The following is a 97,906-nucleotide window of genomic DNA, read 5'->3' on the forward strand; positions in this document are numbered from 1 at the left end:
GTCCTGAGGGACCGGGCGCCCCTCTTTCACGTCTTTCCGGCCCGCCTTCCCCTCGCGTTCCGCGAAGTGATGTCATGACCGTATGGAGATACGGACATGACATCGGGGCCGGGTCGGCGCTACCTTCAGCGGAATGTTGTGTGCGGGTCGGGAGGGCCAGTGAAGTCGGTCAACGAACAGCGGTCCGGGTTGCTGTACGGCATCGGCGCCTACGGGATGTGGGGGCTGGTCCCCCTCTTCTGGCCGCTCCTCAAGCCGGCCGGCGCGATGGAGATCCTGGCCCACCGCATGGTCTGGTCCCTCGCCGTCGTCGGCGTGGTGCTGGTGGCGGTACGCCGGTGGGCATGGATCGGGGAGCTGATCCGGCAGCCCCGGAGGCTGGGGCTCATAGCCATTGCCGCGAGCGTCATCACCGTCAACTGGGGCCTCTACATCTGGGCCGTCAACAACGGCCAGGTGGTCGAAGCGTCACTCGGCTACTTCATCAATCCGCTGGTCACCATCGCCATGGGTGTCCTGCTGCTGAAGGAACGGCTGCGGCCGGCGCAGTGGGTGGCGGTCGGCGTCGGCTTCACGGCGGTGCTCGTGCTGGCCGTCGGGTACGGGCAGCCGCCGTGGATCTCACTGATCCTGGCGTTCTCGTTCGCGACGTACGGGCTGGTCAAGAAGAAGGTCAACCTGGGTGGTGTCGAGTCGCTGGCCGCCGAGACCGCCATCCAGTTCCTGCCTGCGCTGGGCTACCTGCTGTGGATCGGTGCGCACGGGGGCGCCACGTTCGGTGCACAGGGGCCGGGCCATGCGGCGCTGCTCGCCGCGACCGGCATCGTGACCGCCGCGCCGCTGGTGTGCTTCGGTGCGGCGGCGATACGGGTGCCGTTGTCGACGCTCGGGCTGTTGCAGTACCTGGCACCGGTCTTCCAGTTCGGGCTCGGCGTCGTGTACTTCCACGAGGCCATGCCGCCGGAGCGGTGGGCCGGCTTCTCCCTGGTGTGGGCGGCGCTGGCGCTCCTGACGTGGGACGCGCTGCGGGCGGCTCGGCGGGGACGGGCGGAGGCGGTGCGGTTGGCCGCGGTTGCCGCCGGTGTGAGCGCGGGTGCTGGTGAGGGTGCGGGTGGTGTGTCCGGCCCCGCGTCGGCGGAGCCCGCGCCGGCGTCCAAGTAACCGGGGCGCCGCACCGGACCCGGTCCTCGAACGCCGGAGGGCGTCCCGGGGCCTGGGGGCTTGCCCCCGGTGCGGGAAGGGGCGGGGTGGGGAAGGCCCCCGCAGGGGCCCGCCCCGTTTCACCCGCGCCTACCCCACCGGCACCGAGCCCGGCTCGGCCGCGGTGGGCTCCGGGGTGCCGGGCACCTCGCTCACCCGGGTCCGCCCGCCCCGAAGGCCGAACGCCGTGATCACCGCGCCCGCGACCACCATCACCGCCGGCACCGCCAGCGCCGCGCGGAACGCGTTCAGGGTGGACTCCGGCGAACCGTCGCCGTTCGCCGCCACCAGGCCGTACACCGCCGTCACCGCCGAGATGCCGACGGCCGAGCCGAACTGGGTCGCCGTCGCCAGCAGCCCGCCCGCGACACCCTGCTCCGCCTCCTCGATGCCGTCCGTCGCTGCGATCGTCAGCGGCCCGTACGCCAGCGCGAACGCCGCGCCCGTCAGGAACAGCGTCGGCAGCATCGCGGCGTACGACCAGTCGAGACCCACCGGCAGGAACAGCACGTACGCCCCGATCGCCAGCACGAAACCGCCGAAGATCACCCGTGCGTTGCCGAACCGGTTGACCAGGCGCGGGGTGAGCGTCGGCGCCAGGACCGCGTCCACCCCCATGATCACCAGGGCCAGCGCCGTCTCCAGCGACGACCAGCCGCGCAGCTCCTGGAGGTAGAGCGTCACCATGAACTGGAAGCCGAAGAAGGAGCCGACGAACAGCAGAGCCCCCAGGTCGGCGCGCACCATCGTTGCCTTCCGCAGGAGTGCGAGCCGTACGAGCGGGGCCGCCGAGCGGCGCTCGACCGCCACGAAGGTGGCCACGAGGAGCAGCCCCGCGGCCACCACGGCGACCGTGAGCCGCCAGCCGTCGAAGCCGTGCTCCAGCCGTACGACCCCGTACGCCAGCAGCAGCATCGCCCCGGCGGCCGTCGCCGCGCCGGCCAGGTCGAAAGCACCGCCCCGGCGGGCCGGAGGCGCCTCCGCCGGCAGCCGCAGCGCCGCGAGCAGGATGGCCCCGCCCAGCAGCACCGGCGCGAAGAACACCCACCGCCAGCCGAGCTGCGTCAGCAGCCCGCCGATGACCAGGCCGAGCGAGAAGCCGCCCGCCGCCGTGCCGGCGAAGACCAGCAGGGCCTTGTCGCGCTGCGGGCCCTCCTCGTACGAGGTGGTGATGATCGACATCGCGGCCGGTGTCATGAACGCCGCCGCCACACCCGTCACGAAACGGGCGACGATCAGCATCCACCCCTCGGTCGCGAAGCCGCCCAGCATGGAGAAGCCGAGGAAGACCGCCAGCCAGGTCAGGAACATCCGCCGCCGGCCGAGCAGGTCGGCCGCTCGGCCGCCGAGCAGGGTGAATCCGGCGTACCCGAGGACGTACGCGCTCATCACCCAGGCCGCGCTGCCGGTCGGCAGCTCGAGGTCGGATCTGATGGACGGCACGGCCACCGACAGCATGGCCACGTCGATGCCTTCGAGAAAGATGGTGCCGCAGAGTACGAGCAACAGTGCCCAGGCGCGTCGAGTCATGGGTAAGGGCCCCTCACATCACGTCAGATCAAGCCAGTTACCGGGATGCCGGTCGGTTCCCTCTTGTAACCACTGGAATCCTGCGGGAGCATCTCGATCCATGGAAGAAGGCACTTTGAAGTCACCGAGTAACTGCGAAGTCACCGACTCCCAGGGGGCGTACGGCGACACCGACCCGTTCCAGTGGGACACCCGCGAGGACTGCGAGGTCCGCCAGATCCTCGACCGCGTCGCCGACAAGTGGTCGCTGCTGGTCATCGCGTTGCTCGACCATCACGTACTGCGCTTCACCGAACTGCGGCGCAAGATCGACGGCATCAGCCAGCGCATGCTGACAGTGACGCTCCGTCAGCTGGAGCGCGACGGGCTCGTCAAGCGCACGGTCCATCCGGTGGTGCCGCCGCGTGTGGAGTACGAACTCACGCCGCTCGGAGCGACGTTGCACACCACGATCCGCTCACTGGTCACCTGGACCGAGAAGCACCAGAACGAGATCGCGGCGGCTCGGGCCGACTACGACGCCCGTACGGCGGGCGGGGAAGAGCCGGCCCCCGCCGCCGTCACCGTGGCATCCGTGCACTGACTCCTCAGCCGTCCCCCAGGGCGGCGGCGACCGCGTCCATCACCGCGCGCCAGTGCGCACGCCCGGCCTCGCGCTCCTCGGCGTCGGCCAGATGTTCCTGATGGAAGGTGAGCACGGCCCTGTCGGCGCCCCCCGGGGCGGCGGAGACGGTGACCTGCACGGTCGTACTTCCATGGGTGAGGCGGATGCGGTCACCCGGCCGGTAGCTGCGGACCTCGCCCGTCGCACCGTCGGCCGTACGGTACGAAGCACCCTTCTCGGCGGCCGGCTCCGCGCCCTCGCCCAGCCAGAGCGCGAAACCCTCCGGGCTCGCGATGAACTCCCATACGGCGGCGGGTGGGTGGGGCAGCGTCCGGGAGACCCCGATCTCCCAGCCCGAATCCTGTGTGAGTCCCGTGGGCATCAGCTCTCTCCTTCGCTCTCGCTCTCGCTCCGGCTCAGACCCTGCCCCTGGCGGGCCCGGTGCGCGCGCGCCTTACTGCGGTTGCCGCAGCGTTCCATGGCGCACCAGCGGCGGCGGCCCGGGCGCGAGGTGTCGACGAACAGCAGGTAGCAGTCGTGCGAGCCGCATTCGCGGACGCGGTGGGCGTACGGGCCGGTGAACAGGTCTATCGCGTCGCGCGCCACCGTCGACAACAGCTGGGAGCCGGTGGCGCCGGGCCCCCACGCCCGTACGGCGCCCACGCCCGTCCCGACGTCGATACGGGTGATCAGCGGCTCCCGCGCCGCCCGCTCGTTGACCACGCCGAGGTCGGCCTCGGCGAGGGCGCGGCCGTGGGCCCGGTCGGCCGCGAGCCGGTGGAGCGCGTCACGCAGGGTGCGCGCGTCCGAGACCTCGCTCGCGCTCACGGTGAGGCCGAGACCGGACGGCAACCGGCTCTGCGCCGCCCAGCGCACCAGGTCGGCCGGCTCGTACAACACCTCGTACCGGGCGAGCAGGCCGGGGCCGCCGGTCGGCAGCAGCTCAAGGCACAGGGCGCCCGGGTCGAAGAGATAGGGGCGGCCTTCGGGCGTACGCAGGGTCAGTCCGGGCGATTCTGTTGCGGGCTCCATCACATAACCACTATAACTGGTTACCATGACACTGCACTGGAAGCTAGTCGTCGACGCCAACGACCCTCACGCCCAGGCCGACTTCTGGGCAACCACCCTCGGCTACGAGGTGGAGGACAACAGCGCGCTCATCGAGCGCCTCATCGGCTTCGGTGCCGTACAGCCGGCGGCCACGGTGGAGTTCCACGGCCGCAGCGCATTTCGGGATCTGGTCGCCGTCCGGCATCCGGACGACCCGTACGACGAGGACAGCGGGACGGGCCTCGGCCGCCGGATCCTCTTCCAGCGTGTACCGGAGGCGAAGACGGTCAAGAACCGGCTGCACATCGACGTGCACAGTGAGCCGGGCACGCGGGAGGCCGAGGTCGCCCGCCTGGAGACGCTGGGCGCGGCCGTCGCCCGCAGCGTCAAGGAGGCCGGGGGCGAATGGGTGGTCATGACCGACCCCGAGGGCAACGAGTTCTGCGTCCAATGAAGCCCGCCGACGCTCTCGGCGAAGCGTGCTGAAGCTCTGGCTTGGCTCAAGTCGGGAGTGTTCTCCCCCGTCGGGCGGCATGGTCGATTGACCGGCTCGACCGACGGGGGACCCGATGAAGCACCTCATACGCCCGGCCGGCGCGGCACTCGCCGCGTTCGCCTTTCTCACCGGTACGGCTGCCTGCACCACGCCACAGGCTCCCGCGCCGCAGCCGACGGCGAGCGCCCCGCCCAGCCCACCGCGCCCACCCCGGCTGCCCAGCGAGCAGCAGCTCACCGCCGCCGCTGCCGCCCTGACCGACCAGAACGTCCTCGACGACGAAGGTACGTTCGTGCTCTCGACGGCCGACGGCCTCGACAGCGCCAGCCAGAGCGAGATCGACCGCGGCACCCACCTGCTCATCGAGGCCGCCTGCGCGGGCGAGGGTTCGGCGACCCTCACCGTCACGTCGGGCAGGGCCAAGACCCGGCAGCACCTCGCCTGCGCCGAGAAGCCGCGCGCCAAGACGTTCGCCTTCACCACCCGTGGGGGCTCGGTCTTCTTCGAAGCCGGCCGGGGCACGGCCACGAGCGGCGCCCTCGCCTATCTCGCGCGCCGTCCGGCATCCGAACACCGCTGACCGGTTTCCGCTCTTGACGCAGGGTCAAACTCTCGCTGAACATGCAGCACGCACAGCTCGCGTACAGCCCATGTACCACCAGCTCCAACGCCCCGTGCCGTCACCCGCGTCCCGGGGCGCTCGCACGTTCCGTTGTCCCCGTACGGAATCCGGAGCCCCCACATGAACCTCTCCCGCGTCTCCCACCTCTCCACTCCCAGACGCACCGCCGCAGCCGTCGCCCTCGCCCTCACCGGCCTGGTCGCCGCCACCGCGCCAGTCGCGTCCGCCGCCCCGACCGCCGCGACCGCCCCGGCCGCCGCCCCCGACATACCCCTCGCCAACGTCAAGGCGCACCTCACCCAGCTCCAGTCGATAGCCACCGCCAACGGCGGCAACCGCGCACACGGCCGTCCTGGCTACAAGGCTTCCGTCGACTACCTCAAGGCCAAGCTGGACGCCGCCGGATTCACCACCTCCGTCACGACGTTCACCTCCGGTGGCGCGACCGGCTACAACCTGATCGCCGACTGGCCGGGCGGCGACCCGAACAAGATCCTGATGGCCGGCGCGCACCTCGACTCGGTCTCCTCGGGTCCCGGCATCAACGACAACGGGTCCGGCTCCGCCGCCGTCCTGGAGACCGCGCTCGCTGTCTCCCGCGCACAGCTCACACCCACGAAGCATCTGCGGTTCGGCTGGTGGGGGGCCGAGGAGCTCGGCCTCGTCGGCTCGAAGGCATACGTCAACAGCCTTCCCACGACCGAGCGTGCAAAGTTCTCCGGCTACCTCAACTTCGACATGATCGGCTCGCCGAACCCCGGCTATTTCGTCTACGACGACGATCCCGCCATCGAGAAGACCTTCAAGGACTACTACGCGGGCATCGGCGTCCCGACCGAGATCGAGACCGAGGGCGACGGCCGCTCCGACCACGCGAGCTTCAAGAACGTCGGCATACCGGTCGGCGGCCTGTTCACCGGCGCCAGCCGTACGAAGACGAGTGCCCAGGTCCAGAAGTGGGGCGGCACCGCGGGCACGTCCTTCGACCGCTGCTACCACTCGTCCTGCGACACCACGGCTAACATCAACGACACCGCCCTGGACCGCAACAGTGACGCCGTCGCCCACGCCGTCTGGACGCTGGGCACCGAGCCGACCGTGCCGCCCGGCGACGCGTACGAGAACACCGCGGACGTCGCCGTCCCGGACAACGGCGCGGCCGTCACCTCGTCGGTCACCGTCTCGGGCCGTACGGGCAGCGCCCCGGCCGCGCTCAAGATCGGCGTGGACATCAAGCACACGTGGCGCGGTGACCTGGTCGTCGACCTGGTCGCACCGGACGGTACGGCGTACCGGCTGAAGGGCTCCAGCGGCAACGACTCGGCCGACAACGTGATCGCCACCTACACCGTGGACGCGTCGAGCGAGTCGGCCAACGGCACCTGGAAGCTGAAGGTCCAGGACGTCGCCGCGCAGGACACCGGTTACATCGACAGCTGGAAGCTCACCTTCTGATCCCGGGTACGGCCCGGCCCCGGCGGAGGCCGGGCCGTCTCGCGCTTCTCAGGCCGTGATGTCCTTCGTCGTGAAGCGCGCCCAGGCGGCGGAGCCGAACACCGCCGCGTACAACGCCTGGAGCCGGAGATTGTCCAGCACCTCGTCCCAGAGGACCGGCTCGCGCAGCAGGTCGGCGAAGGACAGCCAGTGGTGCGGGAAGAGATAAGGATGGATCGCGTGCAGCTGCGGGATCGTGTCCAGGATCTGCACCGTGATCAGCAGCCCGACCGTCGCCGCCATCGCCGCTATGCCGCTGTTGGTGAGGGTCGATACGAACAAGCCGATCGCCGCGAGCCCGACCAGCGAGGCCGCCACGATCGCCGCGATCAGCACGGCCCGCAACAGGCCCTCCCCGATGCCGATCCGCGTACCGGAGATCGTCGTGACCTCCCCCAGCGGGAAGAGCAGGGCGCCGGTGGCCAGCGCCGACGCGGCCACGACCAGGGTCGCGACCAGGCAGAAGACCAGGGTGGACGCGTACTTGGCGAGCAGCAGCCGGGTACGTCCGGCCGGGGCGACCAGCAGATAGCGCAGCGTGCCGGCGTTCGCCTCGCCCGCCACCGCGTCGCCCGCGACGACGCCGACGGCCATGGGCAGGAAGACGGGGAGGGTCGCGGCGAGCGCCGCGAAGACGAGGAAGAGCCCGTTGTTGGTGATCTGGGTGAGGAAGGCCGGGCCCGCGCCGCCCCCTTCTCCGCCCCCGCCGTCGCCGACGGGCGAGCCGTCGCTCGTCTGGATCTTCACGGCGATGCCGATGAGTACGGGTACGGCGGCGAGGACCGCCAGCAGGGCGAGCGTGCGCCAGCGCCGGAAGGTGATGGTCAGCTCGGACCGGAAGAGGCCGAGGGTCCACAGCGGACTGCGGGCCCTCACCGTACCGTCCCGCTCCTGACCGTCCTTCGCCTGGCCGTCCTTCGCCTTCGACCGATCCGTCGTCTCAGCCCGCGACATCGAAACCCTCCCCGGTCAGCGCCACGAACGCGTCCTCCAGCGAGGCCCGTGCGACGCCGAAGGACCTCACGCGGACATCGGCCCGCACGAGCGCGGAGTTCAGGTCCGCCAGGTCCATGTCTCCCGGCGGCAGCTCCCCCGTCACCCGCCCGTCCGCGACCGTCAGGTCGGTGACGCCCAGCTCCTTGAGCACCCGCGAAGCGTCCGCCGTGTCCGGTGTGGTGACGGCGAGCCGCCCGCGCGCACCGGCGGCCAGCTCGGCGACCGTGCCCTGGACGAGGAGCCGCCCCTGGGCCATCACCGCCGCGTGGGTGCACACCTGCTCGATCTCGTCGAGCAGGTGCGAGGACAGGAAGACCGTCGTACCGTCCGCCGCCAGCTCGCGCACCAGCGAGCGGATCTCGCGCATGCCCTGCGGGTCGAGACCGTTCGTCGGCTCGTCCAGTACGAGCAGCTTGCGCGGCTGGAGCAGCGCGGACGCGAGCCCGAGCCGCTGCTTCATCCCGAGCGAGTACGCCTTGGCCTTCTTGCTGCCCGCCGCCGTCAGGCCCACCCGGTCGAGCGCCGCCGCGACCCGCGCCCGGCGGGTGCGCGGGTCGGCGGCGGGGTCGGCGGAGTCGTAACGGATCAGGTTGTCGCGGCCGGACAGGAACGGGTACAGCGCCGGTCCCTCGATGAGCGCGCCCACCTGCGGGAGGACCGTACGGGCCGCGGGCGGCACGGGCCGGCCGAGCAGCGTCGCCGTACCGGACGTCGGTTCGATCAGCCCCATCAGCATCCGGATGGTGGTCGTCTTCCCCGAGCCGTTGGGCCCGAGGAAGCCGAAGACGCTGCCGGCGGGCACGCTGAGGTCGAGCCCGTCGACGGCGAGCTGCCCGCCGCGGAAACGCTTCGTGAGCCCACGTGTGTCGATGACGGCCTCACTGCTCACGGCGGACAACTCCTCCATCCCGGCTCCGTTCCCTCGCTGCTGCTGCCTACCCGTAGCCGCTGTGCGCGGCTGCTGCCTACTTGGCCGCGTTGGCGGCCTGGACCAGCGCGTCCTTGGTGACCGCGCCGACGTACACCTTGCCGTCGTCCGTCATCAGGGCGTTGACGAGACGGGTCTTGAAGACCGTGCCCGAGCCGAACTCGCCGGACACCTTGTCGCCCAGCGCGTTCATGAACTGCTCGGCCTCCGGGGGCAGGTCACCCTTCTCCGGCGCCTTGAAGTCGGCTTCGCCGCCGGGCGACGAGATCTCGGCAACCGAGGTCCAGCCCTTGCCGATGACGTTGAGCCCCTCGAAGTCCTTCATGCCCTCCTCGGCCTTGAAGTCCTCCCCGGGCGCGAAGTCCTTCTCGTGGGCCTTCATCTCGTCTGCCTCGGTCACCCTCGCGCCCTTGGGCGGGCTGAACGTGAAGGTGTCCGCGGACGGCTTCGCGAAGTCGACCTTGGTGAAGCCCGCGTCGATCGCGGCCTTGCCGCCGCTGCTCGGCGTGAGCGTGAACTTGAGCGGTACGCCGTTCTCCGCGTCGACCGCGACCCTGATGGACCCGATCGTCGAACCGGACTGCTTGGGCTTGATCAGCAGCTGGTACGCGTCCCGGCCGGCGACCTGCGCCGTACCGTCGACCGTCACCGACGTGGTGTCGTCGGCGGCCTTCAGCGCCTCCTCGGCCAGGCCCTTGGGGGTCGTCGGGACACCCTCGGGCAGCTTCTCGTGCTTGCCGGCAACCTTGCCGCCGTCCTTGCCCGCGTCCTTCGCGTCCGCGGGTGCCTTGGCGTGGAAGGCCTCGTTCGAGGCACTGTCGTACGCCCAGACCTCGCCGGCGTTGTGGATCAGGCTGTACTCCGCCGCGTTGTCCAGGACCGAGACCCGCTGCTTGTCCGGGCCGTCGGCCGCCACACGCAGGGTGTGCGAACCGGAGGCGAGCTCCATCAGCTTGGCCTGCGGATCGGCTGACGAGCCCTCACCGTCGCTCCCGCCCTTGGGCGCCAGGCTGTCGGCGATACCGCCGAGCGAGGGAATGCCCAGGTCGGTGTTGATCTTCACGGTGCCGGAGAGCTGCTGCGTGTCCGACGCCGCGATCTTCTCGATCAGCTGCTGAGCACTGATCTTCGGCAGGTCGGGGTCGCCGGCGTCGGCGAGCGCCGGGACGAGCCCGATGGTCGCCGCCGCCACCCCCGCCACCCCCGCCACCGCGACCGGGACGATGTAGCGCGCGGCCTTGCGGCGCCCCGCGGTGAAGTCCCTGCCCTCGGTGGTCTGTGCGCTGTCGTTCGGTGCCATGTGTGCCCTACCTCCGTGGTTGGCGGCCGTCGTCCAGTTGCACTCGTCCACCCCGCGCCGCCATTCTCACCCGAATTGGTGGGGAGTGGTGGTTCCAATCTCACCAAAACGGGGGGCAGGAAGCGTCAGACCCCGGGATCAACTCCATGTACTGCTCGGGGATGACATACGACGTCGGCGCCTCCCCCGCCAGAGAGGGAAGACGCCGATTGCCCCTTGCACGCAGTTGTGGTCAGTGCTGGATGAAGACGTAGTCCGCCCGGTACGGAACGGCCGCGAGCGAGCCCGCCACGCAGCTCCCGGCCGGTGCCACGCCGCCCACCGTGTTCAGCCGCAGGATCTCGGTGGTCCGCGCGAACAGCCCGTGCTTCTTGCCGGACCGCTCCGCCCGGAGGTCGAGCTCCGGGATGTTGCCGGCGCCGTTCGGGCTCCTGCTGATGAGCGAGCCGGTCACAGCGCTGCGGTCCTTCGCGACCCACTGCGGCGTGCCGGAGTTCGGCCGTACGAAGGAGTGCGCGATGCCGCCGGCGAGTACGGCCCGTACGTCTCGCTGCTGGAACGAGCTCTTGCCGTCCGTGCCCTTCTTGCACTCGTAGATCTGCTTGCCCTTGACGACCGGCGCCCGGAAGTTGTGCAGAGCGCGGTCGAAGTCGAAGCCGTCGGTGACCCGGTGGAACTGGCCGCGCACCGCGCCGCCGGGGAACTCGGCGGTGTGCAGGTTGGCGTAGAAGCTCGTCGGGTCGGACGTGAGCGCCTTGAGCACGGCGGCGTCCGCGACCTCGACCGAGCCGGTCGCGGTCCGCGCCCTGCTCTTCCCGCCACCCTCGCCCTCGCCCTTGGCCTTGCCTTCGCCCATGGCCTTGCCCTCACCCTTGCCGAGCTGCCGGGTGAAGTCGATCTTGACGCCCCCGTTGACGCCCTTGGGGCCCTGATGGAGGTGGAGCGCGGTCGGCTTGCCGGTGCCGCGCCACTTCACGGCGAACGACACGGTGCTGCCCTCGACCTTGACGAATTCCAGCGCGGCGCCGTCCTTGTCGCCTGCGGCCGGGCCGCCCTGCACCGGCACCTCGTTGGACCCGTTCAGACTGGCCACGAGGTACGAGGCGCCGAGACCGCCGCCCGAGCCCGCGTGCCGCACGGCGACGTCCGTTGTGGAAGAACCCTTGCTGTGGGCGGCGGCCGGGACCACGGCGAGCGTGACGCCCGCCGCTGCCGCGACCGCGGTGATGCCGACGGCGACGCGCCGACGACCGCGCATCTTCGCAATACCGCTCATGACCTGAAATCTCCCCGTTCCAGCGCCGCCGCCCCCTGCGTCGGCTTCCGGTCATGAATACGGAGCGGATCCGGGTCAGAACTCAACGCGACCATGTGACCTGAGTCACAGGCGCGCCACTATCCCGCGCGATGCACCACCGCGTCGCACAGCTCTTCCAGAGCCGACTTCGCGTAGCACTCGGGCAGCGGTGCCAGCGAGGCCCGCGCCTCCTCGGCGTACCGGATGGTGTCGCGTCGCGCCTGTTCCAGCGCCGGGTGCGCGCGCAGCCGGCGCAGTACCTCGGCGAGCCGGGCGTCGTCCGCGAGGTCGCCGTCCAGCAGCTCGCACAGCTCGACGTCGTCCGGGCGCCCGTGCTCGGCGGCCTGTGCGCGCAGCAGCAGCACCGGCAGCGTGGGAATGCCTTCGCGCAGGTCCGTACCGGGCGTCTTGCCGGACTCGTGACTGTCGCTCGCGATGTCGAGTACGTCGTCGGCCAGCTGGAAGGCGGTGCCGAGGCGCTCGCCGTACTGCGTGAGGATGTCGACGACGCGCTCGTCGGCGCCCGCCATTATGGCGCCGAAGCGGCCCGAGACGGCGATCAGCGAGCCGGTCTTGCCCGCGATGACGTCCAGGTAGTGCCCGACGGGGTCCTGGCCCTCGCGCGGCCCGGCCGTCTCCAGGATCTGGCCGGTGACGAGACGCTCGAACGCGTCCGCCTGGATCCGTACGGCTTCGGGGCCGAGGTCCGCCAGGATGCGCGACGCGCGCGCGAAGAGGAAGTCGCCGGTCAGGACCGCGACCGAGTTGCCCCAGCGTGCGTTCGCGCTGGGGACTCCGCGGCGTACGTCCGCCTCGTCCATCACGTCGTCGTGGTACAGCGTGGCGAGATGCGTCAGCTCGACAACAACGGCGGAGGGCACGATGCCCGGCGCGTGGGGGTCACCGAACTGTGCGGCCAGCAGGACCAGCAGCGGCCGGAACCGCTTGCCCCCGGCCCGGACCAGATGCTGGGCTGCCTCCGTGATGAAGGGAACCTCGCTCTTGGTAGCGTCGAGCAGTCCTTCCTCGACGGCTGCCAATCCGGTCTGGACATCGGTCTCCAGAGCCTGGTCCCGCACGCTCAGTCCGAACGGCCCGACGACGGTCACGAGGGTCACTCCTGTCTGCTGACGATCACACGGATTGTCGATGTGTCGCTGCCTTCACTCAAGTCAGCGTATCCGGTCGCCTTTCGATCACAGTGAGCGCCTTCCCGTCGCCCCGAGCACAGTCCCGTGGGCACCGGGTTCTTTCCGCCCGATACGGGCATGAGAACGCCCTTTGTCCCGCGTGGGGCTCGCCACCTCAGCCCCGGGGAGGAGCGGGCAGAGGAAAGCGCCGCGGGCACTCGTCCCGCGGCGCCTGCCGCTGCCGTGCGGCCCCGGGCCCTCAGCCCCGCGCCACCGCCCGCGCCAGCCGCGCCGACGCGTACTCCGTGCCGCACACGAACCGCATCACCGGCCCGAACGACGCCGCAGCCGGCAATCCCGTGAAGTGGAGCCCCGGCACCGAAGAGCCGTACCCCGCGTCCAGCCGCGGCGCCCCCCGCGTCACCGTCAGCTCCGCCCGCAGCTCGTGCCCGAGGAACCCCAGCGCGGCCACGTCCGTCCGGTAGCCCGTCGCGGCCATCACATGGTCGGCGGACAGCTCCCGCTGCGCCCCCTGCCCCCCGCTCAGTGTCAACACCGGCAGGCCGTCCTGCACCCGCGCCCCGACGACGCCCCGGCCGTCCGTGACCCGCACATCCGCCGCCATGAACCGGTCCCGCAGCCACCACGCCCCCAGCGGCCCCAGGACCCGCCGCACCAGATAGTGGCGCGCGGGTGCGGGAAGGCGGCGTACATGCGTCGCGTAGTACGTCAGCCCGTGCAGCGACCACGCCCGCCCGAACGGCGACGGGGGCCGCAGCCGCGACTGGCGGTCCGGCGCCTCCCCGAAGGCCACCGCGCCGCGCCCCCGCGCCACCACGCGCACCGACGCCGCACCCGCCTCCGCCATCAGGACGGCGTTCTCCAGCGCCGACTGCCCCGCACCGATGACGATCACGTCCTGTCCGGCGAACCGTGACAGGTCCCGGTGCTGCCCCGCGTGCGAGAAGGGCCCCGTCGCCGACGGCCCGTCCGGCACCGCCGCCGCCAGCTCACGCGGCAGCCGCGCGAGGCCGGACAGCCCCGTCGCCACCACCACCGCCCGCGCCGCGAACTGCTCACCCGAGTCGAGCTTGATCTCGAATCCGTCGCCCCCCGCCGCACGGTCGACGGAGACCACCCGCACCTGCTCCAGATCCGGCAGCAGCTTCTCGGCGAACCACTGCCCGTACCGCGCGAAGGTCTCGACCGGCACCAGATCCCAGTCGGACTCGTACCGCCGCTCCCCCGTCTCCGCGCAGAAGTCGATCAGGTCGTGCCCCGGCTGCGGAGCGTCGATGTTGGAAGCCACCGGAGTCGACTTGAGCAGCATCCCGGCCGGCATGTGCTCGCGCCAGCTCACCATGGGCGAGCCGAAGACACGGACCGCGATGCCGCGGGCCCGCAGATGGGCGGCGGTGGACAGGCCGTACGGCCCGGCTCCGACGACTGCTACCGGACGGATCATCTGAAGTCCCCTCCCAGGGCGTCACTTCGCGATTCCCGGACCGCCACCCCGACGGCCGGCCCGGGCTCCGCGCCACATCTCGTACAGGTGCCTGGCGCCCGGCCGTACGAACCGCGCCATCATCATGACGACCGGCACCATGTCGTCGGCCGCGACCCACGCCAGCTCCGTGCTGCCCGCCCGCACCGGCGCGTGCGGCGTCGTATAGCCGCTGCGGCGGTAGGCGAGCAGAGCGGCCAGGTCGATGTTCTCGACGACGTAGCGGTGACCGGCCCGCTGTTCCCCCTCGGGGACTTTCCGGCCGGTCAGGTGAAGGTGCTGCGCCCTCACCACATCCACCCCGGCCTCGTTCTCGAAGAGCCGGAACTGGGCGCCCATCCTGGGATTGAAGTCGAGCAGTTTGTACTGCCCGTCGCGCCGGTCGTAGCGCAGGTCGAGGTCGACGACCCCACTGAAGCCGATCCGCTTGATGAACTCACCCGCCAGCGCCGCCAGTTCGGCGTTGCCCACGACGTACGCGTTCGCCGTCATGCCCGCGTGCGGCGGCCACGACCGTACCTTCACCCCGGTGAACATCGCCAGCGCCGCACTGTCCGCGTCGGCATACGCGTGGACGATCCAGTCCTCGGCGTCCTCGCGCGGCAGGTATTCCTGGAGGATCACGCCGGGATGCTCGCCCCAGCCGCGTGCGAGGGCCAGGAGGCGCCCGGGCGACTCGATGCGCGTGGTCCCGCCGACAGCGGGCTGCTTGCGGCGTACGAACGCCTCCCGGTTCTTGGCGACGACCGGGAAGCGCGCCCCGGCCGCGAACGCCTCCACGTCGGCGTACGTATCGGGGAAGGAGGCCGCCGGCGACGGCACGCCGTGCTCGACGCACAGCTCGTGCAGCCCCTGCTTGCTGGCGAGCCGGCGCGGCAGCTTGGCGTCGACGCGCGGGAAGAGGAAGGGGCCCGCGAGCGTGTCCTGATGCTCGGCGATGAGGACCGCCGCCTCCTCGTCGGTGGGGACCAGGACGGTCGGCCGCCCTATCCGACGCCCTATGCGCAACAGCCCTTCCACGAGCCGCTCGGGTTCCTCCGCGCCCGTGGTCGGCCAGACGAAGGCGCGCTCCAGATAGCGGGAGCGCGCGGCCGGGGTCCACCGGTCCTCGGTGACGGCGTACATGGGGATGCCGAGTCTTCCCAGGCTGCGGATCGCCCCCACTCCACCATGGTGCAGCGGATAGTTCCCGATCTTCACGATCAGGCCGGGAACGTCCCGGTCAGGCATGATCGGCGCACGGTCGAACGGCACACTGCGGCTCGCCACCTGTCCCCCCTACGACACGGACCCCGCCCCTGACCTGCCCTGTCCCCGCCCTGTCCCTGCCCTGCCCCTGCACTGCCCCTGCACTGCCCGCGTCCCCAAAGGACGCTAAGCCGGAATTCCCCACTCCAGCAAGGTCTTTTCGGACATTGCGAACTCTTTAGACACTGCCGTCGCAGGCGACACCCACGTAACGTGTGGTCCTCCACGATCTGGAAAGCGAGGCAGCACCGATGCCCGAGCAGAGCCCGCTCGACCTGGCCGAAGGCGACCTCTTCGGCCCGCACAACCTCCCCTACGGCGTCTTCTCCACCCCGGACGAGCCCGAGCGCCGCCGGGTCGGCGTCCGTATCGGCGGCCATGTGCTGGACGCGGGGGCGGCGGCGCTCACGCTGGGCTCTCCGTACGCCGCGCTGCTCGCCCAGCCCACGCTCAACCCGCTGCTCGCGGCGGGTCGCACGGCCTGGCGCGACGTACGCCGGGCGCTCACCGCGTGGGTGACGAGCCCGGCGCACCGCGCCGACATCGAGCCCCTGCTGCACCCCGTCTCCGGCGTCACGCTGCACCTCCCGTACGACGTGGCGGACTACGTCGACTTCTACGCGAGCGAGCACCACGCCACGAACGTCGGCAGGATCTTCCGCCCCGACGGCGACGCGCTGACCCCCAACTGGAAGCACCTGCCGATCGGTTACCACGGACGAGCCGGCACGGTGGTGGTGTCCGGTACGGAGGTGGTGCGGCCCAGCGGCCAGCGCAAGGCGCCGACGGACCCGGCGCCGGCCTTCGGCCCCTCGGTCAAGCTGGACATCGAAGCGGAAGTCGGCTTCGTGGTGGGCACTTCCTCCACCCACGGCACGCCGGTGCCGCTCGCGGACTTCCGGGAGCACGTCTTCGGCCTGTTCCTGCTCAACGACTGGTCGGCGCGGGACATCCAGGCGTGGGAGTACGTACCGCTGGGCCCCTTCCTCGGCAAGTCCTTCGCCACGTCGGTGTCGGCGTGGGTGACCCCGCTCGAAGCCCTGGACTCGGCCCATGTGGCCCCGCCGGCCCGGGACTTCCCACTCCTCCCCTACCTCGACGACTCCCACGAGGAGGAGCCCGGCGGCTACGACGTCCGCATCGAGGTGAGGATCAACGGCGAGGTCGTCTCGGAGCCGCCCTTCTCGACGATGTACTGGACGGCGGCGCAGCAGCTGACCCAGATGACGGCGAACGGCGCGTCGCTCCGTACGGGCGACCTCTTCGGATCCGGCACAGTCAGCGGTCCCGAGGTGAACCAGCGGGGCTCCCTCCTCGAACTCACCTGGAACGGGCGCGACCCGATCGAACTCTCCGCCGGCAAGCGGACGTTCCTGGAGGACGGCGACGAGGTGACCATGACGGCGTGGGCCCCTGGCCCGCACGGCACGCGGGTCGGCCTGGGCGAAGTGACGGGCCGCATCACCCCGGCCCGCTAGCAGCCGCCGCGCGGGGCCGAGACACCGCAGCGCGGGGCCTTCCCCCCACCCCGCCCCTTCCCGGACCGGGGCAAGCCCCAGCTTCGGGAAGAGGGCGGGCTGGGGGAAGGCTCCGCGCTGCGGCCACGCCGCCCACTACGCCGGGCCGGAAAACTCCGGCTCGTCCCAGTCCGGCTCCGCGCCCCAGTCCCAGTCCTCCGCGCCCGCGACGGCAACCGGCACCGCCGACCCGGCCCGGCCCGGCGGGTCAACCGGGCTGACCGCAGCCGCAGCGCTCGCAGGGGCCACCTGGGGCGCCGCACTGACCGGGGCCACCTGGGCCGCCGCGCCGCCCGCAGGCGTCGGCCCCGGGATCTCCGCCCCCGCCCCGCCCCACGAGGCCAGTACCCCGAGCACGCCCTCGCCGTACGTCGCCAGCTTCTTCTCGCCGAGGCCGGCAATGCCGCCCAGCTCCGCCACCGACCCCGGCCGCACCGTCGCGATCTCCCGCAGCGTCGCGTCGTGGAAGATGACGTACGCCGGTACGCCCTGCTCCCGCGCCTGCTCCCCCCGCCAGGCGCGCAGCGCTTCGAAGACCGGTACCGCCTCCGCCGGGAGGTCCGCCTTGGCGGCGGCCGCCTTCGCCTTGCGCTCGCCCTTGGCGGCCCGAGCGCCCGGCACCGGCTTCGCCTCCTTGCGCAGGCGCACCTCACGCTCCCGGCTCAGCACCGACGCGCTCTCGTCGGTCATCACCAGCGTGCCGTACTCACCCTCGACCGCCAGCAGGCCCTGCGCGAGCAGCTGACGCACCACGCCCCGCCACTCCACCTCCGCCAGCTCTTCGCCGATGCCGAACACCGACAGCTGGTCGTGGTCGAACTGGATCACCTTCGCGGTCTTGCGGCCCAGCAGGATGTCGATGATCTGGCCGGCCCCGAACTTCTGCCTGCGCTCCCGCTGCAACCGCACCACGGTCGAAAGGACCTTCTGCGCCGGCACCGTCCCGTCCCATGTCTCCGGCGGCGTCAGGCACGTGTCGCAGTTGCCGCAGGACGGCGCACCGGGCTCCTGTCCGAAGTAGGCGAGAAGCTGCGCCCGCCGGCACTGCGCCGTCTCGCAGAGCGCGAGCATCGCGTCCAGATGCGACGCCGCACGCCGCCGGAACGCCTCGTCGCCCTCGCCGCTCTGGATCATCTTGCGCTGCTGCACCACGTCCTGGAGGCCGTACGCCATCCACGCCGTCGACGGCAGCCCGTCACGCCCCGCACGGCCCGTCTCCTGGTAGTAGCCCTCGACCGACTTCGGGAGGTCCAGGTGGGCGACGAAACGCACGTCCGGCTTGTCGATGCCCATACCGAAGGCGATGGTCGCCACGACGACCAGGCCCTCCTCGCGCAGGAAGCGGGACTGGTGCGCCACGCGCGTGCCCCCGTCGAGCCCCGCGTGGTACGGAACCGCCTCGATGCCGTTCTGGCAGAGAAACTCCGCCGTCCTGTCCACGGAATTGCGCGACAGGCAGTAGACGATGCCGGCGTCCCCCGCGTGCTCCTCGCGCAGGAAGGACAACAGCTGCTTCTTCGGGTCCGACTTCCCCACGATCCGGTACTGGATGTTGGGCCGGTCGAAGCTCGCCACGAAGTGCCGGGCCTCCGGCATGGCGAGCCGCTGGGTGATCTCCCGGTGCGTGGCGTCCGTCGCGGTCGCCGTGAGCGCGATCCTCGGCACCTCCGGCCACCGCCGGCCCAGCACCGACAGGTTCAGGTAGTCGGGCCGGAAGTCGTGGCCCCACTGGGCCACACAGTGCGCCTCGTCGATCGCGAAGACCGAGATCTTGGCCCGGGACAGCAGGTCGAGCGTCGCGTCCAGACGCAGCCGCTCCGGCGCCAGGTAGAGCAGGTCCAGCTCCCCGGCCAGGAACTCCGCCTCCATCGCGCGCCGCTCGCCGAAGTCCTGCGTGGAGTTGATGAAGCCGGCCCGCACACCGAGCGCCCGAAGTGCGTCGACCTGGTCCTGCATCAGCGCGATGAGCGGGGAGATCACGATGCCCGTACCCGGTCTGACCAGCGCCGGGATCTGGTAGCACAGCGACTTTCCGCCGCCGGTCGGCATCAGCACGACCGCGTCCCCGCCGGCCACCACATGCTCGATGACCGCGGCCTGCTCACCACGGAACGCGTCGTACCCGAAGACCCGGTGCAGCGTCTCCAGGGCGTCGCTCCGCGTCACCGCACCGGCCTCGACCGCCTCCACCATGCCACCTGTCCCGTCCATCGCTCTGTCCCCCGTACGTACCGTGCCCGGCTCCCCACGATAGGGGCACGCACTGACACCCCCGCCCAAAAGCTGCCGCCCGGCACCCCTGCGAGGAGGGACGCCGGGCGGCGATCACGCACATACGGTCGGCCGTACGACCGGCCGTACGGTCAGCGGACGAAGACTCCCGCCTGGCCGGCGAGATCCAGGAAGTACTGCGGCGCCACACCGAGCACGAGCGTCACCGCGACACCCAGCCCGATCGCCACCATCGTCAGCGGCGACGGCACGGCGACCGTCGGGCCGTCCGCCTTCGGCTCGCTGAAGAACATCAGGACGATCACCCGGATGTAGAAGAACGCGGCGATCGCCGACGAGATCACACCGACCACGACCAGCGCCCCGGCGCCGCCCTCGGCCGCCGCCTTGAAGACCGCGAACTTGCCCGCGAAGCCCGACGTCAGCGGAATGCCGGCGAAGGCCAGCAGGAAGACCGCGAAGACCGCGGCCACCAGCGGCGAACGCCGCCCCAGCCCCGCCCACTTCGACAGGTGCGTCGCCTCGCCGCCCGCGTCCCGCACCAGCGTGACCACCGCGAAGGCGCCGATCGTCACGAAGGAGTACGACAGCAGGTAGAAGAGGACGGACGAGATACCAGAGGGCCGGGTCGCGATCACACCGGCCAGGATGAATCCGGCGTGCGCGATCGAGGAGTACGCCAGGAGCCGCTTGATGTCGGTCTGGGTGATGGCGACGATCGCACCGCCCAGCATGGTGACGATCGCGATGGCCCACATCACCGGCCGCCAGTCCCAGCGCAGGCCCGGCAGTACGACGTACAGCAGCCGCAGCATGGCGCCGAAGGCGGCCACCTTGGTCGCGGCGGCCATGAAGCCGGTGACCGGCGTCGGAGCGCCCTGGTAGACGTCCGGGGTCCACATGTGGAACGGGACCGCGCCGACCTTGAAGAGCAGGCCCATGAGGATCATCGCGCCGCCGATCAGCAGCAGCGCGTCGTTGCCCATGGTGTCGGCGAGCGCCGGATCGATCTGCTTGACCGTGCCGTCGACGACGCTCGCGATCCTGGCGTACGAGACCGAGCCCGCGTACCCGTACATCAGCGCGATCCCGAACAGCAGGAACGCCGACGAGAAGGCGCCGAGCAGGAAGTACTTCACCGCGGCTTCCTGCGACATCAGCCGCTTGCGGCGGGCGACGGCGCACAGCAGGTACAGCGGGAGCGAGAAGACCTCCAGCGCCACGAACAGCGTCAGCAGGTCGTTGGCCGCCGGGAAGACGAGCATTCCGGCGACCGCGAACAGCATGAGCGGGAAGACCTCGGTGGTGGTGAACCCGGCCTTGACCGCCGCCTTCTCGCTCTCGCTGCCCGGTACGGACGCCGCCTGCGCGGCGAACGAGTCGACGCGGTTGCCGTGCGCGTCCGGGTCGAGCCTGCGCTCGGCGAACGTGAACACGGCGACCAGCGAGGCCAGCAGGATCGTGCCCTGGAGGAACAGCGCCGGACCGTCGACCGCGATGGCGCCCTCCGCCGCGATCTGCGCCTTCGTGGTGCCGTACCCACCCGCCGCGAGCGCCACGATCGCCGCGAAGGCGGCGGCGATGGCGACGACCGACAGGAACAGCTGCGCGTAGTACCGGGCCTTGCGCGGTACGAAGGCCTCGACGAGTACGCCGACAACGGCCGCGCCCACGACGATGAGCGTCGGCGACAGCTGGGCGTACTCGATGTGCGGAGCCGTGAATCCGCCTTCGGCGCTCGGCGCCGCGACCGTCGTCCACAGGCTGTGGACAGCTGATGCGCTCACTTGGCCGCCTCCGCCTCAATCTCGGGGGTGGGGTCCGTCTTCCGGACGTCGGACATGGTGTGCTTCACGGCCGGATTGACGACGTCCGTCAGCGGCTTGGGAAAGACGCCGAGGAGCAGCAGCAGCGCGATCAGCGGGGCGACGACCACGAGCTCACGGGCCTTGAGGTCGGGCATCGCCCGCACTTCGGCCCGGACCGGGCCCGTCATCGTCCGCTGGTACAGGACGAGCGTGTAGAGCGCGGCGAGGACGATGCCGACCGTGGCGATGATCCCGGCCGCCGGGTACACCGCGAACGCGCCGACCAGCACCAGGAATTCGCTGACGAACGGTGCCAGCCCCGGCAGCGACAGCGTGGCGAGGCTGCCGACCAGGAACGTCCCGGCGAGGACCGGAGCGACCTTCTGCACTCCGCCGTAGTCGGCAATGAGCCGCGACCCGCGCCGCGTGATCAGGAAGCCGGCCACCAGCATCAGCGCGGCGGTCGAGATCCCGTGGTTGACCATGTAGAGCGTCGCGCCCGACTGGCCCTGGCTCGTCATCGCGAAGATGCCGAGCACGATGAAGCCGAAGTGCGAGATCGAGGCGTACGCGATCAGGCGCTTGATGTCCCGCTGGCCGACGGCCAGCAGCGCGCCGTAGATGATGCTGACCAGCGCCAGCACGATGATCACGGGCGTCGCCCACTTGCTGGCCTCCGGGAAGAGCTGGAGGCAGAAGCGCAGCATCGCGAAGGTGCCGACCTTGTCGACGACCGCGGTGATCAGCACGGCGACCGGGGCGGTCGCCTCACCCATGGCATTGGGCAGCCAGGTGTGCAGCGGCCACAGCGGCGCCTTCACGGCGAACGCGAAGAAGAAGCCGAGGAAGAGCAGCCGCTCCGTGTTGGTCGCCATCTCCAGCTCGCCGCTCGCGCGCGCCTCGGCGATCTCCGCGAGCGAGAAGCTCCCGGCGACCACGTAGAGACCGACGACCGCGGCCAGCATGATCAGGCCGCCGGCCAGGTTGTAGAGGAGGAACTTGACGGCGGCGTACGAGCGCTGGGTGGCCGCCGCCCCGTCGGTGCCCGCGTGCGCCCGGTCCCCGAAGCCCCCGATGAGGAAGTACATCGGGATGAGCATGGCCTCGAAGAAGATGTAGAAGAGGAAGACGTCGGTGGCCTCGAAGGAGAGGATCACCATCGCTTCGACCATCAGGATCAGGGCGAAGAAGCCCTGGGTCGGGCGCCAGCGGGAGCTCTTCGTCTCCAGCGGGTCGGCGTCGTGCCAGCCCGCCAGGATGATGAACGGGATCAGCAGCGCCGTGAGCGCGATCAGCGCGACGGCGATGCCGTCCACGCCCAGCTCGTACCTGACCCCGAAGTCCGGGATCCAGGCGTGGGATTCGGTGAGCTGGTAGCGGTCGCCACCGGGCTCGAAGCGGATGAACACGACGGCCGCCAGGACCAGCGTGGCGAGCGAGAACAGCAGCGCCAGCCACTTGGCGGCCGTGCGGCGCGCGGCGGGCACGGCGGCGGTCAGGACCGCACCGACCGCCGGGAGCGCCGCCGTAACCGTCAGAAGGGGAAAAGACATCGTGATCAGACCGCCCTCATCAGCAGGGTCGCGGCAATGAGGATCGCCGTACCGCCGAACATCGAGACCGCGTACGAGCGGGCGTAGCCGTTCTGCAGTTTGCGCAGCCGACCGGACAGGCCGCCGACCGTGGCCGCCGTGCCGTTGACCACCCCGTCGACCAGGGTGTGGTCGACGTACACCAGCGAGCGGGTGAGGTGCTCGCCGCCGCGGACCAGCACGACGTGGTTGAAGTCGTCCTGGAGGAGGTCGCGGCGGGCTGCGCGAGTCAGTAGCGAGCCGCGCGGGGCGACGACCGGGACGGGCCTGCGGCCGTACTGGAGGTACGCGATCGCGACGCCGGCCAGCAGGACGGCGACCGTCATGCCGGTGATCACCGGGACGCTGATCGGCGGGTGCGGGTGCTCGAACTGCGTCACCGGCTCCAGCCAGTTCACGAACCGGTCCCCGATGCTGAAGAACCCTCCCGCGAAGACCGATCCGAAGGCAAGCACGATCATCGGGATCGTCATCGACCTGGGCGACTCGTGCGGATGAGGCATCTCGCCGGGCTGCACGTCGATGCCGGGCTCGACACCGGCCGTCGTGTCCGGGTCGGGGGCGGGCTGCCAGCGCTTCTCGCCGAAGAACGTCAGGATCATCACGCGCGTCATGTAGTACGCCGTGATGCCCGCGCCCAGCAGCGTCACCGTGCCGAGGATCCAGCCCTGGGCGCCGCCCGAGGCGAAGGCCGCCTCGATGATCTTGTCCTTGGAGAAGAAGCCCGACAGACCGGGGAAGCCGATGATCGCGAGATAGCCGAGTCCGAACGTCACGAACGTCACCGGCATGTACTTCCGCAGGCCGCCGTACTTCCGCATGTCGACCTCGTCGTTCATGCCGTGCATGACCGATCCGGCGCCGAGGAAGAGGCCCGCCTTGAAGAAGCCGTGCGTCACCAGGTGCATGATCGCGAAGGCGTACCCGATGGGGCCGAGGCCCGCAGCCAGGATCATGTAGCCGATCTGCGACATCGTCGAACCGGCCAGCGCCTTCTTGATGTCGTCCTTCGCGCAACCGACGATCGCACCGAAGAGGAGCGTGACCGCACCGACCGTGACGACCGCGGTCTGCGCGTCGGGAGCGGCGTCGAAGATCGCGCCGGACCGGGTGATCAGGTAGACGCCGGCCGTCACCATCGTGGCGGCGTGGATGAGGGCCGAGACCGGGGTCGGGCCCTCCATCGCGTCACCGAGCCAGGACTGGAGCGGCACCTGGGCCGACTTGCCGCAGGCGGCCAGCAGCAGCATCAGCCCGATCGCCGTCATCTTGCCTTCGCTGGAGTCCCCCGTCGCCGCGAGCACCGGCCCGAAGGCGAAGGTCCCGAAGGTGGTGAACATCAGCATGATCGCGATGGACAGACCGATGTCGCCGACGCGGTTGACGATGAAGGCCTTCTTGGCCGCCGTCGCCGCGCTCGGCTTGTGCTGCCAGAAGCCGATGAGCAGGTACGACGCCAGACCGACGCCCTCCCACCCGAAGTACAGCAGCAGGTAGTTGTCGGCGACGACCAGCAGGAGCATCGCCGCGAGGAAGAGGTTCAGGTAGCCGAAGAAGCGACGCCGGCGCTCGTCGTGCTCCATGTAGCCGATCGAATAGATGTGGATCAGCGTGCCCACACCGGTGATCAGCAGCACGAACGTCATCGAGAGCTGGTCGAGCTGGAAGGCGATGTCGGCCTGGAAGCCCTCGACGGCAATCCAGCTGTAGAGGTGCTGACGCATGGTCCGCGCCTCGACGTCGTACCCCAGCATCGCGCCGAACAGCACCACGCCGATCACGAACGAGGCCGCCGCCAGCACCGTGCCGATCCAGTGACCGACACGGTCGAGCCGCCGCCCGCCGCACAGCAGGACCGCCGCTCCGAGCAAAGGCGCTGCGACAAGCAGCGCAATCAAGTTCTCCACGATTCTTGCGACCCCTTACAGCTTCATCAGGCTGGCGTCGTCGACCGAGGCCGAGTGGCGGGACCGGAACAGCGACACGATGATCGCCAGACCCACCACGACCTCTGCTGCGGCGACGACCATCGTGAAGAACGCGATGATCTGGCCGTCGAGATTGCCGTGCATCCGGGAGAAGGCGACGAACGCGAGGTTGCAGGCATTGAGCATCAGCTCGACGCACATGAAGACGACGATCGCGTTCCGCCGGATCAGCACACCCGCCGCGCCGATGGTGAACAAAAGCGCCGCGAGATAGAGGTAGTTGACCGGATTCACTTGGCGACCTCCGATGCGTCCTGGTCCCGGCCGTTGTCACCGTCGGCGTCGCGGCCGAGCCGCTCCTCGGAGCGCTGCTCCAGCGCCTTGAGGTCGGCCATCGCCTCCCCCGACACGTCACGGATCTGACCTCGCGCGCGCAGCGTCTGGTTGACGGTGAGCTCGGACGGCGTGCCGTCCGGCAGCAGACCGGCGATGTCCACGGCGTTGTGCCGTGCGTACACACCGGGTGCGGGCAGCGGCGGCAGGTGCTTGCCGCGTACGCGCTCCTCCGACATCTCCCGCTGCGTCTTCGCGCGCTCGGTGCGCTCGCGGTGCGTGAGCACCATCGCGCCGACGGTCGCCGTGATGAGCAGGGCGCCGGTGAGCTCGAAGGCGAAGACGTACTTGGTGAAGATGAGTTCGGCCAGGCCCTCGACGTTGCCGCCGCTCGCGGCGTTCGCCCTGCCGAGCCCGTTGAAGGTGCTCAGCGAGGCCTGCCCGATACCGGCCATCAGCAGGATGCCGAAACCGAGGCCACAGCCGGCGGCCAGCCAGCGCTGACCCTTGAGCGTCTCCTTGAGGGAGTCCGCCGCCGTGACACCGACCAGCATGACCACGAAGAGGAACAGCATCATGATCGCGCCGGTGTAGACGACGATCTGGACGACGCCGAGGAAGTACGCGCCGTTGGCGAGGTAGAAGACGGCCAGGACGATCATCGTCCCGGCCAGGCACAGCGCGCTGTGCACCGCCTTCTTCATCAGGATGGTGCACAGGGCGCCGATGACGGCGACCGTACCGAGCACCCAGAACTGCACGGCCTCGCCGGTCGAAGTGACGGAGGCGGCAAGAGCGTTCATCCCCCGATCACCTTCTTCGCGGCCGGCTCGTCCTCGCCGAAGGTCGACGCGGCCTCCTGGGGCCGCTCGCCCTTGCTCAGCGCCACCTGCCGCTCCGTGCCCGGCGCGGCCTCGGTCACCAGGCCCCGGTAGTAGTCCTGCTCGTCCGTGCCGGGGAAGATCGAGTGCGGTGCCTCGACCATGCCCTCCTCCAGGCCGGCGAGGAGCTGCTCCTTGGTGTAGATGAGCGACTCGCGGCTGCTGTCGGCCAGTTCGAACTCATTGGTCATCGTCAGCGCGCGGGTGGGGCACGCCTCGATGCACAGGCCGCACAGAATGCAGCGGGCGTAGTTGATCTGGTAGACGCGGCCGTAGCGCTCACCCGGGGAGTAACGCTCCTCCTCGGTGTTCTCCGCGCCCTCCACGTAGATCGCGTCGGCCGGGCAGGCCCAGGCACACAGCTCGCACCCGATGCACTTCTCCAGACCGTCCGGATGGCGGTTGAGCTGGTGCCGGCCGTGGAATCGCGGCGCCGTCGTCTTCTGCTGCTCCGGATACTGCTCGGTCAGCCGCTTCTTGAACATGGCCTTGAAGGTCACGCCGAAGCCGGCCACCGGGTTCTGCCAGGGCGTCCGGGGGGCTTCCCCCGGCTTTGAGGTGTCAGGCATCGTCGGCCTCCTTCCCGTCACTCATAGTGTCCGGCCCACCACTGACAATCAGCTCGCGCTCGTGGCGCGGCCGCCTGCGGGGCACCGGTGGCAACTCCTGGCCGGGCAGCGGGGGCACCGGGAATCCACCCGCCATCGGGTCGAATGCGGGCGGTTCCCCGCCGTCCTTCGCCGCCTGCTCCTTCTCCTTCTTGTCGCGGAAGATGTCGGCGACAAAGGACAGGAGGAGGATCGCGACGATCGCCCCGGCGACGTACAGCACGATGTTCTGGAATTCCATGTTCTCGTTGCGCATCGCGCGCACCGTGGCGACCAGCATCAGCCAGACCACAGAGACCGGGATCAGGACCTTCCAGCCCAGCTTCATCAGCTGGTCGTAGCGCACGCGGGGCAGCGTGCCGCGCAGCCAGATGAAGAAGAACAGCAGCAGCTGGACCTTGACGACGAACCAGAGCATCGGCCACCAGCCGTGGTTCGCGCCCTCCCAGAAGGTGCTGATCGGGTACGGGGCCCGCCAGCCGCCCAGGAAGAGGGTGACCGAGACCGCCGAGACGGTGACCATGTTGACGTACTCCGCCAGCATGAACAGCGCGAACTTGATCGACGAGTACTCGGTGTTGAAGCCGCCGACCAGGTCGCCCTCGGACTCCGGCATGTCGAAGGGGGCGCGGTTCGTCTCGCCGACCATCGTGACGACGTAGATGATGAACGACACCGGCAGCAGGACGATGAACCAGCGGTCCTGCTGCGCCTCGACGATCGCCGAGGTCGACATCGACCCGGAGTAGAGGAACACCGAGGCGAAGGCCGCACCCATCGCGATCTCGTACGAGATCATCTGCGCGCAGGAGCGCAGGCCGCCGAGCAGCGGGTACGTCGACCCGGACGACCAGCCCGCGAGCACGATGCCGTAGATGCCGACGGAGGCGATCGCGAGGATGTAGAGCATCGCGATCGGCAGGTCGGTCAGCTGCATCGTGGTCCGCTGCCCGAAGATCGAGACCTCGTTGCCTGCCGGTCCGAACGGGATGACCGCGATGGCCATGAAGGCCGGGATTGCCGCGACGACCGGAGCAAGGATGTAGACCACCTTGTCCGCCCGCTTGACGATCACGTCCTCCTTGAGCATCAGCTTGACGCCGTCCGCGAGGGACTGGAGGAGGCCCCACGGACCGTGCCGGTTGGGGCCGATGCGCAGCTGCATCCAGGCGACGACCTTGCGCTCCCACACGATGGAGAAGAGCACGGTGATCATCAGGAAGGCGAAGCAGAAAACAGCCTTGATCGCGACGAGCCACCACGGGTCGCGCCCGAACATGGACAGGTCCTCGGCCGCGAGAAGCATCGTGTTCACGCGGTCACCTCCGGTACGTCGGTGGTGGCGGTGGCGGCGGCCGGGCCGATGCGGACGACCTGTCCGGGGACCGCGCCGGTGTCGGTGGCGACGCCGCCGCCCGTCGAGTTCAGCGGCAGCCACACCACCCGGTCCGGCATCTCCGTGACCTGGAGCGGCAGTTCGACCGTTCCCGCTGGCCCGGTGACGGCGAGCAGGTCTCCGTCCTTCACGCCGGTGCCGGCCGCGGTGATGGCGGAGAGCCGGGCCACAGCCGCGTGGCGGGTTCCCGCGAGGGCCTCGTCGCCGTCCTGGAGCCGGCCCTGGTCGAGCAGCAGCCGGTGGCCCGCGAGCACGGCCTCACCGGCTCCGGGGCGCGGCAGCACGTGGGGGGACTCGGCGGGGTCGGTGGCGTGAGCCCCGCCCCAGGCGCCGAGCCGGTCCATCTCACGGCGTACGGCCCGTACGTCCGGCAGCGCCAAACGCACGTCCAGGGCGTCGGCCAGCATGTGCAGTACCCGCGCGTCGTCGGGGGCGAGCGTGCGTGTCATCTGGTCGGGCTTGAGCGCCGCCTCGAACATCCGGGCCCTGCCCTCCCAGTTGAGGAAGGTGCCGGGCTTCTCCGCGACGGCGGCGACCGGGAGGACGACGTCCGCGCGGTCGGTCACCTCGCTGGGCCGGAGCTCCAGGGAGACGATGAAACCGGCCTGGTCGAGGGCTTCACGCGCGCGTACCGGGTCGGGAAGGTCCGCGACCTCGACGCCCGCGACGAGCAGCGCGGCCAGTTCACCGGTGGCCGCGGCCTCGATGATCTGGCCGGTGTCGCGCCCGTAACGGCTCGGCAGTTCGGCCACGCCCCAGACCGCCGCCACCTCGTCCCGAGCACGCGGGTCGGTGGCCGGGCGGCCGCCGGGCAGCAGCGCGGGCAGCGCGCCCGCCTCGACGGCGCCGCGCTCACCGGACCGGCGCGGGATCCACACCAGGGAGGCACCGGTCGCGGTGGCGGCCCGTACGGCGGCGGTGTACGCGCCGGGCACGGCGGCCAGCCGCTCCCCGACGACGATCACGGCGCCCTCGGCGCGCATCGCCCCGGCCGCGGCGTTCCCGTCGCCGCCGAGTCCGGTGCGGCCCGCCATCGCGTCGAGCCATTCCGGCTCGGTGCCCGGCGCGGCGGGAAGCAGCGTGCCGCCCGCCTTCGTCAGGCCCCGGGTGGCGTGCGTCGCGACGGCGAAGGTGCGCTGGCCGTGCTTGCGGTGGGCCTTGCGCAGCCGCAGGAAGACGCCGGGGGCCTCCTCCTCGGACTCGATGCCGACGAGCAGCACGGCGGGCGCCTTCTCCAGCGCCGCGTACGTGACGCCCGTACCGTCGAGATCCCGTCCGCGCCCGGCGACCCGCGACGCCAGGAAGTCGGCCTCCTCGCCGCTGTGCACGCGCGCGCGGAAGTCGATGTCGTTGGTGTCCAGGGCGATACGGGCGAACTTGGCGTACGCGTACGCGTCCTCGACGGTGAGCCGGCCGCCGGTCAGGACACCGGCCCGTCCGCGCGCCGCCGAGAGCCCCCGGGCCGCCGCTTCGAGCGCCTCGGGCCAGCTCGCCGGCTCCAGTACGCCCGCTTCGTTCCGTACGAGCGGAGTGGTGAGCCGGTCGGGCCGCTGCGCGTAACGGAAGCCGAAGCGCCCCTTGTCGCAGATCCACTCCTCGTTGACCTCGGGGTCGTCGGCCGCCATGCGCCGCATGACCTTGCCGCGCCGGTGGTCGGTCCGGGTCGCACAACCACCCGCGCAGTGCTCGCAGACGGACGGCGACGACACCAGGTCGAAGGGGCGCGACCGGAAGCGGTACGCCGCCGACGTCAGCGCGCCCACCGGGCAGATCTGGATGGTGTTCCCTGAGAAGTACGACTGGAAGGGGTCGCCCTCGCCGGTGCCGACCTGCTGGAGCGCGCCGCGCTCGATCAGCTCGATCATCGGGTCGCCCGCGATCTGGTTGGAGAAGCGGGTGCAGCGCGCGCACAACACACACCGCTCGCGGTCCAGCAGCACCTGCGTGGAGATCGGGACGGGCTTCTCGTACGTCCGCTTCTTCCCGTCGAAGCGGGAGTCGGCGTCGCCGTGGGACATGGCCTGGTTCTGCAGCGGGCACTCGCCGCCCTTGTCGCAGACCGGGCAGTCCAGCGGGTGGTTGATCAGCAGCAGTTCCATCACTCCGCGCTGCGCCTTGTCGGCGACCGGCGAGGTGAGCTGGGACTTGACGACCATGCCGTCGGTGCAGGTGATCGTGCACGACGCCATGGGCTTGCGCTGGCCCTCGACCTCGACGATGCACTGGCGACAGGCGCCGGCCGGATCGAGGAGCGGGTGGTCGCAGAAGCGCGGGATCTCGATGCCCAGCAGCTCGGCGGCCCGGATGACCAGCGTCCCCTTGGGGACGGAGATCTCGATGCCGTCGATCGTGAGCGAGACGAGATCCTCGGGCGGGACCGCCGCCTCGCCGCCTCCGGAGGGAGCACTTGTCGTGACGGTCATGCGTTCACCTCCGTGGTGTGGGCGGGCTTGTCGGCCCAGACGGTCGACTTGGCCGGGTCGAAGGGGCAGCCCCTGCCGGTGATGTGCTGCTCGTACTCCGCCCGGAAGTACTTGAGCGAGGAGAAGATCGGGGACGCGGCGCCGTCGCCGAGCGCGCAGAACGACTTGCCGTTGATGTTGTCGGCGATGTCGTTGAGCTTGTCGAGGTCGCTCATCCGGCCCTTGCCCGCCTCGATGTCACGCAGCAGCTGTACGAGCCAGTACGTCCCTTCGCGGCATGGCGTGCACTTGCCGCACGACTCGTGGGCGTAGAACTCGGTCCACCGGGTGACGGCCCGCACCACGCACGTCGTCTCGTCGAAACACTGGAGCGCCTTGGTGCCGAGCATCGAGCCGGCCGCCCCGACGCCCTCGTAGTCCAGAGGTACGTCGAGATGCTCGTCGGTGAACATCGGGGTGGACGAGCCGCCGGGCGTCCAGAACTTCAGCCGGTGTCCGGCGCGGATGCCGCCGCTCATGTCGAGCAGCTGGCGCAGCGTGATGCCGAGCGGGGCCTCGTACTGGCCGGGGTTGGTGACGTGGCCGCTCAGCGAGTACAGCGTGAAGCCCGGGGACTTCTCGCTGCCCATCGAACGGAACCAGTCCTTGCCCTTGTTCAGGATCGCGGGAACGGACGCGATGGACTCGACGTTGTTCACAACAGTCGGACACGCGTAAAGACCCGCGACGGCAGGGAAGGGGGGACGGAGCCGGGGCTGGCCGCGCCGGCCTTCGAGCGAGTCGAGCAGCGCGGTCTCCTCACCGCAGATGTACGCGCCCGCACCCGCGTGCACGGTGAGTTCGAGGTCGAGACCGCTGCCCAGGATGTTCTCGCCGAGGTAGCCCGCCGCGTATGCCTCACGCACGGCCTCGTGCAGCCTGCGCAGTACGGGGACGACTTCGCCGCGCAGGTAGATGAAGGCGTGGTTCGACCGGATCGCGTAGCAGGCGATCACGATGCCCTCGATGAGGGAATGCGGGTTGGCGAAGAGGAGGGGGATGTCCTTGCAGGTCCCGGGCTCCGACTCGTCGGCGTTGACCACCAGATAGTGCGGCTTGCCGTCGCCCTGCGGGATGAACTGCCACTTCATTCCGGTGGGGAAGCCGGCGCCGCCGCGGCCGCGCAGACCGGAGTCCTTGACGTACGCGATGAGGTCGTCCGGCGACATGGCGAGGGCCTTGCGCAGGCCTTCGTATCCCTCGTACCGCCGGTAGGTGTCCAGGGTCCAGGACTCGGGCTCGTCCCAGAACGCCGACAGGACGGGCGAGAGCAGCTTTTCAGGGCTGGTCTCGTTGATCTCGGCTGCCACGGTCATCACTCCCCCTCCTCGGCTGCCGGTCCGGCCGGGTGAGCGGGGTCGGACGCCGAGGTCTGCTGCGGAGCGTCGTGCGAGCTGAGGTGCTCGGACGGCGAAGGATCGTGCGGCGGACCGTCGTGCGGGGTCTCCGCGCGCGGGTGGACCACACGGTGCTGCGGGGCCTCGCCCTTGGCGAGTTTGAGACCGATGAGCGAGGCGGGACCGGCGCCACCGGTCGCCTGGACGGCGCCGGGGCGCTCGTCGGGGAAGCCGGCCAGGATGCGGGCGGTCTCCTTGTACGTGCACAGGGGCGCGCCGCGGGTGGGCTGCACGGGCCGCCCTGCCCGCAGGTCATCGACGAGGCGCTTGGCGGATTCGGGCGTCTGGTCGTCGAAGAACTCCCAGTTGACCATCACCACGGGCGCGAAGTCGCAGGCCGCGTTGCACTCGATGTGTTCGAGGGTGACCTTGCCGTCCTCGGTCGTCTCGTTGTTGCCGACGCCGAGGTGCTGCTTCAGCTCGTCGAAGATGGCGTCGCCGCCCATCACCGCGCACAGCGTGTTGGTGCAGACGCCCACCTGGTAGTCGCCGCTCGGCTTGCGCCGGTACATCGAGTAGAAGGTGGAGACCGCGGTGACCTCGGCGGTGGTCAGGCCCAGCGTCTCGGCGCAGAAGCGGACGCCGGTGCGGGTGACGTGGCCCTCCTCGGACTGTACGAGGTGCAGCAGCGGCAGCAGGGCGGAACGGCTGTCGGGGTAGCGGGCGATCACCTCCTTGGCGTCCGCGTCGAGCCGGGCGCGTACGTCGGCCGGGTAGTCGGGAGCGGGGAGCTGCGGCATCCCCAGACTCACCTCTTGATTTGCTGGTGTGGCAGTCACCGGTCGACGCCTCCCATCACGGGGTCGATGGACGCGACGGCGACGATGACGTCGGCGACCTGGCCGCCCTCGCACATCGCCGCCATGGCCTGCAGGTTGGTGAAGGACGGGTCGCGGAAGTGGACCCGGTAGGGGCGGGTGCCGCCGTCGGAGACGATGTGTACGCCGAGTTCGCCCTTGGGCGACTCGACCGCGGTGTACGCCTGGCCGGCCGGGACCCGGAAGCCCTCGGTCACCAGCTTGAAGTGGTGGATCAGGGCCTCCATGGAGGTGCCCATGATCTTCTTGATGTGGTCGAGCGAGTTGCCGAGGCCGTCGGGCCCGAGCGCGAGCTGCGCGGGCCAGGCGATCTTCTTGTCGGCGACCATCACCGGACCCGGCTCCCTGAGCCGGTCCAGGCACTGCTCGACGACCCGCAGCGACTGGCGCATCTCCTCGAGCCGGATCAGGAAGCGGCCGTAGGAGTCGCAGGTGTCGGCGGTCGGCACGTCGAAGTCGTACGTGTCGTAACCGCAGTAGGGATCGGTCTTGCGCAGGTCGTGCGGCAGGCCCGCCGAGCGCAGGATCGGGCCCGTCGCGCCGAGCGCCATGCAGCCGGTGAGGTCGAGGTATCCGACGTCCTGCATGCGGGCCTTGAAGATCGGGTTGCCGGTGGCGAGCTTGTCGTACTCCGGCAGGTTCTTCTTCATGGTCTTCACAAGCTCGCGCAGCTGGTCCATCGCGCCCGGGGGCAGGTCCTGGGCCAGGCCGCCGGGGCGGATGAACGCGTGGTTCATGCGCAGGCCGGTGATGAGCTCGAAGGCATCGAGAATCAGTTCACGATCGCGGAATCCGTAGATCATGATCGTCGTCGCGCCCAGCTCCATGCCGCCGGTGGCGATGCACACCAGGTGCGAGGAGAGCCGGTTGAGCTCCATCAGCATCACGCGGATGATGCTCGCCCGGTCCGGGATCTGCTCCTCGACGCCGAGCAGCTTCTCGACGCCCAGGCAGTACGCCGTCTCGTTGAAGAACGGCGTCAGGTAGTCCATGCGCGTGACGAAGGTCGTGCCCTGCGTCCAGTTCCGGTACTCGATGTTCTTCTCGATGCCGGTGTGCAGGTAGCCGATGCCGCAGCGGGCCTCGGTGACCGTCTCGCCGTCGATTTCGAGGATGAGCCGGAGCACACCGTGGGTCGACGGATGCTGCGGACCCATGTTGACGACGATGCGCTCGTCGTCGGCCTTGGTCGCGGCCTGGACGACCTCGTCCCAGTCGCCGCCGGTGACTGTATATACGGGACCTTCGGTGGTCTCGCGTGCTGATGCGGGTGGGGTGGTCACGAGTACGACCTCCGCTGGTCCGGAGCCGGGATCTGGGCGCCCTTGTACTCGACGGGGATGCCGCCGAGGGGGTAGTCCTTGCGCTGCGGGAAGCCCTGCCAGTCGTCCGGCATCATGATCCGGGTGAGGGCGGGGTGCCCGTCGAAGACGAGGCCGAAGAAGTCGTACGTCTCGCGCTCGTGCCAGTCGTTGGTCGGGTACACCGCGACCAGCGAGGGGACGTGCGGATCACTGTCCGGCGCGCTCACTTCGAGCCGGATCAGCCGGCCGTGGGTGATCGAGCGCAGGTGGAAGACGGCGTGCAGCTCGCGGCCCTTGTCCTCCAGGTAGTGGACGCCGCTGACACCCGTGCAGAGCTCGAAGCGCAGGGCCGGGTCGTCGCGGAGGGTCTTCGCCACCTGCAGCAGGTGCTCGCGCGCGATGTGGAAAGTGATCTCGCCGCGGTCGACAACGGTCTTCTCGATGGCGTTGGCCGGGAGGAGGTTCTGCTCCTCCAGGGCGCCTTCGAGCTCGTCCGCGACCTCGTCGAACCAGCCGCCGTACGGTCGCGTGCTGGCGCCGGGCAGCATGACGGTGCGCACGAGGCCGCCGTAGCCGCTCGTGTCGCCGCCGTTCCTCGCGCCGAACATGCCCTTGCGTACGCCGATGACCTCGCCGGTGTCGTCGCGCTGGGCGGGGACGCCGTTGTTCTCGGGGACGCCGTTGTTCTGCTCGCTCACCGCAGCAGCCCCTTCATCTCAATGGTGGGGAGCGCCTTGAGGGCCGCTTCCTCCGCCTCGCGGGCCGCTTCTTCCTGGTTCACCCCGAGCTTGGAGTTCTGAATCTTGTGGTGGAGCTTCAGAATCGCGTCGATCAGCATCTCGGGGCGGGGCGGGCAACCGGGCAAATAGATGTCAACAGGAACAATATGATCAACACCCTGCACAATTGCGTAATTGTTGAACATTCCGCCTGAAGAGGCACAAACACCCATGGAGATAACCCACTTGGGGTTCGGCATCTGGTCATAGACCTGCCGCAGCACCGGTGCCATCTTCTGGCTGACCCGGCCCGCCACGATCATGAGGTCGGCCTGCCGCGGCGAACCGCGGAAGACCTCCATGCCGAAGCGGGCGAGGTCGTAACGGCCGGCGCCCGTCGTCATCATCTCGATGGCGCAGCAGGCGAGGCCGAAGGTCGCGGGGAAGACGGAGGACTTCCGCACCCAGCCCGCGGCCTGTTCGACGGTGGTCAGCAGAAAGCCGCTGGGCAGCTTCTCTTCGAGTCCCATTGGTGACCCCTCAGCCCCTCAGTCCCATTCCAGGCCGCCGCGCCGCCACACGTACGCGTAGGCAACGAAGACGGTGAGCACGAAGAGCAGCATCTCGACGAGCCCGAAAAGCCCCAGGGCGTCAAAGGAGACGGCCCAGGGATAGAGGAAGACGATCTCGATGTCGAAGACGATGAAGAGCATCGCCGTCAGGTAGTACTTGATGGGGAAGCGGCCGCCACCGGCGGGTGTGGGCGTCGGTTCGATGCCGCACTCGTACGCTTCAAGCTTTGCCCGGTTGTAGCGCTTTGGGCCGATAAGCGTGGCCATGACCACGGAGAAGATCGCAAACCCTGCCCCGAGGGCGCCGAGCACGAGGATGGGCGCGTAGGCATTCACGCTCCTCGCTCCTTCCAGTCGTCCTTGACCGTTGGACCGCACCCGGGCCTGCATTTCCCGCACCGCCTCCACGGCCCTCGCCACGCGAAGATCATGTATATGTGAGGCAGTTCACAAGCCCGGCTGCTTCGCATCCTATGCCTGCCGGTCTGTGATCTGCGACACGGGTCGCGACAACGTCTTTGTGATCTCCACCACCCGACGAACGATCACCAAGCCGGGTGAGCAGTGATCTTCATACGCGAAGTGCACGAGTGGCTACCAGATGTGACAAGCGGCGGTGTTACCGCTGGTCGCAGAGGGTGTGCGCTAGCAAGCGTTGGCCCGTACAGGCAAATTCGCAATGGACGGCCGGAGAGTGGTAACGGAATGCGGCCTCATCACTCCGGGGGAGCCGCGAGGACGAATGTGGACGCGTGCGCGCGTTCACGAGCGGAAGAGGCCTCGAAGGGTTGTCAATCTGTGACCTGCGCCACTCGCGCCAGGCCCCGACAAAAGCGGGCTTGGCCAACGGTGTGAACGGATGGTAGGCGCCGGGCAATTGGGGCGTAATGCGGAAAGCCCATGATCACAGGCATGATCACGCATGCCCGTATTGCCCGTTACGGCGTCAATAAAGCCCGGCGGACGCCGGATTCGGGCCGTCCGGGCGCAACTGTGGCGCAGCACACCTTTCTTGAAGGGAACCGCGAAGGCCTGATAGCGGTTAGTCCCATGTCCCTCACCGCTCACATACCCAGCCACCGGAAGCCCCGTCGTAGCGCCTCCAAGGTCGCGCTCCGTGCCGGAGTTGCCGGTGGCGTCCTCAGCACCATCGCGGTGGCCGGTGCTGCCGGGCCGGCGAATGCCGAGCCGGTGACTGCCACCATCGAAATGCCCACACTCACCGCGGACCTGGCGAACACCGTCGCCGTCTCGGCCGAGACCACCCAGCAGGTCGCGCACGCCTACGACCTCCAGGCCCAGCAGGACGAAGCCGCCGCGAAGGCCGCGAAGGCCGCGAAGAAGGACAAGGCGGAGGCCGAACGCAAGGCCGAGGCCAAGAGGAAGGCCGAAGAGGCCGCCAAGAAGAAGGCCGCTGAGGAAGCGGCCGAGAAGGCCGAGCAGCAGGAGCGTGCCTCGCGCACCGCCGAGCGCACGACGCTCAGCGCCTCCGCCTCCGTCGGCTCCTCGTCGGCCTCCACCGGCACCGGCAACGCCGCCACCGTCGTCTCCTTCCTCAAGGCGCAGCTCGGCGACGCGTACGTCATGGGCGCCTCCGGCCCCAACGCCTGGGACTGCTCCAGCCTCGTCCAGGCCGCGTACCGCACGGTGGGCGTCGACCTCCCGCGCGTCTCGCAGGACCAGTCGGTGGCCGGTACCCAGGTGGGCACGTCCAACCTCCAGGTCGGCGACATCCTCTACTGGGGCGGCGCCGGTTCCGCGTACCACGTCGGCGTCTACATCGGTGACGGCCAGTACCTCGACGCCGCCAACCCGAGCAAGGGTGTCGTCATTCAGGACCTTTCGGGCTACCCGGCGAGCGGCGCGGTCCGCGTGCTCTGAGGGACTCTTCCGTACGACGCAGGGCCGTCTTTCCCGGATGCGGGAACGGCGGCCCTGTGGCGTGCGTTCGGTTGTTCCCGCTCGCCTCGTGAGTCGTCGGCCCCACGCCTGACAAATGTCATGTGTTCCCGTGCACGAGATCGTCCCGTGGGGTGAGGCCTGCCGCCGCGGGCGCGATGAGGATGGGGTCATCGCGTGCGCCCGGTACGCGAGTTGGCCCCACGGGAGTGACCATGAGCCCCGCCCACCCGGACAACCGCCGTCCGCGACGCCCGAGAATCCGCCTGGCCGCCGTGGCGTCGGCCGCCGTTCTGTCGCTCGCGGCCGGCGTCGTCCCGACGCAGGCCGCCGCCGCCGAGCACCTGACAGCCGCCTCCGCCGCGCCCTTCGCCGAGGCCGGCCACCGCCTCGACCGAGGGGCTCTCCGCGACTCCCTCGCGGCCATCCACCAGGCCGGTATGTACGGGGCCTATTCATCGGTCCGCGACGGCTCCGAGCAGTGGCGGGGCGCCACCGGATTAGCCGATGTGGACACCGGGCGCCGGATGCGGCCCGAATTCGAGCACCGGATCGGCAGCATCACCAAGACCTTCACCGCGGTGGCCGTCCTCCAAGAGGTCCGCAAGGGCCGCATCGGGCTGGACACACCGATAGGCCGCCATCTGCCCGAGCTGGTGCCCGGCGAGCGCGGCAGGCAGGTGACGGTGCGCATGCTGCTCAACCACACCAGCGGTATAGCCGACTACGTACTCCCGGCCTTCCCCGGCGTCGTCGAGAACCCCGGCAAGGTGCTCGACGAAAATCGCTTCCGCCACCTGGACCCCGAGCACCTCGCCCGCCTCGGACTCGCGGCGCCGCCGGTCGCCGAGCGCGGCAAGCACGCGTACTCGAACACCAACTACGTCCTCGCCGGGCTGCTGCTCCAGAAGGTCACGGGCCAGGACGCGGAAACGTACATCACCCGCAATGTCATCCGTAAGGCCGGGCTGCGGCACACCTACTTCCCCCGCTCGCCCCACATCTCCGGGCCGCACGCCAAGATGTACGAGTCGATGTTCGGTCTCATCGAGCCCGCCCGCGACTTCAGCGTCTACGACATGTCCTGGGCCGGTACGGCCGGCGCGATGGTGTCGACGATGCGGGACCTCAACGACTTCTACCGGCAGCTGCTCGGCGGCAAGCTGCTCGGCCCCGCCGAACTGCGCGCCATGAAGACCACCGTCCCGGCCTACGAGCCGGCACCGGGCGAGGAGGTCGCGATGCGTTACGGCCTCGGCCTCTACACCCTGCGCATGCCCGACGGCGGCTGGTACTGGGGCCACGACGGCGGAGTCTTCGGAGCCGGAAGCTGGGCGCTGTCCACCGAGGACGGCCGCCGGCAGGTCGCGATCGGCTACAACCTCATGAAGTACCAGCGGTTCGAGGAGGACGGCAGGCCGAAGCCGGACCCGATTGGGGACGCGCTGTTCCAGTACGTCGCCGGAGCGCTCGACGATGCCCCCGCCAAGCTCTCGGCCCCCTTCCGCCGGCAGGCGCCCGGTTCAGTGCCCCCGCTCAGTTCCCTGACGACTCCCGGGCCACTGGGCTGAGCGTCAGCGCGCCGGTCGGAGTTTGTACGTACGGACGGTGTCCCGCAGACGCTCGGCCCTGCCGCGCACGACATGGCCCGGGAGGCGGCCGTCGTCCGGGCGCTCGTAGGGCTCACTGCGGCAGATCCGGCACAGGCCGCCGGGCAGGGATTCCGGCGTGCCGGGGGCGTGGCAGTCGGTGCACTCCATGACGTACCGGCCCTGCACGGGGGCCGGAGGCTCCGGCGGCAGGCGGCTGATCAGCCGGTTCTGTACGAAGCCGAAGGGGTGCCGGACGGGGTCGGGCAGCATCGAGGCGACGGCCCGCACGAGCTGTGCCTCGGTCGCGCCGCGCCGGAACCAGTCCCCGGCCAGGCCCGCCAGTACCGCGCATTCGGCTGCTGACAGCGCGAGTCGGGGGTGCTGGTGAGCCAGCCGCGCGAGCGCGTCGTGACCGCGCGCCTCCGGCTCCTGTTCCGGCGCGGGGGCGGCCATCCCCGACTGCGGGACGTCGCCCCCGAGGAACGCTGCCCACCAGGCGTCGGGCCGGGCGGTACGCGTGAAGAACGTCCGGTACACCCACCGAGCCCCCTCGGCGTCCTGCACGTCCCGGCGTACGCGCCGCAGGTGCCCGGCCTCGGAGAGCCTGCGCAGTACGGTGCCGACGGCGCACTGGCCGAAGTCGTCCAGTTCCCTGGCCAGCGCTTTGATGGAGATGTCGGCGCCGTCGGGGAGCCGGTCGATGTAGCCGGCGATCGCGGCTTCCCTCTTGGGCAGATGTGCGAAATCCCCTGCGCGGCGCGGTTCTTGGTCGGGCGCGGACCGCTTTCCGAATCCGGGCTTGGCCATCGGATGGGCGGGCGCGTGCAGGGCACGGCTAAGCTGCTGAACAGCCATGAGATCGCTCGATTCGATCTAGTTGGTCAGACCCCCGTGCGGTGTTCCACCACCGCATGGGGGTCGTTTCATTGTGGCGCACGCTACACGGCGGCAGCGGTGCGTCGCGACACGATCACGAAAAGTAATCCCCGCTGGTACGCCGACGCGCTGGGCGGCCGGAAGCGGGGGTGGGTGGGAAGAATTCCCACCCACCATTCCCAGCAAAAGGGTCTCGGCCCTCGTTCCCCGAAGCTCAAGCGCCGCCCCGCATTGCCGTCTCCGATCGGCCGCGAGACCCCGGCATCCGTGCTTGACGACCCGCGTACAGCGATCAATAATTTGCGCGGAAGATCAACTTTGTGCGACCAGTGGTCACTTCCACTCATCAACAGTGCTCTGTCGGGGGAGAGTTCGCTGCCGCCTCGGCATGTCACGACCCGTGAGCCACGCTCCGGGCCCGTCGGACTCCGCCGAAGTGCCCTTTCCTTTGCTGGAGCGCCGGCGCCGCGATTCAGCGTGCGCCTGAGCCGCCACGGTCATCACGCACCACCGCATCCCCATGGAGGAGAAATGAACATCGGACGCAAGGTCACGGCCGGGGCTGTCTCCGTAGCCGCACTCACTCTCGGGCTCATAGGGGCCTCGCCCGCAGTCGCGACCGGCCAGGGTTCCTGCGACGCGACGATTGATGCCTGCCTGTACTACAACTCGAACTTTTCCGGCCCCAAGTTCGGCGAGAGCCGGGGCAGCACGAGATACCCGCACAACTACACCGGAACCTTCAGCAACGGATACGCCGTCAAGAACAACGCCGCATCCGTGAACAACCTCAACTACAACTACGACGTGCGCGTTTACTTCAACTCGAACCTCGGCGGCCCCAGCCAGCTCATCAAGCGCAACACCGGCGCGAATCTGAACGCGACCCTGAAGAACAACAACGCCTCGCAGTGCTTCAACACCTTCAACGTGTGCCCCGTCAACTAGGGCCCCACGCCTGCTGACCGATAGCGGTACCTCCACGAAGACAACCGTGCGGGTACCGCTATCTTTGCGTGCACCAAAGAAAGAAGCCAGTTATGTTTCCGGCAAAACGGACCCCTCAAGCGATCACCGCCACCCTTGCGCTCGCGGGTGGCGTTCTCACTGGATGCACCTCGTCAGCCGGCGAACCGGCGCCGCGTGCGGCGGAATCGCCTCCAGCCGTGAGCGAAACGCCGAAGATCGACAACATAGGCAAACAGCGCCTGCCGGTCGAGACGTACCTGATGAGCCCGGACGAGAACGACCGTATCGAACGCGCGCGGTCCGCCCTGATCGAGTCGTGCATGAAGCGGTTCGGCCTCGAATTCAGCCCGAATACGCCCGACTACAAGCAAATGGCGGGCCAGACGAACAACCGCTACGGGCCGACCGACCCCAAAGCCGCGTCTTCACGGGGCTTTCACCCGGCCAAGCCCCCGAAGGCTACGAGCGACGAAGCGGCCTCGCGAAAGCCCTTGTCGCCGGACGTGCGGACCGTACTGGGAATCGACGACGAACCGCCGAATGCGAAAACCCCGTCCGCCGAGCGCGCATACAAGGGAAAGCGGATTCCGCAGGGTGGCTGCGCCGGCGAGACGGACCGGAAGCTCACCGAGGGCGGCGGCATCATCCAGGACGCCGAGGTGGCGATCGACATCAATTTCAAGAACTTCGAGCAGTCCACGACCGACGCCAGGGTGAAGAAGGCTTTCGCCGAATGGTCGCGGTGCATGAAGAAGAAGGGGTTCTCCTACGCGACACCGCTGGAGACGATCAACGACCCCCGCTGGAAAACTGAAAACGCGTCAGACCTGGAAATAGCCACCGCTACCGCCGAAGTCGCATGCAAGAAGCAGCACAACACCGTCGGCGTATGGCTCGCGGTCGAGAAGGCCTACGAGGAGAAGGACATCAAGACGCACGCGCGGGAATTGAAGGCGGTGCGAAAAGGAATTGACGTCACCTTCGAGAACGCCGCGTCCGTAGTGAGCCCGTGACGCAAGACGGAAGGCGAATGCCGGAGTCAGGGGCGCCCCCGCTGCCGCGAGCCGCGCACCGGGCCGCCCCGGCCGGGCGTCCTGCCCGGCCGGGATCCCGGTGGATCAGGAGTTGGGCGCGACCTTGGCCAGGCCGTTGATGATGCGGTCCATCGCGTCGCCGCCCGTCGGGTCGGTGAGGTTGGCCAACATCTTCAGGGTGAACTTCATCAGCACCGGGTGCGTGAGGCCGCGCTGGGTGGCGATCTTCATGACCTTCGGGTTGCCGATGAGCTTCACGAAGGCGCGGCCCATCGTGTAGTAGCCGCCGTACGTCTCCTTGAGGACCTTCGGGTAGGCGTGCAGCGCCAGTTCGCGCTGGGCGGGGGTCGCGCGGGCGCTCGCCTGGACGATGACGTCGGCGGCGATCTGGCCCGACTCCATGGCGTACGCGATGCCCTCGCCGTTGAACGGGTTCACCATGCCGCCCGCGTCACCGACCAGCAGCAGGCCCTTGGTGTAGTGCGGCTGGCGGTTGAAGGCCATCGGCAGCGCGGCACCGCGGATCGGCATGGTCATGTTCTCCGGGGTGTAGCCCCAGTCCTCGGGCATGGACGCGCACCACGCCTTCAGGACCTCGCGCCAGTCCAGCTCCCGGAACGCCTTGGAGGAGTTCAGGATGCCGAGGCCGACGTTCGACGTACCGTCGCCCATGCCGAAGATCCAGCCGTAACCGGGCAGGAGCCGGTCCTGCGGGCCGCGGCGGTCCCACAGCTCCAGCCAGGACTCCAGGTAGTCGTCGTCGTGGCGCGGAGAGGTGAAGTAGGTACGGACCGCGACGCCCATCGGCCGGTCCTCGCGGCGGTGCAGGCCCATGGCGAGGGAGAGGCGGGTGGAGTTGCCGTCGGCCGCGACGACCAGCGGGGCGTGGAAGGTGACCGGGGTCTTCTCCTCGCCGAGCTTGGCGTTGACACCGGTGATCCGGCCGGTACGGGGGTCGACGACCGGCTCGCCCACGTTGCATCGCTCGTACAGGCGCGCACCGGCCTTCTGGGCCTGGCGGGCGAGCTGCTCGTCGAAGTCGTCGCGCTTGCGGACGAGTCCGTAGTCGGGGTACGACGCCAGTTCCGGCCAGTCGAGCTGGAGGCGGACGCCGCCGCCGATGATCCGCAGACCCTTGTTGCGCAGCCAGCCGGCCTCTTCGGAGATGTCGATGCCCATGGAGACCAGCTGCTTGGTGGCGCGCGGGGTCAGGCCGTCACCGCAGACCTTCTCGCGCGGGAACGCGGTCTTCTCCAGCAGCAGGACGTCGAGTCCTGCCTTCGCCAGGTAGTAGGCGGTGGTGGAGCCGGCGGGTCCGGCCCCGACGACGATCACATCTGCGGTGTGCTCGGAGAGGGGCTCGGTCACGGCTGGATCTCCCGTAAGACTCGACATCGCGTGCCCCGGGGGCACAGGTCAGGGGCAGTCTATTGGGGGGTGCGGACCGCCCTTCGGAAGGGTGGGCGTGGAGTGTACGCGAGCCGCCGGCGGCAGGCGCACCCGCTGCCGTTGGGGTTGCGCCTGCCGCCGGGTCAGCCGAGGGTCCAGGTGGCGAGGGCGGCGTCGAAGGTCCTGCGGGAGTACTCCCAGTCCCGGTCCCTGCTCCTGGTGTAGATCGAGTAGTCGGTGCCGTTCGGCGCGATGTAGCCCTGGTCGATGGCGTGGAGCGTCTCGCCCGTCTGCTTGTCCGTGAAGGTGTACTCCCAGATCGCGCCCGGGCGGCCCTGGAAGGTGTTGTGTTCCAGCCGCAGCCGGCGGAAGTCCTTCTGGTTCGCCCTGGCCTTCTTCTCGATGGTGAGGAAGTTCTCGTACGAGGAGGCGTACGGCGGGTTCGGGACGACGCCGATGAGCAGGTGCTCCATGCCGGTGGAGCCGGAGTACGTGATCTGGCCGGCGGCCTCGTCCGTGCGGGACCAGAGCTCGGGTACGGCGAGGGAGAAGCCCGCGGGGTCCGTCACCGTGCGGAAGCCTGCCGGGGCCTCCGGGGTTTTGGGGGTCTTGGGCGGTTCGGGCGCCTCGGTGGTCTCCGGGGCCTCGGAGACTTCGCGGGCTTCGGGATCGGCGCCGGTGGGCGCGGGAGAGCCGGGGGCCGGCGTGGTGGCCCCTTGCGTCGGGCGGTCGCTCGTGGCCACGACGGGCTTGTCGTCCTGCGACCGGGGCGGCACGGTGCCGCCGCCGTCGTCGCTGAGGAGCAGGGCACCGGCGGTCGCGCCGCCGCCGATGACGAACGCGGCGGCGAGCGTCGCCGTCCAGACGGCGGCGGGGCTCCGGCGCGGGCGCGGCGGGGCGGGTGCGGGGACGGGGACGGGTGCCACCGGGAGTGGTGGGGCGGGAGCGGCTGTCGCCGTCTCCATCGCCTCCAGGGGTACGGGTGGGACGTACTGCGGCTGCGGTCGTTCGCGTCCGCATCTCAGGCAGTAGCGGGCGTCGTCGGAGACCTCGGTCCCGCAGTGCGGGCAGTGCAGCGGCATGGCCCCATCTTGCCCGCCGCGCGGCCATCGTCAACCGGCTTCCCGGGAGCGGGCGTTGCGACGGGCCCAGCCCGAGCAGGGCCACGCGTACGGCACCGCGCGCCGCGGCACAGTTCCGGTTCGGTCAGAACACCGACAGGCCCGTCAGGGTGGTGAAGCGGTCCAGGGCCGCTACTCCCGCCACCGAGTTGCCCCGTTCGTCCAGGCCCGGGCTCCATACGCACAGCGTGCACCGCCCCGGTACGACCGCGACGATTCCGCCGCCCACCCCGCTCTTGCCCGGCAGACCGACCCGGTGGGCGAATTCGCCGGCCGCGTCGTACGTCCCGCAGGTGAGCATCACGGCGTTGACTTGCTTGGCCTCGCTGCGCGTCAGCAGGCGCGAGCCGTCCGCACGCAGTCCGTGGCGGGCCAGGAAGCGGGACGCCAGGGCCAGGTCCGCGCAGCTCATCTCGATCGCGCACTGCCAGAAGTAGTGGTCGAGAAGGGTGGGGACGGGGTTGGTGATGTTGCCGTACGACGCCATGAAGTGGGCCAGGGCGGCGTTGCGGTCGCCGTGCGCGGACTCCGACTCCGCGACCTGCGGGTCGAAGGCCAGGTCGGGGTTGCCGCTCTCCTGGCGGAGGAAGTCCAGGAGTTCGCTGCTCGCGTCGCCCGTCAGGGTCTGGAGGCGGTCGGTGACGACGAGCGCACCGGCGTTGATGAAGGGGTTGCGCGGGATCCCGTTCTCGTACTCCAGCTGGACCAGGGAGTTGAACGGGTTGCCGGAGGGCTCGCGGCCCACGTGGTCCCACAGGCCGTCGCCGCCCGTCGCCAGGACCAGCGCGAGCGTGAAGACCTTGGTGATCGACTGGGTGGAGAAGGGGCGCTGCCAGTCCCCGACTCCGTACACCGTGCCGTCGACATCAGCGATGGCCATGCCGAAACGGCGCGGGTCGACAGCGGCGAGCGCCGGGATGTACTCGGCGGGCCTGCCGCTGCCGACCTGCGGTGCCATGTCCTCAGCGATCCGCTCCAGAACCGCCTGGTAGTTCATGTGAGGCTCTACTGCGGCTTGGTGCCGCGGTGCAGGGCCACGACCCCGCCCGTGAGGTTGCGCCACGCGACCCTCGACCAGCCGGCCTTCTGGAGCCGGGCCGCCAGCGCCGACTGGTCCGGCCACTCGCGGATGGACTCGGCGAGGTAGACGTACGCGTCGGGGTTGGACGACACGGCTGTCGCCACCGGCGGCAGCGCGCGCATCAGGTACTCCATGTACACGGTGCGGAACGGCGCCCACGTCGGGTGGGAGAACTCGCAGATCACGACGCGCCCGCCCGGCTTGGTCACCCGGTACAGCTCGCGCAGCGCGGCGTCGGTGTCCTGGATGTTGCGCAGGCCGAAGGAGATCGTGACGGCGTCGAAGGTGTCGTCCTTGAACGGCAGCTTCGTCCCGTCGCCGGCGGTGAAGGGCATCCAGGGGTGGCGCGCCTTGCCCACGCGCAGCATGCCGATCGAGAAGTCGCACGGCACGACGTACGCGCCGGCCTCCGCGAACGGCTGCGAGGAGGTGGCGGTGCCGGCGGCCAGGTCCAGGATCTTCTGGGCCGGGCGGGCGTCCACCGCCCTGGCGACCTCCTTGCGCCAGATCCGGTCCTGGCCGAGGGACAGGACGTCGTTGGTGAGGTCGTAGCGTTCCGCCACTTCGTCGAACATCGAGGCGACTTCGGCGGGCTTCTTGTTCAGGGATGCGCGGGTCACGCCGCCCATTGTGCCGGGCCCGCCCGCCATGAGCGGAGCGGGCCCGGCCATCGACGGCCCAGCGCCCCGGCCGATCACCGGCGCAGCGCCTCGGCGGGTTCGATGCGGGAGGCCCGCCACGCCGGGTACAGCCCCGCCAGCACTCCGGTGACCAGGCCGATCACCACCGCTCGTGGCCACCCTTGGTGGCCCCTCGTGGCCCGCCAGTCGTGCCCGGCGGTTCACCGCCGCCGGTGCACCAGCCGGCCGCCGAGCACCGTCGCCACGCACGTGCCGGCCCCGCGCGCCCGCAGCGCCGCCTCGTCCGGTACGTCGAAGACCGCGAGGTCCGCGCGGGAGCCGACGGCGAGTGGGGACGCGGCCACGGCAGCGGGCCGGGCGCCGCCGGCCAGCGGGTCGAGTTCCGTGCCGGAGTACACCGCCGGGCTGTCCTGTCGTGCGGCGGCCACGACGGAGAGACCCGCCCGGCTCACCGCCCGGCGGACCGCCGGGATCAGGAGCGGTCCGGTGACCGCGACCACGCCGTGGGCCAGGAGCTTCTGGGTGCAGCGGCGGGCGCTGTTGCCCCAGCGGGCCTCCGTCATACGCAGTGCGGCCAGGGCCTCGCCGGTCACGGGGTCCGGTCCGAGTTCCTCGAACTCGGCCGGGTCCTCGGGGAAGTAGGCGTGCTCCAGCAGGAAGCCGCCGCGGTCGTTGCGGAGCCCGGGCGTGAGCACTCCGGGCCAGCGACGGACGCGGGCCGCCGGGCGGGCGGCCGCCACCTCCTCGAACGGGCCGAGTGCGACGACCGCCGTACCGTCGACGGCGACCGCGCCCCCGGCGATCGGCTCCCGGGCGCCGGGGACGACCAGGTCCGCGGCGTGAATCGTCAGCAACTCGGCTCCGTGGCGGGTGAGATGCGGGTCAGCTGGTGCTGAGGATCTTCAGCTCGGGGTGCGCGGTGCCGCCCTCGATGGCCGTGGACGAGAGGTGGGAGACCACGTGGTCGTCGACCGGGTCGTTCGCCGGGTCGTCGTGCACGAGGATGTGCTCGTACGTCGTGGTGCGCTGCGCGGGCACACGTCCCGACTTGCGGATGAGATCGATGATCTCCATCCGGTTGGACCGGTGCTTGGCCCCGGCCGAGGACACCACGTTCTCCTCCAGCATGATCGACCCGAGGTCGTCCGCGCCGTAGTGCAGCGACAGCTGGCCGACCTCCTTGCCGACCGTCAGCCAGGAGCCCTGGATGTGCGCGACGTTGTCGAGGAAGAGGCGCGAGACGGCGATCAGGCGCAGGTACTCGAAGAGCGTGGCCTGCGTGCGGCCCTTCAGCGCGTTGTTCTGCGGCTGGTAGGTGTACGGGATGAAGGCGCGGAAGCCGCCCGTCCGGTCCTGTACGTCGCGGATCATCCGCAGGTGCTCGATGCGCTCGGCGTTGGTCTCGCCCGTACCCATCAGCATCGTCGACGTCGACTCGACGCCGAGGCGGTGCGCGAGCTCCATGATCTCCAGCCAGCGCTCGCCGGACTCCTTGAGCGGCGCGATGGCCTTGCGCGGCCGCTCGGGCAGCAGCTCGGCGCCGGCGCCCGCGAACGAGTCGAGACCGGCGGCGTGGATCCGGCGGATCGCGTCCTCGGCGCTCACGCCGGAGATGCGGGCCATGTGCTCGACCTCGGAGGCGCCGAGGGAGTGGATGACCAGCTGCGGGTACGCCGCCTTGATCGCGGCGAAGTGCTCCTCGTAGTACTCCACGCCGTAGTCCGGGTGGTGGCCGCCCTGGAACATGATCTGCGTACCGCCGAGCTCGACGGTCTCCGCGCAGCGGCGCAGGATGTCGTCGAGGTCGCGGGTCCACACCTTGTCACTCTTGGGCGCGGCGTAGAAGGCGCAGAACTTGCACGCGGTGACGCACGAGTTCGTGTAGTTGATGTTGCGCTCGATGATGTACGTCGCGATGTGCTCCGTACCGGCGTAGCGACGGCGGCGCACGGCGTCGGCGGCTTGGCCCAGCGCGTGCAGCGGCGCGTGGCGGTAGAGCTCCAGCGCCTCTTCCGGGGTGATCCGCCCACCCTCAGCGGCGCGGTCGAGGACGGCTGTGAGGTCGGCCTTCTCAGTCACCGGAGTGTCCCTTTCGGCAGGGTGTGGACGGACCGGCCCAGCCTACGCCAGCCGTCCGGGCGAGCGGCGGGCACCCGTTGGTCCCCGCGTCGCGGCGGTCCCTCCAGTAGTGTGACGCGCTCATGCTGGGGGGCTGAACGGATGGCACGCGTGGGAACCGTCGAACGTCGCGGGTGGCCGGCGGCCGTGCTCATTCCCGCTCTCTTCGCGCTCGGCATGGGGATGTGGGGCTTACGACGGCACGGCTCCATGTGGCGCGACGAATCCGTGACTTATCAGGTTTCGCATCGCGGCCCGTCCGAGATCTGGAATCTGCTGGACGACGCCGACGCCGTACACGGCCTCTACTACTTCTTCATGCACGGACTCTTCGCCCTCTGGGACGGCGGGCTGATCGCCCTCAGGCTTCCCTCCGTTCTCGCGGTGTCCGTGGCGGCGGCCCTGGTCGGGCTGACCGCATTCCATCTCGGCGGCCCGAGAGCGGGCTTATTGAGCGGGCTCGCATTCACGGTGACTCCGGAAGTGCAGATGTACGCGCAGGAAGGGCGCTCCTACGCGATGGTCTGCGCCCTGGTCGCGCTCGCGACGTATCTGCTCGCCCGCTCGCTGGTGGAACCGTCGCGGACTGCCTGGGTCGCTTATGCGGGATCCCTTCTGGCCGCGGGCTGGCTTCACGAATTCGCCGTTCTCGCTCTCCTCGCGCACGGAATCACCGTGGCGATCTCTCCGGTGGCGGCGGGAATGAAGCGGGCGTGGGCTTTCGCCGCCGGCTTCGTGACACTCGGGCTGCTGCCGCTGATCGCCTTCAGCGCCGGGCAGTCCGGTCAGGTCTCCTGGATCGGCAGTCCGACGCTTCTGGAGTGGGCCGAGATCTCGGGCGTCGCGCTCCTCGTACTGCTCTGCGGCAGATACTCGCCGGCCGCCGCCCGTCCACGCGTCCTGAACCGTCTCGCCCTCCCCCTGGCGATCGTCCCGACGGCCTCCCTCCTGCTCGCTTCACTGCACCGGTCCGTGTACGTCGACCGGTACGTCCTGTACTCCGACATCGGCTTGGCGCTGCTGGCCGGGATGACCCTGGACAGGGTCCTGAGCGCCCGGAAACGGCACGTCGCGGTGGTAGCGGCGGCGGGGGCGGGACTCGTGCTCGCGCTGCTTCCCGTGACGCTTCACCTGCGTACCCCCGACAGCCGCAAGGACGACGTGGCAGCCATCTCGGACGCCGTTCAGCAGGTAGCGCGGAAGGGCGACGCGGTGATCTTCGCGCCCTCGCGCCGACGCGAGTGGAAACTCTCCTATCCGGGCCGGTTCCACGGGCTCGTCGATCTGGGGCTGGAGGAAGCCCCCGTCGCGTCCGGGACCCTGCAGGGCAGGGAATCGGCCCCTGCGCAGATCCGTACGCGCATGCTCTCCGCCACCCGGATCGTCGTGCTCAGCGATCCCCCCGGGCAGCCGGAGGACTCCGTCGCGCAAGAGGTCACCAAGCGCGAGATCCTGCGCACACACTTCCAGGAGTGCTCCCGGACCCGGGTCAGGGGCGCTCAGGTCACCCTCTACGCCCGCCCGGGGTCGTGCGGCCGGTAGCGGGAACTCCGGCTCAGCGGCGCAGGCGCCGCAGCGAGCCGGCCGGATTGCCCGTGCCCTTGCCCTCGGCCCTGACGGTCAGCGTGCCGTCCTTCTCCAGCGTGTACGTGACCTGTACGGCGCCGCTCGCGCAGCCGGGGGTGGAAGGGCGGGTGGGGTCGGCCCGGTCGGTGACGCGGAGTCTGTTCGCGGTCGCGGCGGCCAGTTCGCCCAGGCCGTTGCACCGGAGCGGGCCGAGAGTGTTCGTCGTACGGGCCACGTCCTCGCCCTCCTTCCCGGCGCTGATCTCGACGGAGTACTGGCTGGCCACGCCGCCCGCCGTGACGCTTCCCTGCCACGTGCCGGTGAAGGCGTCGGGCACACCGGGCGGAGAGGCGGCGGGACCGGTGTCGCTGCTGCCGCCCTCGTCGGCGTCGGTGCGGTCGCCGGACAGTCCACCCAGGTAGAGGGAGCCGCCCACCGTCGCCACCGCCATCGCGCCCGCGACGGCAAGGACCACCGTGCAGCTCCTGCGGCGGCCGCGCCCCCGGTCGCCGGGGGCGTTCTCGGTGGTCAGCGAGACCGAGAGGCGGCCCGCGTCGGTGACCGCCCCGGTCGCCTCCCCGCGCGGCCCCGGCACGACGGGCACCGCCGGCCCACTGCCGAAGGAAGCGGGCGGCGGCCCGAACGTGCCCACCGCCGGGCTGCTGAACGGCACCGGCCCCGACTCCCCCGGCGGCGCCGTCGCCGGTTCCAGGTCGAGCAGCCGCACCGCCGCCCGGCCGGCCCGCTCGACCAGCGGCCCCGGCAGCCATCCCGCCGCCACCAGCCGCGCGGCCCCGTCCGGCGCGAGCCGCCGTGCCACCTCGCCGGGGGTCGGCCGGTCCGCCGCCTCCTTCGCGAGGCAGCCGGCGACGACTTCCCGCAACGCGCCGTCCAGCGCGTCCAGTCCGTCCAGCCGCGGCTCCTCGTGCACGACCTTGTAGAGCAGCGCCGCCGAGGAGTCGCCGGGGAAGGGCGCCTCGCCCAGGGCGGCGTACGCCAGCACCGCGCCCAGCGAGAAGACGTCGGCGGCGCCCGTCACGTCCTTGCTGAGGATCTGCTCGGGCGACATGTAGCCGGGCGAGCCGATGGAGACGCCGGTGGAGGTGAGCGACGCGGTGCCGTCGGTGGCGCGCGCGATGCCGAAGTCGATGAGCCGGGGCCCGTCGAGCGTCAGCATGACGTTCGACGGCTTGACGTCCCGGTGTACGAGACCGAGCCCGTGCACCGCCGTCAGCGCCTCCGCGAGCCCCGCGCCCAGCGCGCGCACCGCGTTCGCGGGCAGCGGCCCGGCGTCGGCGACGGCCTCCGTCAGCGTGGGTCCGGCGACGTACCCGGTGGCCACCCACGGCACGGCGGCGTCCGGGTCCGCGTCCAGCACCGGCGCCGTCCAGTCGCCGCCGACCTGCCGGGCGGCCGCCACCTCACGCCGGAAACGGGCCCGGAACTCCTCGTCGAGCGCGAAGTGCGGATGCGCGACCTTGACCGCGACCGTACGCCCGCCCGCGCTGCGCCCGAGATAGACGCGGCCCATGCCGCCGACGCCGAGCCTGCCGAGGATCCGGTACGCGCCGATGGTCTGCGGATCGCCCGCGTCGAGCGGCTGCATGGCCTCGTCCTCCCCCGTACCGCCAACTGCCTGCTTCGTCGCCAGCAGCCTAGGCGGCGACCGGCTCAGCCGAGCAGTTCGACCGTGACATCGGCCGGAAAGCCGGTCGTCGGGCCGGTCCTGCGGGCGAATTCCCGTACGCCCGCCAGCTGGTCGGGGCCGAAGCGGAAGTCCAGCGTCGTGAAGTAGCGCTCCAGCAGCTCGGCGTCGAAGACCTCCCAGCGGGCGGCCTGCTCGGCGACCTTGCCGACCTCTTCCAGGGACAGATCGCGCGAGGTCAGGAAGGCCTCGTGCACCTTCTTCACGACGCCCGGCTCACGCGCGAGGTAGTCCTTGCGGGCCGCCCACACCGCGAAGACGAACGGCAGCCCCGTCCACTCCTTCCACATCTGCCCCAAGTCGTGGACCGCGAGGCCGAGCCGGGGCGCGTCGTGCAGCGCTGCCCGCAGCGCCGCGTCACCGATCAGCACGGCCGCGTCCGCCTCCTGCATCATCACCCCGAGGTCGGGCGGACACGTGTAGTAGTCGGGCCGTACGCCGTACTGCTCCGCGAGCAGCAACTGCGCCAGGCGGACCGACGTACGGGAGGTCGAACCGAGCGCGACCCGGGCCCTGTCGAGCTGCTCCAGGGGCACCTGGGAGACGATCACGCACGACATGACGGGCCCGTCGCAGCCGACCGCGAGGTCGGGGAAGGCGACGAGATCGTCGGCGTTGCGCAGGAACTCCACCAGGGTGACGGGCGCGATGTCGAGATCGCCGCGCACGAGTTGCTCGCTCAGCCGCTCAGGGGTGTCCTTCGACAGCTCGAAATCGAGAAGCGCTCCGGTACGGGCCAGCCCCCAGTAAAGGGGCAGGCAGTTCAGGAACTGGATGTGGCCGACACGTGGCCGGCTGCGACGGTGGTCGACAGCAGTTGAATTGTCCACATCGTGAGGCTAGACCTGTCCGCCGCAGAGCCCGACGCCGGGGCTGCCGGGGCGAGTCGGTGACCTTCGAAAGGCCTGCTGGTGGACGTTGCCAAACTTCCGGGTGACGTGATCTTTCCCTCTTCCACTCTCCTCGGAGTGCGTGCTACGCTCGCCGCAAGTTGCAGTTTGGTTTCCCTTGCAGTACAGAGCCTGCGGAGCATGTGACCCGCAGGCTTTTGTAGTTTTCAGACTTCTTTGCAGGTTCTGGAGCAGGGCAACCCTTTGGCCCATAGGAGGGCTTATGGCTACCGGAACCGTCAAGTGGTTCAACGCTGAAAAGGGCTTCGGCTTCATCGCCCAGGACGGCGGCGGCCCGGATGTCTTCGTCCACTACTCCGCGATCAACGCGTCTGGTTTCCGCTCGCTTGAGGAGAACCAGGTCGTGAACTTCGACGTCACGCAGGGCCCGAAGGGCCCGCAGGCGGAGAACGTCACCCCGGCCTAGTTGCCCGGGCCGACCGGATCGCGGTCGAAGTAGCAGTACCCAAGGAGCCCCGTTCCGCGAGGAACGGGGCTCCTGCCTTCGCGCCCCGGCCGAAGGGGCGTGGGTCACACCGCGCGGGCGCCCCGCTCGCCACCGCCGTACAGCGCCTCGATCTCGGCGGCGTACCGCTCGGCGACCGCCCGCCGCCGGACCTTGAGCGTCGGCGTCAGGACGCCGCCGCCGACCGTGAAGTCCTCGTCGAGCACCGCGAAGGCGCGGATCCGCGCCGGCCGCGAGACCTGCGCGTTCGCCGCGTCGACCGCCTCCCGCACCACGGCACGAAGGGCCTCGCGGTCGCCCGGGTCGCGGCCCTCGCGAGCCGCCCAGCCGGCGACCTCCTCGGCGTCGAGGGTGATCAGCGCGACCGGGTACGGGCGGCGGTCACCCACCATCACCGCGTGCGACACCAGCCGCGACTGCTGCTTGATGGCCACCTCCACCAGCGACGGGATGAGGTTCTTGCCCGCTGACGTGATGATCAGGTCCTTCTTGCGACCGGTGATCGTGAGGTAGCCGTCCCGGTCCAGCGCGCCGAGATCCCCGGTGTGCAGCCAGCCGTCAGCGTCGAGCGTCGCGCGCGTCGCCGCCTCGTTGCCGTAGTAGCCGGGGAAGACCATCGGGCCGCGCGCCAGCACCTCCCCGTCGTCCGCGATCCGCACCTCGCAGCCCGCGACGGGCCGGCCGACCGTCCCGTGACGGACCGCGCCCGGGTGGTTGAGCGAGATGACACCGCCCGACTCCGTCATCCCGTACCCCTCGAAGACCTGGATGCCGCAAGCCCGCAGGAGGTCCATGGTCTGCGGTGCGATCGGTGCCGCGCCGGTCAGCGCCCACCGCAGCCGGCCGCCGAAAGCGGCCCTGACCAGGCTGTAGAGCCGCTGGTCGGCTTCTTCGTACGCGCCCGCCAGTTCCTCCGGCAGCCGCCCCTCCGCCGCGAGCAGCCCGATCCGTACCGCCTCCTCGAGCCGCTCACGCCCGCCCTCCTGCGACTCGGCGAGCGACAGCACGACCGAGTGCACCTTCTCGAACAGCCGGGGCACGGAGGGCAGATGCGTCGGCCCCACCTCGGCCAGCTCGCCCACCACGTCCTCGATGCGGCCACCGAAGTAGCACAGCTCACCGCCGTACATCAGGGTCGTGAACTCGATCAGCTGGGCGAGCAGGTGGGCGAGCGGCAGATAGAGGTACGTCCGGTCCCCCGGCCCGCCCCCGATCAGATCGAGGTTGGCTTCGAGCACGGCCCCGAGGTTGCCGTGAGTGAGGCGGCAGCCCTTGGGCGGGCCCGTGGTCCCCGACGTGTAGACGATCTCCGCCAGGTCGCCGGGCGTGACGGCGGCGGCCCGGGCGGCCAGTTCCTCCTGGCTCGCGGCGGGACCGGGCAGCGCGGTCATGCGATCCATCAGGACGACGTGCCGCACGGCCGGGATCTTGGAGCGCACACCCTCCACGCGCGCCGCCCGCTCGGCGTTCTCGCAGATCACGACCGTGGTGCCGGAGTCCGCGAGCACCCACGCGAGCTCCTCGTCGCCCGCTGTCGGATAGACGGGCACGACGACCGCGCCCGCCGCGAGCACGGCGAAGTGCGCGTACGTCCACTCGGCGCGGGTCTCGGAGAGGATCGCCACGCGGTCCCCCGCCCGGACTCCGGTGCCGGGTCCGACGAGCCTGCGGGCGATGTCGCGGACCGTGGCGCGCAGTCCGGCGTACGAGACGGGCTGCATCCCCTTCGCCCGCAGCGCCGGGTGGTCGCCGTACCGCTCCCCCGCCCATTCGGTGAACAACGCGAGCGTCTGTGGCCGTCGAGTTCGACTCATGCGTCCGACGGTAGGTACGGGCGGCGGCCCCGGGGGATGACGGGAAACGTCACCACCACTGACCTCGCCGCTCATCCCGGCTACCGTCGTTGCCCATGGCGACCACGGCCAAGGGGACGATCACCGTGCACCATGTGCGAGCCGTACTGCGCGGAGCCGAGCGCCGTGGCATCGACACCGTGCCGCTGCTCCAGGCGGGCAACATCCCGCCCCTCCTCCTCGGCGACGACCGGGCGCGCGTCACGGCCGCGCAGTTCGCGGGCCTCTTCCGGGCGCTGTACCGGGCCATGCAGGACGAGTTCCTGGGCCTGGCGTCCGTACCGAGCAGGCCAGGCACGTTCGCGATGATGTGTTACGCCGTGCTGGGCTGCCCGGACCTGGGAGCGGCGGTCGGGCGCGGAACGGCCTTCTACGGCCTGTTCCCGGGCGGCCCGGACCTCGTACTCGAACGCACGGAAACCGAGGCGGCGTTCAGCGTGCGCAGCCCGCTGGACCGCGACGAGGACCGGTTCCTCGCCGAGTGCCTGCTGATCATCTGGCACCGGCTGTGCAGCTGGCTGATAGGCCGCCGCATCCCGCTGCGCTGGGCCGGCTTCGACTACGCGCCGCCGCCGCACAAGGACGAGTACGGCACGCTCTTCGGCTGCCCCGTCCGCTTCGGCACCGACCGCACGGGCGCCGGTTTCGACGCGCACTGGCTCGCGGCTCCGCTCGTACGGGACGAGGCACAGCTGCATGTGATGCTCCGCCGCGCCCCCTTCGAGCTCCTCAGCCGCCGCGAGTACGGCACGACGGTGGCCGAACAGGTCCACCACACCCTGGCGCAGGCCCTGCGCACCTCGCCCCGGCTCCCGTCCCTCGGCGAGACGGCGGCCCGGCTGGCGGTCAGCCCGGCGACCCTGCGCCGCCGCCTCCAGCAGGAGTCGACGTCCTTCCAGCAGCTCAAGGACGCGGTACGGCGCGACGCGGCCATCGCGGGGCTGGCTGAGGGCCGCGAACCGATCGCGGAGCTGGCGGCGAGGCTCGGCTTCTCCGAAGACACGTCCTTCCACCGCGCCTTCCGCCGCTGGACGGGGACTACGCCGGGGGCCTACCGGGTGGGGGGTGGCCCCAGTGCCTCCCCGAAGCACCTCCCCGCCTCCCCCGCGTCCCTGGTGGCCTCCCGCGTCGTTGATATCCGGGGTCAGCAAAGCTGAGCTTCCCGGTCAGCTCCGTACCTACCGGTCAGTCACTACCGTCTCGGCAAGGACCCCAGCCCCCGTCGGAACGTTGGGAGAGCCGTATGAGCCGCACGAGTCACCCGAGTCGCCCCAGGCGCGCGAGACACCCAAGGCACCCAAACCGCGACCGCCTCCGGGCCAGAGTCGTGACCACCCTCGCCTCCCTGGCCGCACTCGCCTTCACCGCCGTCCCCATCCCCACAGCCGCAGCCACCCTCACCGCCTCCACACCCACCACCGTCGCTCCCGGCGACCTCCTCACCTCCACCCCCACCTCCTTCCGCCCCCTCCCCAACCAGCCCACCCTCACCAACGCCTGGCACATCTCCTACCGGTCCACCACCGCCAAGGGCGCCCCCAACGTCGTGACCGGCACCCTCATCGTGCCCAAGGACGGCAGGACCGGCCCGCGCCCGCTCGTCACGTACGCCGTCGGGACCGTCGGGCTCGCCGACCAGTGCGCGCCGAGCGCCGGGTTCCCCAAAGGCACCACCGTCGAGGCCAACCTCATCAACCAGGCCGTCCAGCGCGGCTGGGCCGTAGCCGTCACCGACTACGAAGGGCTCGGCACCCCCGGCGACCACACGTACACCGTCGGCCGCGCCGAGGGCCACGCCGTCCTCGACGCCGCCCGCGCCGCCCTCCGCCACCCGGACGCCGGCCGCAGCGGTCTGAGCGACGAATCGCCCGTCGGCATCATGGGCTACTCACAGGGCGGCCAGGCCTCCAGCTGGGCCGCCGAACTGCACGACTCGTACGCCCCCGAGCTCAACGTCAAGGGCACGGCGACCGGCGGCGTACCCGCCAACCTGCTGGAAGTCGCCGATTTCAACGACGGCAACATCGGCGCGGGCCTGATCCTGATGGCCGCCACCGGCCAGCAGGCGGCCTTTCCCGAGCTGGAGCTGGACAAGTACCTCAACGCCAAGGGCCGCGTGTACGTCGACTTCATGAAGAAGAACTGCGTCGCCGTCGACACCGTCGCGGGCCTCTTCCAGCGCATCTCCGAAGTCACCGTCAAGAACCCGCTGGACCAGCCCGACTGGCAGCAGCGGCTCAACGAGTCGAACGTCGGCTCGCGCGCCCCCGACCACCCCGTCTACCTCTACCACGGCGGGCTCGACGAGCTGATCCCGTACGCCGTCGGCAAGCAGCTGCGCGCCGACTGGTGCGGCAGGGGCGCGGACGTGCAGTGGCGCTCGCACCCCCTCCTCGGCCACATCGGCGGGGTGACCGTGGGCGCCTTGCCTGCGATGGACTGGCTGGGCGAACGCTTCGCGGGCAAACCGACCGGCGGCAACTGCCCGTAGCAGCGGCAGCAGCGGCATCAGCATCGGCACCGCCGGCACCGGCAGCAGAGACGGCGAGGGGCCCCGCATTGCGGGGCCCCTCGTCACGTCCGCCCGTACAGCGCGGCGATCTCCCTCCCGAAGTCCCGCACGATCGCCGCCCGCTTGAGCTTCAGTGACGGTGTCAGGTACCCGTTCTCCTCCGTGAAGTCCACCGGCAGCACAGCGAACCTGCGGATCGACTCCGCCCGCGACACCAGCCGGTTCGCCTCGTCGACCGCCCGTTGCAGCGCGGCCCGCAGGTCCTCGTCCTCGACCAGCTCCCGCAGCGGCACGTCCTGCTTCTTCGTCATCTGACGCCAGTGCCCCAGCCCGTCCGGCTCCAGGGTCAACAAGGCGGTGATGTAGGGGCGGTTGTCACCCAGCACCAGGCACTGGCCCACCAGCGGGTGCGCCCGCAGCCAGTCCTCCAGCGGCGCCGGAGCGACGTTCTTGCCCGCCGATGTGATGATGATGTCCTTCTTGCGGCCGGTGATGGTCAGATACCCGTCATCGTCGAGCGTCCCGAGGTCACCCGTCGCGAACCAGCCCCCACCCCGCCTCACGTCCACGGGCGCCTGCCGCTCCCGGTCCCAGTAGCCGCCGAAGACCTGCCCGCCGCGCAGCAGCACCTCCCCGTCGTCGCCGATGCGCACTCCCGTGCCCGGCAACGGCCAGCCGACCGTACCGAGTCGGGGCCGGAGGGGCGGGGTCACGGTCGCGGCGGCCGTCGTCTCGGTCAGCCCGTACCCCTCGAATATCTCGATGCCGGCGCCCGCGTAGAACGACGCGAGGCGACGCCCGAGCGGCGAGCCGCCGCAGATCGCGTACTTCACCCTGCCGCCGAGGGCCGCCCTGATCCGCCGGTAGACCAGCGGATCGTAGAGCGCACGGGCCGCACGCAGGCCCAGCCCGGGCCCCTCCCCCGTCCCGTGCTCCTGCGCCTCAACCGCCTGGCCGTAGCGCTGGGCGATCCGGGACGCGCGGTCGAACGACGAGGCGCGGCCCAACTTCTCGGCGGTCGCGCGGCCGGTGTTGTAGACCTTCTCCAGGACGTACGGGATGGCCAGCAGGAAGGTCGGACGGAAGCCGGCCAGGTCGCTCAGCAGGTCCTCGGTCCGGATGCTGGGCGCGTGACCGAGCCGTACCCGTGCGCGCAGGCAGCCGACCGCGACCATCCGTCCGAAGACGTGCGAGAGCGGCAGGAACAGCAGCGTGGACGCCGGTTCCTTGCTCACCGACTTGAAGACGGGGTGCAGCAGCTCGATCGCGTTGTCGACCTCGGCGAAGAAATTGGCGTGGGTGAGGACGCAGCCCTTGGGGCGGCCCGTCGTACCCGAGGTGTAGATGAGGGTGGCGATCGCATCCGGCGCGAGGCCGGCGCGGCGCGCGGTGACGACCGCGTCGGGGACGTCCCTGCCCGCCGTCCGCAGCCGGTCGACCGCACCCGTGTCGAACTCCCAGAGGTGCACGAGGTCGTGGAGGTGCTGCCGCTCCGGGCTGATGACCCTGGCCTGCTCGGCGCTCTCGATGGCGCAGGCGACGGCGCCCGAGTCCTGGAGGATCCAGCGGGCCTGGAAGGCGGACGACGTCGGGTAGATGGGGACGGTGACCAGGCCCGCCGCCCAGGCGGCGAAGTCCAGGAGCGTCCATTCGTACGTCGTACGGGACATGATCGCGAGCCGGTCGCCGGGCCTCAGGCCCTCGGCGACCAGGCCCTTGGCCACCGAGAGCACATCGGCGGCGAACTCGGACGCCGTCATGTCGCGCCAGGTTCCGTCGCCCTGCTTGCGGCCGAGTACGGGGTCGGCAGGGGCCTCACGGGCGTTGTCGAACGGGATGTCGGCGAGCGATCCGTGCCGTACGGGCGATACGAGCGCCGGCACAAACACCTCCCGCACGACACCGTCCACTCGGGTCTTCTCGGGGCTGTGCGGCCGCACGGAAACAGCCGTCGACTCGGGCGCGGGGTGCATCATCTCGACCTACTCCTGACCCTTGAGTAACCTTACTCTGGAGTAAATCTACGACTGCGCAGGGAGTCCGGACAATGACCTCGCTCGCCTCACTCCTCGCCCTCGGAGCACTCACGTCCCCCCTCAAGCGCACGGTCTCCCCCACCGCGTCCCTCCCCGCGACCCGCCTCACGCTGCCGGAAGTACGCGTCGACCACGGCCAGTTGGCGGCGTACGCCCGCATCTGCGGATTTCCCTGCACCGATCCACTGCCGCTCACCTACCCGCACGTCATCGGCTTCCCCCTCGCCCTGCGCGTGATGACGCGGCGCACCTTCCCCCTCCCGCTGACCGGGCTGGTGCATACCGCCGTCTCCGTCACGCGGCACCGCGCGCTGCACCCGGACGACCGGCCGGAACTGACCGTGTACGCCGACCGGTTGAGCCCTCACCGGCGCGGCACCGAGGTCACCATGGTCACGGAGGCTCGCCTGCGGGGCGCCCTGGTCTGGGAGTCGCACAGCACGTATCTGGCGCGCCACCGGACGCCGGAGAGCGACGCTTCCCGGTCTACGTCGGCCCCGCCCACGTCCGCCCCGCGTCCGTCCGGCGAGCCGGCGGTGCCGCTGCCGGCCGTCACCGCCTGGGACCTGCCCGGCAACCTGGGCCGTCACTACGGCGTCGCGTCCGGCGACCTCAACCCCATCCACCTGCACCCGCTGACGGCGCGGCTCTTCGGCTTCCCGCGCGCCATCGCCCACGGCATGTGGACGTTCGCCCGCTGCGTGGCGGAGCTCGATCCCGCCGACGCGACGCACGTACGGGCGGACTTCAGGGCGCCGGTCCTGCTGCCCGCGACGGTCACCTACGCGGCCGCGGGCGACGCGTTCCAGCTGCGCGGCAGGGACGGCCGCCTACACCTCGCCGGAACCCGGTCGCCGGGCCGGCCGACGGCGGCACTACCGGGCTCACGCCCGGAGTGAGGGCGCCCATCGCTGCCCGTTCATGAGGTTGTCCAGGCCCGTCCAGGCGAAGTTCATCAGCGTCGCGGCCGTTTCCTTCGCGGAGACGCCCGGCGTACCGTTGCCCCACCCCGCGAGCGACTCGGCGGCCCCCACCAGCGCGTGGGCCAGCCCGGCCACCTCCCGCTCGGCCAGCTCCGCGTCGCAGTCCGCCTCGCGCGCCGCCGCCCCGATCAGGTAGGTCACGAAGGACACGATCTCCGCGCGCATGGCCGCCACCTCGGCGGCGAACGGCTCCCCGTGCGTGCGGGCCTGGTTGTGCAGCACCGCCCAGCCGTCCGGGTTCTCCGCCGCGTGCGTGAAGAACGCCCGCAGCCCCGCCCACAACTGACGGTCGGCCGGCACCCCGGGCTCGACCCCTGCCCGTACCGCTGCCACGAGCGCGCCCGCCTCGCGCCGGATGCAGGCCGTGAACAGCTCTTCCTTGGAGTTCAGATACAGATAGACGAGCGGCTTCGACACCCCGGCCAGCTCGGCGATCTCGTCCATCGACGCGGCCCGGTAGCCCCGCTGCCCGAAGGTCTGCACGGCGGCGTCCATCATCTGCTGCTCCCGCACGGCTCGCGGCATCCGCTTGCCCTTCACAGCACCACTCACGTCCCGGATCCTCCCACCCCGCCCACCCGCCTCACCGCATACCGCGACGAACACCCCGGTAAGCGTACGGCGCCCCATCATCCCCAACCCGAAGTGCCCCTGAACGCAAGGCGTCCAGGGGCACTTCAAGGGTTCAACAGGTCCAGCGCAGCATCAGGCGGCGACGGGCACGGCGTCCTTCTGGTCGACGCCGCGCACGTCGTCCCGCGCGCCGTCGTACTCGTCGATCGGCGACGCCGTGGCCGAGTTGTACGCGTCGTGGTCGAGGATCTTCTCGCGGGCCGCGACGATGACCGGCACAAGAGCCTGACCCGCGACGTTCGTCGCCGTACGGATCATGTCCAGGATCGGGTCGATCGCCATCAGCAGGCCCACGCCCTCCAGCGGCAGACCCAGCGTCGAGAGGGTCAGCGTCAGCATGACCGTCGCGCCCGTCAGACCGGCGGTGGCCGCCGAGCCGATGACCGAGACAAAGGCGATCAGCAGATAGTCCTGGATGCCGAGCTGCACGTCGAAGATCTGCGCGATGAAGATCGCGGCGAGCGCCGGGTAGATCGCGGCGCAGCCGTCCATCTTCGTCGTGGCCCCGAACGGGACGGCGAACGACGTGTACTCCTTCGGAACGCCGAGGCGCTCGGTGACCCGCTGGGTGACCGGCATGGTGCCGACCGAGGAGCGGGAGACGAAGGCCAGCTGGATGGCCGGCCAGGCGCCCTTGAAGAACTGGAGCGGGTTGACCTTGGCGACCGTCGCGAGGAGCAGCGGGTAGACGCCGAACAGCACGATGGCGCAGCCGATGTAGACGTCCGCGGTGAAGGTCGCGTACTTGCTGATCAGGTCCCAGCCGTAATCGGCGATGGCGAAGCCGATGAGGCCGACGGTGCCGATGGGCGCGAGGCGGATGACCCACCACAGGGCCTTCTGGAGCAGCTCCAGGACCGAGTTGCTGAGCTTGAGGATCGGCTCGGCCTTCTCACCGAGCTGGAGCGCGGCGATACCGGCGACGGCGGCCATGAAGACGATCTGGAGCACGTTCAGTTCGGTGAACGGCGTGATGACGTCGGTCGGCACGATGCCGGTCAGGAAGTCGATCCAGGAGCCGGAGCCCTCGGGCTTCTGGCCGTCCTTCGGCGTCAGGCCCGTACCGGCGCCCGGGTCGGTGACCAGGCCGATCGTGATGCCGATGGCGACGGCGATCAGTGACGTGATCATGAACCAGAGCAGCGTCCGGGAGGCCAGCCGGGCGGCGTTGTTGACCTTCCGCAGGTTGGTGATCGACACCAGGATCGCGAAGAAGACGAGCGGCGCGACGGCCAGCTTCAGCAGCTGGACGAAGATGCCGCCGACCTGCTCCAGCGTCGTCTTGAGCCAGCTGATGTCCTGGCTGCGGGCGAGCCAGCCGAGGAGGACACCCAGCGCCAGACCGGTGATGATCTGTGCCCAGAAGGGGAACTTGTCGGATATCCGGAAGCGAGTCTTCTGCTTCGCGGGCGTGGTCGCGGAGTTCGCGGACACGGACACACTCCGTTGATTACGTATGGGGATACGGGGACGGGGGTGCGGCGGCCGTGAGCTGCACGGGACGTGCTGGAGCTGTGGGCGGTCGCCGCTGCGAGATGTCGCTTCTGATGTCAGATGTGGCGGCGACAGGCCGCGGACATGCAGCGGCAGAGATCGACATGCAGGCGCGCCACGAGCACGAGCGGGACGCTCGTGTCGGGGGAGTGCGCAGCTGCTGCCTTCATGCCGAGAACGTTAACACTTGTACTTTGAGAACATCAAAGTACTTCTTTGGGTCGAGCGCCCCGGGCCCGCCCGGAACACGCCAACACCCCGGCCACGGACGGCTGTCCAGGACCGGGGTGCGGGTGAGGCTGTCGAGTGTGACGTACCTAACGCGACGTGCGCGCGACCCCTACTGGGTCAGGCCGTCCTCCTGGTTGCGGTTCGACTCGAGCCTGGCCTTCGCGCTGTCCACGCGCTCGACGATCCGCTCGGACATCGCGTCGCGCTGCTTGCGCAGCAGCACGAAGCTGAGCGGCGCGGAGACGACGATGGCCAGCATCAGGACCCACAGCAGGTTGGAGTCGCCCAGGCCGGCCGGGAGCACGCCGAAGTGGACGAGGCCCCAGATGGCGAAGAAGCAGCCGACGAAGACGCCCAGGCGCATGGCGGTGTAGCGGATCGTTGCGTGCTTGGTGCTCACGGGGACCTTCTTCTCAACGGCAACCTAAAGGGTCTCTACCAGTCAAGCACAGGCGTTCGGCGCACCGCCCCGAGCCCCTGCCCTTGAGCCGGTACCGGCCTGGACTCCGGCGGCAGCCGTCACTCCAGCGGCAGCAGCATGACGATGTCGTCGCGGTCGTCCCCCGGAGCGACCCGGATCGCGCCGGGCACGCGGCCGACCTCCTTGTAGCCGCAGGAGGCGTAGAAGCGGTCGACGCCGGTGCCGCCGCGACAGGTCAGCCGTATCGCGTCGATGCCCTCGAAGCCGCGTACCGCCGCCTCCGTCGCCGCCATCAGGTCCTGCCCGTAGCCCTTGCCCTGGTGGCCGGGGTGAACCATCACCGTGTAGAGCCACACCCAGTGCTTCATCAGCCGGTGCGTGTTGTACGTGATGAAGGCCGTCGCGGCGACGGCGCCCTCCTCGTCGTACCCGACGAGGAGCCGCGTACGGCCGTCGCTCATGGCGGTGAGGTGCTTGACCCACTCGGGCCGGATGTCGTCGGGGGTCACCGGTGGTACGAAACCGACGGCGCCGCCCGCGTTGGACACGTCCGCCCACAGGGCGAGGACGCCGTCGCGCAGGCCGGGGCCGGTCCGCGGGTCGAGTTGGAAGGTCAGCGGCATGCGTTCGACGATAAACGGACCAGCCGAGCGCCTGCGCCGCCATCCGCAGGTCGGACACCAGGCCCTCGTACGCCGCCTCGCGGTCGTCGGCGAGCAGCGCCTTTCCGGCGGGTGTACGCGTCCTCGGTCGGCTCATCGCCGCTTCCGGTCGGACTTCCGTACGACTGGCCATGCGGGCCGGATTCCCCCGGGACCGCATGGCCGCACCACAAACCGCCCGTAATCGACGCAAGCCACCTGTGCGGCGGCTACGACGTCGGCGCCACGGCGCCTACGGGGTCAGACCCGCATCGCCTGCGGCGACTCGCGACGGTCCGCCTCCGGACCCGGGTACTCACGGATGATCTCGTACCGGGTGTTGCGCTCCACCGGGCGGAAGCCCGCGTCCCGGATCAGCTCCAGCAGGTCCTCGCGGCCGAGCTTGTTCGGCGTGCCGTAGTTGTCCGCGTCGTGCGTGATCTTGTACTCGACGACCGAGCCGTCCATGTCGTCCGCGCCGTGCTGGAGCGCGAGCTGCGAGGTCTGCACGCCGTGCATGACCCAGAAGACCTTGACGTGCGGCACGTTGTCGAAGAGCAGCCGGGAGACCGCGAACGTCTTCAGGACGTCCGCGCCGCTCGCCATCGTCGTACGGGCCTGAAGGCGGTTGCGGATCTTGCCGTCCTTCATGTCCTCGAAGTCGTGCTGGTAGCGCAGCGGGATGAAGACCTGGAAGCCGCCGGTCTCGTCCTGGAGCTCACGCAGCCGCAGCACGTGGTCCACACGGTGGCGCGGCTCCTCGATGTGCCCGTACAGCATCGTCGAGGGAGTCTTCAGACCCTTCTCGTGCGCGAGGCGGTGGATCCGCGACCAGTCCTCCCAGTGGGTGCGGTGGTCCACGATGTGCTGGCGGACCTCCCAGTCGAAGATCTCGGCGCCACCGCCGGTCAGCGACTCCAGGCCGGCCTCGATGAGCTCGTCGAGGATGTCGGATGCCGACATGCCCGAGATCGTCTCGAAGTGGTGGATCTCGGTGGCGGTGAACGCCTTCAGCGAGACGTTCGGGAGGGCCTTCTTCAGCTCGCTCAGCGACCGGGGGTAGTAGCGCCATGGGAGGTTGGGGTGGAGCCCGTTGACGATGTGCAGCTCGGTGAGGTTCTCGTTCTCCATCGCCTTGGCGAGCTTGACGGCTTCCTCGATGCGCATCGTGTACGCGTCCTTCTCGCCCGGCTTGCGCTGGAACGAGCAGTACGCGCACGACGCGGTGCACACGTTCGTCATGTTGAGGTGACGGTTGACGTTGAAGTGGACGACGTCGCCGTTCTTGCGCGTACGCACCTCATGGGCGAGGCCGCCCAGCCAGGCCAGGTCGTCGGACTCGTACAGGGCGATGCCGTCCTCGCGGGTCAGCCGCTCACCCGCCCGGACCTTCTGCTCCAGCTCCCGCTTGAGTCCCGCGTCCATCTCCGGCCGCCTCCCATTTGTCTACGAATCAGGCCTCCACCACGGTACGCCTAGGCTTCGTCGGGCAATTCCCCGACCCGGTTCTCCCACTTGGTGGAGAGCACGATGGTGGTACGGGTGCGCGAAACTCCCCGCGTGCCGGACAGCCGCCGGATCGTCTTCTCCAGGCCGTCGACGTCACCCGCCCGGATCTTGAGCATGTACGAGTCGTCGCCCGCGATGAACCAGCAGTCCTCGATCTCCGCCAGATCGCGCAGCCGGCGCGCCACGTCCTCGTGGTCCGCCGCGTCCGAGAGCGAGATGCCGATCAGCGCGGTGACGCCGAGACCCAGCGACTTGGCGTCGACCGTGGCGCGGTAGCCGGTGATGACACCCGCCGCCTCAAGACGGTTGATGCGGTCGGTGACGCTGGGGCCCGAGAGGCCGACGAGCCGGCCGAGTTCGGCGTACGAGGCCCTGCCGTTCTCCCTGAGGGCCTGGATGAGCTGCCTGTCCACGGCGTCCATATGCCTGAAGCCTTCCATTGTTCAGCAATACCGCGAGTTTATGTGTGCCATCTAAGGCGCGCAGGGCTCGACGCCCGGCGAAGTCTTTCAGACGATCAAGGGCTGAGTTCCCGCCGGTCCTGCCGGTCCTGCTGGTCCTGCTGGTCCTTGCGGGAGCCACCTAGCTCCCCTTCCCAGCGGCGGTACAGGCCGTGCGGCACCCCCGCCGCGTCCAGCACCCGGCCCGCGACGAAGTCCACCAGATCCTGGATGTGCGTCGCCCCCGCGTAGAACGCCGGGGAGGCCGGCAGGACCACGGCGCCCGCCTCGTCCAGCGCCACCATGTGCCTGAGGGTCTGCCCGCTCAGCGGCGTCTCTCGCACCGCCACGACCAGCCTGCGTCGCTCCTTGAGCGTCACGCTCGCCACCCGTTGCAGCAGATCCTTCGACAACCCGAGCGCCACGCCCGCCACGCTCGCCGTCGACGCCGGGACGATCAGCATGCCCTTGGCCGGGTACGAGCCCGACGAAGGCCCGGCGGCGAGATCCCCTGCCGCCCAGTACCGCACGTCGCCGACATCGGCCGCGAACGTGTCGGGCTTCCCGTCCGCGCCGCGCGCCAGCCAGGTCCGCAGGTCCTCCTGCCAGTGGGCGTCGCGGAAAGCGATCCCGGTCTCGTCCAGCAGCGTCAGCCGCGAGGCCCGACTGACGACCAGGTCCACGCTCTCGCCCGCGTCCAGCAGCCCGCGCAGCACGGCGGCGGCGTACGGCGTACCCGATGCGCCGGAGACGCCGACGATCCAGGGACGGCGGGGCGGCTGCTGCCCCGGCCGCTGACTGCGTACATGTCCTGACTCCACGTGCCCGACCTTATCCGGGCGCGCGGGAGCGGAACCGAGTCAGGTGCCCGGGACGTTCCACTGACAGGCCGCACCCAGGCCGCGTACCGCAGGGGGATGCCATGCCACCGAGTGCCGTCGACCGGAGCCGGACCCATCCGGCCCGTACCGCCGCCGTGCTGATGCTCGGCTGGGTCGCGCTGCTGTGGGTCCTGGAGGCACTGGATTCCGCGACCGGCGCGCTGGACACGTACGGGCTGAGCCCGCGCGAGTTCGGCGAGCTGCGCGACGTGCTGCCGATGTCGTTCCTGCACCACGGCTTCGACCACGTCGCGTCGAACACCGTGCCGCTGCTGATCCTCGGCTTCCTGGCCGCGCTGGGCGGGATACGCCGCTTCGTCGCCGTGGTCCTCACGATCATGCTCGTCGGCGGCCTCGGGGTCTGGCTCACCGCCCCCGTGTACTCCAACACGGCGGGCGCGTCGGTCGTCGTGTTCGGCCTGCTGGGGTACCTGCTGGTCCGCGGCTTCGTCGACCGCAGCGCGCGCGACATCGTGATCGGCCTGGTGGTCGGAGCGGTCTACGGCTCGCTGCTGTGGGGCGTGCTCCCCACCGACGCCGCCGTCAGCTGGCAGGGCCATCTCTTCGGGCTGATCGGCGGCGTACTGGCCGCGTTCCTCTTCCGGCGGGCACCGAGCGCTCCCGGCCCCGCCTCCCACCTCATACCGTGACGGCTCAGACCGTGAGGCCGCGCACCATCAGATCCAGCAGCGCGCACGCGAACAGCGCGATGCCGATGAAGCCGTTCGTCGAGAAGAACGCCCGGTTGAGGCGGGACAGGTCGTGCGGCTTCACGATCGTGTGCTCGTAGAGGAAGGCCACGGTCACGACCACCAGGCCGGCCCAGAAGAACACCCCGGCGCCGGTGGCCAGCGCGTACCAGACCAGCAGAACCGTCGTCACCGCATGACACACCCGCGCGCCGTACAGCGCGGCCGGGACACCGAAGCGCGCCGGCACGGACTTCACGCCGTGCGCGCGGTCCGCCTGGACGTCCTGGCTGCCGAAGATCAGGTCGAAGCCGCCGATCCAGATGCCGACGGCGAGGCCGAGGATCACCGCGTCCCAGGACCACTCCCCCGTGATGGCCAGCCAGGCACCGACAGGCCCCATGGCCTGGGCGAAGCCGAGAATGGCATGCGGGTAATTCGTGAAGCGCTTCCCGTACGGATATACCACCATCGGGATGACGGCGATCGGGGCCAGCGCCAGACACAGCGGGTTCAGCGCGGCCGCGGCGCCGAGGAAGACCACCACGGCGATGAGCGCACCCGTCCACGCCGACCGCACCGAGACCGCGCCGGTGACGAGCTCGCGGTTGGCGGTGCGGGGGTTACGGGCGTCGAGCTCCCGGTCGATGATCCGGTTGCACGCCATCGCGAACGTTCGCAGCCCGACCATGGCGACGGTCACGAGCAGCAGCTTGCCCCAGTGGATGTTCCGGTCCAGCTGGAACATCGCGGTCAGGGCGGCGATGTACGCGAAGGGCAGCGCGAAGACCGAGTGCTCGATCATCACGAGCCGGAGAAAGGCCTTGGTCCTGCCGGGCTGCGGAACCGCGGCGGCAGCGCTGCTCACAGTCCGTACTCCTTCCACCGACGGTCCACCTTCGACGCCGTACCCGGGTCGGACTCGACCATGTTCGGCCAGCCGCCGTCGCGGGTGTAGCCCTCCTCGGGCAGCTTCTTCGTGGCGTCGAGGCCGGCCTTGCCGCCCCAGAACTGCTGGTACGACGCGTGATCCAGATGGTCCACGGGGCCCTCGACCACGGTGAGGTCACGGGAGTAGTCCACGTTCCCCAGCGCCCGCCAGGCCACCTCGTGGTAGTTGTGCACGTCGCAGTCCTTGTCGACCACGATGATCAGCTTCTCCAGCGACAGCGTGTGCGCGCCCCAGATGGCGTGCATGACCTTCTGCGCGTGCTTCGGGTACTTCTTGTCGATCGCCACGATGACGCAGTTGTGGAAACCGCCCGCCTCCGGCAGGTGGTAGTCCACGATGTCCGGGACGATGATCTTCAACAGAGGCAGGAAGAAACTCTCCGTGGCCCGCCCCAGCGGTCCGTCCTCCGTGGGCGGACGCCCGACCACGATCGACTGGAGCAGCGGACGCCGCCGCATCGTGATCGTATCGATCGTCAGCGCCGGGAAGTCCTCCTGCGGCGTGTAGAACCCGGTGTGATCACCGAAAGGCCCCTCGGGAAGCATCTTCCCGGGCTCCAGCCATCCCTCCAGGACGACCTCCGCCTGGGCCGGGACCTGGAGCGGAACCGTCTTGCAGTCGACCATCTCGATGCGCTTGCCCGACAGGAAGCCCGCGAAGAGGTACTCGTCGATGTCACCCGGCAGCGGAGCCGTCGAGGCGTACGTCACGGCCGGCGGAGCACCGAAGGCGATCGCGACCGGCAGGCGCTCCCCGCGCTGGGCCGCCACCTGGTAGTGGTTCCGGCTGTCCTTGTGGATCTGCCAGTGCATGCCGATGGTGCGCTTGTCGTGCCGCTGCAGCCGGTACAGCCCGAGGTTGCGGATCCCCGACTCCGGGTCCTTGGTGTGCGTCAGCCCCAGATTGAAGAACGATCCGCCGTCCTCGGGCCACGTGAACAGCGCGGGCAGCCGGTCCAGATCAACGTCGTCGCCGGTCAGGACGACCTCATGCACCGGCGCCGCGTCGGACTTGACCTTCTTCGGCGGCACGTGGGCCATCGCCCCGAGCTTGCCGAAGGCCTCCCGCACGCCCACGAAGCCATGCGGAAGCTCGGGCTTCAGGAGCCCGCTGATCCTGTCCGCGATCTCGTCGTACGACTTCAGCCCGAGGGCTTTGAGCAGCCGCCGGTCGGTCCCGAAGACGTTCATCGCCAGGGGCATCGACGAGCCCTTGACGTTCTCGAAGAGAAGCGCCGGACCCCCCGCCTTGTTCACCCGGTCGACGATCTCCCCGACCTCCAGGTAGGGATCGACTTCGGCCTTGATGCGCTTGAGGTCGCCCTCGCGCTCCAGCGCCCGGAGCAGGGAGCGAAGATCGTCGTAAGCCATGCCGTCCAGTATCCGGTACGCACTACGCTTGGCCCGTCACCGGGGCCGCCCACCGCGCCCCGCGGCCCGCGTTCTGGGAGCTTGCCCTCATGCTCAGGTATCTGCCGTTCCTGCTGGTTCTGGCGCTGTGGATCTATGCCTTCATCGACTGCCTGAACACCCCGGAGGAAGAGGTCCGCCACCTGCCCAAGGTGGTGTGGGTGATCATCGTCCTGCTGTTCGGCGAGGTCCTGATCGGCCCCGTCGCCTGGCTCGCGGTCGGCAAGGTGCGCAAGGGAGCCGGGAACGGCGGCTCCGGCAGCACGCCCTCCGCACGGCACCGCGGCCGCAGGAACGACTGGGTCGCCCCGGACGACAACCCCGACTTCCTCAAGTCCCTCAAGGACGAGAACGCCAAGGACGAGTCGCTGATGAAGGACCGGGAAGAGGACCTCCGGCGCCGGGAAGAGGAGCTCAAGCGGCGCGAGGACGGCGGCGCCGGCCCCGAGGACGCTGGTCCGTCGAAGTCCTGACCCGATGACGGCGGGCGTACGGCGCGGCACCGCCCCAGAGCCCCGAAGAATCCCGTCGAGGCCCCACCCCGGCCGAAAACAAACCGACACGGGAGTTCGAAAACCCATGCACACCTCAACTTACGGTAAGTAAGCTGGAGTTGACGTAGCGACACATGTTGCTGGTGCGGGGGGCACTGTGGACAGAGAGCTGTTCGGCCGCGAGGCAGTCCTCGACGGTCTCGCTCCACGGCTCGTCGGTCTGCCACCCCGCGGCTTCCAGAAAGTGCCCTTCGAGCACCGCGACGACCTGCCCGCCGTGGTCCTCACCGGCGGGCGCGGGATGGGCAAGACGGCCGTACTCAAGCGGCTGCACAGCGGATACCGCCAGCGCACACCCATCGCGCTGATCGACTGCGAACGAGCGGAGTTCACCGAGCGGCCCGCCGCCCACGCGCTGTCCTGGTCGCCCGTCACCGAGGCCCTCGCCGAGCTGGGCGAGCAGCTCGCCCCGGCCGTGCACGGCGCCGGGGCCGTGGAGTTCCCCCGGCTCGCCGCCGGCCTGCTGGCCGTCGCGAGTCTCGGCTGGCAGCCGCACGACGACGAGAACATCCTCGCCGAGGGCCTCCGCCTCGGGCTCCTCGTCGAGCCCGGTTCCCGCTGGCGCAACCAGACCCGCAGCTGGCTGACCAAGGTCGTGGCGAAATTCGCCGCGATGGCCTCCGGGGTGGGCCCGGGCCTGGACGTGGTCGTGGAGACCACGGTGGAGTCCCTCCTGGAGGACCTGTTCAACCGGGGCCAGCGCGCCTCAGCCGACTGGTACGGGAACTACCCGGGCGCGGGCGGCAAGGCCAAGCGCGGCCTGACTCTGCTGGCGCTGCACTTCCGGCGCGGCAATGAGCACCGGGTACGCGCCGAGCGCCACCTCGTGGGGGCGCTGCGGGCCGATCTGGACGCCGCCTACCAGGGCATGGGCCGCCTGCGCCGGGTGGGCCGCCCCGTCGTCCTGATCGACAACGCGCAGGCACCGCTCGGCCGCCGGCTGGTCGAGCCCGTGCTCCGCGACCGCGCCGAGGGCAAGCGCGACCATGTGGTGCTCGTCGCGGCCCTGCGCGGCCACGACCACCCCGCCCTGCGTCACGCCGTACGCCGGACCCTGCCGGAGGTCCGGCACGAGCTGGGCTGGCGGCGCGGCCGCGAGATCGCCTCCGGTGCCGTCGCCGTGGAGCTGACCCCGCTCGAACCCGAACACGTCCGCCAGTTCTTCGACCTGACCGACCCCCGCCAGCGCACCCGCCCCCAACTGGCCCGCGCCGTGCACCGGCTGACGGGCGGGCGACCCGTGGGCGTGGACCTGCTGGCGCGGGCCGCCGGACAGGACGTGGACCCGGAGCGGTTCACTCCGGCCTCGCTGCTCGCCGCGCCCGTCACCCTCCGCGAGGACCGGGAGGGCCAGGAAGTGGCCGCCGAACTGCTGGCACGGCTGGTGCCGCCGGCGCGGCTCGACTGGCTCACCGTGCTGGCGCCCGCGCACGACGTGCCGTCGGCGGAAGCGCTGGCGGCCTCCCGGCTGCCGGGCGAGGAGGGGCGTACGGGACTCGCCGCCGTACGGGACGTGCGGACGCTGCTCACCGACGAGCACTGGGCGTCGGCCCCCGGGCACTTCGTGGGCGACCCCTTCCTGCGCACGCTGCTGCTGCACCGCCTGCGGTACGGCGACCGTGACTCCGGCCGGTGGCGGGCCGTGCACCAGACCCTGCGCGACCACTACGGAGACCGGGACGTTCCGCGACGGCTCCACCACGAGCTGGCGCTGGGGGCGACGGAGGGCGCGGTGACGTACCTGCGGGAGACCTTCCCGGCCAGCGACGCCCGCGTCTGGCTGGACGAACTGCGCTTCATCGCGTCGGCACCGCATTTCGACGATCCGGACGTACGCCGGCCCGTGGCCCTGGGCCGGGCCGACGCGTCGGCACCGCCGCCCGGTGCGGACACCACGCTCCATCTGCGCATCCGCCGACTGCTGTTCGCGGTGTGGCAGCTGACCGATCCGCTGGCCCTTCCGGACGACGAGGTGACCGAGAAGATGGGGTACGAGCTCGGGATTCTTTCGGAGCTGCACAGTTCCGGCAACGAAGTCCTCTGGCAGGCGTCCCGCGCCTGGCCGCAGGCCGTGCGCGAGTGGCGCCTGCCGGCCGGCGCGGGCGGGAGCGGGTCATGACCGACTGGTGGAGACGGGTCTTCTGGTTCACGCCCCTGCGCAAGGGGATGACGGTGCTGCTGGTGCTCGCGGTGGTCGCCGGTCTCTCGTACGCCGGCTACCGCATCGCCCATCCGGATCTGTCCTGCGCCGAGGGCGTCTCCCGGCCCGAGGAGGGCGCGGAGTGCGTGGGGGTGTCGGGAGACGGTTACGCCTTCGAGGTGCCGGCGCTGAAGGAGGTCGTCGCCGCGATCAGGAAGGAGAACCAGGGGCTGAAGGCGGGCGAGTACGCGACCGTGGCCGTGATGCTGCCTCTCACCTCGACGGACAGCGGCATGCGCACCAAGGTCCTGCACGAGCTGCAGGGCGCCTTCCTTCAGCAGTACGCGGCCAATCACGACTCCAACGAGCAGGTGCCCAAGATCCGGCTCGTCCTCGCCAACACCGGCAAGGGCAACCAGCACTGGCGCACGACGGTGGGGCGGCTCAAGGAGCTGGTGGACGGGCCCGACAACCTGCGGGCCGTCTCCGGCGTCGCCACCAGCAGCGCCGAGACCAAGGCCGCCGTGAAGGAACTGACCGCCGCCGGCATCCCGGTGATCGGGACCACCATCACGGCCGACGACATAGCCAACGGGCCCGACGGGGACCCTTACCCCGGTCTCGCCCGGGTCTCGCCCACCAACGGCGACGAGGCCCGTGCCATCGCCCAGTTCGGCAAGGTCGAGGCCGAGAAGGCCGTACTGGTCCAGGACACCCGGCCACGCGACCACTACACCGCCACCCTCAGGCAGGCGTTCGCCGATCTGCTCGACGACGCCCCCTACGAGCCGCAGCTGTTCACCTCCCCGCCCGACCCCACGGACGAAGGCACCACCGCCAACACCTTCCGGCAGATCGCGCTGCTGCTCTGCGGCACCCGGGACGCGGACACCGTCTTCTTCGCCGGGCGCCACACCCAGCTGCGGCAGTTCGTGAACGCCCTGGGACAGCGCCCGTGCCAGCACCGGAAGTTCACCGTCCTGACCGGCGACGAGGGGTCCTACCTCGGCGCGGACGCCCGGCTCGACAAGAAGGCCCTGGCCAACAAGGTCGGCGTCCGTTACGCCTCGCTCGCACACCCCGACGCGTGGAAGCAGCCCGGGGCCCCCAGGACGGGCGGGTCCCCGGCGGCGTACAAGGTCTTCACGGACCTGCTCGAGAAGGCCGCCGACCCGGACATCGGGCCCATCGGCAGGACGTCGCTGACGGACGGGCAGGCGATCATCGCCTACGACGCCATGGCCACGGCCGTGCGGGGCATCCGGGAGGCGACCGTGGAGAAGCTGCCGGCGATCCGCGACGTCGTCACCCAGTGGCCGCAGCTGAAGGGACCACTGAAGGTCGAGGGCGCGAGCGGCTGGATCTGCCTGGACAACCACGGGAACCCGTACAACAAGGCGGTGCCGATCGTGGAGCTCGCCAGGGACGGCAGCCAGCGGTTCGTGGAGATCGCCTGGCCCGAGGAGAAGGCGCCGGCTCAGGACTGCCTGCCGCCGGGCGCCTCGTAGGCGGCGTACAGCTCCCGGTAGCGGTCCGGGGTGAAGGACGACCAGTCCTGCGGGCGGCCTTCGAGCGCCTCGGCGAGGTGTTCGAGGTGCTGGTGCCAGCCCGCCAGGCGGCTCAGCCGGTCCGGCTCGCCGGCGGTCGTCACCTCATTGGTGAAGCGCAGCACCGTGCCGTTCGTCGCCCCGGCCGGCGCCACGTGGAACCGGATGCGTCCGTGCCCGGCGACGGTGTACTCGGCCACGTGCTCAAGGTCCCAGGCGGTGACCGTGCCCTCGGCGACCGTGCTCCCGCCGCTGTCGTCGGTGTTCAGCCACCGCAGGGTGACCGCCCCGCCCAGGCGCGGCTCCAGCGGCTCGGCGGCCGCGAGCCACCCCCGCAGGCCGGCAGGGGTGGCGACGACCGGCCAGACCAGGTGCACGGGGCGCGCGAGGTTCAGCGTGAACCGCAGGACGTCCGTGTGTGCGCGGTACTCGATGGTGCCGGGACCGATCACATCCGCCATGCGTCCAGCGTCACCCCGTGCCCGGGCTTTCGCACCCGCTGGGGCGGGGCGTACGGGACCGTCAGACGCCGGCGTACGAGTGCTTGCCGCTCAGGAAGATGTTCACGCCGTAGTAGTTCCACAGCCAGCAGCCGAACGCGAAGAGCGCCAGGTAGGCGGCCTTGCGGCCCTTCCAGCCCGCCGTCGCGCGTGCGTGCAGGTAGCAGGCGTACGCGACCCAGGTGATGAACGACCAGACCTCCTTGGGGTCCCAGCCCCAGTAGCGCCCCCACGCGTCGCCGGCCCAGATCGCGCCCGCGATGATCGTGAACGTCCACAGCGGGAAGACGGCGGCGTTCACGCGGTACGCGAACTTGTCGAGCGAGGCGGCCGCCGGGAGGCGCTCCAGGACGGAGGTCGCGAAGGCGCCCGGCTTGCCGCCGTTCGCGAGCTTCGCCTCGTACGCGTCGCGGAAGAGGTAGAGCAGCGTGCCGACCGCGCCGAGGTAGAACACCGCGCCGCAGAAGATCGCGGTCGAGACGTGGATCCACAGCCAGTACGAATCGAGGGCCGGGACGAGCTGGTCGCTGTCGGTGTAGAGCCACTTGGTGGCGATGCCCAGGTCGAGGAGGACCGTGGTGACCAGCGGGAGGCCGACCCAGCGGACGTCCTTCTTGGCGGCCAGGATCGCGAGGTACACGCCGACGACCACCGTGGAAAAGGTGATCGAGAACTCGTACATGTTGCCCCACGGCGCGCGCTGCACCGACAGGGCGCGGGCCACCACGCCGCCCGCCTCCACGAGGAAGGCGAGCGCCGTCAGGGAGACGGCGACCCGTCCGTAGAGGTCGCCCTTCTCCGTGCCGCCCGCCGCGCCGGGACCGTCCGGCACATCGCGGGTACCGGCCGCGGAGCGGGTGACGACCTTGGGCTTGTCGAGGACCGTCGTGGAGCCCTCGGAGCGGACCGCCACCGCGGGAGCCGCCGCGGTCGCGCCCTGCGCCGTCAGCGCGGCGGCCGTGCGGCCGACCTTGCTGCGGCTGCCGAAGACCCACTCGGCGATGTGCGCGAGGAAGGCCAGCGTGTAGACGGCCATCGACGAATAGATCAGCACATTGCTGATGTTGGCGAGGTTCTCGTTGGTCTCGGCCGCGAGATTCACGCGCGGACTCCTTCGACAGGTTCAGCGGGATCAGGTGCCGTCGGCGCCTGTGAATTGAGCGTTGCGGCCAGGTCGGCCAGTTCCTCGGGGAGCTTCGAGGACTCACTGCGGCCGAGTCCGGCCATCTCGACGACGGTGACGCCGTCCTTGCCCCGTACCGCCCGGACCCAGATCCGGCGGCGCTGGATGAACAGCGATCCGGCGAGCCCCGCGATGGCCGCGACGGCGCCCACGAGCGCGGGCACGTTGCCGGGCTGCTGCGAGATCTGGAAGGTCGCCCACTCCTTCACGTCCTTCTCGAACGTGATGGAGCCCGCGCCGTCCGGCAGCTTCATGGTCTCGCCCGGCAGCAGCCGCTGCTTGAGGTCGGCGCCCTGCGCGTCCTTGAACGCCTTCATCTTGCGCTTGTCGAGCTGGTACACGTTCTGCGGCAGGCCCGCGTCCACACCGAGGCTGCCGTGGAACGCGTTGAGCGCGAGGACGGGGAAGTCGAGACCCGGGTACTGGGAGAGCATCGTGCCCTTGCCGGCACCCGCGAACGTCGGCACGAAGAACGCCTGGAAGCCCAGCTGCTCCTTCTTGCCGGCCTTGTCGCGGTAGCCGTCCATCACCTTGATCGCGCCGGAGGAGGTGACGTTGGAGTCCATCGGCAGCAGCGGCACGGCGCCCGAGTAGACCGTCCTGCCCTTGCCGTCCTTGACGGTGACGACCGGGGCGTACCCGTGGCCGATGAGGTAGACCTTCGAGCCGTCGGCCTCGAGCGGCTTGTTCACCTCGATCGTGGTCTTCTTCTCGGCGCCGTCCGCCCCCTCGGCGTACGTCACATGGGCCTCGTACGTGCGGGGGGTGCCGCGCTGAGGGCCGGTGCGCTCGTACGTCCCGACGAACTTGTCCAGCTTGAAGCTGAACGGCGCCAGGTCGTGGTCCCGGTCGAAGAGCGATCCGGACTTGAAGTCGTCGTACTGCGTGAGGGTGTTCGCGAAGCCGCCGCCCTCGACGACCAGCTTGCCGCCCTCGGACTTGAAGAGCTGCCCGGTGGCGAACGACACCAGCATCACGATGAGCGCGATGTGGAAGATGAGGTTTCCGGCCTCGCGCAGGTAGCCCTTCTCGGCGGCGACCGCGTCCCCGGAGGGGGTCACTCCGCGCTCGAGCGAAGCCGAGAGCTTGGGGGTGTGCGCCCGGAAGCGGCGCTGCCGCAGCATCGCCAGCGCGGCCTCACGGACCTGCTCGGGCTCCGTCTCCGTACGCCAGGTCGTGTACGCCGGAAGTCGCGTCAGGCGGCCGGGCGCGCCCGGCGGGCGGCTGCGGAGCTGGCCGACGAACTGCCAGGTGCGGGGCACGATGCAGCCGATGAGCGAGACGAAGAGAAGGATGTAGATCGCGGAGAACCACACCGAGCTGTAGACGTCGAAGAGCCCGAGATCGTCGTAGAGCGGCGCGAGCGTCTCGTGGGCGGCCCTGAACTCCTCGACCTTCGTCTCGTCGACGCCGGTCTGCGGGATGAGCGATCCGGGGATCGCGCCCAGGGAGAGGAGGAAGAGGAGGATGAGCGCGACCCTCATCGACGTCAGCTGCCGCCAGAACCAGCGCACCCAGCCGGTCGTCTCCCGCCACGCCCAGGCGAGGCGGCCGGCCGCGCCGGGCCGCATCACACCGCCGAAGGAGCCGGGGACGGCCCGCTCCTGGGGGGCGGTGGAGAGCTGGGCGCCGGCTTCGCCGAGTTCCCGCTCCTCTGCGGCGGTGGTCGCCTCGTCCGTCGTCTCGGTCTTGCTCATGAACTCAGATCCCCACCGTGAAGCCTTGGGTCCAGCCCTGCATGTCCTGGACGATGCCGTTCCACACCCCTGTGACCAGCAGCAGGCCTGTCACGATCATCATCACGCCGCCGATGCGCATCACCCAGACGTAGTGCTTCTTGACCCAGGCGAACGCACCGAGCGCCCGCCGGAAGGCCATCGCTGCGAGCACGAAGGGCACGCCGAGGCCGAGGCAGTACGCGACGGTCAGTATCGCCCCGCGGCCCGCGCTCCCCTCGCTCATCGCCAGGGACTGCACCGCGCCGAGCGTCGGACCGGTGCACGGCGCCCAGCCGATGCCGAAGAGCGCGCCCAGCAGGGGCGCGCCCGCCAGGCCGGCCGACGGCCGCTTGTGGAAGCGGAACTCGCGCTGGGTGATCCAGGGCATCAGCCCCATGAAGAAGACACCCATGAGGATCATCAGCCCGCCGAGCACCAGGGAGAGCGTCTCCTGGTGCTCCTGGAGCGTCGAACCGAAGTAACCGAAGAGCGCCCCGGTCGAGACGAAGACGGCGGTGAAGCCGAGCACGAAGAGCGTCGCGCCACCGACCATCCGGCCGCGCTTCGCCTCCGCCAGGTCGGTGCCGCTGATTCCGGTGACGTACGACAGATAGCCCGGTACGAGCGGCAGCACGCACGGCGAGAAGAACGAGACGAGACCGGCGGCGACGGCGATCGGCAGCGCGAGTATCAGGGCACCGCTCAGAACCGTCGGGTTCGGATCAGTGATCGCGGCGGCGAGAAAGCTCACTGGGTCACTTCTCCGCGATCAACGGGTCGATCATCTGGTGCAGCTTCTTCTCATTGAGGGCCATCAGCGAGCGGGCCGCGATCTTGCCCTCGCGGTCGATCACAATCGTCGACGGAATGGCCTGCGGATTCAGGCTGCCCTTGGGAAAGCGGAGAACCAGCTTGCCGATCGGGTCGTAGAAGCTGGGATAGGTGATGCCCCACTCCTCTTCGAACTTGACCGCGGGCCCCTTGGAGTCGTCGCGGGTGTTGATCCCGACGAACTCGACTCCCTTGTCCTTCGTCTCCTCGGCGACCTTCGCGAAATTCGGCGCCTCGGCCCGGCAGGGCGAACACCACGAACCCCAGACGTTCAGGACAACGACCTTGCCCTTGAAGTCGTCGATGTCGAGCTTCTCGCCCTCGAGGGTCTCCCCGTCGAGCTTCGGGGCGTCCTGGCGCTCGCCCTTGGCGACCGTGGAGATGCCGCCGCTGCCGGTCACGAACTTGGCGCCGCTCGACCCCGAGGACGTGGCACCGTCGCCGCCGCACGCGGCAAGGGTCAGTGCGCCTGCCACCGCGACAGCGGCCGCCGACGCGGCGCGGCAGGTGCGGTTCGAGCGGCGGCGGGGGACGCGGCTAAGGCTCATGTGAAAAGTTTCGCATGAGCGTTCCAGGGATCTTCCGCGCCCCCCATGGTGCCCGTAAAGCCCCTTGTCAAGACGCCTTAAGGAAAGTCTTCCAGCCGCCTGCCGGGGACTGTCCGACTTCGAGGGAACGCAGCTTGGCGAGCAGCTTCGGGTCCTGCACGTCGAGCCAGTCGCAGAACTGCCGGAAGGAGACCAGGCGTACGTCCTTCTTGCCCGCCATGCCCTTGAGCGCGTCCTCGACGGCGTCCATGTAGATTCCGCCGTTCCACTGCTCGAAGTGGTTGCCTATGAAGAAGGGCGCGCGATTGCCTTCGTAGGCCCGCCGGAAACCGGAGAGATAGGCCTCGGTGGCCTGCTTCTTCCAGCCGGGGTAGCGCGACGGCACGCCCTGGGTGGAATTCTTAGACTGGTTGGCGAGGATGTTGTAGTCCATCGACAGCACCTCGAAGGAATGGCCCGGGAACGGCATGGCCTGGAGCGGCAGGTCCCACAGCCCCTTGCGCTTGACCGGCCACATCTGGCGGCCGCCGGGTGAGCTGGCGTCGTAGCGCCAGCCGAGCTTCTTCGCCGTCGGCAGCAGGTTGTCCTGGCCGAGGAGGCAGGGGGTGCGGCCGCCGACGAGTTCCTTCTCGTAGTCGAAGGGCAGCGGATCGAGGTCGGTCCAGCCGCTGTTGGTCTTCCACTCGGTGACGAAGGACTTGGCCTGGGCCGTCTCGTTCTCCCACTGGGCGGGTGTCCAGTTGCCGACGGTGCCGGAGCCGGCGCAGAAGTGGCCGTTGAAGTGGGTGCCTATCTCGTGGCCCTCGAGCCAGGCCTGGCGGACGTACTTGAGCGTGTCCTTGATGTGGCCGTCGGTGAGGTAGCCGATGTCGGAGGCGCCGACGGGGTTGTTCGGCGGCTTGTAGAGGCTCTTCTTCGACTCGGGGAGGAGGTAGAGCCCGGAGAGGAAGAAGGTCATCGCCGCGTCGTGGTCCTCGGCGAGCTTGAGGAAGCGCGGGAACAGGCCGTTGCCGACCTCACCCGCCCCGTCCCAGGAGAAGATCACGAACTGCGGCGGGGTCTCGCCGGGCTGGAGCGGGACGGGCTTGTCGGGCTGGTTGGGCTGCTTGCCGGTGTCGGCCGTCGAGCCGTCGCCGATCAGCCGTACGTCGTCACCCGTCTTGCTGGGCGACGGCGTACCGCCGCCCTTGCCGCCGCCGCCCGCACCCGGCTCCGTCGGACCTGAGGGGCCGCAGCCGGCTATGCCGACCGCGGCCGCTGCTCCGAGTCCCAGTCCGAGCAGACCCCTTCGACTCATGTCCCGCATAACCGTCGCCCCATCCGCGCTTGTCTTCCCCGTTGGCGTCCGCCGGTCATACAAACGGACAACAGGTAAGAGGCGGTGGTGTGGACACGGGTTCCGGCAACCGGAGCATTTCTGCCAGTGGTGGCCGAAACGAAATGGGGACTAGGCGCCGAATGCCTTCGCGCGGCCCTTCACCGGCTTGGCACCGCCCAGCAGATGCGCCGGTACGAGATCGCGGGCCGGCTCGCTGTAGCCGACGGACACGATCTTGTCGCCCTCGAAGGTGAAGGAGGTGAGCGAAGCGAGCGTGCACTGCCGCTTGCGCGGGTCGTGCCACAGCCGGCGCCGCTCCACGAAGCTGCGCAGCGTCCAGATCGGCAGCTGATGGCTGACGGCGACCGCCTCGTGCCCGCGCGCCGCGTCGCGCGCGGCGGTCAGGGCGCCCATCATCCGTACGACCTGCTCGATGTACGGCTCACCCCACGACGGCTGGAACGGATTCGTCAGGTGCTTCCAGTTCGCGGGCCTGCGCAGCGCGCCGTCCCCGACCCCGAAGGTCTTGCCCTCGAAGACGTTGCCCGCCTCGATCAGCCGCTCGTCGGTGGCCAGGTCCAGCCCCTGCGCCTTGGCGATCGGCGTCGCGGTCTCCTGGGCGCGCTCCAGCGGCGAGGAGACGACGTGGGTGATGTCGCGACCCGCGAGGTGCTCGGCGACCCGGTCGGCCATCTGCCGGCCGAGCTCGGAGAGGTGGTATCCGGACCGGCGCCCGTACAGCACCCCGTCCGGATTGTGCACTTCGCCGTGCCGCACCACGTGGACGACGGTGGTCTCGCTCATGCGGTGGCCTCCGCTGCGGCACGGGCGGCGGCGGGCAGCGCGGCGGCGATGCGCTCGACGGCCCGTGCGTCGTGGGCGGTCGACACGAACCAGGACTCGAAGGCGGACGGCGGCAGGTACACGCCGTCCGCCAGCATCGAGTGGAAGAAGGCGTTGAAGCGGAAAGCTTCCTGCTTCCGCGCGTCGTCGTAGTTGCGCACTTCGTCGGCCGTGAAGAACACGGAGAACATGTTGCTGGCCGTCTGGAGGCGGTGCGCGACACCTTCCTTGGTGAGCGCCGCCGTGACCAGCTCCTGGATCTCCGTCGACACCGCGTCGACCATCGCGTACGCCGCGTCGTCGAGCAGCCGCAGCTGCGCCAGACCGGCGGCGGTCGCGACCGGGTTCCCCGAGAGGGTGCCCGCCTGGTAAACGGGGCCGGCCGGCGCGAGGTGCGCCATGACGTCCTGACGGCCGCCGAAGGCCGCGGCCGGGAAGCCGCCGCCCATGACCTTGCCGAAGGTCATGAGGTCGGGCGCCACACCGTCGACGCCGTACCAGCCGGCCTTCGACGTACGGAAGCCGGTCATGACCTCGTCGGAGATGTAGAGCGCGCCGTCGGCCTGGCACAGGGCCTTGAGCCCGGCGTTGAAGCCGTCGGCCGGCGGGACGACGCCCATGTTGCCGGGCGACGCCTCGGTGATGACGCAGGCGATCTCGCCCGGGTGCGCGGCGAAGGCGGCCCGCACGGCGTCGAGATCGTTGTACGGCAGGACGATCGTGTCGCCGGCCTGCGCGCCCGTCACGCCGGGCGTGTCCGGCAGCGCGAACGTCGCGAGGCCCGATCCGGCGGCGGCGAGGAGCGCGTCGACGTGGCCGTGGTAGCAGCCGGCGAACTTCACGACCTTGGCGCGGCCGGTGAAGCCGCGGGCGAGGCGGATGGCCGACATGGTGGCCTCGGTGCCGCTGGAGACCAGCCTCACCTGCTCGACCGGCGTGATCCTGGCGACGATCTCCTCGGCGAGCGCGACCTCGCCCTCACCGGGCGTACCGAAGGAGGTGCCGCGGGCGACGGCCTCCTGAACTGCGGCGATGACCTCGGGGTGGGAGTGGCCGAGGATCATCGGCCCCCACGAGCACACGAGGTCGACGTACTCACGGCCGTCGGCATCGGTGAGGTACGGACCGGAACCGGACACCATGAACCGGGGCGTACCGCCCACGGCGCGGAATGCGCGGACCGGAGAGTTCACGCCGCCGGGCGTCACGAGGGACGCGCGGTCGAAAAGCGTCTGCGAAACTGGGGCGTCATAGGGGAAGCTCACACAAGCCATGGTGTCAGAGGCTCCGACGGACTTGCGGACTGGTGTTTCGCCGCACGGGCGTGGGGGAGGTCACTGACACGATGATCGGGTTGCGCGGCTGTGGCCGCGAGTGGTCGGGTGGAGATATGCATCGCGGTGGCGGAGTGGGCGAGGGGACCGACGACCTGGGTCCCGAGCGGGCCCAGGGCGGCCGGCATCGGCGTGAGCGCGAGCGGGGACGCGGGGCGAGGGCGGACAAGCGCGAGGCGAAGACGAGCGCGGACACGGGAAACAGGAGTGGCCGGGTGGGGGTGACCTACAAGTACTTCGGCGCTCCGAACGGAGCCACTGCGGCCCGCGTGCCCATCTCGATGCGCCCGGAGGAGCTGGGCGGCGACGAGCTCGGCATGGGCGGCATGTTCACGAAGATCAAGCCGGAGACGGTGGCCGCGATGGTGCTGACCGGTATCGAGGGCATACCTCTGCACAAGGTCCCGCCGCTCGAACTGGTCGTGCTCCACCCCGACTACGCGGTCGTCAAACTTCCCATGACGGTCGTCGACCCGCTGCGCGGCATCGGCGAGGAGTCGGTGGGCGCGGCGGCCTTCATCTGGTCGACGGTTCCGGACCGGGGCGGGCCGCGCGACGCGTTCAACGTCTACCAGCTGCTGCACGAGTGGCAGGACTTCAGTCACCGCCTGCACGAGGCGGGCCACCAGCCGTACTGCCTGGTCTGGCCCTGACCCGGGGGTGAGCCCTCGATCAAAGGTCGGTCCTGCCCTGTCCGGCAGATGATCTTCAGAATGCGCCCCGGCGTGCCGATGCATCGAGCATCGACGCTGAAGGAGGCCCGCCATGGGCGACATTCTGACGGCCCTGGCCCCACCCGCCCTGTTGTGCGCCAGTGGCATCTACGCCGCGTGTTCCTGCTGGTGGCGGCGGATGCACCCGGCCCCGCCGCCGTACTCGCAGAGCGCCGCCCGGCTCGCGGAACTCGACCTGATGGCGGTCACCGAGGGCATCATCAGGGAGTCCTGGGCGGAGCTGGAGGAGCTCTACCGCACCGCCCCTGCGTCCGACCCCCGGGCGAAATCGCACCCATGACGCCGTGACGCCGGGACCGCCCACCGGCGCCCATGGGCGGGAAAGCCCTGGATACGGCGTACGCCCCAATGGCATGCTGGCGGCGTGAACGGACCGGAGATCCACCTCAGCGTCGCCCCCGAACTGCACCTGTTCGTGGCGTCGGAGCGGCGTGGCGGGCGTACGGCTCTGACCACGGACGGAGCCTCGACGCTGGGCCATGTCGTCGAGTCGCTCGGCATCCCGCTCACCGAGGCGGGACTCCTGCTCGTCGACGGCCGCGAGGTCCCGGTGTCTCACATCCCGGCAGCGGGCGAGAGCGTCGAAGTGCGCGCGGTGCAGCGGCCGCAGCAGGTGCCGGGGGCGCCGTTGCGCTTCCTCCTCGACGTGCACCTGGGCACGCTCGCGCGGCGGCTGCGGCTGCTCGGCGTCGACGCCGCGTACTTCAGCGAGGACATCGGCGACCCGGCCCTCGCCGCCTACTCCGCCCGCGACCGGCGCGTACTGCTGTCCCGGGACCGGGGGCTGCTGCGGCGCCGCGAATTGTGGGCCGGTGCGTACGTCTACAGCGACCGCCCCAAGGAGCAGCTCGACGACGTGCTGAGCCGGTTCGCGCCCGCGCTCGCGCCCTGGACGCGCTGCGTGGCCTGCAACGGCGATCTCCGGGACGCCACGAAGGAGTCGGTCAGCGGCCTCCTCGAAGACGGCACGGAACGCTCGTACGACGTCTTCGCCCAGTGCACGGCGTGCGAGCGCGTCTACTGGAACGGCGCACATCACTCGAGCCTGCAGACGATCGTCGAGGACGCCCTGCGCACGTACGGCGACGCACAGGCGCAGCGACAGGTCTCCTGACCCAGCCGCCCCCAGCCGCGGCTCCGTCCCTACGGCCGCTCCGCCGTCAGATACCGCTGAACGGTGGGCCCGAGCCAGTCGATCACGTCCTGCCGCGACATCTCCACGGCGGGCGGCAGCCGCAGCACGTACCGCGCCGTCGCCATGCCGAGTATCTGGGAGGCGACCAGCGCGGCCCGCATCGGTGCCTCTCCGGGAACCGGGCACACGCCGGCGACGACCGGGCCGAGCTGCTCCCGGAATATCGTCTGCATGCGTTCGGCCCCGGCGGCGTTGGTGACACCGACCCGCAGCAGGGCGGTCAGGACCTCGTCCGCCTCCCAGCGGTCGAGGAAGTGCCCGACGAGGACGGCGCCCACGTGCTTGCCCGGCAGCGCGCCCAGCTCGCCGCCCAGCTCGCCGCCCGGCTCGGCCGTCAGGCCGACGTCCGCCATGCGCAGGTCGAATTCCGAAGCGGCCGCGAACAGCCCCTCCTTGTTGCCGTAGTAGCGCATCACCATCGACGGATCGATCGCGGCGTCGCGTGCGATGGCGCGGATGGTGGCGCGCTCGTACCCGTCGGCGGCGAACCGCTCGCGGGCGGCGTCGAGGATCGCCGCCTTCGTGGCGTCGGAGCGTCGGCGTGGCGGAGCGTCGGGAACAGGCGCGTCACTCATGCCAACAACTGTAGGCCAACATTCGTTGACATGTCATGGCTCAGAAGAAGTAACCGTCACCCGTCGCCGGGACCAGCACCTCGAGCTCGTTGTTCCGCGGATTGCGATCCGTCGCGCCGCCGTTCCACGCCGTACTGATCCGCACCACCGCCTCGGACGGGTCCCCCGAAGCCCGCAGATGGAACGCGAACTGCCGGCCACTCCCGCCCACCCTCAGACCGCCCGTCCGGCACAGCGCCTCACGCCCCCCGCCCCAGAGACAGTGCGGCGGCAGCTCCTGCCCACGGGCCAGCGGCACCGAGAAGCGCAGCCGCACCGTCGCGTCCCGCAGCCCCGACGGGCCGCGGTTCGCCGTCTCCAGCCAGACCCCGAGCCGCCCCCCGTCCAGCGTGGCGTGCCCCCGGTACGCCACATCCGCCTCCGGGGCGATCCGGAAACCACCCGCACCCGCCACCACCGCCACAGCGGCCCCCGCCACCGCAACCCTGCGCACCCGCATCCACGTCCGCATCGCAACCATGCCCAGAACATACCGATTTCCGCCCCCCGTCCCGCCTCTCGCCCCATGACACGCTGAACGCATGACCGTCGCCCGCTCCGCCGCCCTCTTCGTCCTCGCCGCCCTCTTCGAGATCGGCGGCGCCTGGCTCGTCTGGCAGGGCGTACGCGGCGGAGCCCACGGCCAGGGCCGCGGCCTCCTGTGGACCGGCGCCGGCGTCATCGCCCTCGGCGCGTACGGCTTCGTGGCGACGCTCCAGCCCGACGGCGAATTCGGCCGCATCCTCGCCGCGTACGGCGGAGTCTTCGTCGCCGGCTCCCTCGCCTGGGGCATGGTCGCCGACGGCTACCGCCCCGACCGCTGGGACGTCATCGGCGCGCTCGTCTGCCTCGCGGGGATGGCCCTCATCATGTACGCACCACGCTCTCGCTAGCCTGTCCCCATGTCTACGCCTATCGCCGTCATCACCGGAGCGAGCAGCGGAATCGGTGCCGCCACCGCCCGCCAACTGGCCGCCGCCGGCTACCGCGTCGTTCTCACCGCCCGCCGCAAGGACCGCATCGAGGCACTGGAGGCCGAGCTCACCGCCGCGGGCCACCAGGCGACGGCGTACGCGCTGGACGTCACCGACCGCGCCGCCGTCGACGAGTTCGCGACCGCCTTCCGCACCCTCGCCCTCCTCGTCAACAACGCCGGCGGCGCACTCGGCGCCGAACCCGTCGCCACCAGCGACCCCGCCGACTGGCGCCAGATGTACGAGACCAATGTCATCGGCACCCTCAACCTCACCCAGGCGCTGCTCCCCGCCCTCACCGCGAGCGGCGACGGCACGGTCGTCGTCGTCTCCTCCACCGCCGGCCACGGCACGTACGAGAACGGCGGCGGCTACGTCGCGGCCAAGCACGGCGCGCACGTCCTCGCCGAGACCCTCCGCCTGGAGATCGTCGGCACCCCGGTCCGTGTCATCGAGATCGCGCCCGGCATGGTCAAGACCGAGGAGTTCGCCACCACCCGCTTCCGCGGTGACACCGACAAGGCGGCCAAGGTCTACGCCGGCGTCGCGGAACCCCTCAGCGCCGACGACGTGGCCGAGACCATCACCTGGGCGGTCACCCGCCCCAGCCACGTCAACATCGACCTCCTGGTGGTCCGCCCCCGCGCCCAGGCCTCCAACACCAAGGTCCACCGCGAGCTGTGACCACCACGGCGCCCCCGAGCGCGAACGACGGCAACCGGCACATTCCCTTCGAGCGCCTGCACAACTTCCGTGACCTCGGCGGCTACCGCACCACCGACGGCCGCACCCTGCGCCACGGCCGCCTGTACCGCTCCGACTCCCTCGCCAAGCTCCATGGCGCGGATCACGACCGCTTCCTCGCCCTCGGCATCCGCACCGTCATCGACCTGCGCTACCCCTGGGAGATAGCAGCCAAGGGCCGCGTACCGGAAGGCGACGGCCTCGCCTACCTCAATCTCAGCATCGAGCACCGCCCGTACGACCAGGCCGAGATCGACCCCGCCCTCGATCCCTGGCGCTACCTCGCCGACCGCTACGCCGAAGTCGCCCTCGACGGCGCGGAAGAACTCCGCCGGGCCCTCGAGGTCATCGCCTCCGACACCGGGCCCCTGGTCTTCCACTGCGCCTCGGGCAAGGACCGCACCGGCCTGCTGGCCGCGCTCGTCCTCACCCTCGTCGGCGTCGGCGAGGACGACGTCCTGGCCGACTTCGCCCTCACCGAACTCGCCACCCAACGCCTGCTCGCCGACTGGCAGGCGGCCAACCCCACCCGCGTCATGAAGTGGCCCGGATACGGCCGCGCGCCCGCCGAGATCATGCGCCTGTTCCTCGCCGACCTGACCGCCACCCACGGATCGGTACGGGGCTACGCCGCCGCGCACCTCGGTGCGACCGACGAGCTCGTCGCACGCCTGCGCGCCCAGCTCCTCGCCTGAACGCGGCGGAAAACCACTTCCAGGGCCCGCGTCGGCGCCCACGCGAAAAGGCCCCGGCAACCACAACCGGGGCCTTCCGCTCTCCGCGCTCAGGGCGTTCTCAGCCCTTGACGCAGATGACCTGCTTCAGCTTGGCGACCACCTCGACGAGGTCGCGCTGCTGGTCGATGACCTGCTCGATCGGCTTGTACGCCGCCGGGATCTCATCCACGACACCGGAGTCCTTGCGGCACTCCACACCCCGCGTCTGCTCCTCCAGGTCCCGCGCCGAGTAGCGCCGCTTCGCCGCGCTGCGGCTCATGCGGCGGCCGGCGCCGTGCGAGGCCGAGTTGAACGACTTCTCGTTCCCCAGCCCCTTCACGATGTAGGAGCCCGTACCCATCGAACCCGGGATGATCCCGAAGTCGCCGGAGCCCGCCCGGATCGCACCCTTGCGGGTGACCAGCAGGTCCAAGCCCTCGTAGCGCTCTTCGCTGACGTAATTGTGGTGACAGGAGATGACCGGTTCGAAGGTCACCCCGGCCTTCTTGAACTCCCGTCGGACCACGTCCTGGTAGAGCCCCATCATGATCGCTCGGTTGTACTTCGCGTACTCCTGAGCCCAGAAGAGGTCGTTCCGGTACGCCGCCATCTGCGGGGTGTCCGAGATGAAGACCGCCAGGTCGCGGTCGACCAGGCCCTGGTTGTGCGGAAGCTTCTGGGCCTGGCCGATGTGGTACTCCGCCAGCTCCTTGCCGATGTTCCGGGACCCGGAGTGCAGCATCAGCCAAACAGAACCGGTCGAGTCAAGACAAAACTCAACGAAGTGATTTCCGGACCCGAGCGTTCCCATCTGCTTGGTGGCCCGCTCCTGACGGAACTTGACCGCGTCGGCCACCCCGTCGAACCGCCCCCAGAAGCCGTCCCACCCCGCGGTCGGGAACGCGTGCAGCCGGCCCGGGTCGACCGGACTGTCATGCATCCCCCGGCCCACCGGGATCGCCTGCTCGATCTTCGTACGGAGGCGGGAAAGATCACCCGGAAGGTCGTTCGCCGTGAGTGATGTCTTCACCGCCGACATGCCGCAGCCGATGTCCACCCCGACCGCCGCCGGGCACACCGCCCCGTGCATCGCGATCACCGAGCCGACGGTGGCGCCCTTGCCGTAGTGGACGTCCGGCATCACGGCGAGGCCCTTGATCCAGGGCAGGGTGGCGACGTTCTGGAGCTGCTGCATCGCGCCGCCCTCGACCGTCGCCGGGTCGGCCCACATCCGGATCGGAACCTTCGCGCCCGGTACCTCTACATACGACATAACCCCTCAACTCCCCCGAAATTCTGAAAACGCAAAACTGGTACCAAGCACCGCGAAAGAGACAACGGACCGGCAAGGTGCCCAGTGCGTGCGATACACATTGTGTCCACCGGCCGCCATCGCGCGGCAACCGCATTTCTGATCGAAGGGAGCCTGGGACCGTGCAGCGAAAGGTGTACGTAACCGGCGTCGCGCTCCTCGCGGCGCTCACCGCCGGCTGCACCGGGGGCTCCGGCACCGACGACCGCGCCACCGACGAGAAGGCGGGCGAGGCGAACACCTCCGCCGCCGCGCCCGGCAAGTACCGCACGCTCCGTGAGCCCTGCGGCGCCGTCGACCGCGGCATCCTGCGCGACCTCCTCCCCGGCGCCGCCACGCTCCCCGAGGAGCAGCAGGAGAAGGCGTACGACGGCACCCCCGCCGTGACGTACGACACGGACCGGCGAGTCGGCTGCCGCTGGAAGGTGGACTCGCCGGGCGCCACGCACCACCTCCAGGTCGACTTCGAGCGGATCGTGTCGTACGACTCCGAGGTCAGCGACGACGACCGCGCGGAGGAGGTCTACGCGAAGCAGGAGACCGCGGCGGACCTCCCGGCCCCCGCCACCCAGAGCCCGGACCCCGAAGAGGGCGACGGTGAGAGCAAGGACACAGAAGGCGGCGGCGAGGACGGCGCGTCTCCCAGCGACTCCCCCACCGCCTCCGCGTCCACGGCCGGCGGCGAGACGGACAACGACTCCGCCACCCCGAAGCCCGGCAACGCCTCCGGCAGCGCGAGCGACGCGAGCAGCGGCGCCGGTGGCGGCCCCGGCGCCCAGACCCCCGAGGGCCTCGAACCGCGTACCCTCTCCGACCTCGGCGACGCCGCGTTCCTGGACGACGCCCTGGTCCGGTCCGGTTCGACCGCGCAGCGCCGTACCGTCAGTGTGGTGTTCCGTACCTCGAACGTCATCGTGACCGTTCAGTACAGCGAACAGCCCGCCCTGACCACCGATGTCCCCGACAGCAAGGAACTGCAGGAGAAGACGCAGGCCCTGGCCCGCAGGCTCGCCGAGCAGTTCAGCGATTAGTCGATCAGCCTCCATGAGTGAAGGAACCATGCACCGATCAGCCCCGCGACTCTCTCGCATACTCGCCTGCGCAGCCGTCCCGGTGATGCTCGTCGCCGCCGGCTGCTCCTCCGACTCCGGAGGCGACAAGAACGCGTCCCCGTCCGCCAAAGCCTCGCCCTCGGTGTCGGCGAAGCCGACGGTGAAGCCGGCGGCGTTCTCGAAGCTGCCCGAGCCGTGCAAGTCGATCAAGAAGAAGACGGTCGATTCGCTGGTCCCCGAGGCGAAGGACAAGTCCGGTACGGCCGACAAGTCGAACGACGTGTCCGCGCGCGGCGGCTGCTCCTGGAACGGCCTGGACAACAAGGGCGTCGACGGCTCGCAGTACCGCTGGCTGTCCGTCTCCTTCATGCGGTACGAGTCGGACCAGACCCGGGGCCCCGGCGACAAGCTCGCCGAGGAGTACTACACGAAGCAGGTCGACGCCGCGAAGGCGACCGACGGCGCGAAGAAGGTCGCGGCCGAGCCCGCCGCCGGCATCGGTGACCAGGCGACGGCAGTCACGTACGACCTGCGGAAGACGGACGCGGACTTCAAGTACGCAACGGTCGTGACACGTACGGAGAACGTCGTCGCCACCGTCATCTACAACGGCGCCGGCTACCAGGGTGCCAAGTCCCCCAAGGCCGCCGACCTGCTGAAGGACGCTCAGAAGGCGACCAAGGAGGCGGTGGCCTCGGTCACCGCGTCCAACAAGTGACGCCTGGCAGAAAGTAGTACGCATCGCCTGATTTCCGGCACATAGCGGAGCCCGACCTTCCCCTTGAAGGCCGGGCTCCGCCCGTACCCGCGCAACGCCACCCGCACACATGTGCCAGGCTGACCCCCGCCAAGTCCGACGTAACGGGAGGGGATCGCGGGTGGCCGCGATGCAGTTGACACGTACGCACCGCATATTGATCGGTGTCGTCGTCGCCGGAGCGGTGGTCATCGCCGCGATCGGCTTCGCCGGCTCGTACGCCGCCGTGCGCACGCTCGCGGAGGAGAAGGGCTTCGGGGACTTCTCGCTGGTCTTCCCGATCGGCATCGACGCGGGCATCTGCGTCCTGCTGGCCCTGGACCTCCTCCTGACCTGGATGCGGATCCCGTTCCCCCTCCTGCGCCAGACGGCATGGCTGCTGACGGCCGCGACGATCGCCTTCAACGGCGCGGCGTCCTGGCCCGATCCGCTGGGCGTCGGCATGCACGCCGTCATCCCGGTCCTGTTCGTCGTCTCGGTCGAGGCCGCGCGGCACGCGGTCGGCCGGATCGCCGACATCACGGCCGACAAACACATGGAGGGCGTACGCCTGACCCGCTGGCTGCTGTCGCCGCTGCCGACGTTCAAGCTGTGGCGCCGCATGAAGCTGTGGGAACTGCGCTCGTACGAGCAGGTCATCAAGCTGGAGCAGGACCGCCTGATCTACCAGGCGCGTCTCCAGGCCCGCTTCGGGCGTGGCTGGCGCCGCAAGGCGCCGATCGAGTCGCTGATGCCGCTGCGGCTGGCGAAGTACGGCGTCCCGCTCGCGGACACCGCCCCGGCGGGCCTGGCGGCAGCGGGCATCGAGCCGGCGCTGCTGCCCCCGGCGCCGGAGATCGAGGCGCGGCCGCAGGAGCTGCGGGCGCTGCCGCAGCAACCGGCGGGGGAGAGCGGCCGACAGCAGGGCCGGCCGTACCCGGACGAGGAGTGGCCCGAGGAGGCCCCGGACGCGGACACGGACTACCAGGACGCCGAGGACGCCCACGCCGCCCAGGAGGAGGGCCCCGGTTCGCACTCGAGCCCCTGGTTCGCGGCTCCGCAGGCGCCGCAGGCTCCGCAGGAGGCGGCGTACGGCAACGGCTACGACCCGGCGTACGCCGAGGTTCCCGAGCCCGCGCCCGTGATGGTCCCCTCGGGCCCCGGCCGCACCCGCCCCCTGGGCGGCATCCCGGGCCCGCGCCACGAGCAGGACCCGGCGCACTACGCGGAGGGCGAGTACCCGCAGGCCCAGTACCCGGAGGCTCCGTACGAGGAGGCCCAGTACGAGGAGCCGTACGAACCGGAGGAGCGGTACTACGGCGCGTTCCGCAAGTACGTCGGCGAGTACAACACGGTCCCCTCGCCCGGCGCGTTCGGTTCGTACCTCCAGGACCTGGGCACCGAGGCCCCGCCCGCCCGCGAACTGGCCGACTACACCAAGCGCTTCGAGATCCGCTACCAGCAGGAGCTCGACGCCGAACACATCGCCTGAGCCGCGGACCGGGCTCCCGCCCCCGCCGCGCGAAAGGGCCGCCACCCCCGGATTTCCGGGAGTGGCGGCCCTCGGCGCGACAAGCGTCAGAGAGCTACGCCCCGAGCAGCTTCCTCACCCGGTCCGCCCCCACCGCGAGCAGCAGCGTGGGCAGTCGCGGTCCGGTGTCCCGCCCGACCAGCAGCTGGTAGAGCAGGGCGAAGAACGACCGCTGCGCGACCTTCAGCTCCGGCGTCGGCTTCGCGTCCGGCTCCAGACCCGCCATCACCTTCGGCACGCCGTAGACGAGAGTCGTGAGCCCGTCCAGCGACCAGTGCGCGTCGAGGCCCTCGAGCAGCAGCCGCAGCGACTCCCGCCCGGCCTCGTCCAGCGAGCCCAGGATCTCGGCGTCCGGCTCGCCGCGTACGACGGTGCGCTGCTCGGCCGGGACCTGGGTGGTGATCCAGTTCTCGGCACGGTCGAAGCGCGGCCGCACCTCGTCCAGCGAGGTGACCGGGTTCTGCGGGTCCAGCTCGCTCAGGATCCGCAGCGCCTGGTCCTCGTGCCCGGCCGTGATGTCCGCCACCGAGGCGAGCGTCCGGTACGGCAGCGGGCGCGGCGTGCGCGGCAGCTCACCGGCCGCCGTCCTGATCGCGCGCGAGTGCGCCGCCGCGTCGGCCGGCAGCACCGTGCCCTCGGCGACCTTCTTCTCCAGCGAGTCCCACTCGTCGTAGAGCCGCTGGATCTCCTGGTCGAAGGCGATCTTGAAGGACTGGTTCGGCCGGCGGCGCGCGTACAGCCACCTGAGCAGCGGCGCCTCCATGATCTTCAGCGCGTCGGCGGGCGTGGGCACGCCGCCCTTGCTGCTGGACATCTTCGCCATCCCGCTGATGCCGACGAAGGCGTACATCGGTCCGATCGGCTGGACGCCGCCGAAGACCTCACGCACGATCTGCCCGCCGACGACGAAAGACGACCCCGGAGACGAGTGGTCGACTCCGCTCGGCTCGAAGATCACACCTTCGAACGCCCAGCGCATCGGCCAGTCGACCTTCCAGACCAGCTTGCCGCCGTTGAACTCGCTCAGCAGCACGGTCTCGGAGTGCCCACAGACGCACGTGTACGACAGCGCGGTGCTCTCGTCGTCGTACGCCGACACCGTGGTGAGGTCCTTGCCGCAGACGGTGCAGTACGGCTTGTACGGGAAGTACCCCGCGCCGCCGCCACTGCCGTCGTCCTCGTCGGCCGCCCCGGACCCCTCGGCGGCCTCCAGCTCGGCCTCGTCGACCGGCTTCTGCCCCTGCTTCTTGACCTGCTGCTTGGGGTCCTTCTTGGTCCGGTACCGGTCGAGTACGGCGTCGATGTCGCCCCGGTGCTTCATCGCGTGCAGGATCTGCTCGCGATAGGCCCCGGCCGTGTACATCTCGGTCTGGCTGATGCCGTCGTACTCGACACCGAGCTCGTCGAGCGCCTGCGTCATGGCGGCCTTGAAGTGCTCGGCCCAGTTCGGGTACGCCGACCCGGCCGGCGCGGGCACCGACGTCAGCGGCTTGCCGATGTGCTCGGCCCACGAGTGGTCGACCCCCGGGACGCCCGCCGGCACCTTCCGGTACCGGTCGTAGTCGTCCCAGGAGATCAGGTGGCGGACCTCGTACCCACGCCGGCGGATCTCGTCCGCGACCAGGTGCGGGGTCATGACCTCGCGCAGGTTGCCCAGGTGAATCGGCCCGGAGGGCGAGAGTCCGGACGCGACGACGACCGTCGGCGCCGCAGCGCCCGAGTGTTTCGCCCCAGGGGCACGTCGCTCCGACTCGGCGATGACCTCGTCCGCGAAGCGGGAGACCCAGTCGGTCTCTGTGCTGCTCTGAGCCACGATCGGCACGTCCTTCTTCCTCGATAGCTGGCGTAGCCATTCTCCCAGACAGAACAACCATGTCCGAGGCTGCCTTTATACGAGACGACGGCCCTGCACCCCACATGAAATACTCGTCTGCACATTCAACTTTCCTCTCGACAGGAACGGCAGCTCATGGCCTCGGTCCATTCCCTCGCTACGACCGTCAACCAGCGCGTCGCGGACGCCCTCTCGGCAGCCCTGCCGGAGGCCGGCGCCGCCGACCCGCTGCTGCGACGAAGCGACCGGGCCGACTTCCAGGCGAACGGCATCCTGGCCCTGGCGAAGAAGGCGAAGGCCAACCCGCGTGAGCTGGCCGCACAGGTCGTCGCCGGACTGCCCGCCGGTGACGTGATCAAGGAGATCGAGGTCTCGGGCCCCGGCTTCCTGAACATCACGGTCGCCGACAGGGCGATCATCGAGACCCTCGCGGCCCGCGCCTCCGACGCGCGTCTCGGCGTACCGCTGGCCGAGCAGCCGGGCACGACGGTCGTCGACTACGCGCAGCCGAACGTGGCCAAGGAGATGCACGTCGGCCACCTGCGGTCCGCGGTGATCGGCGCCGCGATGGTCGAGATCCTCGAATTCACGGGTGAGAAGGTCGTACGCCGGCACCACATCGGCGACTGGGGCACCCAGTTCGGCATGCTCATCCAGTACCTCACCGAGCACCCGCACGAGCTGGACCACAAGCACGGCGGCCCGGAGGAGGGCGAGGCGGCGATGTCGTCCCTCAACCGCCTCTACAAGGCATCGCGCGTGCTCTTCGACTCCGACGAGGACTTCAAGGCGCGTTCGCGGGACCGTGTCGTGGCCCTCCAGGCCGGCGACCCGGAGACCCTCGCGCTGTGGCAGCGGTTCGTCGACGAGTCGAAGATCTACTTCTACTCGGTCTTCGACAAGCTCGACATGGAGATCGACGACCCGGACGTCGTGGGCGAGTCCGGCTACAACGACATGCTCGAAGAGACGTGCCAGATCCTGGAGGACTCGGGCGTGGCCGTCCGTTCCGACGGTGCGCTGTGCGTCTTCTTCGACGACGTGAAGGGCCCGGACGGCAAGCCGTCCCCCCTGATCGTGAAGAAGTCCAACGGCGGTTACGGCTATGCCGCCACCGACCTCTCGGCGATCCGTGACCGCGTCAAGAACCTGGGCGCGAGCACGCTGGTGTACGTCGTTGACGCCCGCCAGTCCCTCCACTTCAAGATGGTCTTCGAGACCGCCCGGCGGGCCGGCTGGCTGAACGAGGACGTCCACGCGGTCCAGCTCGCGTTCGGCACGGTCCTCGGCAAGGACGGCAAGCCGTTCAAGACGCGTGAGGGCGAGACGGTCCGGCTGGTGGACCTGCTGGACGAGGCGGTCGACCGTGCGACGGCGGTCGTGCGCGAGAAGGCCGCCAAGGTGGGCCTGAGCGAGCAGGAGATCGTCGAGAACGGCCGGTACGTCGGCATCGGCGCGGTGAAGTACGCCGACCTGTCCACGTCCGCGTCGCGGGACTACAAGTTCGACCTGGACCAGATGGTGTCGCTGAACGGCGACACGTCCGTGTACCTCCAGTACGCGTACGCCCGTATCCAGTCGATCCTCCGTAAGGCGGGCGACCGGAAGGCGGCGGCCCACCCGGAGCTCGAACTGGCCCCGGCGGAGCGCGCGCTGGGCCTGCACCTGGACCAGTTCGCCGAGACGCTGAACGAGGTCGCCTCGGCGTACGAGCCGCACAAGCTGACCGCGTACCTCTACCAGCTCGCGTCGCTGTTCACGACGTTCTACGACCAGTGCCCGGTCATCAAGCCCGAGCCCGCGCCCGACGTCGCCGAGAACCGCCTCTTCCTCTGCGACCTGACCGCCCGCACACTCCACCAGGGCCTGGCCCTGCTCGGCATCCGCACGCCCGAGCAGCTCTGAGCACGCGGCGCTCGGTGACGCGAGGCGATGCGGGAGATGCGAGGCGATGCCCCCACCGGGGTTCCGGTGGGGGCATCGCCTTTTCTCCCCGTCTGCGTCCCATCACGTCACGTCACATCCGTCACGTCACGTCCGTCACGTCGTCAGCGGATAGGACGGCCGTCCCGCGGCTTCGTCGATCTCGCCGTGGGCCTTCCCCAGAAGCTGTGACGCAAGGTCCATGAGCGCGCGCGCACCCGCGATCTCCTCGCCGACCCGCAGCTGCTCGGCATCGGTCGGGTGCCGTTTGGCGTACCCGTGAGCCCGCAGCTCCATGCCGTCGCCGAGCCGCACCATCGCGGCCGCCCTGGTCCTGCCGTCCTCCTCCTGGAACTCCATCTCGACGTGCCATCCGACGAGTGTGTGCATGGCAGCTCACCTCCAGCAGTGCCCCTTCCCCCCTTCCAGGGTGCGCCGCATGTCCACTGATCACCACTCCCCACTTACCGATTGGTGAGTACCTGACTTATTAGTCGGTACTTGTCGCCAACTCAGCGCCCGACAAGGATCAAAGGACCGCAGGAACTCCCACCCGCACCCCACTCCAGGAGCCTTTGATGCCCCAACCCCTACCTCCCGTGTCCGTCCTCGGCCTCGGCATGATGGGCAGCGCCCTCGCGGCCGCCTTCCTCAAGGCCGGCCACCCGGTCACCGTCTGGAACCGCTCCGCCGCGAAGACCGGCCCACTGGCAGCTCAGGGAGCGACGCCCGCGGAGACGGTCACCGACGCCGTGGCGGCGAGCCCCCTGGTGATCGTCTGCTTCACGACGAACGACAACGTCACCGAGACGCTCGCCACCGTCGACCTCACCGGCAAGACCCTCGCCAACCTCACCAACGGCACCCCCGCCCAGGCCCGCGCCCTCGCCACCTGGGCCGAGACGCAGGGCGCCGCGTACATCGACGGCGGGATCATGGCGGTCCCGCAGATGATCGCGACCCCGGCGGCGTACGTCCTCTACAGCGGCGACGAGCAGGCGTACGAGACGCACCGCCCCGCCCTCGCCGCCCTCGGCGGCACGCAGTGGGTCGGCACCGACCCGGGACGAGCGGCCCTGTACGACCTGGCCCTGCTGACGGGCATGTACGGCATGCTCATCGGCGTGGCGCAGGCGTTCGCCCTGATCCGTACGGAGGACATCAAGGCCACCGAGTTCGCCGATCCGCTGCACGCGTGGGTTTCGGCGATGCTGAGCGGAGTGGTCCCGGGGGTGGCCGCGGCCGTCGATTCCGGGCAGCACCTGACGGACGTGTCCAGCCTCGGCATCAACCAGGCGGCGTTCTCGAACTTCATCGACGCGTACAACGACCAAGGCGTCAGCCCCGAGCTGTTCGTACCGTTCCAGAAGCTGCTCGACCGCTCGGTGGCGGAGGGCCACGCGGCGGACGGCCTGTCCCGCCTGGTGGACCTGCTGAAGAAGTAACGCCGCAGGAAGCAACGCCGCCCGCCACCCCGCCAAACTCACAGCACACGACAGTTGACGCACCCACTACAGGGGGCGCTGACGGTCCTGGGGCTGCGGTTGCTTCTGGCGTGGGGGCCGCCTTGGCTAAGGGTGGCGTCGGAGGCCCGGCCCTCAAGGGCGCTCCTACGTCGCGTCGCCTGCGGCGATTGCGCTTCGCTCCACCCTTGACCGCCGAACCTCCGCCGCAATGCTTAAGGGGGGCGGCCCCGGGGGGGAGCCCACGGGTCAAGCTCGGCAAGTGGCTGGTGGTGCGTTGCCGGACGGCGGGTGTGTGAGTGGGGCGCGCTCCGCTTCGGGGGCCGCTCGGGCCCCTGGCTCGGCGGGTGCGGGAACGGTCGTTGGTGCGACACCCGCATTCCTCCGCACACGCGCACCCGGGCCGGTGGACAGCCGATCGCGATGGACGACCTGCGGGCCAGTGGGTGTGCGGGCGGGGCGCGAGAGTTGAATGGGGCCACTCGGGCGAGTGTGGCGTCCACCCCCACCGGTGATCGGTTGAGCTGCAAGCTGGCTGCCGGTGTGAGTGGGTGGGTGGGGGGGGTGGGTGGTGAGGCACCGTCCGCACAGGAGCCACGCTGCCGCCGTGGGTGGAAACACTCCCGTGACGGCAGAAAGCGACACGGCTGTGACCGGTGGGACTGGAGAGACGTTACGCATCACCAAGCGCCGGGTTAATCGCAATCCGGCCTCCCGCGCCCGGTGCGGGAACGACCGAACCGCACCAACGCCGAAAGTGGACCCTGCCAAGCCCCACCAACTCGCCCTCCCCGCCAGCTTGTCGAGCACGGAGGGGCCGGTGGGGCTGGTGTGGTGTCGGCAGGCATCACATGTCGGGTCCGGTTCACGCCAAGCCCACGCCGGGTAGTGGGTGTGCGACTAACCCAGCACGTGATGCGCCTCGCAACCCCCCGATGCGCCGAAAAAGGGGCAAAGTGGGCGCGCTTGTTCGTCTTCTGCCGGGTTCGTCGCATCCGCCGGGCCGGGCACCTCCAACCACCCCACCGGCCCCACCGAGGCCGCCGAGGCCGCCGAAAGCCCCACCATCCGGAAGCCGTCCGGTCGAATCATCGGTCCGAGCCGTCGGCAGGACCACAAAGCCCCCAAGCACCCTTCCACCCACCAAGCCCGGCCACATGCTTGTGGCCCGACCGACCACCGGCGGGGGCGGACGCCACACCCGCCCGAGTCCCCCCATCCAACTGCCGCGCCCCACCCGCACAACCACGAGTCCGCAGGTCGCCCAGGCCGGCCAACTGCTCACCGGCCAGGGTGCGCGTGTGCGGAGGAGTGGGGATGCCGCACCAACGACCGTCGCCGCACCCGCCGAGCCAGGAGCCGAGCCGCCCCTTAGGCCGACCGCGCCCCACCCACACACCCGACAGCACCATCCCACCCGAGCCGCTCCCCCACCTGCCGTGCAGGGCGTTTTTCTTTGGGCCGTCCCCCTACAAGCGTTAGCGGTGGGCCGGGGTGGCGGGTCAAGGGTGGGCCGCAGGCCCATCGCGCAGCGACGCGACGCAGGAGCGCCCTTGACGCAT

Annotated in this window: 88 protein-coding genes; 30 read left to right on the plus strand and 58 right to left on the minus strand. The window is 70.2% G+C overall.

Annotated features, from left to right (window positions below; genetic code table 11):
• Positions 1-159: 159 nt before the first annotated feature.
• A complete protein-coding gene (gene rarD, locus ACWIHY_RS17155; RefSeq protein ID WP_454376449.1) occupies positions 160-1,161 on the plus strand; it encodes an EamA family transporter RarD in 1,002 nt (333 codons plus the stop codon).
• A gap of 129 nt (positions 1,162-1,290) precedes the next feature.
• On the opposite strand, the gene ACWIHY_RS17160 is transcribed toward rarD, so the two are convergent.
• A complete protein-coding gene (locus ACWIHY_RS17160; protein WP_454376450.1) occupies positions 1,291-2,730 on the minus strand; it encodes an MFS transporter in 1,440 nt (479 codons plus the stop codon).
• A 100-nt stretch (positions 2,731-2,830) separates the two neighbouring features.
• Here ACWIHY_RS17160 and ACWIHY_RS17165 point away from each other — a divergent pair, with 100 nt between their 5' ends.
• Positions 2,831-3,313, plus strand: a complete 483-nt coding sequence (locus ACWIHY_RS17165) for a winged helix-turn-helix transcriptional regulator (protein WP_454376451.1) — start codon at positions 2,831-2,833, stop codon at positions 3,311-3,313.
• A gap of 4 nt (positions 3,314-3,317) precedes the next feature.
• Here the strand turns inward: ACWIHY_RS17165 and ACWIHY_RS17170 are convergent, their stop codons facing one another.
• Both ACWIHY_RS17170 and ACWIHY_RS17175 read right to left on the minus strand, forming a co-directional pair.
• Positions 3,318-3,716, minus strand: coding sequence for an SRPBCC family protein (locus tag ACWIHY_RS17170; RefSeq protein WP_454376452.1), 399 nt, complete (start codon positions 3,714-3,716; stop codon positions 3,318-3,320).
• Positions 3,716-4,366 carry a CGNR zinc finger domain-containing protein gene (locus tag ACWIHY_RS17175; protein ID WP_454376453.1) on the minus strand — a complete coding sequence of 217 codons (651 nt, stop codon included), beginning with the start codon at positions 4,364-4,366 and terminating at the stop codon, positions 3,716-3,718. Before ACWIHY_RS17175 ends, ACWIHY_RS17170 begins: the two co-directional genes overlap by 1 nt.
• Before the next feature lie 25 nt (positions 4,367-4,391).
• On the opposite strand from ACWIHY_RS17175, the gene ACWIHY_RS17180 reads away from it, so the two are divergent.
• From ACWIHY_RS17180 to ACWIHY_RS17190, 3 genes are all read left to right on the plus strand, one after another.
• Positions 4,392-4,841: a VOC family protein gene (locus ACWIHY_RS17180; RefSeq protein WP_454376454.1), complete on the plus strand. Its 450-nt coding sequence runs from the start codon at positions 4,392-4,394 to the stop codon at positions 4,839-4,841.
• A gap of 115 nt (positions 4,842-4,956) precedes the next feature.
• On the plus strand, positions 4,957-5,463 hold the full coding sequence (locus tag ACWIHY_RS17185) for a hypothetical protein (RefSeq protein WP_454376455.1): 507 nt from the start codon (positions 4,957-4,959) through the stop codon (positions 5,461-5,463).
• Positions 5,464-5,625: 162 nt separating this feature from the next.
• The gene (locus ACWIHY_RS17190) at positions 5,626-6,960 is read left to right on the plus strand and encodes a M28 family metallopeptidase (RefSeq protein WP_454376456.1); all 1,335 of its coding nucleotides are present in this window, start codon (positions 5,626-5,628) and stop codon (positions 6,958-6,960) included.
• 48 nt (positions 6,961-7,008) lie between these two features.
• On the opposite strand, the gene ACWIHY_RS17195 is transcribed toward ACWIHY_RS17190, so the two are convergent.
• The 7 genes from ACWIHY_RS17195 to ACWIHY_RS17225 all read right to left on the minus strand — a co-directional run bounded on the left by ACWIHY_RS17195 (position 7,009) and on the right by ACWIHY_RS17225 (position 15,384).
• Positions 7,009-7,953, minus strand: a complete 945-nt coding sequence (locus ACWIHY_RS17195; protein ID WP_454376457.1) for an ABC transporter permease — start codon at positions 7,951-7,953, stop codon at positions 7,009-7,011.
• Positions 7,940-8,902, minus strand: coding sequence for an ATP-binding cassette domain-containing protein (locus tag ACWIHY_RS17200; protein ID WP_454376458.1), 963 nt, complete (start codon positions 8,900-8,902; stop codon positions 7,940-7,942). The genes ACWIHY_RS17195 and ACWIHY_RS17200 overlap by 14 nt, the downstream gene beginning before the upstream one ends.
• Positions 8,903-8,960: 58 nt before the next feature.
• Positions 8,961-10,223 (minus strand): LolA family protein, encoded by a 1,263-nt coding sequence (locus tag ACWIHY_RS17205; RefSeq protein ID WP_454376459.1) that lies wholly within the window; start codon positions 10,221-10,223, stop codon positions 8,961-8,963.
• A gap of 232 nt (positions 10,224-10,455) precedes the next feature.
• Entirely contained in the window at positions 10,456-11,499 is a 1,044-nt protein-coding gene (locus ACWIHY_RS17210) for a CHRD domain-containing protein (protein ID WP_454376460.1), read from the minus strand.
• A gap of 119 nt (positions 11,500-11,618) precedes the next feature.
• Positions 11,619-12,629: a polyprenyl synthetase family protein gene (locus ACWIHY_RS17215; protein WP_454376461.1), complete on the minus strand. Its 1,011-nt coding sequence runs from the start codon at positions 12,627-12,629 to the stop codon at positions 11,619-11,621.
• A 280-nt stretch (positions 12,630-12,909) separates the two neighbouring features.
• Entirely contained in the window at positions 12,910-14,115 is a 1,206-nt protein-coding gene (locus ACWIHY_RS17220; protein ID WP_454376462.1) for an FAD-dependent oxidoreductase, read from the minus strand.
• Between the two features lie 21 nt (positions 14,116-14,136).
• The gene (locus ACWIHY_RS17225) at positions 14,137-15,384 is read right to left on the minus strand and encodes a carboxylate--amine ligase (protein ID WP_454376463.1); all 1,248 of its coding nucleotides are present in this window, start codon (positions 15,382-15,384) and stop codon (positions 14,137-14,139) included.
• Between the two features lie 269 nt (positions 15,385-15,653).
• Here ACWIHY_RS17225 and fahA point away from each other — a divergent pair, with 269 nt between their 5' ends.
• Entirely contained in the window at positions 15,654-16,880 is a 1,227-nt protein-coding gene (fahA, locus tag ACWIHY_RS17230; protein ID WP_454376464.1) for a fumarylacetoacetase, read from the plus strand.
• A 135-nt stretch (positions 16,881-17,015) separates the two neighbouring features.
• Here the strand turns inward: fahA and recQ are convergent, their stop codons facing one another.
• From recQ to ACWIHY_RS17305, 15 genes are all read right to left on the minus strand, one after another.
• Positions 17,016-19,130, minus strand: coding sequence for a DNA helicase RecQ (gene recQ / locus ACWIHY_RS17235; protein WP_454376465.1), 2,115 nt, complete (start codon positions 19,128-19,130; stop codon positions 17,016-17,018).
• 152 nt (positions 19,131-19,282) lie between these two features.
• Positions 19,283-20,938 (minus strand): NADH-quinone oxidoreductase subunit NuoN, encoded by a 1,656-nt coding sequence (gene nuoN, locus ACWIHY_RS17240; protein WP_454376466.1) that lies wholly within the window; start codon positions 20,936-20,938, stop codon positions 19,283-19,285.
• Positions 20,935-22,512, minus strand: a complete 1,578-nt coding sequence (locus ACWIHY_RS17245; protein ID WP_454376467.1) for an NADH-quinone oxidoreductase subunit M — start codon at positions 22,510-22,512, stop codon at positions 20,935-20,937. The genes nuoN and ACWIHY_RS17245 overlap by 4 nt, the downstream gene beginning before the upstream one ends.
• A 5-nt stretch (positions 22,513-22,517) precedes the next feature.
• The gene (gene nuoL / locus ACWIHY_RS17250) at positions 22,518-24,458 is read right to left on the minus strand and encodes an NADH-quinone oxidoreductase subunit L (RefSeq protein ID WP_454376468.1); all 1,941 of its coding nucleotides are present in this window, start codon (positions 24,456-24,458) and stop codon (positions 22,518-22,520) included.
• Between the two features lie 15 nt (positions 24,459-24,473).
• Positions 24,474-24,773, minus strand: coding sequence for an NADH-quinone oxidoreductase subunit NuoK (nuoK, locus tag ACWIHY_RS17255; RefSeq protein ID WP_069927518.1), 300 nt, complete (start codon positions 24,771-24,773; stop codon positions 24,474-24,476).
• Complete coding sequence (locus tag ACWIHY_RS17260; RefSeq protein ID WP_454376469.1) at positions 24,770-25,615, minus strand: NADH-quinone oxidoreductase subunit J; 846 nt, start codon at positions 25,613-25,615, stop codon at positions 24,770-24,772. Before ACWIHY_RS17260 ends, nuoK begins: the two co-directional genes overlap by 4 nt.
• Positions 25,612-26,262 carry an NADH-quinone oxidoreductase subunit NuoI gene (gene nuoI, locus ACWIHY_RS17265; RefSeq protein WP_454376470.1) on the minus strand — a complete coding sequence of 217 codons (651 nt, stop codon included), beginning with the start codon at positions 26,260-26,262 and terminating at the stop codon, positions 25,612-25,614. The genes ACWIHY_RS17260 and nuoI overlap by 4 nt, the downstream gene beginning before the upstream one ends.
• Complete coding sequence (gene nuoH, locus ACWIHY_RS17270; protein WP_454376537.1) at positions 26,255-27,607, minus strand: NADH-quinone oxidoreductase subunit NuoH; 1,353 nt, start codon at positions 27,605-27,607, stop codon at positions 26,255-26,257. Before nuoH ends, nuoI begins: the two co-directional genes overlap by 8 nt.
• A gap of 5 nt (positions 27,608-27,612) precedes the next feature.
• A complete protein-coding gene (locus tag ACWIHY_RS17275; RefSeq protein WP_454376471.1) occupies positions 27,613-30,120 on the minus strand; it encodes an NADH-quinone oxidoreductase subunit G in 2,508 nt (835 codons plus the stop codon).
• Positions 30,117-31,478 (minus strand): NADH-quinone oxidoreductase subunit NuoF, encoded by a 1,362-nt coding sequence (gene nuoF / locus ACWIHY_RS17280; protein WP_454376472.1) that lies wholly within the window; start codon positions 31,476-31,478, stop codon positions 30,117-30,119. The genes ACWIHY_RS17275 and nuoF overlap by 4 nt, the downstream gene beginning before the upstream one ends.
• Positions 31,475-32,296 (minus strand): NADH-quinone oxidoreductase subunit NuoE, encoded by an 822-nt coding sequence (nuoE, locus tag ACWIHY_RS17285; protein WP_454376473.1) that lies wholly within the window; start codon positions 32,294-32,296, stop codon positions 31,475-31,477. Before nuoE ends, nuoF begins: the two co-directional genes overlap by 4 nt.
• A 35-nt stretch (positions 32,297-32,331) precedes the next feature.
• Positions 32,332-33,657, minus strand: coding sequence for an NADH-quinone oxidoreductase subunit D (locus tag ACWIHY_RS17290; RefSeq protein ID WP_454376474.1), 1,326 nt, complete (start codon positions 33,655-33,657; stop codon positions 32,332-32,334).
• Positions 33,654-34,376: an NADH-quinone oxidoreductase subunit C gene (locus ACWIHY_RS17295; protein WP_454376475.1), complete on the minus strand. Its 723-nt coding sequence runs from the start codon at positions 34,374-34,376 to the stop codon at positions 33,654-33,656. The genes ACWIHY_RS17290 and ACWIHY_RS17295 overlap by 4 nt, the downstream gene beginning before the upstream one ends.
• On the minus strand, positions 34,373-34,927 hold the full coding sequence (locus tag ACWIHY_RS17300; protein ID WP_069927526.1) for a NuoB/complex I 20 kDa subunit family protein: 555 nt from the start codon (positions 34,925-34,927) through the stop codon (positions 34,373-34,375). The genes ACWIHY_RS17295 and ACWIHY_RS17300 overlap by 4 nt, the downstream gene beginning before the upstream one ends.
• An 18-nt stretch (positions 34,928-34,945) precedes the next feature.
• Positions 34,946-35,305, minus strand: a complete 360-nt coding sequence (locus tag ACWIHY_RS17305; protein ID WP_003956195.1) for an NADH-quinone oxidoreductase subunit A — start codon at positions 35,303-35,305, stop codon at positions 34,946-34,948.
• 714 nt (positions 35,306-36,019) lie between these two features.
• Between ACWIHY_RS17305 and ACWIHY_RS17310 the strand changes: the two genes are divergently transcribed.
• Both ACWIHY_RS17310 and ACWIHY_RS17315 read left to right on the plus strand, forming a co-directional pair.
• Positions 36,020-36,850, plus strand: coding sequence for a C40 family peptidase (locus tag ACWIHY_RS17310; RefSeq protein WP_454376476.1), 831 nt, complete (start codon positions 36,020-36,022; stop codon positions 36,848-36,850).
• A gap of 233 nt (positions 36,851-37,083) precedes the next feature.
• Positions 37,084-38,439 carry a serine hydrolase domain-containing protein gene (locus ACWIHY_RS17315; RefSeq protein ID WP_454376477.1) on the plus strand — a complete coding sequence of 452 codons (1,356 nt, stop codon included), beginning with the start codon at positions 37,084-37,086 and terminating at the stop codon, positions 38,437-38,439.
• Positions 38,440-38,442: 3 nt separating this feature from the next.
• On the opposite strand, the gene ACWIHY_RS17320 is transcribed toward ACWIHY_RS17315, so the two are convergent.
• Positions 38,443-39,315 (minus strand): hypothetical protein, encoded by an 873-nt coding sequence (locus ACWIHY_RS17320; RefSeq protein ID WP_454376478.1) that lies wholly within the window; start codon positions 39,313-39,315, stop codon positions 38,443-38,445.
• A 552-nt stretch (positions 39,316-39,867) separates the two neighbouring features.
• Here ACWIHY_RS17320 and ACWIHY_RS17325 point away from each other — a divergent pair.
• Positions 39,868-40,284: a peptidase inhibitor family I36 protein gene (locus tag ACWIHY_RS17325; protein WP_454376479.1), complete on the plus strand. Its 417-nt coding sequence runs from the start codon at positions 39,868-39,870 to the stop codon at positions 40,282-40,284.
• A 218-nt stretch (positions 40,285-40,502) separates the two neighbouring features.
• On the plus strand, positions 40,503-41,318 hold the full coding sequence (locus ACWIHY_RS17330; RefSeq protein ID WP_454376480.1) for a hypothetical protein: 816 nt from the start codon (positions 40,503-40,505) through the stop codon (positions 41,316-41,318).
• A gap of 105 nt (positions 41,319-41,423) precedes the next feature.
• Here the strand turns inward: ACWIHY_RS17330 and ACWIHY_RS17335 are convergent, their stop codons facing one another.
• From ACWIHY_RS17335 to mqnC, 6 genes are all read right to left on the minus strand, one after another.
• Positions 41,424-42,707, minus strand: coding sequence for a geranylgeranyl reductase family protein (locus ACWIHY_RS17335; protein ID WP_454376481.1), 1,284 nt, complete (start codon positions 42,705-42,707; stop codon positions 41,424-41,426).
• 164 nt (positions 42,708-42,871) lie between these two features.
• Positions 42,872-43,810: a zinc ribbon domain-containing protein gene (locus tag ACWIHY_RS17340; protein WP_454376482.1), complete on the minus strand. Its 939-nt coding sequence runs from the start codon at positions 43,808-43,810 to the stop codon at positions 42,872-42,874.
• Between the two features lie 124 nt (positions 43,811-43,934).
• A complete protein-coding gene (locus ACWIHY_RS17345; protein ID WP_454376483.1) occupies positions 43,935-44,846 on the minus strand; it encodes a glutaminase in 912 nt (303 codons plus the stop codon).
• Between the two features lie 8 nt (positions 44,847-44,854).
• Positions 44,855-45,550 (minus strand): demethylmenaquinone methyltransferase, encoded by a 696-nt coding sequence (locus ACWIHY_RS17350; protein WP_454376484.1) that lies wholly within the window; start codon positions 45,548-45,550, stop codon positions 44,855-44,857.
• 221 nt (positions 45,551-45,771) lie between these two features.
• A complete protein-coding gene (locus ACWIHY_RS17355) occupies positions 45,772-46,425 on the minus strand; it encodes a hypothetical protein (protein WP_454376485.1) in 654 nt (217 codons plus the stop codon).
• A 28-nt stretch (positions 46,426-46,453) separates the two neighbouring features.
• Complete coding sequence (mqnC, locus tag ACWIHY_RS17360; protein ID WP_454376486.1) at positions 46,454-47,650, minus strand: cyclic dehypoxanthinyl futalosine synthase; 1,197 nt, start codon at positions 47,648-47,650, stop codon at positions 46,454-46,456.
• A 141-nt stretch (positions 47,651-47,791) separates the two neighbouring features.
• On the opposite strand from mqnC, the gene ACWIHY_RS17365 reads away from it, so the two are divergent.
• The gene (locus ACWIHY_RS17365; RefSeq protein WP_454376487.1) at positions 47,792-49,231 is read left to right on the plus strand and encodes a glycosyltransferase family 39 protein; all 1,440 of its coding nucleotides are present in this window, start codon (positions 47,792-47,794) and stop codon (positions 49,229-49,231) included.
• Positions 49,232-49,244: 13 nt separating this feature from the next.
• Here ACWIHY_RS17365 and ACWIHY_RS17370 read toward each other — a convergent pair whose 3' ends face one another.
• The gene (locus ACWIHY_RS17370) at positions 49,245-50,861 is read right to left on the minus strand and encodes a protein kinase domain-containing protein (RefSeq protein ID WP_454376488.1); all 1,617 of its coding nucleotides are present in this window, start codon (positions 50,859-50,861) and stop codon (positions 49,245-49,247) included.
• Between the two features lie 65 nt (positions 50,862-50,926).
• The gene (locus ACWIHY_RS17375) at positions 50,927-51,790 is read right to left on the minus strand and encodes a menaquinone biosynthetic enzyme MqnA/MqnD family protein (RefSeq protein WP_454376489.1); all 864 of its coding nucleotides are present in this window, start codon (positions 51,788-51,790) and stop codon (positions 50,927-50,929) included.
• A 283-nt stretch (positions 51,791-52,073) separates the two neighbouring features.
• Here ACWIHY_RS17375 and ACWIHY_RS17380 point away from each other — a divergent pair, with 283 nt between their 5' ends.
• Positions 52,074-52,277, plus strand: a complete 204-nt coding sequence (locus tag ACWIHY_RS17380) for a cold-shock protein (RefSeq protein ID WP_003967102.1) — start codon at positions 52,074-52,076, stop codon at positions 52,275-52,277.
• A gap of 104 nt (positions 52,278-52,381) precedes the next feature.
• On the opposite strand, the gene ACWIHY_RS17385 is transcribed toward ACWIHY_RS17380, so the two are convergent.
• The gene (locus ACWIHY_RS17385) at positions 52,382-54,130 is read right to left on the minus strand and encodes an AMP-dependent synthetase/ligase (RefSeq protein ID WP_454376490.1); all 1,749 of its coding nucleotides are present in this window, start codon (positions 54,128-54,130) and stop codon (positions 52,382-52,384) included.
• Between the two features lie 95 nt (positions 54,131-54,225).
• Between ACWIHY_RS17385 and ACWIHY_RS17390 the strand changes: the two genes are divergently transcribed.
• A complete protein-coding gene (locus tag ACWIHY_RS17390) occupies positions 54,226-55,326 on the plus strand; it encodes an AraC family transcriptional regulator (RefSeq protein ID WP_454376491.1) in 1,101 nt (366 codons plus the stop codon).
• Between the two features lie 170 nt (positions 55,327-55,496).
• The gene (locus ACWIHY_RS17395; RefSeq protein WP_454376492.1) at positions 55,497-56,660 is read left to right on the plus strand and encodes a lipase family protein; all 1,164 of its coding nucleotides are present in this window, start codon (positions 55,497-55,499) and stop codon (positions 56,658-56,660) included.
• A gap of 83 nt (positions 56,661-56,743) precedes the next feature.
• Here ACWIHY_RS17395 and ACWIHY_RS17400 read toward each other — a convergent pair whose 3' ends face one another.
• Positions 56,744-58,654 carry an AMP-dependent synthetase/ligase gene (locus tag ACWIHY_RS17400; RefSeq protein ID WP_454376538.1) on the minus strand — a complete coding sequence of 637 codons (1,911 nt, stop codon included), beginning with the start codon at positions 58,652-58,654 and terminating at the stop codon, positions 56,744-56,746.
• 74 nt (positions 58,655-58,728) lie between these two features.
• On the opposite strand from ACWIHY_RS17400, the gene ACWIHY_RS17405 reads away from it, so the two are divergent.
• A complete protein-coding gene (locus tag ACWIHY_RS17405) occupies positions 58,729-59,616 on the plus strand; it encodes a MaoC family dehydratase (RefSeq protein ID WP_454376493.1) in 888 nt (295 codons plus the stop codon).
• On the opposite strand, the gene ACWIHY_RS17410 is transcribed toward ACWIHY_RS17405, so the two are convergent.
• From ACWIHY_RS17410 to ACWIHY_RS17440, 7 genes are all read right to left on the minus strand, one after another.
• Positions 59,602-60,225, minus strand: coding sequence for a TetR/AcrR family transcriptional regulator (locus tag ACWIHY_RS17410; RefSeq protein ID WP_454376539.1), 624 nt, complete (start codon positions 60,223-60,225; stop codon positions 59,602-59,604). The genes ACWIHY_RS17405 and ACWIHY_RS17410 overlap by 15 nt on opposite strands.
• A gap of 180 nt (positions 60,226-60,405) precedes the next feature.
• Positions 60,406-61,767 (minus strand): dicarboxylate/amino acid:cation symporter, encoded by a 1,362-nt coding sequence (locus tag ACWIHY_RS17415; RefSeq protein ID WP_454376494.1) that lies wholly within the window; start codon positions 61,765-61,767, stop codon positions 60,406-60,408.
• A 400-nt stretch (positions 61,768-62,167) separates the two neighbouring features.
• Positions 62,168-62,422, minus strand: coding sequence for a DUF4229 domain-containing protein (locus ACWIHY_RS17420; protein WP_454376540.1), 255 nt, complete (start codon positions 62,420-62,422; stop codon positions 62,168-62,170).
• 155 nt (positions 62,423-62,577) lie between these two features.
• The gene (locus ACWIHY_RS17425; protein ID WP_454376495.1) at positions 62,578-63,102 is read right to left on the minus strand and encodes an N-acetyltransferase family protein; all 525 of its coding nucleotides are present in this window, start codon (positions 63,100-63,102) and stop codon (positions 62,578-62,580) included.
• Positions 63,103-63,381: 279 nt separating this feature from the next.
• Positions 63,382-64,545, minus strand: coding sequence for an aminofutalosine synthase MqnE (mqnE, locus tag ACWIHY_RS17430; RefSeq protein WP_454376496.1), 1,164 nt, complete (start codon positions 64,543-64,545; stop codon positions 63,382-63,384).
• Positions 64,546-64,595: 50 nt separating this feature from the next.
• Complete coding sequence (locus tag ACWIHY_RS17435; RefSeq protein ID WP_454376497.1) at positions 64,596-65,051, minus strand: Lrp/AsnC family transcriptional regulator; 456 nt, start codon at positions 65,049-65,051, stop codon at positions 64,596-64,598.
• 95 nt (positions 65,052-65,146) lie between these two features.
• Positions 65,147-65,890: a UbiX family flavin prenyltransferase gene (locus ACWIHY_RS17440; protein ID WP_454376498.1), complete on the minus strand. Its 744-nt coding sequence runs from the start codon at positions 65,888-65,890 to the stop codon at positions 65,147-65,149.
• A 101-nt stretch (positions 65,891-65,991) separates the two neighbouring features.
• Here ACWIHY_RS17440 and ACWIHY_RS17445 point away from each other — a divergent pair, with 101 nt between their 5' ends.
• Complete coding sequence (locus tag ACWIHY_RS17445) at positions 65,992-66,600, plus strand: rhomboid family intramembrane serine protease (protein WP_454376499.1); 609 nt, start codon at positions 65,992-65,994, stop codon at positions 66,598-66,600.
• Positions 66,601-66,604: 4 nt separating this feature from the next.
• Here ACWIHY_RS17445 and mqnP read toward each other — a convergent pair whose 3' ends face one another.
• Both mqnP and ACWIHY_RS17455 read right to left on the minus strand, forming a co-directional pair.
• A complete protein-coding gene (gene mqnP / locus ACWIHY_RS17450; RefSeq protein WP_454376500.1) occupies positions 66,605-67,507 on the minus strand; it encodes a menaquinone biosynthesis prenyltransferase MqnP in 903 nt (300 codons plus the stop codon).
• Positions 67,504-68,961 carry a menaquinone biosynthesis decarboxylase gene (locus ACWIHY_RS17455; RefSeq protein WP_454376501.1) on the minus strand — a complete coding sequence of 486 codons (1,458 nt, stop codon included), beginning with the start codon at positions 68,959-68,961 and terminating at the stop codon, positions 67,504-67,506. The genes mqnP and ACWIHY_RS17455 overlap by 4 nt, the downstream gene beginning before the upstream one ends.
• Before the next feature lie 89 nt (positions 68,962-69,050).
• Here ACWIHY_RS17455 and ACWIHY_RS17460 point away from each other — a divergent pair, with 89 nt between their 5' ends.
• The 3 genes from ACWIHY_RS17460 to ACWIHY_RS17470 all read left to right on the plus strand — a co-directional run bounded on the left by ACWIHY_RS17460 (position 69,051) and on the right by ACWIHY_RS17470 (position 73,202).
• The gene (locus ACWIHY_RS17460; RefSeq protein ID WP_454376502.1) at positions 69,051-69,473 is read left to right on the plus strand and encodes a PLD nuclease N-terminal domain-containing protein; all 423 of its coding nucleotides are present in this window, start codon (positions 69,051-69,053) and stop codon (positions 69,471-69,473) included.
• A gap of 178 nt (positions 69,474-69,651) precedes the next feature.
• Positions 69,652-71,673, plus strand: coding sequence for a hypothetical protein (locus ACWIHY_RS17465; protein ID WP_454376503.1), 2,022 nt, complete (start codon positions 69,652-69,654; stop codon positions 71,671-71,673).
• Positions 71,670-73,202 (plus strand): ABC transporter substrate-binding protein, encoded by a 1,533-nt coding sequence (locus tag ACWIHY_RS17470; RefSeq protein ID WP_454376504.1) that lies wholly within the window; start codon positions 71,670-71,672, stop codon positions 73,200-73,202. Before ACWIHY_RS17465 ends, ACWIHY_RS17470 begins: the two co-directional genes overlap by 4 nt.
• On the opposite strand, the gene ACWIHY_RS17475 is transcribed toward ACWIHY_RS17470, so the two are convergent.
• From ACWIHY_RS17475 to hemL, 8 genes are all read right to left on the minus strand, one after another.
• Positions 73,172-73,702, minus strand: a complete 531-nt coding sequence (locus ACWIHY_RS17475; RefSeq protein ID WP_454376505.1) for an SRPBCC domain-containing protein — start codon at positions 73,700-73,702, stop codon at positions 73,172-73,174. The two genes, ACWIHY_RS17470 and ACWIHY_RS17475, sit on opposite strands and share 31 nt — an antisense overlap.
• 61 nt (positions 73,703-73,763) lie before the next feature.
• Positions 73,764-74,843 (minus strand): c-type cytochrome biogenesis protein CcsB, encoded by a 1,080-nt coding sequence (gene ccsB, locus ACWIHY_RS17480; protein WP_454376506.1) that lies wholly within the window; start codon positions 74,841-74,843, stop codon positions 73,764-73,766.
• Entirely contained in the window at positions 74,840-76,621 is a 1,782-nt protein-coding gene (gene resB, locus ACWIHY_RS17485; protein ID WP_454376507.1) for a cytochrome c biogenesis protein ResB, read from the minus strand. Before resB ends, ccsB begins: the two co-directional genes overlap by 4 nt.
• Positions 76,622-76,625: 4 nt before the next feature.
• Positions 76,626-77,393: a cytochrome c biogenesis CcdA family protein gene (locus ACWIHY_RS17490; protein ID WP_454376508.1), complete on the minus strand. Its 768-nt coding sequence runs from the start codon at positions 77,391-77,393 to the stop codon at positions 76,626-76,628.
• A 4-nt stretch (positions 77,394-77,397) separates the two neighbouring features.
• Entirely contained in the window at positions 77,398-78,021 is a 624-nt protein-coding gene (locus tag ACWIHY_RS17495; protein ID WP_454376509.1) for a TlpA family protein disulfide reductase, read from the minus strand.
• A 67-nt stretch (positions 78,022-78,088) separates the two neighbouring features.
• Positions 78,089-79,327: a hypothetical protein gene (locus ACWIHY_RS17500; RefSeq protein WP_454376510.1), complete on the minus strand. Its 1,239-nt coding sequence runs from the start codon at positions 79,325-79,327 to the stop codon at positions 78,089-78,091.
• 141 nt (positions 79,328-79,468) lie between these two features.
• On the minus strand, positions 79,469-80,143 hold the full coding sequence (locus ACWIHY_RS17505) for a histidine phosphatase family protein (protein ID WP_454376511.1): 675 nt from the start codon (positions 80,141-80,143) through the stop codon (positions 79,469-79,471).
• A complete protein-coding gene (hemL, locus tag ACWIHY_RS17510; protein WP_454376512.1) occupies positions 80,140-81,456 on the minus strand; it encodes a glutamate-1-semialdehyde 2,1-aminomutase in 1,317 nt (438 codons plus the stop codon). Before hemL ends, ACWIHY_RS17505 begins: the two co-directional genes overlap by 4 nt.
• A gap of 116 nt (positions 81,457-81,572) precedes the next feature.
• Here hemL and ACWIHY_RS17515 point away from each other — a divergent pair, with 116 nt between their 5' ends.
• The 3 genes from ACWIHY_RS17515 to ACWIHY_RS17525 all read left to right on the plus strand — a co-directional run bounded on the left by ACWIHY_RS17515 (position 81,573) and on the right by ACWIHY_RS17525 (position 83,364).
• Positions 81,573-82,169, plus strand: coding sequence for a hypothetical protein (locus ACWIHY_RS17515; RefSeq protein WP_454376513.1), 597 nt, complete (start codon positions 81,573-81,575; stop codon positions 82,167-82,169).
• Between the two features lie 112 nt (positions 82,170-82,281).
• Complete coding sequence (locus ACWIHY_RS17520; protein WP_454376514.1) at positions 82,282-82,530, plus strand: hypothetical protein; 249 nt, start codon at positions 82,282-82,284, stop codon at positions 82,528-82,530.
• Positions 82,531-82,614: 84 nt separating this feature from the next.
• The gene (locus ACWIHY_RS17525) at positions 82,615-83,364 is read left to right on the plus strand and encodes a Mut7-C RNAse domain-containing protein (RefSeq protein ID WP_454376515.1); all 750 of its coding nucleotides are present in this window, start codon (positions 82,615-82,617) and stop codon (positions 83,362-83,364) included.
• A 29-nt stretch (positions 83,365-83,393) separates the two neighbouring features.
• On the opposite strand, the gene ACWIHY_RS17530 is transcribed toward ACWIHY_RS17525, so the two are convergent.
• Together ACWIHY_RS17530 and ACWIHY_RS17535 are read right to left on the minus strand one after the other, a co-directional pair.
• Positions 83,394-84,020: a TetR/AcrR family transcriptional regulator gene (locus ACWIHY_RS17530; RefSeq protein WP_454376516.1), complete on the minus strand. Its 627-nt coding sequence runs from the start codon at positions 84,018-84,020 to the stop codon at positions 83,394-83,396.
• A 40-nt stretch (positions 84,021-84,060) separates the two neighbouring features.
• Positions 84,061-84,540 (minus strand): hypothetical protein, encoded by a 480-nt coding sequence (locus ACWIHY_RS17535; protein ID WP_454376517.1) that lies wholly within the window; start codon positions 84,538-84,540, stop codon positions 84,061-84,063.
• Between the two features lie 61 nt (positions 84,541-84,601).
• Here ACWIHY_RS17535 and ACWIHY_RS17540 point away from each other — a divergent pair, with 61 nt between their 5' ends.
• From ACWIHY_RS17540 to ACWIHY_RS17550, 3 genes are read left to right on the plus strand one after another with little or no spacing between them, the layout of a single operon-like run.
• Positions 84,602-84,952, plus strand: a complete 351-nt coding sequence (locus ACWIHY_RS17540; protein ID WP_454376518.1) for a YnfA family protein — start codon at positions 84,602-84,604, stop codon at positions 84,950-84,952.
• A 9-nt stretch (positions 84,953-84,961) separates the two neighbouring features.
• On the plus strand, positions 84,962-85,717 hold the full coding sequence (locus ACWIHY_RS17545; protein ID WP_454376519.1) for an SDR family NAD(P)-dependent oxidoreductase: 756 nt from the start codon (positions 84,962-84,964) through the stop codon (positions 85,715-85,717).
• A complete protein-coding gene (locus ACWIHY_RS17550) occupies positions 85,714-86,472 on the plus strand; it encodes a tyrosine-protein phosphatase (protein ID WP_454376520.1) in 759 nt (252 codons plus the stop codon). Before ACWIHY_RS17545 ends, ACWIHY_RS17550 begins: the two co-directional genes overlap by 4 nt.
• 100 nt (positions 86,473-86,572) lie before the next feature.
• Here the strand turns inward: ACWIHY_RS17550 and ACWIHY_RS17555 are convergent, their stop codons facing one another.
• A complete protein-coding gene (locus tag ACWIHY_RS17555) occupies positions 86,573-87,766 on the minus strand; it encodes an RtcB family protein (RefSeq protein ID WP_454376521.1) in 1,194 nt (397 codons plus the stop codon).
• Between the two features lie 161 nt (positions 87,767-87,927).
• On the opposite strand from ACWIHY_RS17555, the gene ACWIHY_RS17560 reads away from it, so the two are divergent.
• From ACWIHY_RS17560 to ACWIHY_RS17570, 3 genes are all read left to right on the plus strand, one after another.
• On the plus strand, positions 87,928-88,836 hold the full coding sequence (locus ACWIHY_RS17560; protein ID WP_454376522.1) for a DUF3558 domain-containing protein: 909 nt from the start codon (positions 87,928-87,930) through the stop codon (positions 88,834-88,836).
• A 28-nt stretch (positions 88,837-88,864) separates the two neighbouring features.
• Positions 88,865-89,575, plus strand: a complete 711-nt coding sequence (locus ACWIHY_RS17565) for a DUF3558 family protein (protein ID WP_454376523.1) — start codon at positions 88,865-88,867, stop codon at positions 89,573-89,575.
• A 160-nt stretch (positions 89,576-89,735) separates the two neighbouring features.
• Positions 89,736-91,085, plus strand: coding sequence for a DUF2637 domain-containing protein (locus ACWIHY_RS17570; protein WP_454376524.1), 1,350 nt, complete (start codon positions 89,736-89,738; stop codon positions 91,083-91,085).
• Between the two features lie 94 nt (positions 91,086-91,179).
• On the opposite strand, the gene lysS is transcribed toward ACWIHY_RS17570, so the two are convergent.
• Positions 91,180-92,946, minus strand: a complete 1,767-nt coding sequence (gene lysS / locus ACWIHY_RS17575; protein ID WP_454376525.1) for a lysine--tRNA ligase — start codon at positions 92,944-92,946, stop codon at positions 91,180-91,182.
• A gap of 147 nt (positions 92,947-93,093) precedes the next feature.
• On the opposite strand from lysS, the gene argS reads away from it, so the two are divergent.
• The gene (gene argS / locus ACWIHY_RS17580) at positions 93,094-94,863 is read left to right on the plus strand and encodes an arginine--tRNA ligase (protein WP_454376526.1); all 1,770 of its coding nucleotides are present in this window, start codon (positions 93,094-93,096) and stop codon (positions 94,861-94,863) included.
• Positions 94,864-94,998: 135 nt separating this feature from the next.
• Here the strand turns inward: argS and ACWIHY_RS17585 are convergent, their stop codons facing one another.
• Positions 94,999-95,271, minus strand: a complete 273-nt coding sequence (locus ACWIHY_RS17585; RefSeq protein ID WP_454376527.1) for a DUF1876 domain-containing protein — start codon at positions 95,269-95,271, stop codon at positions 94,999-95,001.
• A gap of 188 nt (positions 95,272-95,459) precedes the next feature.
• On the opposite strand from ACWIHY_RS17585, the gene ACWIHY_RS17590 reads away from it, so the two are divergent.
• Positions 95,460-96,326 carry an NAD(P)-dependent oxidoreductase gene (locus tag ACWIHY_RS17590; RefSeq protein ID WP_454376528.1) on the plus strand — a complete coding sequence of 289 codons (867 nt, stop codon included), beginning with the start codon at positions 95,460-95,462 and terminating at the stop codon, positions 96,324-96,326.
• Positions 96,327-97,906: the final 1,580 nt, after the last annotated feature.

The sequence above is a fragment of the Streptomyces sp. NPDC055287 genome, assembly GCF_053646035.1.

What these genes read in the sequence shown, in the direction of transcription:
- ACWIHY_RS17585 (WP_454376527.1), bottom strand. Translation starts at nt 95,271, where the DNA reads ATGCACACACTCGTCGGATGGCACGTCGAGATGGAGTTCCAGGAGGAG.
- ACWIHY_RS17435 (WP_454376497.1), bottom strand. Translation starts at nt 65,051, where the DNA reads ATGGACGCCGTGGACAGGCAGCTCATCCAGGCCCTCAGGGAGAACGGC.
- ACWIHY_RS17175 (WP_454376453.1), bottom strand. Translation starts at nt 4,366, where the DNA reads ATGGAGCCCGCAACAGAATCGCCCGGACTGACCCTGCGTACGCCCGAA.
- ACWIHY_RS17275 (WP_454376471.1), bottom strand. Translation starts at nt 30,120, where the DNA reads ATGACCGTCACGACAAGTGCTCCCTCCGGAGGCGGCGAGGCGGCGGTC.
- ACWIHY_RS17190 (WP_454376456.1), top strand. Translation starts at nt 5,626, where the DNA reads ATGAACCTCTCCCGCGTCTCCCACCTCTCCACTCCCAGACGCACCGCC.
- ACWIHY_RS17310 (WP_454376476.1), top strand. Translation starts at nt 36,020, where the DNA reads ATGTCCCTCACCGCTCACATACCCAGCCACCGGAAGCCCCGTCGTAGC.
- ACWIHY_RS17325 (WP_454376479.1), top strand. Translation starts at nt 39,868, where the DNA reads ATGAACATCGGACGCAAGGTCACGGCCGGGGCTGTCTCCGTAGCCGCA.
- ACWIHY_RS17205 (WP_454376459.1), bottom strand. Translation starts at nt 10,223, where the DNA reads ATGGCACCGAACGACAGCGCACAGACCACCGAGGGCAGGGACTTCACC.
- nuoI (WP_454376470.1), bottom strand. Translation starts at nt 26,262, where the DNA reads ATGCCTGACACCTCAAAGCCGGGGGAAGCCCCCCGGACGCCCTGGCAG.
- ACWIHY_RS17185 (WP_454376455.1), top strand. Translation starts at nt 4,957, where the DNA reads ATGAAGCACCTCATACGCCCGGCCGGCGCGGCACTCGCCGCGTTCGCC.
- ACWIHY_RS17210 (WP_454376460.1), bottom strand. Translation starts at nt 11,499, where the DNA reads ATGAGCGGTATTGCGAAGATGCGCGGTCGTCGGCGCGTCGCCGTCGGC.
- ACWIHY_RS17475 (WP_454376505.1), bottom strand. Translation starts at nt 73,702, where the DNA reads ATGGCGGATGTGATCGGTCCCGGCACCATCGAGTACCGCGCACACACG.
- ACWIHY_RS17340 (WP_454376482.1), bottom strand. Translation starts at nt 43,810, where the DNA reads ATGCCGCTGCACTGCCCGCACTGCGGGACCGAGGTCTCCGACGACGCC.
- ACWIHY_RS17545 (WP_454376519.1), top strand. Translation starts at nt 84,962, where the DNA reads ATGTCTACGCCTATCGCCGTCATCACCGGAGCGAGCAGCGGAATCGGT.
- ACWIHY_RS17565 (WP_454376523.1), top strand. Translation starts at nt 88,865, where the DNA reads ATGCACCGATCAGCCCCGCGACTCTCTCGCATACTCGCCTGCGCAGCC.
- ACWIHY_RS17425 (WP_454376495.1), bottom strand. Translation starts at nt 63,102, where the DNA reads ATGCCGCTGACCTTCCAACTCGACCCGCGGACCGGCCCCGGCCTGCGC.
- ACWIHY_RS17260 (WP_454376469.1), bottom strand. Translation starts at nt 25,615, where the DNA reads ATGAACGCTCTTGCCGCCTCCGTCACTTCGACCGGCGAGGCCGTGCAG.
- nuoE (WP_454376473.1), bottom strand. Translation starts at nt 32,296, where the DNA reads ATGCCGCAGCTCCCCGCTCCCGACTACCCGGCCGACGTACGCGCCCGG.
- ACWIHY_RS17515 (WP_454376513.1), top strand. Translation starts at nt 81,573, where the DNA reads ATGCATCGCGGTGGCGGAGTGGGCGAGGGGACCGACGACCTGGGTCCC.
- ACWIHY_RS17385 (WP_454376490.1), bottom strand. Translation starts at nt 54,130, where the DNA reads ATGAGTCGAACTCGACGGCCACAGACGCTCGCGTTGTTCACCGAATGG.
- mqnE (WP_454376496.1), bottom strand. Translation starts at nt 64,545, where the DNA reads ATGGACGCGGGACTCAAGCGGGAGCTGGAGCAGAAGGTCCGGGCGGGT.
- resB (WP_454376507.1), bottom strand. Translation starts at nt 76,621, where the DNA reads ATGAGCAAGACCGAGACGACGGACGAGGCGACCACCGCCGCAGAGGAG.
- ACWIHY_RS17500 (WP_454376510.1), bottom strand. Translation starts at nt 79,327, where the DNA reads ATGCGGGACATGAGTCGAAGGGGTCTGCTCGGACTGGGACTCGGAGCA.
- ACWIHY_RS17405 (WP_454376493.1), top strand. Translation starts at nt 58,729, where the DNA reads ATGACCTCGCTCGCCTCACTCCTCGCCCTCGGAGCACTCACGTCCCCC.
- argS (WP_454376526.1), top strand. Translation starts at nt 93,094, where the DNA reads ATGGCCTCGGTCCATTCCCTCGCTACGACCGTCAACCAGCGCGTCGCG.
- ACWIHY_RS17555 (WP_454376521.1), bottom strand. Translation starts at nt 87,766, where the DNA reads ATGTCGTATGTAGAGGTACCGGGCGCGAAGGTTCCGATCCGGATGTGG.
- ACWIHY_RS17455 (WP_454376501.1), bottom strand. Translation starts at nt 68,961, where the DNA reads ATGGCTTACGACGATCTTCGCTCCCTGCTCCGGGCGCTGGAGCGCGAG.
- ACWIHY_RS17225 (WP_454376463.1), bottom strand. Translation starts at nt 15,384, where the DNA reads ATGCCTGACCGGGACGTTCCCGGCCTGATCGTGAAGATCGGGAACTAT.
- ACWIHY_RS17495 (WP_454376509.1), bottom strand. Translation starts at nt 78,021, where the DNA reads ATGAGCCTTAGCCGCGTCCCCCGCCGCCGCTCGAACCGCACCTGCCGC.
- ACWIHY_RS17370 (WP_454376488.1), bottom strand. Translation starts at nt 50,861, where the DNA reads ATGCAGCCGCTCGACGCGGGCGATCCGCAGACCATCGGCGCGTACCGG.
- ACWIHY_RS17200 (WP_454376458.1), bottom strand. Translation starts at nt 8,902, where the DNA reads ATGGAGGAGTTGTCCGCCGTGAGCAGTGAGGCCGTCATCGACACACGT.
- hemL (WP_454376512.1), bottom strand. Translation starts at nt 81,456, where the DNA reads ATGGCTTGTGTGAGCTTCCCCTATGACGCCCCAGTTTCGCAGACGCTT.
- ACWIHY_RS17365 (WP_454376487.1), top strand. Translation starts at nt 47,792, where the DNA reads ATGGCACGCGTGGGAACCGTCGAACGTCGCGGGTGGCCGGCGGCCGTG.
- ACWIHY_RS17520 (WP_454376514.1), top strand. Translation starts at nt 82,282, where the DNA reads ATGGGCGACATTCTGACGGCCCTGGCCCCACCCGCCCTGTTGTGCGCC.
- ACWIHY_RS17445 (WP_454376499.1), top strand. Translation starts at nt 65,992, where the DNA reads ATGCCACCGAGTGCCGTCGACCGGAGCCGGACCCATCCGGCCCGTACC.
- ACWIHY_RS17160 (WP_454376450.1), bottom strand. Translation starts at nt 2,730, where the DNA reads ATGACTCGACGCGCCTGGGCACTGTTGCTCGTACTCTGCGGCACCATC.
- ACWIHY_RS17320 (WP_454376478.1), bottom strand. Translation starts at nt 39,315, where the DNA reads ATGGCTGTTCAGCAGCTTAGCCGTGCCCTGCACGCGCCCGCCCATCCG.
- ACWIHY_RS17470 (WP_454376504.1), top strand. Translation starts at nt 71,670, where the DNA reads ATGACCGACTGGTGGAGACGGGTCTTCTGGTTCACGCCCCTGCGCAAG.
- ACWIHY_RS17390 (WP_454376491.1), top strand. Translation starts at nt 54,226, where the DNA reads ATGGCGACCACGGCCAAGGGGACGATCACCGTGCACCATGTGCGAGCC.
- ACWIHY_RS17300 (WP_069927526.1), bottom strand. Translation starts at nt 34,927, where the DNA reads ATGGGACTCGAAGAGAAGCTGCCCAGCGGCTTTCTGCTGACCACCGTC.
- ACWIHY_RS17315 (WP_454376477.1), top strand. Translation starts at nt 37,084, where the DNA reads ATGAGCCCCGCCCACCCGGACAACCGCCGTCCGCGACGCCCGAGAATC.
- ACWIHY_RS17180 (WP_454376454.1), top strand. Translation starts at nt 4,392, where the DNA reads ATGACACTGCACTGGAAGCTAGTCGTCGACGCCAACGACCCTCACGCC.
- nuoH (WP_454376537.1), bottom strand. Translation starts at nt 27,607, where the DNA reads ATGCTTCTCGCGGCCGAGGACCTGTCCATGTTCGGGCGCGACCCGTGG.
- ACWIHY_RS17460 (WP_454376502.1), top strand. Translation starts at nt 69,051, where the DNA reads ATGCTCAGGTATCTGCCGTTCCTGCTGGTTCTGGCGCTGTGGATCTAT.
- ACWIHY_RS17530 (WP_454376516.1), bottom strand. Translation starts at nt 84,020, where the DNA reads ATGAGTGACGCGCCTGTTCCCGACGCTCCGCCACGCCGACGCTCCGAC.
- ACWIHY_RS17165 (WP_454376451.1), top strand. Translation starts at nt 2,831, where the DNA reads ATGGAAGAAGGCACTTTGAAGTCACCGAGTAACTGCGAAGTCACCGAC.
- ACWIHY_RS17535 (WP_454376517.1), bottom strand. Translation starts at nt 84,540, where the DNA reads ATGGTTGCGATGCGGACGTGGATGCGGGTGCGCAGGGTTGCGGTGGCG.
- ACWIHY_RS17170 (WP_454376452.1), bottom strand. Translation starts at nt 3,716, where the DNA reads ATGCCCACGGGACTCACACAGGATTCGGGCTGGGAGATCGGGGTCTCC.
- ACWIHY_RS17345 (WP_454376483.1), bottom strand. Translation starts at nt 44,846, where the DNA reads ATGAACTACCAGGCGGTTCTGGAGCGGATCGCTGAGGACATGGCACCG.
- ACWIHY_RS17380 (WP_003967102.1), top strand. Translation starts at nt 52,074, where the DNA reads ATGGCTACCGGAACCGTCAAGTGGTTCAACGCTGAAAAGGGCTTCGGC.
- recQ (WP_454376465.1), bottom strand. Translation starts at nt 19,130, where the DNA reads ATGGACGGGACAGGTGGCATGGTGGAGGCGGTCGAGGCCGGTGCGGTG.
- ACWIHY_RS17420 (WP_454376540.1), bottom strand. Translation starts at nt 62,422, where the DNA reads ATGCGCCTGGGCGTCTTCGTCGGCTGCTTCTTCGCCATCTGGGGCCTC.
- ACWIHY_RS17400 (WP_454376538.1), bottom strand. Translation starts at nt 58,654, where the DNA reads ATGCACCCCGCGCCCGAGTCGACGGCTGTTTCCGTGCGGCCGCACAGC.
- ACWIHY_RS17245 (WP_454376467.1), bottom strand. Translation starts at nt 22,512, where the DNA reads ATGTCTTTTCCCCTTCTGACGGTTACGGCGGCGCTCCCGGCGGTCGGT.
- ACWIHY_RS17590 (WP_454376528.1), top strand. Translation starts at nt 95,460, where the DNA reads ATGCCCCAACCCCTACCTCCCGTGTCCGTCCTCGGCCTCGGCATGATG.
- ACWIHY_RS17540 (WP_454376518.1), top strand. Translation starts at nt 84,602, where the DNA reads ATGACCGTCGCCCGCTCCGCCGCCCTCTTCGTCCTCGCCGCCCTCTTC.
- ACWIHY_RS17220 (WP_454376462.1), bottom strand. Translation starts at nt 14,115, where the DNA reads ATGATCCGTCCGGTAGCAGTCGTCGGAGCCGGGCCGTACGGCCTGTCC.
- ACWIHY_RS17195 (WP_454376457.1), bottom strand. Translation starts at nt 7,953, where the DNA reads ATGTCGCGGGCTGAGACGACGGATCGGTCGAAGGCGAAGGACGGCCAG.
- fahA (WP_454376464.1), top strand. Translation starts at nt 15,654, where the DNA reads ATGCCCGAGCAGAGCCCGCTCGACCTGGCCGAAGGCGACCTCTTCGGC.
- ACWIHY_RS17505 (WP_454376511.1), bottom strand. Translation starts at nt 80,143, where the DNA reads ATGAGCGAGACCACCGTCGTCCACGTGGTGCGGCACGGCGAAGTGCAC.
- ACWIHY_RS17410 (WP_454376539.1), bottom strand. Translation starts at nt 60,225, where the DNA reads ATGCCGCGAGCCGTGCGGGAGCAGCAGATGATGGACGCCGCCGTGCAG.